At 55.5% G+C, this 115,343-nt stretch carries 113 protein-coding genes (2 of these 113 cut by a window edge); 63 read left to right on the top strand and 50 right to left on the bottom strand.

What is annotated here, in order from left to right; genetic code table 11:
• From tkt to UF64_RS10715, 10 genes are all read left to right on the top strand, one after another.
• Nucleotides 1-230, top strand: partial view of a transketolase gene (gene tkt, locus UF64_RS10760; protein WP_044828567.1) — the 3' end only. 1,753 nt of this gene lie to the left of the window's left edge; only the last 230 of its 1,983 coding nucleotides appear in the window; the start codon falls outside the window, past its left edge; its stop codon occupies nt 228-230.
• A 113-nt stretch (nt 231-343) separates the two neighbouring features.
• Nucleotides 344-1,351, top strand: coding sequence for a type I glyceraldehyde-3-phosphate dehydrogenase (gap, locus tag UF64_RS10755; RefSeq protein WP_044828566.1), 1,008 nt, complete (start codon nt 344-346; stop codon nt 1,349-1,351).
• A gap of 381 nt (nt 1,352-1,732) precedes the next feature.
• Nucleotides 1,733-2,455: a spermidine synthase gene (locus UF64_RS10750; protein WP_044828565.1), complete on the top strand. Its 723-nt coding sequence runs from the start codon at nt 1,733-1,735 to the stop codon at nt 2,453-2,455.
• 9 nt (nt 2,456-2,464) lie between these two features.
• Complete coding sequence (locus UF64_RS10745; protein WP_152630668.1) at nt 2,465-2,896, top strand: hypothetical protein; 432 nt, start codon at nt 2,465-2,467, stop codon at nt 2,894-2,896.
• Nucleotides 2,897-2,964: 68 nt separating this feature from the next.
• Nucleotides 2,965-3,606: a thiamine phosphate synthase gene (thiE, locus tag UF64_RS10740; protein ID WP_044828563.1), complete on the top strand. Its 642-nt coding sequence runs from the start codon at nt 2,965-2,967 to the stop codon at nt 3,604-3,606.
• Nucleotides 3,607-3,806: 200 nt separating this feature from the next.
• The gene (gene efp / locus UF64_RS10735; protein WP_044828562.1) at nt 3,807-4,373 is read left to right on the top strand and encodes an elongation factor P; all 567 of its coding nucleotides are present in this window, start codon (nt 3,807-3,809) and stop codon (nt 4,371-4,373) included.
• Between the two features lie 65 nt (nt 4,374-4,438).
• The gene (locus UF64_RS10730; protein WP_200892670.1) at nt 4,439-5,248 is read left to right on the top strand and encodes an inositol monophosphatase family protein; all 810 of its coding nucleotides are present in this window, start codon (nt 4,439-4,441) and stop codon (nt 5,246-5,248) included.
• Between the two features lie 265 nt (nt 5,249-5,513).
• Nucleotides 5,514-6,701, top strand: a complete 1,188-nt coding sequence (locus tag UF64_RS19695; protein ID WP_052657575.1) for an OmpA family protein — start codon at nt 5,514-5,516, stop codon at nt 6,699-6,701.
• Between the two features lie 12 nt (nt 6,702-6,713).
• Nucleotides 6,714-7,898 carry a hypothetical protein gene (locus UF64_RS10720; protein WP_044828560.1) on the top strand — a complete coding sequence of 395 codons (1,185 nt, stop codon included), beginning with the start codon at nt 6,714-6,716 and terminating at the stop codon, nt 7,896-7,898.
• A 4-nt stretch (nt 7,899-7,902) separates the two neighbouring features.
• Nucleotides 7,903-9,066 carry a peptidoglycan -binding protein gene (locus UF64_RS10715; protein WP_044828559.1) on the top strand — a complete coding sequence of 388 codons (1,164 nt, stop codon included), beginning with the start codon at nt 7,903-7,905 and terminating at the stop codon, nt 9,064-9,066.
• Nucleotides 9,067-9,176: 110 nt separating this feature from the next.
• On the opposite strand, the gene UF64_RS10710 is transcribed toward UF64_RS10715, so the two are convergent.
• The gene (locus tag UF64_RS10710) at nt 9,177-9,830 is read right to left on the bottom strand and encodes a peroxiredoxin (RefSeq protein WP_044828558.1); all 654 of its coding nucleotides are present in this window, start codon (nt 9,828-9,830) and stop codon (nt 9,177-9,179) included.
• Nucleotides 9,831-10,145: 315 nt separating this feature from the next.
• Here UF64_RS10710 and UF64_RS10705 point away from each other — a divergent pair, with 315 nt between their 5' ends.
• Nucleotides 10,146-11,336 (top strand): benzoate/H(+) symporter BenE family transporter, encoded by a 1,191-nt coding sequence (locus UF64_RS10705; protein WP_044828557.1) that lies wholly within the window; start codon nt 10,146-10,148, stop codon nt 11,334-11,336.
• A 29-nt stretch (nt 11,337-11,365) separates the two neighbouring features.
• Here the strand turns inward: UF64_RS10705 and UF64_RS10700 are convergent, their stop codons facing one another.
• The 5 genes from UF64_RS10700 to UF64_RS10680 form a co-directional block, all read right to left on the bottom strand.
• Nucleotides 11,366-13,132, bottom strand: coding sequence for a SulP family inorganic anion transporter (locus UF64_RS10700; RefSeq protein ID WP_044828556.1), 1,767 nt, complete (start codon nt 13,130-13,132; stop codon nt 11,366-11,368).
• Nucleotides 13,133-13,197: 65 nt separating this feature from the next.
• Nucleotides 13,198-14,871 (bottom strand): bifunctional protein tyrosine phosphatase family protein/NAD(P)/FAD-dependent oxidoreductase, encoded by a 1,674-nt coding sequence (locus UF64_RS10695; RefSeq protein ID WP_044828555.1) that lies wholly within the window; start codon nt 14,869-14,871, stop codon nt 13,198-13,200.
• A gap of 24 nt (nt 14,872-14,895) precedes the next feature.
• A complete protein-coding gene (locus tag UF64_RS10690) occupies nt 14,896-15,780 on the bottom strand; it encodes an MBL fold metallo-hydrolase (protein WP_044828554.1) in 885 nt (294 codons plus the stop codon).
• A 221-nt stretch (nt 15,781-16,001) separates the two neighbouring features.
• Nucleotides 16,002-16,655, bottom strand: a complete 654-nt coding sequence (locus UF64_RS10685; RefSeq protein WP_044828970.1) for a Crp/Fnr family transcriptional regulator — start codon at nt 16,653-16,655, stop codon at nt 16,002-16,004.
• A gap of 203 nt (nt 16,656-16,858) precedes the next feature.
• The gene (locus UF64_RS10680; RefSeq protein WP_044828553.1) at nt 16,859-17,305 is read right to left on the bottom strand and encodes a VOC family protein; all 447 of its coding nucleotides are present in this window, start codon (nt 17,303-17,305) and stop codon (nt 16,859-16,861) included.
• Between the two features lie 392 nt (nt 17,306-17,697).
• On the opposite strand from UF64_RS10680, the gene UF64_RS10675 reads away from it, so the two are divergent.
• Entirely contained in the window at nt 17,698-21,183 is a 3,486-nt protein-coding gene (locus UF64_RS10675; protein WP_044828552.1) for an indolepyruvate ferredoxin oxidoreductase family protein, read from the top strand.
• 42 nt (nt 21,184-21,225) lie between these two features.
• Here UF64_RS10675 and UF64_RS10670 read toward each other — a convergent pair whose 3' ends face one another.
• The 8 genes from UF64_RS10670 to UF64_RS10635 form a co-directional block, all read right to left on the bottom strand.
• Nucleotides 21,226-22,350 (bottom strand): patatin-like phospholipase family protein, encoded by a 1,125-nt coding sequence (locus tag UF64_RS10670; protein WP_235285032.1) that lies wholly within the window; start codon nt 22,348-22,350, stop codon nt 21,226-21,228.
• A gap of 458 nt (nt 22,351-22,808) precedes the next feature.
• A complete protein-coding gene (locus tag UF64_RS10665) occupies nt 22,809-23,279 on the bottom strand; it encodes a cache domain-containing protein (RefSeq protein WP_044828550.1) in 471 nt (156 codons plus the stop codon).
• A 75-nt stretch (nt 23,280-23,354) separates the two neighbouring features.
• Nucleotides 23,355-25,055: a methyl-accepting chemotaxis protein gene (locus UF64_RS10660; RefSeq protein WP_044828549.1), complete on the bottom strand. Its 1,701-nt coding sequence runs from the start codon at nt 25,053-25,055 to the stop codon at nt 23,355-23,357.
• 36 nt (nt 25,056-25,091) lie between these two features.
• Nucleotides 25,092-26,234 carry a patatin-like phospholipase family protein gene (locus UF64_RS10655; protein WP_044828548.1) on the bottom strand — a complete coding sequence of 381 codons (1,143 nt, stop codon included), beginning with the start codon at nt 26,232-26,234 and terminating at the stop codon, nt 25,092-25,094.
• A 237-nt stretch (nt 26,235-26,471) separates the two neighbouring features.
• Nucleotides 26,472-26,900, bottom strand: coding sequence for an MmcB family DNA repair protein (locus UF64_RS10650; RefSeq protein WP_152630667.1), 429 nt, complete (start codon nt 26,898-26,900; stop codon nt 26,472-26,474).
• A 153-nt stretch (nt 26,901-27,053) separates the two neighbouring features.
• On the bottom strand, nt 27,054-27,299 hold the full coding sequence (locus UF64_RS10645) for a DUF2312 domain-containing protein (protein WP_007090950.1): 246 nt from the start codon (nt 27,297-27,299) through the stop codon (nt 27,054-27,056).
• A gap of 113 nt (nt 27,300-27,412) precedes the next feature.
• Entirely contained in the window at nt 27,413-28,582 is a 1,170-nt protein-coding gene (locus UF64_RS10640) for a carboxylate-amine ligase (RefSeq protein WP_044828547.1), read from the bottom strand.
• Nucleotide 28,583: 1 nt separating this feature from the next.
• On the bottom strand, nt 28,584-29,384 hold the full coding sequence (locus UF64_RS10635) for an N-formylglutamate amidohydrolase (protein ID WP_044828546.1): 801 nt from the start codon (nt 29,382-29,384) through the stop codon (nt 28,584-28,586).
• A 287-nt stretch (nt 29,385-29,671) separates the two neighbouring features.
• On the opposite strand from UF64_RS10635, the gene UF64_RS10630 reads away from it, so the two are divergent.
• Both UF64_RS10630 and UF64_RS10625 read left to right on the top strand, forming a co-directional pair.
• Nucleotides 29,672-30,421 (top strand): FadR/GntR family transcriptional regulator, encoded by a 750-nt coding sequence (locus tag UF64_RS10630; RefSeq protein WP_044828545.1) that lies wholly within the window; start codon nt 29,672-29,674, stop codon nt 30,419-30,421.
• 62 nt (nt 30,422-30,483) lie between these two features.
• Complete coding sequence (locus tag UF64_RS10625) at nt 30,484-31,746, top strand: glycerate kinase (protein ID WP_082049694.1); 1,263 nt, start codon at nt 30,484-30,486, stop codon at nt 31,744-31,746.
• A 21-nt stretch (nt 31,747-31,767) separates the two neighbouring features.
• Here UF64_RS10625 and otnI read toward each other — a convergent pair whose 3' ends face one another.
• Nucleotides 31,768-32,559, bottom strand: a complete 792-nt coding sequence (otnI, locus tag UF64_RS10620; protein ID WP_044828543.1) for a 2-oxo-tetronate isomerase — start codon at nt 32,557-32,559, stop codon at nt 31,768-31,770.
• A gap of 76 nt (nt 32,560-32,635) precedes the next feature.
• Entirely contained in the window at nt 32,636-33,532 is an 897-nt protein-coding gene (gcvA, locus tag UF64_RS10615; protein WP_044828542.1) for a transcriptional regulator GcvA, read from the bottom strand.
• 123 nt (nt 33,533-33,655) lie between these two features.
• Between gcvA and UF64_RS10610 the strand changes: the two genes are divergently transcribed.
• The 4 genes from UF64_RS10610 to hemN all read left to right on the top strand — a co-directional run bounded on the left by UF64_RS10610 (nt 33,656) and on the right by hemN (nt 36,729).
• The gene (locus tag UF64_RS10610) at nt 33,656-34,345 is read left to right on the top strand and encodes an FMN-dependent NADH-azoreductase (RefSeq protein ID WP_044828968.1); all 690 of its coding nucleotides are present in this window, start codon (nt 33,656-33,658) and stop codon (nt 34,343-34,345) included.
• Between the two features lie 114 nt (nt 34,346-34,459).
• Entirely contained in the window at nt 34,460-34,888 is a 429-nt protein-coding gene (locus UF64_RS10605; protein ID WP_044828541.1) for an HIT family protein, read from the top strand.
• Nucleotides 34,889-34,947: 59 nt separating this feature from the next.
• Entirely contained in the window at nt 34,948-35,304 is a 357-nt protein-coding gene (locus tag UF64_RS10600) for a DUF3088 domain-containing protein (protein ID WP_044828540.1), read from the top strand.
• A gap of 69 nt (nt 35,305-35,373) precedes the next feature.
• Nucleotides 35,374-36,729 (top strand): oxygen-independent coproporphyrinogen III oxidase, encoded by a 1,356-nt coding sequence (gene hemN, locus UF64_RS10595; protein WP_044828967.1) that lies wholly within the window; start codon nt 35,374-35,376, stop codon nt 36,727-36,729.
• 63 nt (nt 36,730-36,792) lie between these two features.
• On the opposite strand, the gene UF64_RS10590 is transcribed toward hemN, so the two are convergent.
• A complete protein-coding gene (locus UF64_RS10590) occupies nt 36,793-37,617 on the bottom strand; it encodes an aldo/keto reductase (RefSeq protein ID WP_044828966.1) in 825 nt (274 codons plus the stop codon).
• A gap of 96 nt (nt 37,618-37,713) precedes the next feature.
• Nucleotides 37,714-38,898: an MFS transporter gene (locus UF64_RS10585; protein ID WP_044828539.1), complete on the bottom strand. Its 1,185-nt coding sequence runs from the start codon at nt 38,896-38,898 to the stop codon at nt 37,714-37,716.
• 149 nt (nt 38,899-39,047) lie between these two features.
• Between UF64_RS10585 and UF64_RS10580 the strand changes: the two genes are divergently transcribed.
• Entirely contained in the window at nt 39,048-39,962 is a 915-nt protein-coding gene (locus tag UF64_RS10580) for a LysR family transcriptional regulator (protein WP_082049682.1), read from the top strand.
• Nucleotides 39,963-39,969: 7 nt separating this feature from the next.
• Here the strand turns inward: UF64_RS10580 and UF64_RS10575 are convergent, their stop codons facing one another.
• A complete protein-coding gene (locus UF64_RS10575) occupies nt 39,970-40,920 on the bottom strand; it encodes a DMT family transporter (protein WP_044828537.1) in 951 nt (316 codons plus the stop codon).
• Between the two features lie 69 nt (nt 40,921-40,989).
• Nucleotides 40,990-41,994: a mitochondrial fission ELM1 family protein gene (locus UF64_RS10570; RefSeq protein WP_044828536.1), complete on the bottom strand. Its 1,005-nt coding sequence runs from the start codon at nt 41,992-41,994 to the stop codon at nt 40,990-40,992.
• Nucleotides 41,995-42,308: 314 nt separating this feature from the next.
• Between UF64_RS10570 and UF64_RS10565 the strand changes: the two genes are divergently transcribed.
• From UF64_RS10565 to UF64_RS10540, 6 genes are all read left to right on the top strand, one after another.
• Nucleotides 42,309-44,252 (top strand): ATP-binding protein, encoded by a 1,944-nt coding sequence (locus UF64_RS10565; protein WP_235285031.1) that lies wholly within the window; start codon nt 42,309-42,311, stop codon nt 44,250-44,252.
• A 47-nt stretch (nt 44,253-44,299) separates the two neighbouring features.
• Nucleotides 44,300-45,676 (top strand): sigma-54 dependent transcriptional regulator, encoded by a 1,377-nt coding sequence (locus UF64_RS10560; RefSeq protein WP_044828534.1) that lies wholly within the window; start codon nt 44,300-44,302, stop codon nt 45,674-45,676.
• Nucleotides 45,677-45,985: 309 nt separating this feature from the next.
• Entirely contained in the window at nt 45,986-46,978 is a 993-nt protein-coding gene (locus UF64_RS10555; RefSeq protein WP_044828533.1) for a TRAP transporter substrate-binding protein, read from the top strand.
• A 47-nt stretch (nt 46,979-47,025) separates the two neighbouring features.
• On the top strand, nt 47,026-47,595 hold the full coding sequence (locus tag UF64_RS10550; protein WP_044828532.1) for a TRAP transporter small permease: 570 nt from the start codon (nt 47,026-47,028) through the stop codon (nt 47,593-47,595).
• 22 nt (nt 47,596-47,617) lie between these two features.
• Nucleotides 47,618-49,027, top strand: coding sequence for a TRAP transporter large permease (locus UF64_RS10545; protein WP_044828531.1), 1,410 nt, complete (start codon nt 47,618-47,620; stop codon nt 49,025-49,027).
• A gap of 163 nt (nt 49,028-49,190) precedes the next feature.
• Entirely contained in the window at nt 49,191-49,703 is a 513-nt protein-coding gene (locus tag UF64_RS10540; protein WP_052657573.1) for a DinB family protein, read from the top strand.
• A 6-nt stretch (nt 49,704-49,709) separates the two neighbouring features.
• On the opposite strand, the gene UF64_RS10535 is transcribed toward UF64_RS10540, so the two are convergent.
• Nucleotides 49,710-50,495, bottom strand: a complete 786-nt coding sequence (locus UF64_RS10535; protein WP_044828530.1) for an enoyl-CoA hydratase/isomerase family protein — start codon at nt 50,493-50,495, stop codon at nt 49,710-49,712.
• 111 nt (nt 50,496-50,606) lie between these two features.
• On the bottom strand, nt 50,607-51,329 hold the full coding sequence (locus UF64_RS10530) for a YoaK family protein (RefSeq protein WP_044828529.1): 723 nt from the start codon (nt 51,327-51,329) through the stop codon (nt 50,607-50,609).
• 188 nt (nt 51,330-51,517) lie between these two features.
• Here UF64_RS10530 and UF64_RS10525 point away from each other — a divergent pair, with 188 nt between their 5' ends.
• The 4 genes from UF64_RS10525 (at nt 51,518) to hemA (ending at nt 55,885) form a co-directional block, all read left to right on the top strand.
• Nucleotides 51,518-52,207, top strand: coding sequence for an orotate phosphoribosyltransferase (locus UF64_RS10525; RefSeq protein WP_044828964.1), 690 nt, complete (start codon nt 51,518-51,520; stop codon nt 52,205-52,207).
• A gap of 243 nt (nt 52,208-52,450) precedes the next feature.
• On the top strand, nt 52,451-53,089 hold the full coding sequence (locus UF64_RS10520; protein WP_044828528.1) for a hypothetical protein: 639 nt from the start codon (nt 52,451-52,453) through the stop codon (nt 53,087-53,089).
• 157 nt (nt 53,090-53,246) lie between these two features.
• On the top strand, nt 53,247-54,089 hold the full coding sequence (locus UF64_RS10515) for a universal stress protein (protein WP_052657571.1): 843 nt from the start codon (nt 53,247-53,249) through the stop codon (nt 54,087-54,089).
• A 578-nt stretch (nt 54,090-54,667) separates the two neighbouring features.
• A complete protein-coding gene (gene hemA / locus UF64_RS10510; RefSeq protein ID WP_044828962.1) occupies nt 54,668-55,885 on the top strand; it encodes a 5-aminolevulinate synthase in 1,218 nt (405 codons plus the stop codon).
• A 23-nt stretch (nt 55,886-55,908) separates the two neighbouring features.
• Here the strand turns inward: hemA and UF64_RS20540 are convergent, their stop codons facing one another.
• Nucleotides 55,909-56,061: a hypothetical protein gene (locus tag UF64_RS20540; RefSeq protein ID WP_161794615.1), complete on the bottom strand. Its 153-nt coding sequence runs from the start codon at nt 56,059-56,061 to the stop codon at nt 55,909-55,911.
• A gap of 57 nt (nt 56,062-56,118) precedes the next feature.
• Here UF64_RS20540 and UF64_RS10505 point away from each other — a divergent pair, with 57 nt between their 5' ends.
• Nucleotides 56,119-56,658 carry a hypothetical protein gene (locus tag UF64_RS10505; protein ID WP_044828527.1) on the top strand — a complete coding sequence of 180 codons (540 nt, stop codon included), beginning with the start codon at nt 56,119-56,121 and terminating at the stop codon, nt 56,656-56,658.
• Between the two features lie 72 nt (nt 56,659-56,730).
• On the top strand, nt 56,731-57,243 hold the full coding sequence (locus tag UF64_RS10500) for a GNAT family N-acetyltransferase (RefSeq protein WP_044828526.1): 513 nt from the start codon (nt 56,731-56,733) through the stop codon (nt 57,241-57,243).
• A gap of 39 nt (nt 57,244-57,282) precedes the next feature.
• Here the strand turns inward: UF64_RS10500 and UF64_RS10495 are convergent, their stop codons facing one another.
• Entirely contained in the window at nt 57,283-58,026 is a 744-nt protein-coding gene (locus tag UF64_RS10495; protein ID WP_044828525.1) for an SDR family NAD(P)-dependent oxidoreductase, read from the bottom strand.
• 204 nt (nt 58,027-58,230) lie between these two features.
• Between UF64_RS10495 and UF64_RS10490 the strand changes: the two genes are divergently transcribed.
• Nucleotides 58,231-58,914, top strand: coding sequence for an SOS response-associated peptidase (locus UF64_RS10490; RefSeq protein WP_044828524.1), 684 nt, complete (start codon nt 58,231-58,233; stop codon nt 58,912-58,914).
• Between the two features lie 45 nt (nt 58,915-58,959).
• Here the strand turns inward: UF64_RS10490 and UF64_RS10485 are convergent, their stop codons facing one another.
• Both UF64_RS10485 and UF64_RS10480 read right to left on the bottom strand, forming a co-directional pair.
• Complete coding sequence (locus UF64_RS10485) at nt 58,960-59,145, bottom strand: hypothetical protein (protein WP_044828523.1); 186 nt, start codon at nt 59,143-59,145, stop codon at nt 58,960-58,962.
• Between the two features lie 208 nt (nt 59,146-59,353).
• Nucleotides 59,354-60,211 (bottom strand): universal stress protein, encoded by an 858-nt coding sequence (locus tag UF64_RS10480; protein ID WP_044828522.1) that lies wholly within the window; start codon nt 60,209-60,211, stop codon nt 59,354-59,356.
• 589 nt (nt 60,212-60,800) lie between these two features.
• On the opposite strand from UF64_RS10480, the gene UF64_RS10475 reads away from it, so the two are divergent.
• Nucleotides 60,801-61,109 carry a helix-turn-helix transcriptional regulator gene (locus tag UF64_RS10475; RefSeq protein WP_044828521.1) on the top strand — a complete coding sequence of 103 codons (309 nt, stop codon included), beginning with the start codon at nt 60,801-60,803 and terminating at the stop codon, nt 61,107-61,109.
• A gap of 89 nt (nt 61,110-61,198) precedes the next feature.
• On the opposite strand, the gene pdxH is transcribed toward UF64_RS10475, so the two are convergent.
• On the bottom strand, nt 61,199-61,819 hold the full coding sequence (gene pdxH / locus UF64_RS10470; RefSeq protein WP_044828520.1) for a pyridoxamine 5'-phosphate oxidase: 621 nt from the start codon (nt 61,817-61,819) through the stop codon (nt 61,199-61,201).
• Nucleotides 61,820-61,965: 146 nt separating this feature from the next.
• Between pdxH and UF64_RS10465 the strand changes: the two genes are divergently transcribed.
• From UF64_RS10465 to UF64_RS10455, 3 genes are all read left to right on the top strand, one after another.
• Complete coding sequence (locus tag UF64_RS10465; protein WP_044828961.1) at nt 61,966-62,442, top strand: RT0821/Lpp0805 family surface protein; 477 nt, start codon at nt 61,966-61,968, stop codon at nt 62,440-62,442.
• Nucleotides 62,443-62,690: 248 nt separating this feature from the next.
• Nucleotides 62,691-63,623 (top strand): DnaJ C-terminal domain-containing protein, encoded by a 933-nt coding sequence (locus UF64_RS10460; protein WP_044828519.1) that lies wholly within the window; start codon nt 62,691-62,693, stop codon nt 63,621-63,623.
• Nucleotides 63,624-63,782: 159 nt separating this feature from the next.
• Entirely contained in the window at nt 63,783-65,126 is a 1,344-nt protein-coding gene (locus UF64_RS10455) for a mechanosensitive ion channel family protein (RefSeq protein ID WP_044828518.1), read from the top strand.
• An 11-nt stretch (nt 65,127-65,137) separates the two neighbouring features.
• Here UF64_RS10455 and UF64_RS10450 read toward each other — a convergent pair whose 3' ends face one another.
• The gene (locus tag UF64_RS10450; RefSeq protein ID WP_044828960.1) at nt 65,138-66,496 is read right to left on the bottom strand and encodes a YihY family inner membrane protein; all 1,359 of its coding nucleotides are present in this window, start codon (nt 66,494-66,496) and stop codon (nt 65,138-65,140) included.
• 202 nt (nt 66,497-66,698) lie between these two features.
• Here UF64_RS10450 and fabI point away from each other — a divergent pair, with 202 nt between their 5' ends.
• The 7 genes from fabI (at nt 66,699) to UF64_RS10415 (ending at nt 72,640) form a co-directional block, all read left to right on the top strand.
• Nucleotides 66,699-67,529: an enoyl-ACP reductase FabI gene (gene fabI, locus UF64_RS10445; protein ID WP_044828517.1), complete on the top strand. Its 831-nt coding sequence runs from the start codon at nt 66,699-66,701 to the stop codon at nt 67,527-67,529.
• Nucleotides 67,530-67,618: 89 nt separating this feature from the next.
• Nucleotides 67,619-68,722 carry a chorismate synthase gene (aroC, locus tag UF64_RS10440; protein ID WP_044828516.1) on the top strand — a complete coding sequence of 368 codons (1,104 nt, stop codon included), beginning with the start codon at nt 67,619-67,621 and terminating at the stop codon, nt 68,720-68,722.
• Between the two features lie 48 nt (nt 68,723-68,770).
• Nucleotides 68,771-69,991 carry a hypothetical protein gene (locus tag UF64_RS19690; RefSeq protein WP_052657569.1) on the top strand — a complete coding sequence of 407 codons (1,221 nt, stop codon included), beginning with the start codon at nt 68,771-68,773 and terminating at the stop codon, nt 69,989-69,991.
• Between the two features lie 182 nt (nt 69,992-70,173).
• Nucleotides 70,174-70,788 (top strand): intradiol ring-cleavage dioxygenase, encoded by a 615-nt coding sequence (locus tag UF64_RS10430; protein ID WP_052657567.1) that lies wholly within the window; start codon nt 70,174-70,176, stop codon nt 70,786-70,788.
• Nucleotides 70,789-70,949: 161 nt separating this feature from the next.
• Nucleotides 70,950-71,555, top strand: a complete 606-nt coding sequence (locus UF64_RS10425) for a TetR/AcrR family transcriptional regulator (RefSeq protein ID WP_044828515.1) — start codon at nt 70,950-70,952, stop codon at nt 71,553-71,555.
• A 60-nt stretch (nt 71,556-71,615) separates the two neighbouring features.
• On the top strand, nt 71,616-72,092 hold the full coding sequence (locus tag UF64_RS10420; protein WP_044828514.1) for a DUF2269 family protein: 477 nt from the start codon (nt 71,616-71,618) through the stop codon (nt 72,090-72,092).
• A gap of 119 nt (nt 72,093-72,211) precedes the next feature.
• Nucleotides 72,212-72,640, top strand: a complete 429-nt coding sequence (locus UF64_RS10415; protein WP_044828513.1) for a heme-binding protein — start codon at nt 72,212-72,214, stop codon at nt 72,638-72,640.
• A 34-nt stretch (nt 72,641-72,674) separates the two neighbouring features.
• On the opposite strand, the gene UF64_RS10410 is transcribed toward UF64_RS10415, so the two are convergent.
• Together UF64_RS10410 and UF64_RS10405 are read right to left on the bottom strand one after the other, a co-directional pair.
• The gene (locus UF64_RS10410; protein WP_044828512.1) at nt 72,675-73,415 is read right to left on the bottom strand and encodes a TlyA family RNA methyltransferase; all 741 of its coding nucleotides are present in this window, start codon (nt 73,413-73,415) and stop codon (nt 72,675-72,677) included.
• 62 nt (nt 73,416-73,477) lie between these two features.
• Nucleotides 73,478-74,155 carry a GntR family transcriptional regulator gene (locus UF64_RS10405; RefSeq protein WP_044828511.1) on the bottom strand — a complete coding sequence of 226 codons (678 nt, stop codon included), beginning with the start codon at nt 74,153-74,155 and terminating at the stop codon, nt 73,478-73,480.
• Nucleotides 74,156-74,471: 316 nt separating this feature from the next.
• Between UF64_RS10405 and dctP the strand changes: the two genes are divergently transcribed.
• From dctP to UF64_RS10370, 7 genes are all read left to right on the top strand, one after another.
• Nucleotides 74,472-75,479 carry a TRAP transporter substrate-binding protein DctP gene (gene dctP, locus UF64_RS10400; protein WP_044828510.1) on the top strand — a complete coding sequence of 336 codons (1,008 nt, stop codon included), beginning with the start codon at nt 74,472-74,474 and terminating at the stop codon, nt 75,477-75,479.
• A gap of 101 nt (nt 75,480-75,580) precedes the next feature.
• Nucleotides 75,581-76,270, top strand: coding sequence for a TRAP transporter small permease (locus UF64_RS10395; protein ID WP_200892668.1), 690 nt, complete (start codon nt 75,581-75,583; stop codon nt 76,268-76,270).
• A 12-nt stretch (nt 76,271-76,282) separates the two neighbouring features.
• Nucleotides 76,283-77,599, top strand: a complete 1,317-nt coding sequence (locus tag UF64_RS10390; protein ID WP_044828509.1) for a TRAP transporter large permease — start codon at nt 76,283-76,285, stop codon at nt 77,597-77,599.
• Complete coding sequence (locus tag UF64_RS10385) at nt 77,599-78,915, top strand: malonyl-CoA decarboxylase (protein ID WP_044828508.1); 1,317 nt, start codon at nt 77,599-77,601, stop codon at nt 78,913-78,915. The genes UF64_RS10390 and UF64_RS10385 overlap by 1 nt, the downstream gene beginning before the upstream one ends.
• A 12-nt stretch (nt 78,916-78,927) precedes the next feature.
• A complete protein-coding gene (locus UF64_RS10380) occupies nt 78,928-80,454 on the top strand; it encodes a malonyl-CoA synthase (protein WP_044828956.1) in 1,527 nt (508 codons plus the stop codon).
• Between the two features lie 236 nt (nt 80,455-80,690).
• A complete protein-coding gene (locus UF64_RS10375) occupies nt 80,691-81,398 on the top strand; it encodes a YkgJ family cysteine cluster protein (protein ID WP_044828507.1) in 708 nt (235 codons plus the stop codon).
• A 100-nt stretch (nt 81,399-81,498) separates the two neighbouring features.
• Nucleotides 81,499-82,287, top strand: a complete 789-nt coding sequence (locus tag UF64_RS10370) for an SDR family oxidoreductase (protein ID WP_044828506.1) — start codon at nt 81,499-81,501, stop codon at nt 82,285-82,287.
• Between the two features lie 63 nt (nt 82,288-82,350).
• Here the strand turns inward: UF64_RS10370 and dxs are convergent, their stop codons facing one another.
• Nucleotides 82,351-84,270 carry a 1-deoxy-D-xylulose-5-phosphate synthase gene (gene dxs / locus UF64_RS10365; protein WP_044828505.1) on the bottom strand — a complete coding sequence of 640 codons (1,920 nt, stop codon included), beginning with the start codon at nt 84,268-84,270 and terminating at the stop codon, nt 82,351-82,353.
• A 101-nt stretch (nt 84,271-84,371) separates the two neighbouring features.
• Nucleotides 84,372-85,334: a hypothetical protein gene (locus UF64_RS10360; RefSeq protein ID WP_152630666.1), complete on the bottom strand. Its 963-nt coding sequence runs from the start codon at nt 85,332-85,334 to the stop codon at nt 84,372-84,374.
• Between the two features lie 146 nt (nt 85,335-85,480).
• On the opposite strand from UF64_RS10360, the gene UF64_RS10355 reads away from it, so the two are divergent.
• A complete protein-coding gene (locus tag UF64_RS10355) occupies nt 85,481-86,221 on the top strand; it encodes a hypothetical protein (RefSeq protein ID WP_044828503.1) in 741 nt (246 codons plus the stop codon).
• Nucleotides 86,222-86,245: 24 nt separating this feature from the next.
• Here UF64_RS10355 and UF64_RS10350 read toward each other — a convergent pair whose 3' ends face one another.
• The 3 genes from UF64_RS10350 to UF64_RS10340 all read right to left on the bottom strand — a co-directional run bounded on the left by UF64_RS10350 (nt 86,246) and on the right by UF64_RS10340 (nt 88,494).
• Nucleotides 86,246-87,139 carry a polyprenyl synthetase family protein gene (locus tag UF64_RS10350; protein ID WP_235285029.1) on the bottom strand — a complete coding sequence of 298 codons (894 nt, stop codon included), beginning with the start codon at nt 87,137-87,139 and terminating at the stop codon, nt 86,246-86,248.
• A 31-nt stretch (nt 87,140-87,170) separates the two neighbouring features.
• Nucleotides 87,171-87,434, bottom strand: a complete 264-nt coding sequence (locus tag UF64_RS10345; RefSeq protein WP_044828501.1) for an exodeoxyribonuclease VII small subunit — start codon at nt 87,432-87,434, stop codon at nt 87,171-87,173.
• A 127-nt stretch (nt 87,435-87,561) separates the two neighbouring features.
• Nucleotides 87,562-88,494 (bottom strand): histone deacetylase family protein, encoded by a 933-nt coding sequence (locus UF64_RS10340; protein WP_044828500.1) that lies wholly within the window; start codon nt 88,492-88,494, stop codon nt 87,562-87,564.
• A 690-nt stretch (nt 88,495-89,184) separates the two neighbouring features.
• Between UF64_RS10340 and UF64_RS10335 the strand changes: the two genes are divergently transcribed.
• A complete protein-coding gene (locus UF64_RS10335) occupies nt 89,185-89,502 on the top strand; it encodes a helix-turn-helix transcriptional regulator (protein WP_044828499.1) in 318 nt (105 codons plus the stop codon).
• 81 nt (nt 89,503-89,583) lie between these two features.
• Here the strand turns inward: UF64_RS10335 and UF64_RS10330 are convergent, their stop codons facing one another.
• The 4 genes from UF64_RS10330 to UF64_RS10315 form a co-directional block, all read right to left on the bottom strand.
• A complete protein-coding gene (locus UF64_RS10330) occupies nt 89,584-90,414 on the bottom strand; it encodes an EipB family protein (RefSeq protein WP_235285028.1) in 831 nt (276 codons plus the stop codon).
• Nucleotides 90,415-90,437: 23 nt separating this feature from the next.
• Nucleotides 90,438-91,376, bottom strand: a complete 939-nt coding sequence (locus UF64_RS10325; RefSeq protein WP_235285027.1) for an SPOR domain-containing protein — start codon at nt 91,374-91,376, stop codon at nt 90,438-90,440.
• A gap of 163 nt (nt 91,377-91,539) precedes the next feature.
• Complete coding sequence (gene aspS / locus UF64_RS10320) at nt 91,540-93,327, bottom strand: aspartate--tRNA ligase (protein WP_044828496.1); 1,788 nt, start codon at nt 93,325-93,327, stop codon at nt 91,540-91,542.
• Between the two features lie 241 nt (nt 93,328-93,568).
• Nucleotides 93,569-94,117 carry a histidine phosphatase family protein gene (locus UF64_RS10315; protein ID WP_044828495.1) on the bottom strand — a complete coding sequence of 183 codons (549 nt, stop codon included), beginning with the start codon at nt 94,115-94,117 and terminating at the stop codon, nt 93,569-93,571.
• 211 nt (nt 94,118-94,328) lie between these two features.
• On the opposite strand from UF64_RS10315, the gene UF64_RS10310 reads away from it, so the two are divergent.
• From UF64_RS10310 to UF64_RS10290, 5 genes are all read left to right on the top strand, one after another.
• Complete coding sequence (locus UF64_RS10310; RefSeq protein ID WP_044828494.1) at nt 94,329-96,476, top strand: RNA degradosome polyphosphate kinase; 2,148 nt, start codon at nt 94,329-94,331, stop codon at nt 96,474-96,476.
• A gap of 30 nt (nt 96,477-96,506) precedes the next feature.
• On the top strand, nt 96,507-96,707 hold the full coding sequence (locus UF64_RS20895; protein WP_044828493.1) for a hypothetical protein: 201 nt from the start codon (nt 96,507-96,509) through the stop codon (nt 96,705-96,707).
• Nucleotides 96,708-96,771: 64 nt separating this feature from the next.
• Nucleotides 96,772-98,253, top strand: a complete 1,482-nt coding sequence (ppx, locus tag UF64_RS10300) for an exopolyphosphatase (protein ID WP_044828492.1) — start codon at nt 96,772-96,774, stop codon at nt 98,251-98,253.
• 118 nt (nt 98,254-98,371) lie between these two features.
• Entirely contained in the window at nt 98,372-98,704 is a 333-nt protein-coding gene (locus tag UF64_RS10295) for a hypothetical protein (RefSeq protein WP_152630665.1), read from the top strand.
• A complete protein-coding gene (locus tag UF64_RS10290; protein ID WP_052657565.1) occupies nt 98,701-99,672 on the top strand; it encodes a DUF1835 domain-containing protein in 972 nt (323 codons plus the stop codon). The genes UF64_RS10295 and UF64_RS10290 overlap by 4 nt, the downstream gene beginning before the upstream one ends.
• A gap of 11 nt (nt 99,673-99,683) precedes the next feature.
• Here UF64_RS10290 and UF64_RS10285 read toward each other — a convergent pair whose 3' ends face one another.
• Nucleotides 99,684-100,604, bottom strand: a complete 921-nt coding sequence (locus tag UF64_RS10285) for a LysR family transcriptional regulator (RefSeq protein ID WP_044828490.1) — start codon at nt 100,602-100,604, stop codon at nt 99,684-99,686.
• A 366-nt stretch (nt 100,605-100,970) separates the two neighbouring features.
• On the opposite strand from UF64_RS10285, the gene UF64_RS10280 reads away from it, so the two are divergent.
• The 3 genes from UF64_RS10280 (at nt 100,971) to UF64_RS21065 (ending at nt 102,587) form a co-directional block, all read left to right on the top strand.
• A complete protein-coding gene (locus UF64_RS10280) occupies nt 100,971-101,774 on the top strand; it encodes an SDR family oxidoreductase (RefSeq protein WP_044828489.1) in 804 nt (267 codons plus the stop codon).
• A complete protein-coding gene (locus UF64_RS10275) occupies nt 101,771-102,226 on the top strand; it encodes a nuclear transport factor 2 family protein (RefSeq protein WP_044828488.1) in 456 nt (151 codons plus the stop codon). The genes UF64_RS10280 and UF64_RS10275 overlap by 4 nt, the downstream gene beginning before the upstream one ends.
• A 229-nt stretch (nt 102,227-102,455) precedes the next feature.
• On the top strand, nt 102,456-102,587 hold the full coding sequence (locus UF64_RS21065) for a hypothetical protein (RefSeq protein WP_255353097.1): 132 nt from the start codon (nt 102,456-102,458) through the stop codon (nt 102,585-102,587).
• Between the two features lie 7 nt (nt 102,588-102,594).
• Here the strand turns inward: UF64_RS21065 and UF64_RS10270 are convergent, their stop codons facing one another.
• Complete coding sequence (locus tag UF64_RS10270; RefSeq protein ID WP_044828487.1) at nt 102,595-103,059, bottom strand: DUF1348 family protein; 465 nt, start codon at nt 103,057-103,059, stop codon at nt 102,595-102,597.
• 96 nt (nt 103,060-103,155) lie between these two features.
• Nucleotides 103,156-103,704, bottom strand: a complete 549-nt coding sequence (locus UF64_RS10265) for a carboxymuconolactone decarboxylase family protein (protein ID WP_044828486.1) — start codon at nt 103,702-103,704, stop codon at nt 103,156-103,158.
• Between the two features lie 176 nt (nt 103,705-103,880).
• On the opposite strand from UF64_RS10265, the gene UF64_RS10260 reads away from it, so the two are divergent.
• A complete protein-coding gene (locus UF64_RS10260; RefSeq protein ID WP_044828485.1) occupies nt 103,881-104,459 on the top strand; it encodes a TetR/AcrR family transcriptional regulator in 579 nt (192 codons plus the stop codon).
• A 78-nt stretch (nt 104,460-104,537) separates the two neighbouring features.
• Here the strand turns inward: UF64_RS10260 and rnd are convergent, their stop codons facing one another.
• The 7 genes from rnd to UF64_RS10225 form a co-directional block, all read right to left on the bottom strand.
• The gene (gene rnd, locus UF64_RS10255) at nt 104,538-105,701 is read right to left on the bottom strand and encodes a ribonuclease D (RefSeq protein WP_044828484.1); all 1,164 of its coding nucleotides are present in this window, start codon (nt 105,699-105,701) and stop codon (nt 104,538-104,540) included.
• A 102-nt stretch (nt 105,702-105,803) separates the two neighbouring features.
• Complete coding sequence (locus UF64_RS10250; protein WP_082049676.1) at nt 105,804-106,901, bottom strand: succinylglutamate desuccinylase/aspartoacylase family protein; 1,098 nt, start codon at nt 106,899-106,901, stop codon at nt 105,804-105,806.
• A 17-nt stretch (nt 106,902-106,918) separates the two neighbouring features.
• Nucleotides 106,919-107,824, bottom strand: coding sequence for a 30S ribosomal protein S6--L-glutamate ligase (rimK, locus tag UF64_RS10245; protein WP_044828483.1), 906 nt, complete (start codon nt 107,822-107,824; stop codon nt 106,919-106,921).
• 135 nt (nt 107,825-107,959) lie between these two features.
• Nucleotides 107,960-108,460, bottom strand: coding sequence for a RimK/LysX family protein (locus UF64_RS10240; RefSeq protein ID WP_052657563.1), 501 nt, complete (start codon nt 108,458-108,460; stop codon nt 107,960-107,962).
• A gap of 101 nt (nt 108,461-108,561) precedes the next feature.
• Nucleotides 108,562-109,266, bottom strand: a complete 705-nt coding sequence (locus UF64_RS10235) for a DnaA ATPase domain-containing protein (protein ID WP_052657562.1) — start codon at nt 109,264-109,266, stop codon at nt 108,562-108,564.
• A gap of 58 nt (nt 109,267-109,324) precedes the next feature.
• Complete coding sequence (locus UF64_RS10230; RefSeq protein WP_044828482.1) at nt 109,325-110,419, bottom strand: AI-2E family transporter; 1,095 nt, start codon at nt 110,417-110,419, stop codon at nt 109,325-109,327.
• 41 nt (nt 110,420-110,460) lie between these two features.
• Nucleotides 110,461-111,558 (bottom strand): DUF2066 domain-containing protein, encoded by a 1,098-nt coding sequence (locus tag UF64_RS10225; RefSeq protein WP_235285026.1) that lies wholly within the window; start codon nt 111,556-111,558, stop codon nt 110,461-110,463.
• 379 nt (nt 111,559-111,937) lie between these two features.
• On the opposite strand from UF64_RS10225, the gene purM reads away from it, so the two are divergent.
• Together purM and purN are read left to right on the top strand one after the other, a co-directional pair.
• Complete coding sequence (gene purM, locus UF64_RS10220; RefSeq protein ID WP_044828480.1) at nt 111,938-113,011, top strand: phosphoribosylformylglycinamidine cyclo-ligase; 1,074 nt, start codon at nt 111,938-111,940, stop codon at nt 113,009-113,011.
• Nucleotides 112,999-113,682 (top strand): phosphoribosylglycinamide formyltransferase, encoded by a 684-nt coding sequence (gene purN, locus UF64_RS10215; protein ID WP_044828479.1) that lies wholly within the window; start codon nt 112,999-113,001, stop codon nt 113,680-113,682. The genes purM and purN overlap by 13 nt, the downstream gene beginning before the upstream one ends.
• A gap of 201 nt (nt 113,683-113,883) precedes the next feature.
• Here purN and UF64_RS10210 read toward each other — a convergent pair whose 3' ends face one another.
• Nucleotides 113,884-115,343 carry the 3' portion of a hypothetical protein gene (locus tag UF64_RS10210; RefSeq protein WP_152630664.1) on the bottom strand. 781 nt of this gene lie beyond the right edge of the window, so only the last 1,460 of its 2,241 coding nucleotides appear in the window; the start codon falls outside the window, past its right edge — the gene reads right to left on this strand; its stop codon occupies nt 113,884-113,886.

Raw genomic sequence — 115,343 nt, 5'->3', positions numbered from 1 at the left:
GGGAACTGTTTGACGCCCAGTCGCCGGAATACCGCAAGGAAGTTCTGGGCAGCGCACCGCGCGTTGCCATCGAAGCCCTTTCGGTCTTTGGCTGGGAAAAATATGTTGGCGATAACGGCAAGGTTATCGGCATGCACGGATTTGGTGCCTCGGCACCGGCCCCGGTTCTTTATGAGCATTTCGGCATCACCGCCGATGCGCTGGTCAAAGCGGCCAAGGAACTGGTTTAATTTACAGGGCCGGATCGGTAACATGCCGATCCGGCCTTTTTTCTATGGGTTTTGTACCCTAAGCCGTGATTGATACTCCCCAGGTACCAATCATTATAATTTTGGAGGGATGAATGGCTATTCGCGTAGCGATTAATGGTTTTGGCCGTATCGGCCGTCTGGTTCTGCGTGCAATCGTTGAAAGCGGCCGCACCGATGTTGAAGTTGTTGCCATCAACGACCTGGGTGACGTCAACACCAACGCACATCTTCTGAAATATGATTCCGTTCATGGCGTTCTGGCCAATGACGTCAAAGCCGAAGGCGACAACCTCGTCATCGACGGCAAGACGATCAAGGTTTGCTCAGAGCGTGACCCGGCGAACCTGCCGTGGGCCGACCTTAAAGTCGACATCGCATTCGAGTGCACCGGTATCTTCCTTGACGAAGCCGGTGCTGGCAAACACCTGACCGCTGGTGCCAAGCGCGTTCTGATTTCCGCCCCGGCAAAGGGCGACATCAAGACCGTTGTTTACGGCGTTAACTCCGACACCCTGTCGGCAAGCGACATCATCGTTTCGAACGCATCCTGCACCACCAACTGCCTGGCACCGGTTGCAGACGTTCTGAACAAGACCGTTGGCATCACCAAGGGCTTCATGACCACTGTTCACGCCTTCACCGGCGACCAGAACACCGTGGACAGCCTGCATAAAGACCTGCGTCGTGCACGTTCGGCATCGCTTTCGATGATCCCGACCTCGACCGGTGCAGCAAAGGCTGTTGGCCTGGTTCTTCCGGAACTTAAAGGCAAGCTTGACGGTACCGCGATCCGCGTCCCGACCCCGAACGTTTCCATGGTCGACCTGACCTTCGTTGCGGGCCGTGACACCACCGTTGATGAAATCAACGCAGCGATCAAGGAAGCCGCAAACGGTCCGCTTAAAGGCGTTCTTGGCGTTTGCGAAGCACCGCTGGTTTCGGTTGACTTCAACCACAACCCGAACAGCTCGACCTTTGATGCCACCCAGACCCAGGTCATGGACGGCAACTTCGTTCGTATCCTGTCCTGGTATGACAACGAGTGGGGCTTCTCCAACCGTATGAGCGACACCGCTGTCGCCATGGCGAAGTTCCTCTAAGCATCGCTTAGCAAGGGTCAGGACCTACTAATTTGGTTCGAATGGTCGCTCAGATTTGTGCGGATACGCGAAGCAAAACCGCCGGAAGATAACAATCTTTCAAGGTTTTGCGACAAAGTAGCTCGTGCAAATCTGACCGATCCGAAGGACAGAGCTTATATTTGCGAACTCCCGCGTCAAACCCCTTGCGCGGGATGCCGACCCGCCCAGCGGGCTTTTCCTTGGATTTCACAAATATAAGCTCTGCCATTCCAATCAAATTAGTAGGTCCTGACCCTGGATTTTCAAGGTGCCCGAAGTTCTGCTTCGGGCACTTTTCTTTTGCGCATCTTTCCGTCAGTGTTGAGCACCAACACATCAAGCCAAACAGGAGCCCGGCCCGTGAGCCTTCTTTTCAAGGAACTTGATTATCGCCCGACACCGATGGGGGTCTTGAGCCTGCGTCGCCGACGTGAGCTCAGCCTTGATATCGATGTCTATGAAATCAAGCTTGATGAAGAATATCTGATGTCGAGCCTGTTTACAGATGCCGAGATCGCGCTGGCCGACCTTGGCTTGGCCGAACTCGATCGCGATAACCTTGATGTTGTGGTTGGCGGGCTTGGGCTTGGCTATACCGCCAAAGCAGCCCTTGATAATCCCAAGACCGGAAAACTGACCGTTTTGGATACCCTGCCCGAGGTCATTGAATGGCATCAACAAGGGTTGCTGCCACTGGGGAAGCAGCTTTCGAACGATCCGCGTTGTGCGCTGGTGCATGGTGATTTCTTTGCAGCCTCACTTTCCGATACGCCGGGCATGAACCCGGATGCCCCCGAAAAACTGCATGACGCCATTTTGCTTGATGTTGATCATTCACCGGGCAATGTCCTGCATGAAGATCACAAGCGCCTTTACACCACGGATGGCCTGGCAAAGCTTGCCAAACATCTGGTGCCCGGTGGCATCTTTGCCCTGTGGTCGACCGAAATGCCCGAACCGTGGTTTGAAGAAAACCTGAAGTCCGCGTTTGAAACCATCAGGGCCGACGTCATTAAATTCAAGCATCCGCTGATTGACCGCGAAGACATCAACACGGTCTATGTCGCGCGCACCAAGGCATAAGCAAGCACCATGAGCGCCCTGCCCGATCCCGTCATTCGCATTCATGGCATTAACGGTGCGCGATCCGCCTGCCGGATAATGGGGGATCGCGCCTTTGGCTTGCTGTCACCGGATCACGCAGCCCAATCGCACGGGGCGCAGTGGTTTGCCGACCTGATCACGCTGGTGCGTGAAGAGTTTCCGGCAGCGAATGTCACCTCGATCCTTGATTGTAGCGGCCGGGTATCCGGGGCGCTTGCGGCAATCGAGCTTGGGCTTGATGTGGTGATTGTCGATCCGATGCCAGAACCCCAGCTTGAAAACCTTCGGGATATGGCTGATCAGGCCAACTGCATCGTCATGACAGAACTGCCGCGCCGAGAGGCGATTTATCAGATGGCCGACGACCTTTTGCCTGCCCCTGAGCTCGACAAGCGGTTGCACGCGCATCTGGCAGGATAGCCTTGGCAATTGCCAAAGCTTACGTCAAAGGTTACATAACACGCAGGAAATCATCAGGAATTATCATCGTGAATTCAGACGAACTTGCCGGTCTTTATCTTCTGACCCCGCCGAAAATCGATCTTGCACCCTTTGGCGAGAAGCTGAAATCCGTGCTCGATACCGGGGCGGTTGATTGCCTGCAATTGCGCCTGAAGGATGTCAGCGATGATGAAATCCGCAAGGCGATTGATACCATCCTTCCGATGTGTGCGGATCGCGACATTCCGCTGATCCTTAATGACCGTCCCGACATTGCCAAGAAATCGGGCTGCGACGGCGTGCATGTCGGCGAGGAAGATGCCAGCTATGACGAAGCGCGCGCGATCATGGGCGAAGAACACATCGTTGGTGTGTCCTGCTATGACAGCCGCCACAAGGCGATGATCCTTGGCGAAAAGGGTGCGGATTACGTTGCATTCGGCGCGTTCTATCCGACGGAAACCAAGGACGCCAAAACCAGCGTCACGCCGGAAATCCTTGAGATCTGGACGACCTTTACCACCGTGCCATGTGTGGCAATTGGCGGCATCACCGCTGAAAACGTTGCCCCGCTTGTTCTGGCCGGTGCTGATTTCATCGCTGTTACCGGTGGTGTCTGGAACCATCCGGACGGGCCGGAAGCCGGGGCAAAGGCGATCAAGGCAGCAATTGCTGCAACCGATCTCTGATTACTTTTAGTATGCGGCCAAAACTGCTTGGCCGCCAGATGCTTGATCCAAGCCATGCGCGAATGACGGGGTGTTATGCGCGCTATCCCGGATCAATCTGCTTGCAGCAAAACAGCCGAACTGGTAGGTAGAGCGCCTGAAATGGGGCGCTTGCCCCTTATTGCATTGTGAATCTGTGATCTGAAAGAACGGTTTGTGCCATGAAAATCAACGGCAACGAAATCCGTCCGGGTAACCTTATCGAACATAAAGGTGCCCTGTGGCGTGCAGTAAAATGCCAGGCTGTGAAGCCGGGTAAAGGCGGTGCTTTTAACCAGGTTGAACTCAAAGACATTCGTACCGGCACCAAGCTGAACGAACGTTTCCGTGCATCGGAAACCGTCGAAAAGGTTCGTCTTGAGCAGAAAGAATACACCTACCTGTTTGCCGATGGTGACATGATCACCTTCATGGACAGCGAAACCTACGAACAGATCACAGTAAATTCCGACCTTGTTGGCGAAGCTGCTGTCTATCTTCAGGACGGGATGGTTGTAACCATCGAATCCTTTGAAGGTGAGCCGCTTGGCGTAACCCTGCCCGAGCATGTCGTCTTCCAGATCGTCGAAGCCGATGCGGTCGTCAAAGGTCAGACCCAGTCTTCCTCCTTCAAGCCGGCTGTTCTTGAGAACGGTGTTCGTGTGATGGTGCCCCCGCATATTGAATCGGGTACGCGCATTGTCGTGAACACGGTTGAAGGCACCTATATCGAGCGTGCCAAGGACTAAGGGTCTCCCTGCCCGCCGGTTCGGAAAGCGGACCTTCTTTTAATTCAAATTCCGGGAGATATGCCGTGCGAGGCGCCGCCCGTCGTTCTGCGAATATCAACGTGATGTACAAGGCTGTCGAAAAGGCAGCCTATGGACTGAAACGCGACTTCGGTGAAGTCGAGAACCTTCAGGTATCGATGAAAGGCCCGGCAGATTTCGTATCTGCGGCTGATCACCGTGCCGAAAAACGCCTGCGTGAAGAGCTTGAGCGTGCCCGTCCGGGCTATGGCTTCCTTCTTGAAGAAGGTGGCGAGGTCAAGGGCTCCGATCCTGAGCACCGCTGGATCATTGATCCGCTTGATGGCACCACCAACTTCCTGCATGGCATTCCGCATTTCGCGATTTCGGTTGCCCTTCAGAAGGGTGACGAAATCATTGCTGGCATGATCTATGACGTTGCCAAGGATGAGTGCTTCTGGGCGGAAAAGGGCGTTGGTGCGTTCCTTGATAACCGTCGCCTGCGCGTTTCGGGCCGTCGTCGTCTGAACGAATGCGTTCTGGCCTGTGGCGTTCCCCATCTTGGTCATGGCGATCATGCAGCGTTTGAAAAACAGCTGCATTCGGTCATGGATCGTTGTGCTGGCGTGCGCCGTATGGGAGCTGCTGCCCTTGATATGGCTTATGTCGCAGCCGGTCGTTATGACGGATACTGGGAATCTCACCTTAACGCGTGGGATATCGCAGCCGGAATTATCCTGATCTCGGAAGCTGGCGGCTATATCCGCGACGAAAAAGGCGGCACCAACATGCTTGGTACCGGCAGCGTTGTTGCAGCCAACGACTATATCCAGCCGGTGCTGGCCAAAACGCTTAAAAAGGCAATCGCGGGCTAACTCACCGCTTTTGTTACTGTTTTTTGAAAGGGGCGCTTCGCAAATTGTCGAAGCGCCCCTTTTGCATTATCGGTCAAAGCGGTTGTCCATCACCTGTCTCTAAGCTATGGTGCATGGGACTGTGTGGCCCGATTGCGGGCCTGCGGACAACAGGGGGGCATTCCAAAAGATTTGCGGGTGCCTAATGATCGACACAAAACTGTGTGAAATAGAACAACGTTACCAAACGATTTCAAACACAGGGTATTAAGGGGCCTGCGATTTGATGATGGGGTATTCCAAGATTTCGGTGCTTGCGATGACGGCTGCACTGGGCACAACCGTGTTCTTCGGCGCTAACGCATCAGCACAACAATACTCCCCGGTTTCGAATGACAGCAGCGTTCAGGTGAACTGGGACGTTGCCGACGGTTACGGCGGACAGCCGACCGTCCCACAGTATCTTTCCCCGTCTGTGTCACGCGAACATATCGTCATGCCGGGCGGAGACCTGATCTTCCCGGAAACCCGTCCGAAATCGACCTTCCTGGCAGCAGAGCAATTTGCAAGTGCCACTGGCAGTGCCGGTTATGACGGTGGCTTTGAAACCGTTGTCATTGATGGATCGAGTGGCGGCGGCAATGCCTTCCCGACCCAATCCGAATTTTATGGCGTCCCGGGCGTTGCCACAGCATCGCGTACCCCGGCACCTGCACCTGTATCTGCCCCGGCCATGATGGATGATGGTGCAAACCAGACCATCGCGCTGAACCAGCCCGAACCGACTGCCGCACCGCGCAGCAAACCCGCTGCACCGGCAGTTAGCGAAACCAGCAGCTCCAATGCGCCGACACCGTTGACCAAACCGGCCCCTGCGCCGGCAGCACCTGCACCGAGTGTTGCGGAAGCCGCACCGGCAGCAGAACCGGCACCGGTTGAAGAAAACACCGCACCGAGTGCGCCTGCGGCACCGAAAGTCGCCCCGATTTCCGAAGCACCTGCCGCCCCGGCGGCACCGGCACCTGATACCACCCAGTCCGCGCCCCAAATGGCCGCGACGGCAGAACCCGTGACCGAACAGGTTGCACGGGAAGCGCCGGCTGCTGAAGAAGCCGCCATTCCGCCGGAAACTTCGGCACCGGCACCGATGCCGGCCACGGGTGCTGATGAATACAGCCTTGGCTTTGCCGCAGACAGCTTTGAGCTGAGTGCAGCCGCCAAGAGCCAGCTTGATAGTGTGATTGCCTCAATGGGCCAGGATGAAAACCTGCGCATTCAGTTGCAGGCCTATGCCCAGGGTGACGGGGCGAATGCATCCAAGGCACGTCGCCTGTCGCTTTCGCGTGCGCTTCAAGTCCGTTCCTATCTGATTGACAGGGGTGTGCGCTCCACGCGCATTGATGTTCGTGCCCTTGGTGCGAATGTTCCCTCCGGCCCCGCAGATCGCGTCGATATCAAAACCGTTCAACGCTAGGATTAATCCGTTATGAGCAGCAATACGGCCAGTGGTACGGGATCGCTCCCGCCCATTACCAAACCCGGAAGTTATCTGACACGCATGGCAATCTTTGTTGCCATCATTGCCGGCGTTGGCGCCCTGCTGTTCCCGGCCTTGTCTGATGCCTTTATGGCCAACGCTGTTCTCAATGGCCTGATCCTTGGCGTATTTGTGGTAGGCGTTATTTACACCTTCCGCATGGCGGCAAGCCTGTCGCCGGAAGTGACCTGGATCGAGGATTTCCGACGTTCGCGTCCGGGCCTGACATCGCAGGTTCCGCCGAAACTTCTGGCCCCGATGGCCAGCATGATGGCCGAACAGCGCCGCGATCGCCCGCAGCTTTCAACCACCTCGACCCGGACCATCCTTGATTCGATCCGTTCGCGTCTGGATGAAAGCCGCGAATTGTCGCGTTATGTCGTTGGCCTTCTGGTGTTTCTGGGTCTGCTGGGTACCTTCTGGGGGCTGCTTCAGACCGTGAACTCGGTTGCAGGTGTTATCAGTAACGTCAATGTCGGCAGTGGCTCGAACATGGATCTTTGGTTCTCTGAACTCAAAGACGGCCTGTCTGAACCGCTGAGCGGCATGGGCACGGCGTTCTCGTCCTCGCTGTTTGGTCTTGCCGGGTCGCTTGCCTTGGGCCTCCTCGATATGCAGGCCGGTCAGGCACAGAACCGTTTCTTCAACGATCTTGAAGAGTGGCTTTCAAGCTTTACACGCCTTGGTTCGGGTGGCGGCATTTCCGATGGCGAACAGTCTGTTCCGGCCTATCTTTCGGCGCTGATCGAACAGATGGCGGACAATATGGAAGGGTTGCAGAACTCTATCCAGCGGTCGGAAAGCTCGCAGATCAAATCGCACAACACGCTGATTGATCTGGCCGACAAGCTTTCGACCCTGACCGATCAGATGAAGGCCGAGCAGCAATTGATGGTCAAGCTGGCGGAAAACCAGATGCACCTCAAACCGGTTCTTGATCAGCTGGCGGACTCGATGAAGATGGGCAGCTTCGGGATTGATGATAATACCCGTGCCCATATCCGCTCGCTTGACAGCACGCTTGGCCGGATCGGTGAAGAACTGACCATGGGCCGCCAGCAATCCACACAGGAAATCAGAAGCGAGATCAAGCTTCTGGCCCGTACCATCGCCGCCATCGCCGAGGAGGGCTGATCGCATGATCGGGCTTTCGCGCCGTCGTAACCGCGATGTAAATACCTGGCCTGGCTTTGTTGATGCGCTGGCGACACTTTTGATGGTGATCATCTTTCTTCTGATGATCTTCGTCATTGCGCAGGTCTATCTTGGTGCGGCTCTTTCGGGCCGTGACGAGGCGCTGAGCGATCTGACCGCACAGGTGAATGAGCTGACCAATCTTTTGTCGCTTGAACGTGGCAACAATCAGCGCATGGAACTCGAACTCACCCAGCTGACGACCGAGCTTTCCAATACAGCCGATCAACGTGATGATCTGCGTAACCGTGCAGCCACCCTTGCTGATCAGTTGGCCGCAGCTGAACTTTCCGCCGACGAGATCGAACAGAAACTTCTGGCCGCACTGGCATCGCTTGAAGACAAGGAAGCCGAGTTGACCGAGCTTCGCGAAACCACTGGCGAGAAGATTACCGATCAGGAAACCCGCATTGACGAGCTTTCTGCCCTTCTGGCGTCGCGTGCAGCCGAACTTGAAGAACAAAAGAACCTGAGCGACGAGGCCAAGGCGCAAGTCGCAGCACTTAACCAGCAGATGCTCGCACTCCGGCAACAACTGGCGCGCATCGAAGCCGCCCTTGAAACGTCCGAGCGCGAGAACGAGGAAAAAGACGCCCAGATCGTTAATCTTGGCAATCGCCTGAACGCGGCCCTTGCCACCAAGGTCGCCGAATTGCAGCGTTATCGTTCGGAATTCTTTGGCCGCCTGCGTGAAGTTCTGGGCGACCGTCAGGATATCCGCGTTGTCGGGGATCGCTTCGTCTTCCAGTCGGAAGTTCTGTTTGGTTCCGGTTCGGCTGATCTTGGCGAAGAAGGTCAGGAACAGCTGGCCAAACTGGGCGAAACCCTGACCGCGATTGCATCGGATATTCCCGATGATATTGACTGGGTCATGCGTGTTGACGGCCACACCGACAAGGTGCCGATCCGAAACCTTCAGTTCGCCTCGAACTGGGAGCTTTCGTCGGCACGCGCGATTTCGGTGGTCAAGTTCCTGATTGATCAGGGCGTTCCGCCCAACCGTCTGGTTGCAGCCGGCTTTGGCGAATACCAGCCGCTTGATAACCGCGATGACGAAATCGCCTATCGCCGCAACCGCCGCATCGAGTTCAAGATTACCGAACGCTAAGGCGTCACGGATTTCAGACAACAGAATGAACAAAACCCCGCCAGATTGCTCTGGCGGGGTTTTGCCTTTGCACGGCCCCTTGGCCCGGGGACCGCACATCGGGGTTTTGATCAGAGGGACTTGGTGCAGAAATAGAAGTCCACGTAATCATAGGCGGGATTGTTTACGCGCTCGGCGGCTGCCTTGGCGGTATGGGCCGGCGGAACGATGACCTTGTCACCCGGCTGCCAGCCTTCGGGGGTGGCGACACCGTTCTTGTCGCTGGTCTGCATGGCATCGATCATGCGCAGGAATTCCGGAATGGAACGCCCGTTGCTCATCGGGTAGTAAACCATGGCGCGCAGCATGCCATCGGGATCAATGATGAAGGTCGCGCGCACAGCCGACGTATCACCGGCACCGGGATGGATCATGCCATAGGCCTGGGCGACTTCCATTTTAAGGTCGGCGATAATCGGAAATGGGATTTCCACACCAAAGTTCTGCTGGATGTTGCGCATCCAGGCGATGTGCGAATGGGTGCTGTCAATCGACAGGCCAAGAAGTTCGCAATCGCGCTTGGAAAATTCTTCGGCATGGTTGGCAAAGGCTATGAACTCGGTCGTGCAGACGGGAGTAAAATCGGCCGGATGGGAAAACAGCACGAGCCATTTACCACGATAATCCGACAGGGATTTAACACCATCAGTGGTTGGTGCTGTGAAATCCGGGGCCGGTTCATTAATGCACGGCAGGCCGACACGAATCTGGGGGGATACAGTCATTCTAAGGCTCCTAAGTCAGTTAATATCGTCCGCTCCGTTTAAGTACATTATAATTATTTAATTCTCATAATTAATACGATGATATATGTCAATGAAGCCCGATTTTTTACGCAAAAAACTGTGTGAAAACAGAACGATGGTTCCAATTCGACCGTTTCACCCCTGCCCTTGGTGGATCGCACCGCATTTGTGGGTGATCGTTCAACTTTCCGGTGTTTGGGATTGTGCTTTTTGCTGGCCTGACTTGTGGCATCTGGTTAGGGTCGATGCGCTTGCCACCACGTTTTCAATTATTTGCATTTCTGCGGAGCTCCCATGCTGCGTGATATTTCGCCCCAGAGTATTTTCATGGGCCTGTTGGCCAGCTTTGTCGGTTCCGCCAGTTCGTTTGCGGTCGTCCTTCAGGGACTGACCGGCGTTGGCGCCAGCCCGGAACAGGCGGCATCGGGTCTGATGGCGCTTTCGATTTCGATGGGCCTGTGCGCGATTGTGCTTTCGCTTAAAACCCGCCTTCCGATCAGCATTGCCTGGTCAACACCCGGTGCGGCGCTTTTGGCGACGTCCGGTGCGATTGAGGGTGGCTTTGCGGTTGCCGTTGGCGCGTTTATCGTTTGTGCCGTGCTGATTATTATCAGTGGTGTTTGGAAACCGTTGGGGCGTGCGGTTGCGGGCATCCCAGCCCCGCTTGCCAATGCGATGCTGGCAGGTGTGTTGCTGGGTCTGTGCCTTGCCCCGGTCAAGGCGGTAGCCTTTGACCCGTTACTTGGCCTTCCGATTGTGATTGCCTGGATCGTCATGGGCCGGTTTAACCGGTTGCTTGCGATCCCGGCGGCCCTGTTGGCCTTTGTTGCGGTGATGGTGTTCGGGGTCGAGTTTCCGGAAAATGCGATTGCCGATCTGGGTCATTCGATTGCGCCGCCGGTCGAATTCATCATGCCGGAATTCACATTGGCCGGGCTGGTTGGCATTGCCTTGCCGCTTTTCATTGTCACCATGGCATCGCAAAACATTCCGGGCACAGCGGTTCTGCGCGCCAATGATTATGATACCCCGCCGGGGCCTCTCTTTACCGTGACCGGGATCTTCTCCTTACTTTCCGCGCCGTTTGGCGGTCATGCGGTGAACCTTGCTGCCATCACGGCAGCACTTTGTGCCGGCAAGGACGCCCATCCCGATCCATCGAAACGTTATTGGGCCGCTTTTTCCGGCGGTGTTTTCTATATCGTATTCGGACTTTTGGCCGGATTGGTGACGGCCTTTATCAGTCTTGCACCGGGCATCCTGATTGAAGCGGTTGCCGGTCTTGCCCTGATTGGCGCCTTTGCCGGATCGGCGGTTGCGGCGTTCAAGGAAGAAGACGGGCGCGAAGCAGCGGCTGTGACCTTTATCGTTACTGCAGCTGGCCTGACATTTTATGGCATTTCCGGTGCGTTCTGGGGATTGCTTGCCGGTGGTCTGATTTACTTCCTGACGCATTTGCGCAATGGCAGAAAAAAATCGGGCTGAGTTTTCAGCCCGATTTTCGTTCCTGGGTCCTAGACCAGTTTGACCTTTGGTTCAGAACTTGGCGGTGCTTCCGCCCCCTTCCCGTCTGTCAGTTTCGAGACGGCCTCGAACTGTGACAGGAAGACCTCACCGGTCAGTTCATCAAGGAAGTGAGTTTTCTTCAGGCGGTCCATGACCGGTCCTTTGACCTCGGACATGTGAAGGGAAATGCCCATTTCCTCAAGCCGGTGATTGATGGCCTCAAGCGATTCAAGGGCGCTTAGATCAATCTCGTTCACGGCCGAGCACATCAGAACCACATGTTTAAGGTTCTTGCACGCCACCACCCGATCATAGAGGTAATCCTCAAGGTATCGCGCATTGGCGAAATAAAGGCTTTCGTCAATCCGGATGGTCAGAACCGACGGATGCGTAATCACCTTATGACGCAGCACGTTACGGAAATGCTGGGTATCGGGGACCAGGCCGACCTCGGCAATATGCGGACGCGAGGTTTTGTACAAAAACAAGCCGATCGACAGAACCACACCGGCTGTTACCCCGACCTCAACGCCAAGACCAAGGGTCAGAAGGATGGTAGCCAGAACCGCAATGAAGTCCGCCTTGGAATATTGCCAGCTGGTTTTCAGGATCGAGAAATCGACCAGCGACAGCACGGCAACAATGATGGTGGCGGCAAGCGTCGCCTTTGGCAGGAAATAGACAAGCGGAGTCAATGCCACCGCCGCAATCGCCAAACCAACGGCGGTAAAAGCGCCAGCAGCAGGCGTTTGTGCACCGGCATCGAAGTTCACCACAGAACGGGCAAACCCACCCGTAACCGGATAACCGCCCGTAAAGGCCGCACCGATATTGGCAGCCCCCAGACCAATCAGTTCCTGATCCGGGTTGATGCGTTGACGGCGTTTAGCGGCAAGCGTCTGCGCGACCGAGATTGATTCAACAAAGCCGATCACGGAAATCAGGATGGCTGGCACCAGAAGATCGGTGACAAGGCCCGGGCTGAAATCCGGCATAGTCAGTGGCGGCAGGCTTTGCGGCACATCCCCGACGATCTTCACACCCTTATCGGCCAGGCCAAGATACCAGGTCGCCGCCGTGGTGGCGAAAACAGCAAAGACCGGCCCCGCCTTGGTCAGGACATCGGCCGCGCGTGCGCCAAGGCCCAGCTTGCGCAAGGCGGGTTTCAGGCCCTTGCGCACCCAGAACAGGAAGCCCGTGGCACAAATGCCAATGATCAGGGTCGTCTGATTGGTTTCGGGAATATGCGCAATCAGGGAGGTGACAATTTCCCAAAGGTTATGCCCACCGGCATCAACACCGAGAATATGTTTGAGCTGACTGGCGGCAATGATCATGCCCGATGCGGTAATGAAACCAGCAATCACCGGATGTGAGAGGAAGTTGGCCAAAAAGCCCAGCTTGAACACACCCATCGCAAGCAATATCGCCCCGGAGAGAGCCGCCAGCGTCAGGGCAGCCAAGGCATAGCCCATGGTGCCGGCCTCGGCAATATTGCCAACGGCGGCCGCCGTCATCAGGGAAACCACCGCCACCGGCCCGACCGCAAGTGCGCGGCTGGTACCAAAGATGGCATAGAGAATGATCGGCGCGATAGAGGCATATAGCCCCGCCTCGGGCGGCAGACCGGCCAGCAGCGCATAGGCAAGCGATTGCGGGATCAGCATGATCGTCACGATCACGGCTGCAATCATGTCATTGCCAAAGGCCGTCCTGTCATAGGTCTGTCCCCAGTCAAAGATCGGGACATATTTCCGGAGCATGTTAAGGCGCATTCATCGATCTCTTAGATCAGAGTGGATCCAAGGCAACGCGCACGCTGCCTTGGACGAAGGGTGTTTTAGTTAGTCGTGACTTTTTCAGGCTTGGCCAGCCATTCCTTGCCACGCAGCATCGCCTTCCAATAAATCGGCGGCAGCAGCTTTTCCTTAAGCAACCAGGCAAGGTGCGACGGCTTGGTGCCATCGATCAGCCATTTCGGGAAGGACGGCAAAAGCGTTCCGCCATAGCCGAATTCGGCCAGAACAATGCGGCCGCGCTCCACCGTAAGCGGGCAGGATCCATAGCCGTCATATTGTGCGACCGGGGATTTGCCATCGATATCGGCCACAACGTTTTCGGCAACCACCGGCGCCTGTTTACGGGCGGCAGCAGCCGTTTTGGCGTTGGGCGCGTTCATCACGTCGCCAAGCGACCAGATGTTGGTAAACGACTTGTGACGAAGGGTCGCCTGATCGACATCCACCCAGCCAGCAGCATCTGCCAGCGGGGAAACACGAATGAAGTCCGGGGCCACCTGCGGCGGGCAGACATGGATCATGTCAAAGGACTTCTCGATGCGTTCAACCTTGGTTTCGGGTTTGGCAACATCGAACCAGGCCTTTTTCGCCTGACCATCAATCGCAACCAGATTATGGAAGAAGTTCAGATGGGCATCGTATTTCTTCACATAGCTTTCGAGTGCCGGGACATAGTCCTTTACGCCAAACAGCACGCCACCGGCATTGCAGAAATCAATATCGATGTTCTTTAGAACACCATTGCGGTTCCAGTGATCAGCCGAGAGATACATCGCCTTTTGCGGGGCACCGGCGCATTTGATCGGCATTGGCGGCTGGGTAAAGATCGCCTTGCCTTCGCGCATCGAGGAAACCAGTTCCCACGTATAGGGAGCAAGGTCGTAACGATAGTTCGAGGTCACACCATTGCGGCCCAGCGTTTCGACCAGACCATCAACCCGGTTCCAGTCAAGCTTAAGCCCCGGGCAGACGATCAGACGGTCATATTTGACCACCCGGCAGCCATCAAGAATGACGGCATCATCTTGCGGTTCAAACGCGGCCACCGCCGCCTTGATCCAATGCACGCCCTTGGGGATCAATGATCCCATGGTCTGGGCCGTGGTGCTGGCTTCGAACACGCCGCCACCGACCATGGTCCAGCCCGGCTGGTAATAGTGAATATCGGCCGGATCAATGACCGCGATCTCAAGGCCCGAACGACGGGCCTGCAGGCTCGATGCCACCGAAATACCGGCAGCACCGCCACCGATGATTACGACGTCATATTTCGCATCGCCCTGATCGGTGGGCGTTTTGCCGCCATTGACAATACGACGGACAACACCGCCCATGTCATAACCGGCAGCCTTGGTGGCGCGAAGGATTTCGCTGGTATCAAGATGCCCCGCCTGGCTCAGCGACCAAAGCGTGGTGGAACGCGTGCCTGTGCGGCAATAGGCGAAGACCGGCTTGGGCAACTCCTCAAACAGGCGGCCGAAGTCACGGGCGTCGTCATCGCTGACCTTGCCCGAAACAATCGGTTGATAACGGATTTCAAGCCCGGCTTCCTTTGCCGCGTTTGAAATCTCTTCAAAGGTTGGTTGATCGGCGCCCTCGCCGTCCGGGCGGTTACAGACGATGGAGCGGAAGCCGAGCTTGGCGATTTCCTTGACATCGTCTGCAACGATCTGCGGACTGACGGAGAACCCGTTACTTATTGTTTTGGTTTCCATCGCTTTTCCTCACCTAAGTGTTGATCAGAGCCCGTTGACCGGGACTTTCAGCATTTTCTTGCCGCTGCTATCGGTCGGCACCTTACCGGCGCGCATATTGACCTGAAGCGACGGGATAATCAGACGCGGCATATCAAGCTGGGCATCGCGTTCGGTGCGGAACTTGATGAAGTCTTCGCGGGTTTTGCCTTCGCCGACATGGATGTTGTGCTGCTTTTCTTCGCCAACGGTGGTTTCCCACTTGATGTCGCGGCCATTGGGGCCGTAGTCGTGGCACATGAACAGACGCATATCGTCCGGCAGAGCGAGGAGCTTCTGGATGCTGTCATAAAGGGTGCCGGCATCACCGCCCGGGAAATCAGCACGGGCCGAGCCGCCATCAGGCATGAACAGGGTATCGCCAACAAAGGCCGCATCGCCCATGACATGCACCATGCATGCCGGGGTGTGGCCCGGCGTATAGATGGCAAAGCAGGTCATGGAGCCAACCTGATAGGTGTCGCCATCTTCAAACAGGCGATCAAACTGGCTGCCATCGCGCTGGAATTCGGTGCCTTCATTAAACACCTTGCCAAAGGTATCCTGAACAACCGTGATCTTGCTGCCAATGCCAAGCTTGCCGCCAAGTTCCTGCTGGATATAGGGGGCGGCAGACAGGTGGTCGGCATGGACATGGGTCTCGATGATCCATTCCAGCTTAAGGCCGTTATCCTTCACAAACGCGATCATGTTATCAGCGTGGGCAAAGGTGATGCGACCCGCCGCATAATCGATATCCATCACGGAATCGACAATTGCGCAGGCGTTGCTTTCGGGGTCCTTGACCACATAGCTGATCGTGTTGGTATCTTCGTCAAAAAAGGCCGTAACTTCGGGTTTTACGGACATGTTTACCGGGTATGCAGACATGGATTCCTCCTAAACAACTGTCTCCGGGCCGCCTTATCCACGGCATGCATCGGATGGGTTCGAGATGTCCGTTGCCCGCAGGTTTGCGGACAAAACATCTGGCTATTCTCTTTATTTTAGGAATTCGCGATTTGCGCTTCAGTGACGAAGTCACCAAACATCGCAATATCAACACTTAATAATTCTAAAGTCTTAGCTCCGCCGCAAAGGCGGGGCTCAACCTAGCTTTGTGCCAGCTTCACCAGCGGTTCACGCTCGATCAGGCGGATGGTGCCGCGCGACTGTTCGATCCAGCCACGGCGCTGGAATTCCTGCAGCTGACGCGAAATCACTTCACGCGCGGTGCCCAGCTCAACAGCCAGTTTCTGATGGGTTGCGGCAACCGTTTCCTCGCCACCCGCGAGTTCGATCAGCTTGTGCGCTAGGCGGATATCAAGCTTCTGGAAGGCGATTTCCTCGATCACCATGAACAGGTCGGTGATGCGTTTGGAATAGGCGGTAAAGACAAACTGGCGGAACTCGATCGAGTCCGATACAAGCTTGTCAAACACCTTGCGCGGGATTGCCACCGCACGGGTTTCGGTTTCGGCAATGCCTTCGGCAGAGTAATCCTCATAGGCCAGAAGGCAGGCTGTGGTCAGAACGCAGCTTTCCCCGGCATGCACACGATAGAGCACAATTTCACGGCCTGTATCGGATGTCTGTTGCACACGTACCGTGCCATCGAGCAACAGCAACAGGTTTTCCGGGGATTTTCCCGGCCCGAAAATAACCGTGTTGGCGGGAACAGTGACGATTTTGCTTTCATGGACAAGGTAGGATCGGATGCCATCGGGCAAACGTGACAGACCCGGAAACTGGTCGATCCAACTCAAAACCTTATCCCCCTTGAAAGCATTGACTAAAACTACATCACATTCGATGTAAAAGGAAATTATCCCGGATGCAACTGTACTTTGGAATATTTCCGAAAATGCAGCCCCCGCATGCCGACCAATCCGACCGTCTGAGGACGCGACAAACATATAAAAACGGGCAGCAATGTGCTGCCCGTGCATGAAGACTAAGGTAATGCGCTCTACTCGGCTTTTGGCGGCGGAAGGCGAAGATTTCCTGCCTCGTCAATTTCCCAGAACGGATTGAACGCCACTTCCCAGGCATGGCCGTCCGGATCACGGAAATAGCCGGAATACCCGCCCCAGAAAACCTTTTCGGCCGGTTTCTGGATTTTGGCCCCGGCCTTTTGGGCCTCTGCCATGACCTGATCGACTTCTTCTTCGCTGCGCGCATTATAGGCCAGCGTCAGTCCGGCAAAGCTTGCGCCGGTATCATCATCAAACTTGCCGTCTTCCTTAAGCGCATCACGCCCGAACAGGCCAAGAGCAAGACCGTTGGAGAGCTGGTAAAACACCACCTGCCCTTCGACCATTTCGGTCATTTTCCAGCCCAGTCCGTCTTCATAAAACCGACGCGACCGATCGAGATCCGCAACACCCAGAGTAATCAGCGAAACACGCTGTTCCATTTCACGCTCCTTGTTGTGCGCACCCGAAACCCGCGCGAGATTAACATAGCACGCTACCCGCGCCGAGCATGGACTCGGCCCATTTTGAAATTTCGCATCGCAACAGAAGCGCAATTTTATTGCGCGTAAATCGGTACCGGAATAAGTAAATAATAAGTTGCCCTTACGTCAACAGATGCAATCAGGCGTTTTGCATAGTGCGATGCGAGTTCGTTTTGAAAAAAGGTCAGTATTTATTACCATTTCAGGATCAGGCATGGGTCCCGCAATCCCAACCTGACAGATAATTTACAGGTCATACCGAAACACTGCGCCAACACCCATATCAATAAAAGCAGTGCATAGGGCCCGAAATGACCCCGCATATCAGAGAGATCCGAGGGAGACCGGTCATGGCACAACAATTGGCGGCAGTTCAACTCGACGATAAATATACGCTTGAGGAAGGCCGGGTTTACCTTACAGGCATTCAGGCGCTGGTGCGCCTGCCCCTGATGCAGCGCCAGCTTGATGCGCGCGCAGGGCTTAATACCGCCGGCTGCATTTCCGGTTACCGCGGATCACCGCTGGGCGGGCTTGATCAGCAGCTTTGGCGGGCCAAGAAATTCCTGACCAAACAGCAGATCGAATTCCAGGCTGGTGTGAACGAAGACCTTGCCGCCACCGTCGTCTGGGGCAGCCAGCAGGTCAATATGTACAAGGATGCCAAATATGATGGCGTCTTTGGCATGTGGTACGGCAAGGGCCCTGGTGTTGATCGGTCCGGTGACGTGTTCAAGCATGCCAACCATGCCGGCACGTCCAAACATGGTGGGGTTCTGGTTTTGGCGGGTGATGACCATTCCTGCAAATCATCGACCCTGCCCCATCAAACTGAGTATGCCTTTATCGATGCGCAGATCCCGGTCCTGAACCCGTCGGGTGTGCAGGATATTCTTGATTACGGTCTGCACGGCTGGGCGATGAGCCGCTATTCCGGGTGCTGGGTGGCGATGAAAACCATTGCCGAAACGGTTGAAAGCTCGGCCGCAGCCGATGTCGCACCGGATCGTATCGTTCCTGTCATCCCGACCGATTTCGACATGCCCGAGGGCGGCCTGCATATCCGCTGGCCCGATACGCCCAAGGAGCAGGAACATCGCCTGATGAAATACAAGCTTTATGCCGCACTGGCATATGCGCGGGCGAACAAGCTTAATAAAACCGTGATCGACAGCCCGAATGCGCGGCTTGGCATCATCACCACCGGCAAGGCGTATCTTGATGTCATGCAGGCCTTCGATGACCTTGGCATTTCTGAAGAAGACGCTGCCAAGATCGGCATTCGGGTGCTTAAGGTCGGGATGAGCTGGCCGCTCAACCGGGATGACGTGCGCGAATTCGCCATGGGGCTGGAAGAAATCATCGTTGTCGAGGAAAAGCGCGCGGTGATGGAAAACCAGGTCAAGGAGCAGCTTTATAACTGGCGCGAAGATGTCCGCCCGACCGTGATCGGCAAGTTCGATGAAAAAGGCGAATGGATCCTGCCATCAATGGATGAGCTGACCCCGGCCCGTGTTGCCGTAGTTTTGGCCGAACGCATCAAGCGGTTCTATGACAGCCCGGCCATCCACGAACGCATCGATTGGCTTGCTGAAAAGGAACGCGAGATCGCCGAACCGCGCCCGGATGTCGCGCGTATTCCGTGGTTCTGCCCGGGTTGCCCGCATAACAGTTCGACCAAGGTGCCCGACGGCAGCCGCGCGATGGCCGGTATTGGTTGCCATTACATGGTGAACTGGATGGATCGATCGACCGAGACATTCACCCATATGGGCGGCGAAGGCGCGACTTGGATCGGTCAGGCACCGTTTACCGATACCAAGCATGTCTTCCAGAACCTTGGCGACGGCACCTATTACCATTCCGGGTCGCTTGCCGTGCGGGCCGCCGTCGCATCGGGTGTGAACATCACCTATAAGATCCTGTTTAACGATGCGGTCGCCATGACGGGTGGCCAGCCCGTTGACGGTCCGCTGACCGTGCCGCAAATAACGCGCCAGATGTATGACGAAGGTGCCAAACGCATCATCGTTTTGTCGGACGAGCCCGATAAATATCCGATGGGATCGGAATTTGCCCCGGGTGTGGATATCCGCCATCGCGATACGCTTGATGACACCCAGAAAGAACTGCGTGAGATCGAAGGCGTTTCGATCCTGATCTTTGATCAGACCTGTGCGGCGGAAAAACGCCGCCGTCGCAAGCGCAAGCTGATGGTTGATCCGCCCAAGCGCGTGTTCATCAATGATCTGGTCTGCGAAGGCTGTGGCGATTGTGGTGAACAGTCCAACTGCCTTGCCGTTGTGCCGGTCGAAACCGAATTTGGCCGCAAACGCGCGATTGATCAGTCAGCGTGTAACAAGGATTTCTCCTGCCTTAAGGGCTTCTGCCCGAGCTTTGTCACCATCGAAGGTGGCGAGCTTCGCAAACCCGATGCAGCGGCCAAGGGTGACACCGGCACGGACGCCGTCTTTGCGAGCCTGCCGCGCCCAACCCTGCCCGCGATTGATGATCCTTGGTCGGTTCTGATCACGGGTGTTGGCGGCACGGGTGTTGTCACCATCGGGGCCTTGCTTGGAATGGCAGCCCACATCGAGGGCAAGGGTATTGTTGGCCTTGATATGGCAGGCCTCGCCCAGAAAGGTGGGGCTGTTGTCAGCCACATCCGCTTTGCCAATGATCAGAACAAGCTGCATGCCGCGCGCATACCGGCTGGTGAAGCCAATGTGGTGCTGGGCTGTGACCTTCTGGTGGCGGCAAGCTATGAAGGGCTTGCCAAAATGCGCCGCAACTTTACCCAGGCGGTGATTAATACGCACGAAACTGTCACCGGGGCCTTTACCCACAACCCGGACTTCGAGCTTAAAACCAACGAGCACATGAAGGTCATCAATGATGCCTGTGGTGCCGATGGTGTGCATTTTGTCGAAGGCAGTGACATTGCAACCCGTCTGATGGGCAATTCGATTGCGACCAACCTCTTCATGCTGGGTGTTGCCTGGCAGCGCGGCCTGATCCCGATCAGTGAAGAAGCGCTGATGCAGGCGATTGAGCTTAATGGCGTGTCGACTGACATGAACAAGCAGTCCTTCCATTGGGGACGCCTCTATGCCCATGACCGCAACCGCGTGATCGACGTCGTCGGCCCGAACGAAGCCGAAGCCCACCCGATCGCGACCGAGCTTTCCGACATCATCACCAAACGCCGTGCGTTCCTGACCGATTATCAGAACGCGGCCTATGCCGATCGCTTTAGCGCCCTTGTCGATAAGGTCGCAGCAGCCGAGAAACGCCTTGGTGACGTGGATGATCTGGCCCGGACAGTTGCGAAATACTACTTCAAACTGCTGGCCTATAAGGACGAGTATGAAGTGGCCCGTCTTTATACCGATCCGGCCTTCATCAAGAAGGTCACCCAGACCTTTACGGGCGATTACAAGATCAACTTCCACCTCGCCCCGCCGTCATTGGCCAATGCCGATCCGGAAACAGGCAAACCGCAAAAATCGGTCTACGGCCCGTGGATGATGTCGGCCTTCCGGATGCTTGCAAAGATGAAGTTCCTGCGCGGCACCAAGCTTGATCCGTTTGGCCGCAACCCGGAACGCCAGATCGAACGCCAGTTGATCACCGATTACGAAAAACTGGTGAACGAAGTGATTGACGGGCTCACCCACGACAATGCCCGCATCGCCAAGGCCCTGCTGGCCCTACCCGAACACATTCGCGGCTACGGCCACGTCAAGGAAGACCACATCGAAAAAGCCAAGGCACGCGAAGCCGAACTGCTCGAACAGTTCCGCAATCCGCCCGAACACCTCAAGGCGGCGGAATAAGCAACCATTCAAAAGGGCCGCATGATGCGGCCCTTTTGCTGTTTAGACAAACCGTGGAGAGCGTTGCCGAAAATCCGGTAAAAACCGGGCGGCTCCTTCGCGCAGATCACGGACCGACTTTTCGTGGCGCTTGCGTTTGCGATAGTCGGCAATCATGTGATCGGTTGATTCCAAACCGTCCTCGATCCCGCGATCAAGGTTTTCCCACGTCCAGTCATAATTGATATGTGGGGAAACCGGGATTTCGACGATATCGATTTTACGGCCACTTTCAGCAACTTCACGCTTGAACGCCGTGACCGCATCCTCACTGGCCGATGCCGCAAACAGCATCACCAGATTATTGAGCGCATCATAAAGGTTTTCGGGCTGACGCACCTGTTTCAGATCAAGAATACGACTGACCCAGACTTCATCAACATCCGGATGCAGGCGCAGGAAATCAAAGAAATTGACGGTATCGACCGTGGCCCCTTCGCAATAGGTATCACCATTGATTTCAACCGGCTCCTCGATAAAGGGCAAGGCCGAACAGGCGCACAGCGTCTGGGCATTCATTTGCGGCAAATCATAGTGGTCGGGTTTGTTGGTAAAAAGCTCAAGCCGCTGTTTCGTCAGGTTATAGGCATTGTGGAACATGGCCGGCTTGTCAGGCTGATAGAGGCGATCAAATTTCAGCCGGTCGAGAAACATGCTGTCTGGTGAATAGATCTTCGCCAGCCCCTTGGTCTGGGTCTGGTACATTGATCCGACCAGAAAACGCGATAGCGGATTTGCCGCCAGAAAACCGTTTAGCAAAACATCATTGAAATTGTGGGGCGTCCAGTATTTCGGATTGCCCATGAAATGCTGCACATGTTCGACCGCCTGACCGATGGCGTCGGGCACAAGCAGCCCCTGATAGCTGTTGGGGTTAAAGAAGTAATTGAGTTTGTTGGCGAAATCAGAAAAGAAGTCCGGGGCAAATGCCGACGCGATCGGAAACCGTTCGTAAACACTTGCCGGTCGAAAGATTTTGCGAAAGAAGGCGATGCTCTGTTCAAGTTCCTGGCCTTCATCTGCCTGATGCCAGGCAACCGAAAGCCAGGCACCGATACAGGCAGAAGACCAGATGTCGAACTTGATATCAGGTTCCTGCTGCAACCGTTTGAGCACACCGATGCTCAAACCTACCGCAGGCCCACCGCCAGAAAGAAAGATAGCTCGTTTGATTTTCTCCACGTCGCGATCTCCTTTGTTGAAAACCGAATGGTTCGGCCCAAACAACATGGTGCAAACGTCGCAGATGCCATCGCGTGCACCATCGCTTACCCCCAGGAGATATCAGCCCGTCTTTGCGGACCTGTAGATACGACGATCATTATAATGATTTTAAGGCGATACATTTGAGCCAATTATTCAATAGTGATGTGACGAAAACTGCGATTACATATACATCAATATAGAAAAAATATGATTCTGTATAATAACATTCACTTTTGAGGGAAAATTTATCAAGTAATATCGGAAACTTATACCTCCACAACTTCGACATTCAATTAATAATTATTTCATATATACCGGAATTTATTTCATAATCACAAAAGCCGCCCGAAGGCGGCTTTTGCACGGCGAATCGATTACTTTTATTCGTAATAGCCGACCATGAAAATCTTGCCATCATGGGCCTTCACCCACGTTTTCTTTTCGGCAAGTTTTTTGGTCTGCGGGTGGGTCCAGGTATAGTCCGACCAGCCACCGTCAGGCGAAGCTTTACCCGTTTCAACCATGTCCCGAATGATGAATTTGCTATTCACATCCTGAAGATCCCAAAGGCCCGGGTTGTTCACCAGTTTCGGATTGATCGCATGGGTCAGGAACGTCCCCTTCTCGCCATCGGCGACAATCACGTAAAATTCGTCAAACACGTACTCACCGTCCTTGTCATTGAAAACGGCAAATGACTTTTCCTGTCCGACCTCGTCATAGAGTGTGATTGCCTTATCCACCAGATCCTTGGCGGTTGCTTCCTTGTCCTGTGCCATCGCCGAGGACACAGTCATAATCATCAAGAACGACACAAAAGCTGCACCGATAGAACGCAAAACCATATTCATCCTGAATTCCCCTTGTTGGTCATAGATGAGTTTAGTGAGTGGTGATTGCTAAGAGAGATAAGAAACGCTGATCCGTCAGACGGCACGTAGCCGCGCAACAAGACCGTCAACTGAACTGCTTAAGCCCGCCATTTCCCGGCTGAGCTCAGTGGTTGCTTCGCCGACACTTCCCGCGGAATCACGGGTCGCGCGGGCAATATCGCGGACATCGCCGATACCACCAGAAACGGTCTCGGCGTAGCCGGCCGCCTCCTTGATGCTGGTGCTGATCTGTCCGGTGGCAGTGCCTTGCTCCATGACAGACTCTGCCGTCAATTTCAGGATTTCGTTGATGCCCTGCACGCTTTCGACAATCGTTCGGATCGCCTCGACTGCCTGCCCGGTTTCAGCCCGAACATTGGCAATTTCCGACGCAATTTCTTCGGTTGATTTTGCCGTCTGACTTGCAAGGTTTTTGACCTCGTTGGCGACCACGGCAAATCCTTTGCCGGCTTCACCGGCACGGGCTGATTCAATCGTGGCGTTCAGGGCCAGAAGGTTGGTTTGTTCAGCAATATTGCCAATCAGCGCTGCCACATCCTCGATCCGGATGCTGGCCTCCTCGAGGCGGCGGATTTTCTCATCCGCATCGCGGGCCTGCTCACTGGCCTCTTGTGCCTGACGGCTGCTTTTCTGGATTTCCTCGCTGATATGGGCAATCGCCGAAGCAAGGCCAGAGGCCGCCTGGGAAATCTCACCCATGTTGTGGCTGGATTTGCCCGATGCATCAAAAGCACTTTCGCTTTGCTGATCGGTTCGTTCCGCATTACCCAGAAGGGCCGATGCGGATGCGCCAATCTGTTCAATCGCCGCACTGACTGCCGTTGCCGTGCCCTGTACCGAGGTTTCGATATCATGGGCAAGCTCCTGCATGATGCGACGCTTTTCCTCTTCTGCTCGGGCTTCGTCCTGCTTGCGTTGTTCTTCGGCGGCCTCAAGACTTTCGGCATTCTGGCGGAACACTTCGACCGCATCAGCCATTTTGCCCATTTCATCCTTGCGACCGGTGAAGGGAACAGCAATATCGGTTTTGCCCTCAGAAATGTCGCGCATCACACGGGTCAGCTTCTTGACCGGCGCACCGATGAAGCTTGCGATGACAAAGCTGATGATCGCCATGGCGACCGAGGCCGCAACAGCGGCAATGATTGTTTGGTCCTGTGCAGAACTACCAACCGCAATCGCAGCACCACTTGCGCTATCCATCCGAAGCTCTGCTGTTGCACGCAGTTTGGAAAGGATGTCCATCAGCGCTTCATAGTCGGACTGTGCGGACCACGAAAAGCTGAGCGCCCCGGTATAGTCGATATCAAGCATCCCGATGACCTGATTGACCTTGCCCAGATAACTGTCATAGCGTTCCTGGGCCTCGACCGACATATGGCGTTCAGAATCCGGCAGGTTTTCGTTTTCAAGCAAGATCACAAAGGACTGCCGGGCTTCTTCGATCTGGGTATCAAGTTCCTGGGAAACGCTGTTCATCCGGTCTTCATCGACGCCAGCTGCCGACCATGACAGCAGGCGATAAACGGTCTGGTGCACCTTGGTGACATTGCGGTCAATCGTGCTGATATCCTTGACCTTGGGATAGGCTTCGCTGACGGCGAACTCCAGACCATCAGAAAGCGACATGATCGCCCGCCCGCCAATCAGGCTGACCGCAATGATCGCCACAACAGCAATGACAGGTAAAATCGAAAGTTTGGTACCGATATTCAGATTCGCAAAAGTATTCATTCTTTGGCTATCCAAAATTGACGTTCACAGGTGGCATCAGGCGGCGTCGTTACTGGCCGCCTGAAGTTTGGCAACGGTTACGTCACCGGTCGTATTTCGATATGCAGAGAGAACACCGTTGGTCGCGCGATAGCCGTCCTCAATGCTGCGATCGAGGTTTTCCCACGTCCAGTCGTAGCTGATATTGGCTTCGACCGGGATTTCGATGACCCGGATATCGCGGCCACTTTCGGCGACCTTGTATTTGAAAAGCTTGACGTCATCTTCGCTGGTGGTTGCCGCAAACAGCATCACGAGGTTATTGAGCGCGTCATAAAGGTTTTCGGGCTGTCGGATCTGCTTGACGTCAAGGATGCGACTGACCCAAACCTCATCAAGGTCGGGGTTCAAACGCAGCAGATCATAGAAATTGACGGTATCGACCGTGGCCCCTTCGCAGTAGGTATCGGCACCAATCACCACCGGTTCCTCGATATAGGGAAGCGCCGAACACGCACACAGCGTCTGGGCATTCATCCCCGGCAAGCCATAGGAAAGCGGCTTGTTGGTAAACAGTTCCAACCGTTGACGCGTCAGGTTGTAGGCATTGTGCAGGATGGCCGGTTTGCCGTCCTCATAAAGCCGGTCAAAATCCAGCAGATCGAGAAACGCACTGTCGGGATAGTAAATGCGCGACAGTCCCCGGTTCCGCGACTGGTACATCGCCCCCATCATGAAACGCGACAGCGGGTTCGCCGCCATGAAACCGTTGAGGATCAGGGAATTGATATTGCCCGGCGTCCAGTATTGCGGCTTGGCGAGGAATTCCTGCACATAGGATGCCGCTTCCATGATGGCTTCCGGCACGATCAGCCCCTGATAGCTTCTGGGATCGAGCATATAGGCGATCGTATTGCTGGTTTGGGAAAAGAAATCCGGGGCAAAGGCTGCGGCAATCGGGAAACGGTCATAGACCTTTTCGGGCCGGCAGATGCGTTTGAAGAATTCGACAGTCTGTTCGTATTCATGTCCGGGATCGGACTGGTTCCAGGCAACGGCAAGCCAGGCACCGATACAAGCTGTCGACCAGACATCAAATTTGAGATCGGGTTCTTCGTGTAACCTTTTCAAGGCACCGAGACTCAAACCAACGGCCGGTCCACCACCAGCCAACGCAATCGCACGCTTCTTTTCCGTCATGTCGTCGTCCCCCGTCTAAGGAACCGGGCATTACGCCCACCACAGGCCAGTCGGAAAGAAGATCAAACTCATGATCGAAACCGCTCTTACTGGCCCAAGCGTTCTCGTAATGTTTATATTGCATCGCACAAATACAACCGATGGGCCAGTGCGTTTCGTCGCATATACACCTATACGTTTTGATGCTATGCAACAGAATAGATAAAGTTGCATTTGGAAACACACATATAAAATCAATTACTTAATGATCGGATTTGATCTGTAAGAATGAGAAGATGCTATCCGTTTGAGCGACAAACCTAATACGTTTTCCTTTGAATAAAACTTGCTCAAACGCCCTGCTGCGGTCTGCCCGAAGGAGATCAGAAGCTTCTTTCGACGCGCTGCGGAAAGCTTAATTTCGGGACTTGGACGGATGATGGCGGCCTCAAACCGGTCGGCCACGATCAGCCCGACATCCTCGGGGATCAGGTCCTTGGGGAAGTGCATCGGCACGGCAAAGAAGAACCGCTCACAGTAATCCAGATAGCTTTGCCATTTCTGATCAACCCGGAAGTCCTCGACCGATGATTTGACTTCTACCGCCCAGAGCTCGCCTTTTGGCCCAAGGGCCAGCAAATCAAGCCTGCGGCCATTGCCCAGACGAAGTTCCGTCAGGCAGGCCATCTGATGATGATATAAAAGCCGTCAGACACCTTCGGTGACTTCAGTTGTGATTTCGGGGCGGGATGCGTTTGTCATGGGCCAAGCTTACAAAAGCAAAAGCCCGCATCAAAGCGGGCTTTTGGTATTCACGTCCGGTCTGCTGACAGGGTGCTGTCAGCTCATACCCAGCGCACGCTTGTAGACTTCCAGGATTTCTTCCTGTTCGGTGCGCTCGTGGTCTTCCATTTTGCGCAGACGGATGATCTGGCGCAGGATTTTCACGTCATAGCCAAGCGCCTTGGCTTCGCCGTAGACTTCCTTGATATCAGCCATCAGGTTGGCTTTTTCTTCTTCAAGGCGTTCGATACGCTCGACATAACTCGCAAGCTGATCGGCTGCGATACCACCGACTTCGGTCATCAATTCTTCTCCGATGATGGATTGCACAGCGGATATCCGGTGCGCGGAATTTCAAAGGGCCCAAACCCGTTTCGGCGCGACGATACTCAATGCATCCCTCGCTGACAAGCCCGTTAGGTGTCCGATCTTGCGTGCGGGTCGGTGCGTTCAATCAGCACATCAGCCACGGCAACCAGCGCATCCTTTGGCGAGGCACCAAGTTCGATTGCGCCGTCATAGATTTCGCGCTGCCGACGGGAACTGGTGCCGCGTTTAATGATGGTGCGCGCATGTTCGACTTCATCAACACAGCCAAAGAATTCGGCATCAGGCCGGATGAGTTCGAGGATTTCTTCGAGCAGATCGGCATAGGGCACGATTTCGCCGCGACCAAAGTCAATCAGCCCGGCCTTCTCGCCCGGATCGCTGCCATAACGGCACGCCCGCCAGCGGTTTTCGCGCACCAGCATGTTGGCATAAATCCGCCAGCGCTGATTATTGCGCCGCAGACGATAGAGCATGCGCATCAGGCATCTAGTGATCGACGCAACGCAAACTGCATCTTCAAGATCGGTACAAACATCAGCAATCCGCATTTCAAGCGTCGGCCAACGATCAGAGGGGCGCAAATCCCACCAAAGCTTGGTGCCATCCTCGATCACGCCGGCATTGATCAGCATATCGACATGGCGGCGATACTCCGCCCAGGAACCAAACACTTCAGGCAGGCCGGTACGCGGCAGGTTGTCAAACACAGACAACCGGAAAGTCTGAAGCCCGGTCTCCCTGCCCCGCCAGAACGGCGAGCTGGTGGTCAGGGCCAGAAGATGCGGCAGGAAGTAACTGGCCTGCGCCATCAATTCGATGCGCAGATCATCATCCTCGATCCCGATATGAACATGCATGCCGCAAATCAGCAAACGATCCACCACCGTGCGCAAATCGCGCGCGATGGTGTTGTAGCGCTCACCGTCGGTATGTTTCTGGTCGTCCCACTGGGCAAAGGGATGGGTCGAGGCCGCGAGCAGCGCCATATCGTATTTCGCCGCCACCTTGGAAAGGGTGCTGCGCATTTCAATCAGCTGCTCGCGCGCTTCAAGCGCACTGTTGCAAACCTTGCTGCCCGTTTCGACCTGACAGCGCATGAATTCGCTTGAGACCTGATCACCAAGCTTGGCCTTGGCGTCTTTCAGGAATTCGGCAGGCGGGTCTTTGGCAAGATCGCGGGTTTCGCGATCCACGAGCCAGAATTCTTCTTCAATGCCGATGGAAAATCCCGGTTCGCGTGCGTTGGCCCCTGCCAAATCAGTCTCTCCTGATCTTGTATAGGTTCGGATCCGCAAGGATGTCGACGAAGGCATCCCCAAGGATCTTCGCCCATTTTTCACATCCTGCGTCAGTATCAATCAGATCCTGACGAATTTCAATCGACACACACGGAAGACCAGCCGCCTCGCCGTGATGATCGATGGTGTAATCAGCCAGATGGCGTCCGGAATAGGGTTCGTTATCACCAATGGTCAGATCCGGGTTCTGCGCACGCAGGGTTTCAAGCAGCGGCACCGGAATGCGATCATCCTGATCCCAGAGCACACCGATTTCCCATGGGCGTTCAAAGCCCTGGAATACGGGTGTAAAGCTGTGAATGGCAATCAGGGCCGGGGCAATTTTATGAGCGTGGAATGTGGCAATCTTTTCTTCGATCGCCCAGTGATAGGGCAGGAAAATCTCGCGGATGCGCCGCATATGTTCGCTGGGCGAGACGTTTTTGTTGCCCGGCACCACGGTCTGATCGGCAATTTCGGGCATTCCGGTCGGGTCCCAAAGCTGCCGGTTGCAGTCAATCACAAGACGCGAAAACCCGCCTAGAACCGCCGGGCAATCAAAACGTTCAACGAGAATTTCAGTCACCTTGCGCGCGCCGATATCCCAGCCGATATGGCGTTTGCGCTCTTCCTCGGGCAGGCCGAGCGTGCCCAGGCTTTTGGGGATTTCGCGGGACGCATGATCGCAGACAAAAAGCGCATGGCCCTTGCCGTTTTCATTCAAGACTTCAAACGGGGCGGGATCATCATGGCCCAAAAGGGTCCCGGCTTGGTTCGGCACGCGTGTTCTCCTGAAATTCGGTGGTCTTTGGGTATTGGGTATCGATATTGGCAGGTCAACCGGGGCAGCAGCGCGCTTATGGACGGGCTGCGCATGCGCCATCCGGCATCTGTTGAACTATCAATTTATCGCGGCCGAGACAAGATTGCGCTGCAATAAGCAGGCATGATGCATATCGACACTTTGCGTAGCGCCCAAACATCCCGTAAAATGGTATGACCATTTAGGGGCAGGACGACTAACATCATTGCTCTGGCACAGAAAAACACGATTGGAGACAACCCAACATGCCGTCTGCCAAGCCGGTTCAGGCACAAGACGACCCGGAAACCAAGCGTCCGAAAAGGATTGCCGATCAGGTTGCCGATCAGATCCTTGAAAAGATTTCAGACGGCATTTTCCTGCCCGGAGACCGCCTGCCCGGTGAACGCCAACTTGCCGAAAGCATGTCGGTTAGCCGCGTGTCGGTGCGTGCAGCCCTGCAAAAGCTCAAGACCCGTGGGTACTTGCGAGCAGTTCAGGGCGGCGGCACCGAAATCCTGTCATCGACCGGGATCGACATGGACACCGCCATGACCGATCTGGTGCGCGATTCGATCAGCAATCTGCGCGATCTGCAGGAAATCCGCTGCACGCTTGAAACATGGGCAGCACGCAGGGCTGCAATCAATGCCAGTGACGAGGATATCAAGCTTCTGCGCATGGCCTATCGCCAGGCACATGACCCAAGGCGGGCTGCGAAATACCGTGCCGATGATGACCACCGCCTGCATATGATGATTGGCCGGGCGACCGGATCGATCATTTATTATCACGTGATGAAAATGCTGCATGACGTGCTGCAGGCGGCCCTGACCGAAATTCGTTTCAACGGCATGGTCGGCCCGACCTTTGATCGCATGGTGCAGGATCATCACCGCGACATTATCGAAGCCATCGCCGCCCACGACCCGGATGCAGCAGAAAAGGCGATGTCCGATCATTTGCAAGCCGTGATCGACTTTTTCAAAACGGCATCGGACAAGCAAGCGACCTAAACACCCGAACCAAATTCAAGGCCGGGATCAACCCGGCCAAAATCCAATCAGGGAAACCCGACATGACCACTTCGCGCGAAAAACTTCTGGCTTTGATGGATGCGGCATTAAAGGCCGCCGACCCCGGCGTTCAGATCCCGCGCAACCTGCCGGAACCGCCCAAGGGCAAAACCATCGTCATTGGCGCTGGCAAGGCATCGGCCAATATGGCGCGTGCGTTCGAGAAAGCCTGGAAAGGTGATGTCGAAGGACTGGTCGTGACCCGCTATGGCCATGCGGTCGAATGCGATCAGATCGAAATTGTCGAGGCATCCCACCCGGTCCCTGATGCTGCCGGGGAACAGGCCGCCAAGCGGATCCTTGATATTGTTTCGGCTGCTGGTCCGGATGATCTGGTTGTGTGCATGATTTCCGGGGGTGGATCGGCACTTCTCGCCCTGCCCGGTCCGGGTCTGACCCTTGAAGACAAACAGGCGATCAGCAAGGCGCTGTTGCGCAGTGGCGCGACCATTTCGGAAATGAACTGTGTGCGCAAACACCTGTCTGCCATCAAGGGTGGTCGGCTTGCCAAGGCGTCCGCACCCGCGCGTATGGTGACCTATCTGGTGTCGGACGTGCCGGGCGATGATCCGGCGATTATTGCGTCTGGCCCGACCGTATCCGATCCAACCACCGGACAGGACGCGCTTGATATCCTCCGCCATTATCAGATCGACATCCCGAAGGCCGCCGAGGACCTTCTGCGTAGCGAGAAGGATGAGACGATCAAGCCCGACGATCCCTGCTTTGAAGGTCATGAAACCATCATGCTGGCCCGCCCGCAGGACAGCCTTGAGGCCGCCGCATCCGTCGCGCGCGACATGGGGCTCAATACCGTGATCCTTGGCGATGCGATTGAAGGCGAAGCCCGCGAAGTCGCCATTGTTCATGCCGGCATCGCCCATCAGGTTGCCAATCATGGGCAGCCGGCGGCAAAGCCGTGCGTGTTGCTTTCGGGCGGTGAAACCACTGTTACCGTGCGTGGCAAGGGGGGCCGTGGGGGACGCAACAGCGAATTTTTGCTGTCGCTTCTGCTGCAGCTGCGCGATCAACCGGGCTTTAGCGCGCTTGCGATTGATACCGACGGCATTGATGGTAGCGAGGATAATGCAGGCGCCATCATCGATGCCAAAAGCTGGCAAACAGCTCAAGAAGATGGCGTCGATCTTTGGGAGTATCTCAATAACAATGACGCCTATAGCGCCTTTGCCAAGATTGATGATTTGCTTGTGACGGGACCGACACTTACCAACGTCAATGATTTCCGGGCCATTCTGATTGAATAGGCATTCGCCAAAATAGACCGATCAGACGCCGGGCTTTGGCATCCAGGGACGAACCCAGCCAAGCCCGTCTTCGGTCTTACCGTGCGGCTTGTATTCGCAGCCGATCCAGCCGTCATAGCCGATGCGATCAAGCATATAGAACAGGAAGGGGTAATTGAGCTCCCCACTGTCGGGTTCATGACGGCCCGGAGCCCCCGCGACCTGCACATGGGCGATGCTGTCGATATGCTTGTCCAGCCGTGCGGCAATGTTCCCGCCAACGATCTGGGCATGATAGATATCGAACTGCAATTTCAGGCGCGGGTGATCAAGCTGTTCAAGGATCACGGCCGCCTGTTCGATGGAATTGAGCAAATAACCCGGCATATCAAGCGGATTGATCGGCTCGATCAGGATATCGACCCCAGCCTGATCGGCAAGGTCCGCAGCATAAAGCAGATTGTCGCAATAAAGCCGGGCGAGTTCACCGGAATCTTCGCCCTTGCCCATGAGGCCTGCCATGCAATGGAGCATCTTGCAATCGGTGGCCGCCGCATAATCAAGCGCCTGTACGACAGAGTCGCGAAAGGCATCCTCGCGCCCCGGACGGCAGGCCAGACCACGGTCACCTGCTTCCCAATCACCGACAGGCAGATTGAATAAAACCTGTTCCAACCCATTGTCATCAAGCAGCGATTTGACCGTGGAGAGCGGCATGTCATAGGCGCCGATATATTCCACCCCGACAAAACCCGCATCCGCGGCCGCCGCGAACCGTTTTTCAAACGGCAGTTCGGCAAACAGGAACGAAAGGTTGGCGGCAAAGCGGGGCATGATCGATCCACAAGAATGATTGAAGATGCCACATGGTTTCCGATGCAGCCCGCAAGGTCAATCTTCAATCACGCGATTATTCGGCAAGCGACCCGGATGATGCCACTTCGTTTTTGATCCAGTCCCCGAATGCCTCGACCTCGCGACGGTTATCACCCCGGCCGGTATGCACATAGTGATAAGAATGCCCTTTGATTTCCGGGCCAAACGGCATCACCAGCAACCCGGCATCGATTTCGGCGCGCACCATCGCTGGACTGGCGAGAACAACACCCTGCCCGGCAATGGCCGCCTGAATGGCGTGGCTGTCATCAGAAAAGCTGATCCCCGCATCCGGCAAGTATTCTGAACATCCCGCCACCTGCCCCCATCTTTGCCATGTCGGGGTCGCATCATCGGGGCGCAGCCAGTCAAAATGCAGCAAGGTCGTCTTGCGCAGGTCCTCTGTTTTCTCCAGCCCCAAAGAAGGACTGCAAAGCGGGACGAAATGTTCGCGAAACAATGGACTTGCTACCAATCCCGGATAGGGCCCGACCCCATAACGAATGGCGGCATCCGCGACACCTCCGGCAAGATCAACCGCCTCTGGCGAGGTATGCAGGCGCAGATTGATATCGGGATATTCCGCCTGAAACCGTGGCAGGCGTGGCAACAGCCATTTTGCGGCAAAGGATGGAATAACCGACACCGTCACACTGCGCGATGCCGGGCGATTGCGCACCTGATCAATCGCCTTGGCAAACGATGCGAAGCCATCACGCAACACCGGATATAGCGCCTGCCCGACATCGGTCAGAACCACCTGCCGTGGCTTGCGATCAAACAATTGAACAGCCAACGTTTCTTCAAGAAGGCGCACCTGATGGCTGATCGCGGTTGGCGTGACGCCAAGCTCCGATGCAGCATTCTTGAAACTTTGATGGCGGGCTGCGGCTTCAAAGGCACGCAAGGTCGCAAGTGGCGGCAATGACATATGAATGAACTGAGCTCATCTGCTGGCTGAGGAATTCGATTTTGCCGTGCCCGTTAAATTCCGTCAATGCTTGGTCATCACAGACACACACAGATGAACCATTTTCATCCCATGGAGAGTATGATGACCAGAATTCTTCATATCGATAGCAGTTCCCGCCCAGGCCGATCAGATCAGAAACAGCATGGCTCACACACGCGCCGCCTCACCGCACAGTTCGTCCAAAACTGGCTGGCGAAACGTCCGGATACCGAGATCATCTATCGCGACGTCGGGGCAAACCCGCCGAAACCAACCACCGGCGACTGGGTCCATGCGGCCTTTACCCCACCCGACGACCGTGAAGACTGGATGCACGCGGCACTGCGTGAAAGCGATCTGTTGGTGGATGAGCTTCTTTCGGCTGACATCATTGTCGCCGGGGTGCCGATGTATAATTTTGGCATGCCCGCCCAGATGAAGGCATGGGTTGATAACATTGTACGTGTCGGTCGGACGTTCGGCTTTGACCGGTCACGCGACGGTGTGCCCTATTGGCCAATGATCACCGATAACAAATCCATCGTCGTTTTGTCGTCACGTGGCGATTACGGTTATGACAAGGGTGGCCGAATTGATCACTTGAACTTTGTCGAAGGCGGCGTTTTCACCCCGCTGCAATATATCGGCATCACTGATCAATTTGGTGCTGCCATTGAATATGACGAGTTCGCCGATGACCGCACCCAGACATCCATCAAACAGGCCGAAGACAAAGTCGTCGAACTGGTCGATCAATTGATCGCCAAGCATGACGCATCAAAGGCCGCGTAATTTTCCGGGCGGGCAGGAAACCCTTCTGCCCGCCAACGCGAGTAAGGTTTTCAAGACATTCAAGGGCGTTGTCGCTATAACGTCCCCGTGACTTTTCAAGGAACGAGGATATCGATGAACAACGCATTTACCCTTCATCCGCAGCTTGCCGCCGATACCACCTTGGTTACCGACGGACCGCTTTCACATGTTCTGTTGATGAATGATGCGCGCTATCCCTGGCTTATTCTTGTGCCCAAGCGCCCAGACCTTGTGGACTACGATGATCTGAGCATCGAAGACCGCATCACCCTTGGCAATGAAGCCGCCGCTGTTTCCAGGGTTATCAAGCGCCGTTTCAATGCGCATAAAACCAATGTCGCGATGCTGGGCAATATGGTGCCGCAACTTCATTGCCACGTGATCGGCCGCTTCAAGGATGACGCGGCATGGCCCGGCCCGGTTTGGGGTATTGGCAAGGTCGAACCCTATGATGAAGACGAAGGCCGTGAGCGTCTCGCCGCCCTTCGCGCCGATCTGGTATCGGCCTTCAAACATCTCTGATCGTCGCCACCGACGCCATCAAGGCGCGAACACCGCGCCATCACGAAAGGCCAAGCCCCATGCCGATTCTCGAACGCGATACGATATTTCTGATCAAACCCGATTTCGAAGATCCCGCTTGGCCAAACCAGCGTTTTTATTGCTGGCATTGCGCCTTGATTGATGGGGTTCTGGGATCATTTCCAAACTTGCTTGGCGCGCTTGATATCCGTCACATCAATTGGTCGCGCCCGAGGAACGATGTCATCGCGCTTTTGGGCGAAGACCATCAATCACTTCCGGTGATGATTTTGAAATCGGGCGACACATCATCGCTTCAAACCGGCACGGCAAATGGCCATGCCTTCATTGATGACAAGGACGGCATTTTGCATGCCTTGAGTGAACGACACGGTTTCCCCGTTCCACACCCTTGAGGCATATCAAGGCAGAGCAGATTGGAATAATGCAAAAGACGGACAGAACGAATTTTCGGGATGTCCGTCATGCAGCTAGCCCTTTACGAAAAATACGACCTGCGTCTGCCGCGCTATACCAGCTATCCGACCGCGCCGCATTTCCATGCCGGTGTCAATGGCGAGGTTTTTGAAGGCTGGCTTGGCGATCTTGATCCCGCCCAACCGCTATCGCTTTATCTGCATGTCCCCTATTGCGAGGAAATGTGCTGGTTCTGCGGCTGCAACACCAAGATCACCAAAAACTACAAACCGGTGAATGGCTACGTTTCGGCCCTTCTGACCGAGATCGAAGGCACGCTTGGCAAACTGCCAAAAGACGAGACTTTCACGGTTTCACACATTCACTTTGGCGGCGGCAGCCCGACCATCCTCAAGGCCGAAGATCTGCGCGCCATCATGGCCGCAATCCGCGCCCGGTTGCAGATCCTTGACGATGCCGAAATCGCCATTGAGATGGACCCGCGCACCGCAACCGACGACTTCATGGAAGCCATGGTCGAATGCGGCTTTAACCGCGCCAGCATCGGCATTCAGGATTTCAATCAGCAGGTCCAGACAGCGGTCAACCGCGTTCAAAGCATGCAGCTGGTTCGTGACGTAATTGCCAAGCTGCGATCGCACGGGATTGCCGGCATCAATGTCGATCTGATGTATGGCCTGCCCTTCCAGACGGTTGAGTCGCTGCGTGAAACGGTTGACCAAACTGTGGAGCTTTGCCCGGATCGCCTGTCGGTCTTTGGCTATGCCCATGTGCCATGGATGAAAAAGCATCAGCAGCTCATCCCGACCGAGGCCCTGCCAAATACCGAGGAACGCTGGGCGCAGTATGAGGAAATCCAGAACCGTCTGGCCAAGCACGGGTTTGTTGCCATCGGACTTGATCACTTTGCCCATCAGGCCGACAGCATGGCACGTGCGCTATCGGATGGCCTGCTGCACCGGAACTTCCAGGGCTACACCACTGATCGTGCCGAATCCCTGATCGGCTTTGGCCCGTCTGCCATTTCATCCCTGCCGCAGGGCTATGCCCAGAACGATCCGGCACTGGCCCGCTGGCAGCGCGCCGTTGAAGACGGCAAATGCGCGATTGAAAAGGGCATTGCCCTGACCGATGAGGACAAATTGCGCCGCGACATCATCAATGAACTGATGTGCAATCTTGCCGTTGATCTTGATGAAGTCTGCGCAAGCCATGGCATTTCCGCAGACCGCTTCGCGCCCGAGATCGAGCGCATCAAGGCGATGACCCAGGATGGCATTGTCGAAGTTCAGGGAAATTACATTAAACTGAGCGAGTTGGGCCGTCCGCTGATCCGTGCGGTCTGCGCAGCATTTGATACCTATCTCAACCACGCCCATGGGCGGCACTCCCAGGCTGTCTGATAAAAAAGGGGCCTTTTGCAGCCCCTTTTTCTTTGTTGGCATCAGCTAACGATCACGCAGTGATCAGTCCCATTTCGGTGCAAGACCATCCGGGTTGACGATACGGCCGTTTTCGTCAGCAAGACCGTGGATGACTTGCATCTGTTCGCTGGTCAGCTCAAAATCAAAGATATCGAAGTTTTCCAGAACACGTTCTTCACCAACAGTTTTGGAAAGTGCAATCACATTACTCTGCTGAATGACCCAACGCAAAACGATCTGGGCAATAGATTTCCCCTGATCAAAAGCAATCGCCTTGAGCGTTTCATTTTCAAACACCTTGCCATCGGCCATTGCGTAATAGCCGGTTAGCGCCATGCCAAGCTTGTTGGCCGCATCCATGACAACGGATTGATCAAGAAACGGGTGATATTCGACCTGATTGGTAACAATCGGGGCGTCGGAAAGTTCGACGACTTCGTTCATCAGGGCGGTGGTGAAGTTACTGACACCGATATGGCAAACCTTCCCGGCATTCTTAACGTCATTGAGTGCACCAATTTGTTCTGCCAGCGGCACATCGTCATTTGGCCAATGTAACAAAAGCAGATCAACATAGTCGGTGCGCAGCTTTTTCAGGCTTTCATCGACCGATGCAATGAAATCATCGTGGCGATAGTTTTTCACCCATACCTTGGTGGTCAGGAAGATTTCCTTGCGCGGAACATCGGACGTCTCGATTGCTTCTCCGACCGCTGCCTCGTTTTCATATATCTGGGCCGTATCGATATGGCGAAAACCGGTTTCAAGCGCTTTGGGCACGATACGTTTCACGTCATCTTCGGCCATTCGAAACGTCCCGAAGCCAAGTGCCGGGATGGTTGCACCATTTGTTTTGATATCAAACATTTTCATACCTATTGATCACTGGGGTTAGTTGCGAAACACGCCAAAAAGAAATTCGTTCCAAAGATGACCGAATTTCTTTGGCTCAATTCATTTTGGTCATTCTGCGGGTTGCAAAGCGTGTCCATCACGGCGGTCAAGAGCACCGCTCAATCGTGTCAGGCCCAGCGCACCAATCACCAGAACCGCACCAACCCAAGGGGTCGCCCCCAGACCAAGGCTTGAAGAAACCACTTGGCCGCCAATCCACGCACCAAAAGCAATTCCAAGATTAAAGGCCGCGATGTTAAGGGCAGAGGCAACATCCACGCCCCCCGGACGGTGCCGTTTGGCAAGCTGCACGACATAAAGCTGCAAGCCCGGCACATTGGCAAATTGCAGAAAACCAAGTGCAGCCAGTGTAACGACAGCAGCGATTGGTGAAATCGCAGTGAAGGTAAACAGCACAAGCACGGCCGCTTGCAAGATGAATAGAATGCTCAGGGCAGCTACCGGGTTATTGTTGGCGACCTTGCCACCGACAACATTACCGATGGCAATTGCAATCCCGTAAAAGATCAGGATCAGGCTGACTGATGCTTCTGCAAAACCGGTGATTTCCTGAAGGATTGCTGACAGATATGTAAATGCAACAAAGGTTCCTCCATATCCAAGGGCCGTCATGCCATAGACAATCAACAAGCGCGAGCTACCCAGAACACGGACCTGCTCCATGATGCTAGTCGCTTCACTGCGTTTCAGGTTCGATGGCAACAGGGCCGCGATCCCAACAAAGGAAATCAACCCCAGAAGGGAAACACCCCAGAAGGTCGCACGCCAGCCAAACATCTGACCGATAAAGGTACCAAGCGGCACACCGGTCACGATTGCAACCGTCAGCCCCATAAACATCATGGCAATAGCGGATGCCCGGCGATCTTCCGGCACCAGATCCGCCGCAATCGTTGCCCCGATAGAAAAGAATACGCCATGGGCAAAGGCGGCAATCACACGCGCAACCAAAAGCATTTCATAAGTCGGGCTGATGGCGGCAACAACGTTACCAATGAGAAAAATCCCCATCAGACCAAGCATCAGGGATTTGCGGTTCATCCCACCGGTAAGTGCCGTCAGAATTGGTGCCCCAAAGGTCACACCAAGCGCATAAACACTGACAATCAACCCGGCCATCGGCAGGGTAATATCAAGATCGGTAGCAACCGTCGGTAAAAGCCCGACAATCACAAACTCGGTTGTACCGATTGCATAGGCAGCAATCGTCAACGCAAACAAAGCAAGTGGCATTCGAATTCTCCTTCCGCGACGGACACGGATCATGTTTGCTAACGGGGACATCCCCCGAAATTTGACGAGACTATGCCAAACTGGGCCTTGCGCGATAATCCGGATTGCGCGACAACCATATGTGAATTCAATTCAAAGGATACAAAGCATTGGATAACCGCGCAGGCGAAATGGAAACCTTCATCAAGGTCGTCGAGCATGGCAGCTTTTCGATGGCCGGGCGTGATTTGCACATGTCACCATCCGCCGTCAGCAAACTGGTGACCCGGATTGAAGACCGCCTGGAAACGCGTCTGCTTGTGCGTTCCACGCGCAAACTGCAACTCACCCCGGAAGGCGAGCTATACATGCACCGGGCGCGGACAATTCTTGATCAAATCGATGAAACCGACCGGCTGGTTGCCGGCGGCGGACAAGTGACCCCGCGCGGCAAACTCAGCATCAATGCCTCCATCGCCTTTTCCGAGGTTTTCATTGTTCCGTTTTTGCCGGAATTCATGCAGCAATATCCTGATATCGAGCTCGACCTGACGCAGACGGATGGCATCATCGATCTGCTTGAGGAAAGATCAGATGTCGCTATCAGATCAGGTGGCTTGCCGGACTCAAGCCTGATGGCGCGCAAGCTTCTTGAGACGAAACGCATGATTGTTGCGTCGCCAACCTATCTGGCAGAACACGGGACACCGCAAACACCGATGGATTTGGTGGATCACAATTGTTTGCGGTTCAATTTCCTCAAGGGACGGAATTTCTGGCCCTTTACCGACCCCGAAACGGGGCGTTCGTTCGACCAGATCATAAAGGGCGAATTTCTGGGCAATAGTGGTCCGCTGGTGAAGGCTATATGCATTGCCGGTGTCGGCATTGCCCGTATCGGCGCCTTTCATGTTCGCGATGAAATCGAACGCGGTGAACTTGTGGAAATCCTGCCAGACTGGACCAACACAGATATGGAAACCGTTCATGCCGTTTGGGCAGGGCACGAACATCTTGCAACACGAATTCGCGCATTTATCGATTTTCTTGCCGAGAACATGAAGTCCGCCGATCAACCAGACTGACGCAAAATCACGTACTCTTGCGCAATGTCAGGATGACAATGCCGCTGACCACAACCAGACCACCCAGCATCTGGATCGGGCTGATCATCTGCCCCAGAATGACCCAGCCAAACAGCAATGTTGCGATCGGCTCCATATTCATCACCGATGCATTGCGCGCCATATCAAGGCGCGGGACGTTAATGAACAGGACCGCAAACGCAATGCCATATAGCACCATCAGGGCTGCAAGCCCAATCCATCCGGGCGTCGCATTCGGCAGCACCATACCCCCAGGCACGATATCTCCGAGCCCGGCAATGATCATGGAAATGAAAACAACCACCATGGTGAACATGGACCGCACCGGTCCGTTGATCCCGGCCAGCTTGTGATCAGTCACCCAGAATGCCACAGAAAGAACCGTCGCTGAAGCCAAGGCAAAGCCAATACCCAGCCACCAACTGGGTGTAACTTCAACCCCACCGCCCAGAATGGCCGGCAAATCAAGGGCTAATACAAGCCCGGACAGGATGAACAACATCAAGCCAGCTGCGCGCAGCGTCGGGCGCGGTCCACCAAGACCCCAGGTCAAAAGGGCCAGAATGATTGGAAACGTATTGGCTGTAAGCAGCGCCAGTGCCACCGGCACACGGGCGACGGCGGAATAAAGACACAGGCTCTGGATCGTGATCATCAGCCCCAGAACCAACTGCCAACGCCCAAGGCCGCGCGGCAGCCGGATGGAATGGCGCTTGAAAAAGACAATCGCCATCAGAATCGACAGCGCGACGCCTGAGCGGCACAAAATCGCCAGCAGCAACCCCGTGCCATTTTCAAACGCCAGCCGTGCCGCAACATGGTTGCCTGCAAAGCAGCAGGCAACAACCGCCAAAACCATCACCGCGACATGACGCGGAAACAATTGCGGTGCACCTGGTGAACGCGTGCTAGCGGGGTTTGAAACGGACGAGGACATTGGGGCGAATTTCCTTGGTGGTGGCAGCCCACGAATAGACCTTACAGCCCCCGATAAAACAAGGTGTTATCACCTATCCTGATGGGCAGGCGCGCCAAGCAGCTCCAGACAGCGCTGCGCAACCATGCGTGCCGGCTGCAAGGACGGGTGCTTGAACGGCACCAGTTCGGTATCTGGCAAGAGCGGACGGGCATAGCCGCCTTCATAAAGACTGTGATGCAGACGTTTATGCCGCTTGTTGGCCAATCCATCCGGATCAAAGATATAAACCCCGCCCGGTGCTGCAGCTGCTTCGCAGCACATGGAAACCGAATCACTGGTTACGATCTTCACATCAGCAAGGGCAAGATAGCCGAAATACGGGTTCTCTGCCTGTGATGTCCAGTCATGCAGATGATAGGGAACGCCCGACGTTGCCAGTCGCTCGGCAATCAGGGCTTCGTTTTCGATACCGGTGCGACGGCTGGTCGTAACCAGCAAGGAGCCATCAACGACCTTTGCCGCCGCGACCGCCTTGTCGATCAGCTGTTCTGCCATATCCTTGGTAAAGGTCGTTCGTTTGGTACTACCTCCAATGATCAGGGCAAATTTTGGTTCCGGAAGGCCCTTGAAATGCGGACGCCATTTATCGGCCTCGACCAGAAGACGGCTTTCCGTCACGCGGTGCGGGGCACCGGGGATCTCGACGATATTTTCGCGAATGACGGACCGGTCATGGGCAGGTACTGCGATCAGATCAAACGCATTTTCCCCGCCATCCGGGCGCATGATGATGCAAATCCGGGTGTGTCCGCGACTTTGTTTCTTGATCCAGCGGGCCACCGGCGCAGAACGCCGCCCGCAACAAATAACAAGGTCCGGCCAGGGCGCAACAAGGCGACGGCGAGATGCCTCATCAATACCGATCAGGCTGGTTCTGCGAATAAAATTGGGAAGACGCACAGATTTCGTGAAACCGATATCAATCCGCTTGAAGGGTTGTGCCAGTGCTTCGGCAACCCCAAGGCATTGATTGACATTACCGGTCCGGTCATCGGCCAAGACCCAGATCAGATGTGTGTCTTCATCGCTCATGCAGGGAACTTTCCTGACAGGTTGTTCGGGCTTGATCGGCGGGCCACACAGGTGGCGCGAAAATCCGGTGGTTATGCCTCTGATTGGTACAACCTGATCAGATGATTATCAAGCGTGAGAACCATCACGTAAATTTACGCTGGGCTTTGAAATCTTTTTGTAATCTAATCCCGGCGCCCCACCTGTAAGGGGACAAAAACCAACCCTAACGAATAGGCCACCAAAGCCTGTCGCCTAATGCCAACGTGGATAGAATGCTCAGCACCTCGGTCTCAGTCAAAAGAACATCAAGAATAGTCCTCTGTGCCCTGCTGGTGCTGCTACCAGTCACGGTGTGGCTGGTGACCACGTTCTGGCAGGAAGCAAAGCTGATCGACATTACCGAGGACGGGCGCAACAAGCTTGAGCTGTATCGTTCCAACCTGCAGGGCGCGATCAAGGAACATGAATACCTTCCGATCACGCTGGCATCGGGCAAACGCATCATTGACCTTGCATTGCATGCCGATCCCGAGAACGCCGGGGCGGTAAATATCTATCTTGAAAAGCTGGCCGCGGACAGTGGCGCATCAGACATCTACTTCATGGATCGCAATGGCGAGACGCTGGCGGCGAGCAACTGGAACAGTGATGCATCCTTTATCGGTCGCAACTTTTCCTTCCGCCCCTATTTCCAGCAGGCCAAAAGCGGCCTGACCGGGCATTACTTTGCCTTCGGAATCACGTCCAACGTGCCGGGCTATTACATCTCCCACCCGGTGCGCCCGGACGGCACGAACTTTGCCGGGGCAATGGTGGTCAAAACCCATCTTGAAGCACTTGTGCAGCGCTGGGCACGCGGCAGCGAAAGCGTTCTGGTCACCGATGAGAACGGCATCGTCATCATTTCATCCAATCTTGATTGGCGGTTCCGTGATCTTGCAGGGCTCGATAGCAAGGACCGCCCGCGCCTGATCGCGTCGCGCAAATATGGCAATTATCCGCTGGAACCCATGCCGTTGCTTGATGGCGAATGGCCAGTCGATGACAGCCCGGCAACGCTCAGCCTTGGTCCGGTTGCGCAAGACATCGATGCCGAAACCCGCGAACAAGCGACCGGCACATTGCAGACCCGCCCGGCAACACCCGATAAGACCACTTATCTGGTGACGGCAAGCACCCTTCCCAAACAGGGCTGGCGGATGTTTCTGCTGACCAACAAATCGGTACTCGATCGTTCCGTGATCAGTGCCGGCGTCATGGGTGGGGCGGCGCATATCATTCTGACCGGTCTGATTTTCATTATCCTGCAGCGCCGGCGTGCGATGCTCGAACAGCTTGAAATTCGCGACTGGTCACAGCGCGAACTGGAACGACAGGTCCGCCTGCGCACGACCGACCTTATGAACACCAACCAGCGTCTGGCAGAAGAAATCAACGAACGGTCCCGTACCGAAGATGCGCTGCGCACAGCACAAGCCGAACTGGTTCAAACCAGCAAGCTTGCCGCCCTTGGTCAGATGTCAGCCGGCATCGCGCACGAAATCAACCAGCCGCTGACCGCCATTCGAAACTATGCGGAAAACGCGTTGAAATTCATTGCCCGCGGTAATGATGAAACCGCGAACCGCAACCTGCAGCGCATTTCGGAACTGACCGACCGCATGGGCCGGATTACCGGCAATCTCAAAACCTTTTCACGCCGCCCGGAGCAGGACAACCATCCGGTCGATGTCCCGGCCCAGATGCAAATGGCCATCGATCTGGCGCTTGAGACAGGACGGGCTGGTGTCGAAAACATCACCTTGCAACAGCACGGCGATATCAAACCCGTCATTGCCGAGGCCAATCAGCTAACCCAGGTCTTTACCAATCTGGTCAACAACGCGGCTGATGCCTGTCAGAATGTTGCCGATCCCGAAATCGACATCTCAATCACGGGCGGCGATGACCGTGTGATTGTGAAGGTCAATGATAACGGGCACGGCATTTTGCCAGATAACCTGCCCAAGCTGTTTGATCCGTTCTTTACCACCAAGCCGTTTGGCGATGGTTTGGGGCTGGGCCTGTCAATCTGTTATGGCATCATCCGAAGCTTTGGCGGCACGATCCGTGCGGAAAACCGCCCGCAAGGCGGTGCATCCTTTATCATCGAGCTTCGCTATGAAGGCCCCGGTGAAATCGCCGCGGAAAACAGCATCTCGACGCCGGACTTCACGGCTGCTAAAACACCGGCAGAAACCCACACACACCTTGCAGATCATCACGATCAGGGCTGACACGAAATTTGTCCTCTGATCGACCAATCGGGTCAAAGGATAAGCCAGTGTCCACCAGCGCCGAATGCGTTCTGTTTGTTGATGATGATGAAGATGTGCGTGAAGCCGCACAGCAAACCTTTGAGCTTGCCGATATCGCAGTCGAAGTCTTCGCCGATGCCCCATCCGCGATTGAACGCCTGAAAAAAGGCTGGCCGGGTGTGGTAATTTCCGACATTCGCATGCCAAAGATGGATGGCTTGGACCTGCTGTCCGAGGTCAAAAAGATTGATGCGGAAATGCCGGTTATTCTGGTCACCGGCCATGGTGATGTCGCCACCGCCGTGCAGGCCATGCATGACGGCGCGTTTGACTTCATCGAAAAGCCCTATGCCCCGGATCTGTTTATCGACATCACACGTCGCGCGATGAGCCACCGTGCGCTTGTCCTTGAAAACCGCACCCTCAAGATCGAGTTGGCCCGCCATTCGAAAAACGCATCCGACTTCATTGGCCGTAATCCGGCGATGGAAAAGCTCCGCACACTGATTGGCAATGTGGCGAGCACCAATGCCCATGTCCTGATCAACGGCGAAACCGGATCGGGCAAGGAAGTGATTGCGCGCAACCTGCATGAAATGTCGGGCCGTCCTGGCCCGTTTGTCGCGGTCAATTGCGGCGGCATGCCCGAACATCTGATTGAATCCGAACTGTTTGGCCACGAAGCCGGCGCCTTTACCGGTGCTGATCACAAACGCATCGGCAAGTTCGAGTTTGCCGATAAGGGCACGCTGTTCCTTGATGAAATCGAAAGCATGCCACTTGCCCTGCAGATCAAGCTTTTGCGCGTCTTGCAGGAACGCGCCCTTGAACGTCTGGGATCAAACCGGGTCCTGCCGATTGATCTCCGCGTGGTTGCCGCGACCAAGGTCGATCTGCGCGCCGCATCCGCCCGCGGTGAATTTCGTGAAGACCTTTATTATCGGCTCAACGTCGTACAGCTGCACATCCCGCCACTCCGTGATCGCAAGGATGATATCGCGCTGTTGTTTGAATATTTCACCCGCGATGCGGCCAAGCGTTTTGATCGCACCGTCGCCCCGATTACGCCTGCGGAAATGGCACGCTTTAATGCCTATGACTGGCCGGGCAATGTCCGTGAATTGCGCAATGCTGCCGAACGCCGCGTTCTGGGGCTTGATCCGCTGGCAACCAGCGAGGACGGCGAAGAGAATTATGGCGTCCCCCTGCCCCAGCAGGTCGAGGCGTTTGAAAAAAGCCTGATCACCGAAGCCCTTCGTGAACATGGTGGCAATGTTACCGCAACCGTCACGGCCCTTGGCGTCCCGCGCAAGACGTTTTATGACAAGCTGACCAAATACAACATCATCCCGGCCGAGTTCCGGCGACCGCGCAGCACCAACGACCAAGAGCCCGTCAATTAGACGGGCTTTTTTGTGCCCTGCCTTCATCAACGCCCGGTGCCTGTGACCAAACGGGCAAGATCATGTGTGAACTACCACACACTCACCCCAAAAAAGTGAGTGAAATCACAAACATACGCGACCAGATTTGCTGCGCCGCAACAATGTGAAATTGAACTTATCGCATTGATATAATTATACATTCGTCACCTCCCTCGAACTGGCCCGCTGCTTGCTGATTACGGCACAGCGCCAAACGGCGTTTTAGAACGACGCCAAAAAGGCGCGCTAACGGGAAAACAGATTAATTCAATCAAGGGAGACGTATTGATGCGTCCTATCAGCAAAAGCATTCTTGCTGCCGGCGTTGCTGCCGCAGCACTTCTGGGGTCCAACCTTGCCGCTTCCGCACAGGAAGTGATCAAGTTCGCGCACGTTGTTGCGCCGAACACCCCGAAAGGCCAGGGTGCCGACTTCTTTAAAAAACGCGCTGAAGAAATTCTCGGCGAGAAGGTCAAGATCGAGATTTATCCTAACTCGCAGCTGTTTGATGACAGCAAGGTTCTTGCCGCCATTCTGCGCGGTGACGTTCAGTTCGGCGCACCGTCGCTTGCGAAATTCGGCAAATGGACCAAACAGCTTCAGGTCTATGACCTTCCGTTCCTGTTCAAGGACATGGATGCGGTTTCCTGCTTCCAGAACGGTGAAAAAGGTCAGGAACTGCTGAACGCAATGTCGTCCAAAGGCCTGACCGGTGTTGGCTACTGGCACAACGGCCTGAAACAGCTTTCGGCCAACAAGCCGCTTCGCATGCCCAGCGATGCCGAAGGTCTGAAATTCCGTATTCAGTCTTCTGACGTCATTGCCGCCCAGTTCGAAGCGGTCGATGCCGTTCCGCAGAAAATGGCGTTCTCGGAAACCTATTCCGCGCTTCAGACCGGTGTTGTTGATGGTCAGGAAAACACCTGGTCGAACATCTATTCCAAGAAGTTCTTCGAAGTTCAGGACTATATCAGCGAGTCCAACCACGGCCTGCTCGACTATATGGTCGTGACCTCGACCAAATGGTGGGACGGTCTGGATCCGGAAATCCGCGAAGGTCTGGCACAGGCGATGAACGAAGCATCCGAATATGCCAATAACCTGTCGGCGGATCTGACCGCAGAACAGCGTCAGGCAGTGATCGATTCCGGTGAAACCGAAGTTCTGCAGCTGACCGATGCCGAGTTCGCCGCATGGCGTGACGCCGTCAAACCGGTCTGGGATGAGTTCGCCGACGATATCGGTCAGGACATCATCGACGCTGCTGCTGCGTGTAACTGATACCGCACCGTTTCCAATCCAACATCATCGGAAAAGGACCGTTTACGATGATCTCAACGGTCGTTAACCGGCTGGAGGAGGGCATTATTGCCCTCCTGCTCGCCGCCATGACGTCGCTTACCTTTGTAAACGTCATCATGCGTTATGTTTTCAATTCCGGCCTGACCTGGGCGCTGGAAATCACCGAATTTCTGTTTGCCTGGCTGATCCTGTTTGGCATGTCCTATGGGGTGAAGGTTGGGTCACACATCGGTGTTGATGCCCTGGTTCGCCTGTTCCCCAAGAATGCCCAGCGCGTCATCGGTCTGATCGTCGTCGCGGCCGGCATTCTGTATTCAAGCTGGCTGATCATTGGCGGGTGGGAGCTTGTCAGCTTCAACCACATGCTTGAAATGGAAGCCGAAGATAGCCCGGTCATGCTGTGGTTCGTCTATCTCATCATGCCCGTCGGTGCGGCCCTGCTCGCATTCCGCCTGGCCCAGGTTGGCTGGCGCATCATTACCGGCAAACAGGTTGGCTTTAATCTGGCAGACGAAGCCCGTGAAGCCATCGACCAACTTGGCGCAAGCACCGCGGATGACGACAAGTCCGCCACCGCTTCGACGCCAAAATCATAAGCCGGACGGGGGAGACATTTAAATGACGATTGCATTCCTGTTTATCCTGCTGTTTGGCCTGATGGCATTTGGCGCACCGATCGCGATCTCGCTGGGTGTTGCGTCGCTTTCAACCATTCTTCTGTTTGGCGATGACAGCCTTGCCACCTTGGCAGAAAAGCTTTTTGGCGGGATGGAGCATTACACTCTTCTTGCCATTCCCTATTTCATTCTGGCATCGGCATTTCTGTCGACCGGCGGCGTTGCACGGCGTCTGATCCGCTTTGCCATTGATACCGTCGGCTGGTTCCCCGGTGGTCTTGCCATGGCATCGGTTCTGGCCTGCATGCTGTTTGCTGCGGTGTCGGGTTCAAGCCCGGCGACGGTTGTTGCCATCGGTTCCATCGTGATTGCCGGCATGGTGCGCGCGGGCTACCCGCAAAGCTTTGCGGCTGGTGTCATCTGTAATGCCGGTACGCTGGGCATCCTGATCCCGCCATCGATTGTGATGGTTGTTTATGCTGCCGCGACCGAGGTTTCCGTCGGTCGTATGTTCCTGGGCGGTGTTATCCCGGGCATTATGGTTGGCCTGATGCTGATGACGGCGATCTATATCGTGGCCCGCATCAAGAAACTGCCAAGCCAGCCGCGTCCGACCATCGGCGAATGGGGCAGCGCCCTGTTTTCCGCATCGGGTGGTTTGTTACTCGTGATCCTGATCATGGGCGGCATTTATGGCGGGGTCTTCACCCCGACCGAAGCTGCGGCTGTGGCAGCGTTCTATGCCATGTTTGTCGCCGTCCTGTTTTACCGTGACATGGGCCCGATCAAGGAACTGTCCTGGGTGCCGGAAAGTGGCAACAAATCAATCGGCAGCCTGATTGCACACAACGTGCCGCAAATGGGCAAGGCGCTTGCCTTGCTTCCGTTTGACAAGGACATCCGTCACGTCCTTTTGGATGCCGGTAAAGTCACGATCATGCTGATGTTCATCATCGCCAACGCGATGTTGTTCGCCCATGTTCTGACCTCGGAACGCATCCCGCACACCATTGCCGAAACCATCATTGGATGGGGTCTTCCGGCATGGGGCTTCCTGATTGTGGTGAATATCGTTCTGCTGATCGCCGGCAACTTCATGGAACCAAGCGCGATCCTTCTGATCATGGCGCCAATCCTGTTCCCGATTGCTATGCAGCTTGGCATTGATCCGATCCATCTGGGCATCATCATGGTGGTCAATATGGAAATCGGCATGATCACGCCGCCGGTCGGATTGAACCTGTTTGTGACATCGGGGATTACCGGCATGCCGTTGCTCAAGGTCGTCAAGGCCGCCTTCCCGTGGCTTTTGATCCTGCTTGGATTCCTGGTGCTGATCACCTATGTCCCGGCTATATCGACCTGGCTTCCGACGACCCTGATGGGGCCGGAACGGATCATGACCCACTAACGGGTTCTCCTCAAAACACATCAAATTCAAGGGCGGCATTCAATCGGATGCCGCCCTTGATGTATTTCAGTGCCATGGCAATTCACATGCGGTAGTATCAATCATATCCACAACAACCAATAAGAACGCAGCCAAATGCGCCCTTGAAAGGAGTGGTATCGATATGTCCAAGATGAATTTCAACGACTATGGCCGCTGCATGGCGACCTTTAACAGCTGGCAGAACAGTGTTTTGTTTGACCTGTGCGCGCAGATTGGTGATCTCGAAAGACGTCATGATCGCGGCATGTTTTTCGGGTCGATCCACAACACGCTGAACCATATTCTGTATGTCGATCTGCGTATCCTGACCATTCTGCGCACCGGCGAAGCTGGCCCGTTTGAGCCGACCACAATCGTTGCCGATGATTTCGAGACTCTCAAAGCCATGCGGGTCGAGATCGATACCGAGATCACCGAATTCGTCGAAAGCACCGATCACAGTTGGCAGGATGAAATCCGCGAACTGCCGTTCCCCGATGGCGTCACGCGTAAACTGCCGCGCCAGCTGTTTCTCGTACAGCTGTTCAATCACCAGACCCATCACCGCTCACAGATCACAAGTGAACTGCACAAGATGGGCCTTGATTACGGCAATACGGACGTGCCTTACACGCCCGATCTTCCGCTGTATTAATGCGGCTTATTTACCGGTGAACACCGCTTTGCGCTTTTCAAGGAAAGCGGTGTAGCCTTCCTTGAAATCCGCACTTTCAAAGGCGCGGTAGCCTTCATCAAATTCGCGCGCATCAATCGCCCCGCCTTGGCGCAGGCGGTTAAGCATGCTTTTATGCGCCCGCTGCGTTAGCGGCGCCCCACCGGCAATGCGTTTACCAGTTTTGGTGACTTCCTCTTCAAACGCGTCAAGCGCGACATGACGGGCGATAAAGCCGATCTCGCGTGCACGGGCAACGTCAAAGACCTGCCCTTCGAGCAGGATTTCAAAAAGCGCAGCCTCGCCCAACAGGTCGAGCATGATTTCGAGTTCCGGATAACCCAACGTCGCACCCAGTTTCATCGGTGGCACGGCGAACTTTGCGTTATCGGCCGCAATGCGCAAATCGCACGCGGCTGCCAAAACAAACGATGCGCCCATGCACGGGCCATCAATGGCGGCAATCACCGGATGGGTGCAGTTCTGAATGGTTTGAAGTGCCTCGGCATGGAGCATGCCGTAATCACGCGCCTTCTCGAACCCGGAACGCTCGCGCACGAACTCATGAATATCGGCCCCGGCACCGAAACCAGCCCCTTCGCCACCACGAATGATCACACAGCGCAGCTCAAGATCATCCGACAGGCTTTGAACGATCTTGGCCAATTCCCCCCACATCGGTTTGGTCAGCGCGTTTTTACGTTCCGGCTGACAGATGGAGATGGTGGCAACGCGATCATCAAGGGTGACATTCAGTCCGGTCTGCTCAGACATGGCATTTCCTCTGGGGCTTTTGGCGCTTGTAGGGCGTGCTGTTTGGGCACAGCTTAAATCGGTATAACTATACCGAATAAACCCAAAAGACGGTTTTGCCAATGGCTTCTGTTATTTACCCTTGGCTGCACGCGGCGCCGGACTGCCGGTTGGCGCGCGAAAACGGGTCTGCAACCGATTGGGCACCCGGAAGGCAAAGACTGCGACAACAAATGTGCACCCTGCCACCAGCCACAACGCCTGCTGACCGATTTCAAAGGTCAGGAGCCCGCCAATCACCGCCCCCACCATCATGCCGACCCACGGCACGATCTGGATGATCCAGTCATTACGACGATCACCCGTCAACCAACGCCCGATACCCCGGCCAAAGCGCGACAGCGCGCCGGTGACATAGGTCAACCCGATCGGAAGCCCTTCGATATGTTCGACAGTGGCATTGATCATGCCCATGCACAGCACCACCAGGAAGAAGGCCGGCGATCCGCGCAATTCGATCGGCAAAATGGCCGCCAGACATAACAACACCGCCACCACGCCCAGCAAGCCGGCAAGACGCTTGCGAAACCATCCGGCCACCACCACGCCTAGCGCATTGCCAATGATAAAGAAGCCGACAGCACCAATCAGAATGGCCGCAGTTGACCAGTCGCCATAGCCGATAGCAAGGGCGGCGCGCGTAGTATTGCCCGACATGAAGGACACGAAATCACCAGCCATCAAAAGGCCGATGGCATCGGTCATACCGGCAATCATCGAAATCGCCATCACAAGCACAAGGCCAATCCCCTTGCGGCGGGCCATGACCAGACGGCGGCGTCTTTGTTGGCTCATAACAGACTGTCCTGACAGAAAACTTTTGCCTGATTAAACCGCATTTCGGCTTCCGATTTCCATAGCTGTTCGCAAAGCTGGCGTTTCTTGCGCTTCCTGACCAAATGGTCAGCGGCTTTTCTTTGCGCTTTTCGGCCAAAAGCGCTAAGACGTCGGCAAATATTCGATCCGGAAAAGGTACAGCCGCCATGACCACTGAAAAACCGACCGCGCATTGCACCTATGCTGCCAAGACCGTCGCCAAGATTTTGCTCGATATCGGGGCTGTGAATTTCCGCCCGGAAGAGGCCTATATCCTGACATCCGGCTGGGCCAGCCCGGTTTATATCGATTGCCGCAAACTGATTTCCTTCCCGCGTGCGCGCCGCAAGGTCATCGAACTCGCCGCCCGTCAGGTATCTGATGCGGCTGGCTACGAGGCGTTTGACGCAGTTGCCGGTGGCGAAACGGCGGGTATCCCCTATTCCGCGTGGCTCGCCGATGCACTTGATCTGCCGATGCAATATGTTCGCAAAAAGCCCAAGGGCTTTGGCCGCAAGGCCCGCATCGAAGGTGACATCCATGAAGGCCAGCGCGTTCTTCTGGTCGAAGACCTTGCGACCGACGGCGCATCGAAAGTCAATTTCGTCAATGCCATCCGCGAAGCCGGTGCCGAATGCAAGCACGCCTTTGTCGTCTTCTTCTATGACATCTTCGAAGGTGCGCTTGATGAGTTGCGCAAGGATGACATCGAAATGCATTACCTTGCGACCTGGGCCGATGTCCTCGCCGTTGCCGAGGAAGGCGAATATTTCAGCAAGGATGCCATTGAAGGTGTGCGTTCCTTCCTGAACGATCCGATCGGCTGGTCGAAAGCCAATGGCGGCAAGCACGACTAAGGCTTTCCACGCCGTTGCCACTGCCAAGATTTTTCCAAAACGCCTGCCGGTCCTCGGCGGGCGTTTTGCGTTTGGGCGATTGTCATCGGGCCTTTTCTGGACAGATCAGGCAAGTCGGTTCAATATGTGAGGCATAGAACCTAAATAGAAGCAAAAGCAAAGTCATAGCAGCAACTGTGACAGAGTTCGGGACAACAAACTGACGTGACCACGGCGGCCCGCCACCGGTCGGAGGAGCAACGCATGTCGATGCGCACGATTGCCAAATGCCTGCCCGCAATTGCGATGGGGATTGCTTTGTCGGGCTGTATGGCCCCGGTTGAAGAGCCGGTCACGATTTCAAACAGTTCCGATACCATCGTCACCCCGTGGGGGGCGCCGTCCCAGAATGCACGCCCGGCCCCCGCGACCGCGATGCCGACGTCTGCACCGGAAAATGACAACCTGGTCATGATGGATGATCCCAACCGCAAGGCGCTTGACGACATCCGCCAAAAGCAGGTCCATGAAGCGCGTATCGCACTTGGCATTCTTGATCGCATGGCGCAACGCTGCCAGACCGGGGATGCGGCGGCCTGCACAACGCTTCAAACCAATTGGAGCACATTGTCCCAGCAACTCCATAAAACACTGTCGATGCTGTCGGGTGACGCGATGCAGATGCCAACCAACATCCCGGCAGACGATCCGGCCATGCCCGCGATGGATAGCAACACGCCCATGACCACGGCGCCAGCCGCGGCACCAACGCCGAGCACAATGCCAGCCGCCCCGATGGCAAACCAGCCATCCCTGGCCCCGACCATGCAAGACCCGGCCAGCGGAGATGTCCCGACCATGGAAAAAACCATTCCGATGACCGAACCCGGTGCCGATGGCTGAGCATTAGCGCGAAAATACAACTTGGAATAATTTAATTTGAGATAGAGCAAAGAAACCATCCCGCGACGACGATATGTTTGCCCATGACGCTAAGGTCCGGAGCGATTTGAAACATTTCGGGTCTGCGCCATGCCCCCTACCGAATGGAGATCGGATTATGTATCGGGATATTCTTGTCCATATCGACACCTCAGCTGCCTGCAAGGAACGCCTTAATGTGGCGTTGAAAGTTGCCAAGGCGCAGGACGCGCACCTTACCGGTCTTTTCCTGCTGCCTTATCCTGAAATTCCGCGCTTCATGGAAGTCCAGATCACCGAGGAAATCATTAACCAGCAGCGCGCTGCGATGGCCGAAACCGCAAAGGCGGCCCGCACCCAGTTTGAAGAAACCTGCAATGCTGCCGGTGTGGCCTTCAGCTGGCAGGAAACCTCCTGCCCGGCATCGGAAATTGCCGATACCACCGCAATGTATGCCCGCCATCATGACCTGACGGTTCTGGGGCAGCACGACCCGGAAAGCTCCGATCCGTGCTCTGTCTCGGAAATGCCGGACAAAGTCATTCTGACGGCTGGCGCGCCGGTCCTGCTTGTGCCGTATGTCGGCAAGTTCGATAGCATTGGCGAACGCGTCATGGTTGCCTGGAAGCCCTATCGTGAAGCGGTACGCGCGATGAATGACAGCATGCCGTTCCTGGAAGCTGCGAAATCCGTGATGGTTCTGTGTGCCGACCCGAACAAGGGTGCCCGCGACACCATGCCGGTCCCGGGCGTTGATATCGGCGAACGCCTGAAATGCCATGGCGTGAATGCCAAGAAAGAAACCATGAATGCCTCTGGCATCGGTGTCGGCGACCTTCTGTTGTCACGTGCAGCTGACGAAAGCATCGATCTGATGGTTTGCGGCGCCTATGGCCGCCCGCGCCTGCGCGAACTAATGCTTGGTGGTGTCACCCAACACCTGCTGCGCCACATGACCGTCCCGGTCCTGATGTCGCACTAAAAACCACAGACTTCCAATCTGCAAAACCGGCTGGAACTCCCAGCCGGTTTTTTTGTTTTCTATCAGCTATTTAATTGTGACAGCACACACAATAAACCGCGACGATCCGCTTGCCGTGCGGCCATCAACTCCAAAACCTGGCATTAGATTTATGTGATCGACAGCATCAATACATATTGAAAATCATATGTAATTTCTGTCATGATTGGTTTTTCCGATGGATGAGAACGATTTAATTGTGGCGCAAAAGTCGTTCGAATCCTTGCCAAATGAAACCAATAAGGCCAAATTGGTTCTTACCGCAAAACGGAGCATGCTCCGAAAAGAGATCGACAAAAGAGAGATGGATCGCCTTCTCTGATCTGATGGTTCCAAAGAAGACTGGAATCGCTGTAACTTTTGACAAGGGTCAATGCCATATCCGCCAGCATGGCTGATAAGGGAACGATAAAGACCCGGTCAGGCCGGAGGATATGTCCAGCAGCAGATCGCTGATCTGGACGAGACCAGAGCTTTGTGATGCCACGACCGACTGCAAAGCGCGTGACACTGCAAAGAGACAGGCGAAAGAAACAAGTATGAATTACAACACCTTCTTCAAAGATGCGTTGGCTGGCCTCAAAGCTGAAGGCCGGTATCGTGTATTCGCCAATCTCGAACGTATTGTCGGAAAATTCCCCAAGGCGCTCTATCACCCCGATAATGGCGAAGCCCCGCGTGAAATCACTGTGTGGTGCTCCAACGATTATCTTGGCATGGGCCAGCACCCCAAGGTGCTTGATGCCATGCAAAGTGCCATCACCGGTCAGGGTGGCGGTGCTGGTGGCACGCGTAACATTTCGGGCTCCAACCATCTGCATGTCGCGCTTGAGCGTGAACTCGCCGACCTGCATGGCAAGGAAGCCGCCCTTCTGATGACGTCGGGCTATGTCGCAAACTGGACGACCCTGTCGACCTTGGGCTCGAAACTCCCTGATTGCGTGATCATTTCCGACTCCGAAAATCACAATTCCATGATCGAAGGCATGCGCCATTCCAAGGCAGAGCGCCGCATCTGGAAACATAACGACATCGCCCATCTTGAAGAAATCCTCAAGGATCTCGGCCCGCAGCGCGCCAAGATCGTCGCGTTCGAGTCAGTCTATTCGATGGATGGCGATATCGCGCCGATCGGTCAGATCCTTGATCTTTGCGAGAAATACAACGCCATTTCCTATCTCGATGAAGTCCACGCCGTTGGCATGTATGGCCCGCGCGGCGGCGGTGTTGCCGAACGCGATGGTGTCATGGACCGCGTTGACATCATCCAGGGCACCCTTGCCAAGGCATTCGGTGTGATTGGTGGCTACATTGCCGCCAAGCCGGAAATCGTCGACTTCGTGCGCAGCTTCGGTAACGGCTTTATCTTTACCAGCTCCCATCCGCCAAGCATTGCGGCCGGCGCACTGGCCTCTGTCCGCCATCTCAAGGAAAGCAATGTCGAACGCATTGCGCAGAAGGAACGCGCCGACACCCTGCGTGCCCGCATGCGCGCGGCCGACCTTCCGGTCATGGATGCGCCAAGTCATATCGTGCCGCTGATGGTCGGCGATCCGGCGATGTGCAAGGAAGCCAGCGACCGCCTGCTGTTCGAACATGACATCTATGTCCAGCCGATCAACTACCCGACCGTTCCGCGCGGAACTGAGCGCCTGCGCTTTACCCCGGGACCGCTCCACAATGACGAACTGGTTGATCACCTGATCGACTCGCTGCTCACGGTCTGGAGTCAGCTTGGCATTTCCAAGGTCGCGTAAGGTATTCGTGCCAGACAAAAATTTTAAAGGCCGATGGCAAATGCCCCGGCCTTTTTGCTGATCTGCATAGCGTAATCGCCCGTATCCGAAGGCAATGATGTTCCGACGTTTGCTTTCGGCGGGCTGCGTTCTATATTGAGGTTGTCTTTCCGGTTTTGGCCGGTATCGATAAACATTTGCAATTAAGAACCGTTCGCGTTAACGTCGGACCTGTGATCAAACAGGGACCGCCTATGTATTCGGATAGAACCTTGCTTCCCAAAGAATGTCTCCGCCTTTGTGCGCTTGGCACCCTTGCCCTTTCCGACAAGCCGATCAGCTATGGCGATCTGGCCAACTCGGTGCGTCATTTCATGTCCCACATCATGGGACCGTCACTTGATATGATGGGAAGTTCGCTTCAGCTCCTCAAGCTCGAAGGACTGGTCAAGGAAGATACCGCAAGCGGTGCGTTCTCTGATGCGCAGCTCAGCCTGACCGATGCCGGGCATGAGAAGTTCATTGAACTGATGCAGGGCAATCTGCGCGATACGTCGGGCGAGCTTTCGCGACTGATCATGGCGCTCAAGATGCGGTTTCTGCATCTGCTTGATGACGACATCCGCACCGAACAGATCGAGATCCTGCAAGACGTTTGCGAACTTGATCTTGAGCGTGTTCTGGCACTTCGTGAAGAACACTCAAACGAGGCCGAAAACTTCACCGGTTGGCTTGAAATGGAAGTCAAACGTCTCGAACAAAAGCGCGACTGGCTCAAAAGCCTTTTGGCGTAAACCATTTTCCCCTTATAGTCGTGGCAGATGACCAGCAGGAAGCAGGTCCAACGTCACAGGCAGGGACGGAAAATGTTGATACGCGAAGAAACCGAAAACGACATTGCGGCGATTCACGCGTTGCTGAATGGGGCCTTTGCAAACGCCCCTCACAGCCAGCAGACCGAACATCTGATCGTCGATGCGCTCAGAAAAAGTGGTCAACTAACCCTTTCCCTGATCGCGGAACAGGACGGCGAGATTGTCGGCTGCGTCGCGTTTTCACCGGTCAAAATCAACGGCAAAGCCTGTGGCTGGTTTGGCCTCGGGCCAGTCGCGGTCACGCCGGATCGTCAAGGTATGGGTATTGGTTCCGAACTGATCCAAAGCGGCATCCGCCATTTGCGCGCCGACGATGCCCATGGCTGCGTCGTTCTGGGCGAACCTGATTATTACGGCCGGTTCGGCTTTGCGCCCCTGCCCGATTTGAAACTTGAAGGCGTGCCCGATGAATATTTCATGGCACGCCCATTGGTTGATGAAATCCCGCAAGGTCAGGTCGAATACGACCCGGCCTTTTATATCGCGCCGGAAAATAACGATTGAAGCCGCCCGGCTTCTCGCACGTTGCCCCGATCTTTCCGATCAATAAAGATGCTGCCCGCCGGTGACAAATATCTCCGTGCCGGTGACATAGGTACTGTCGTCGCCGACCAGATAATGTACTGCGGCGGCAACGTCTTCGGGGGTGCCCATGCGGTTCATCGGAATGCGCGGCACAAGCGCCTCATATTCCGGGGAAATCATGTCGGTCTTGATCTCGCCGGGTGCGACGGCATTAACCCGCACACCCAGTTCGGCAAACTCGACAGCCATTTCACGGGTCAGCCCCGAAAGGGCAGCCTTGGATGTCGAATAGGCCGATCCGGCAAACGGGTGAACATAGTGGCCGGCGATCGAGGTAATATTGCAAATCGCCCCTTTGCCCCGATGAAGCGCGGATGCGAAACCACGCGAGAGTGTGAGCGGGGTAAAGAAGTTCAGCTCAAACACATCGCGCCATGCGGCAATGTCACCATTCAAGCTGCCCAGTCGTTCCTTGTAGGGCGTTTTTGGCGATACACCGGCATTATTGACCAATGCATGCAACGGATCATCGCCCAGCACTTCATTTGCCTCGGCAATGAAGGCTTCGACTTCTGCCGGTTTGGAAAGGTCGGCACGAATATGGATGCCTTGCGCCGGATCACGCGGGCAGCTTGGCGGCGGCGCTTCACGTGAACAGCAAATCACCCGCCAGCCACGTCTGGCGAAATATCCGACCGTGACATGACCGATGCCACGGCTGGCACCTGTCAGGACGACTGTTTTCGGGGCGTTGCTGGTCATTGGGTCTACTCACTTCACGAAATGCGTGCGCAAACAGAATTTTGCGCACTTTCTTATAGCATCCAAGGCCTTCCGCTTCGAAGGAAAAGCCCTGCCCTGCATGATTTTTCTGCAATCATCACCGCGATATAGTCGGCGTTACCGACATTTGGCAAGGTGTGCGAAACAGGCTATGTTTTTACCGCGTTTATAATAGGCAAAAACATGTGCAGCCGCTTTGATCTGAACAGTGATATCCGGGCCTTTCAGGTCCAGCTTGGGCTGGAAATGGAAGACATTATGCGCATGCCGCTGCCAGACGGGATCAACGAGGCCCAAAACGGCGACGAGGATGAAGAAGCCGCCTTTGACAGCCTGACCGGCACACGCCGCCCGACCGATCCGATTGCCGTCATCCTGCCCCATCGCAAGGCCGGCATTCGTTATTGGGGGCTTGGAGTGCCGGGGCTTAACAGCCCGATGATCAATGCGCGTGCGGAGACGCTGAGTGAAAAGCCGACCTTCCGGCCCCTTTTGAACCGCCGCTGTCTGATCCCGGCCAATGGCTGGTATGAATGGCGCAAGGATGGTACAGCAAAGCACAAGAACCGCATCACCCTGCCCGATCATCAACCGTTTCTGTTTGCCGGTCTCGAAAACGGGCGCGAAGCAGCCATCATTACCTGTGCCCCATCGGGCGCGATTGCCCATATTCACAACAGGATGCCGGCCGTGATCGGCCCTAATCATCTGACGGACTGGCTTGATCCAACGACGGATTTCAATGATCTGGGATATATGCTGGGCCCGCTGCCCGATCACGTTCTGTCCTGGCAGGAAGAACCGGATGAAAACACCAAGGCCAAACCCGATCCGGCAACAAACCAGATTGATCTGTTTTCAAAATGAGATGTGCCAATCAGGCCAGCCAAACATGTTTTGGCCTGATTGGTCTTATTCGCTTTCGACGTCGTTTGCGGCACACGGTGTTGCAGCGCAAGCACGCAGCGCACCACCAAGACCGGTTTGACCGGCAACCACCGCGCCAAGATCGGGCAGGCCAACATTCGGATTGTTGAGTTCCTGAGCGAGATCTTCGGACATGGAAGCGAAATCAATGATATCGCGTAAAGACAACATGGGACTTCCCCTGCCAGACGTTTCTTTTCCACTATGCGAAACGCCTCGTTAATCGGGGTTTCGTCACTTTCTTATTTCTGTAACCCTCTCGCGATTTGTTCGCGAGTGCAACAAGAAAAAGGCGCATGAAAATGCGCCTTTTCAACAATATACCATCAGATAGGTAACATAATTTCGCGAAATCAGCAGCTTAGCTGAGCCACAGCGCCTAGTGCATTATCCATAACGGCAAGGCACATTTTACCAACATATCCTGTGTCACACCGCCAAGGATCATTTCCTTAAAGCGTGAATGGCTGTAGGCACCCAGAACGATGGTATCGGCACCGCATTTTTCCGCCTCGGAAATCAAGGTATTAGAAACCTGTCCGGCTTCCGGGCATTCAACAACGGCGGCTTCGACTCCATGCCAGCTGAATTGTTCCGCCAAGGCCTTGGCGCAGGCGCGGCCATAGGGAACTTCACCGACACTAACGATCGTGACTTCCTTGGCATTGCGCAGCATCGGCATGGCCGAGGTTACCGCGCGTGCGGCTTCGATCCCGCCATTCCAGGCAATCATGACTTTCTCGCCGATTGTTGCCGGTGCACGTTCCGGGGCCACAAGGATCGGACGCCCGGTTTCCATCAGTGCGGCGTCAAAGGTCAGCGACGCAGATGCTTCTTTGGGGTCACGGCCAATCACGACAAGATCAAACAGGCGCCCGCGGCGTGCCACCGTTTCGTCTTCGCGACCACTATCCTTGCGCCAGGTGCAGGTCGGCTTGGCAACCGATGTTGGCGTGTTGGTTTCTTCAACACCGGAATCCTTTACCGCCGCCTGATAGCTGACCTTGCCACTGGCTTCGCGCTTTTCGGTTTCCTTTGCCGCGGCCTGGATCATTTCTTCGATGATCAGGCCCGACATGCCCTCGCCGACAATCGGGATGGCGTCTTGCGGTTCGGCAGCGACAAACAGCGCTTCGAGATGAGCATCAAACGTTTTGGCCAGCTTGAAAGCCGTTGCCATCACGCGTTCATCGATCGCTGTGCCTGCTACCGGGGCCAGAATTGTGCGAATTGCCATTTTAATTACTCCCGACTGTCCAACAGGTTATTGAACCTGCTCGAAATTTGGTCTGCTAATGACCACATACCCATGCAGCTTGAGATCTTTTGCCTCGACATTCTTTGTTCAAGATCAAAAATTTGCGAAAGTTATTATTATTCCTATATTTTGTCGGTGGCGGTTCGGTTTTTCTCGATCAACCGCGCATAAAATGATTGTAACATGAATGCCAGCGATTACGATGGCGCTTTGGATATCGGGATTATTATTCTCTTGGGTAGGAACCGGCGTACAAGACACACTAGGGTCAGGACCCATTAATTTGATTGGAATGGCAGAGCTTAAATTTGTGAAATCCAAGGAAAATGCCGCAAAGCGGGTTGGTATCCCGCTTAAGGTGTTTGACGCAGGAGTTTGCAAATATAAGCTCTGTCCTTCGGATCGCTCAGATTTGCACGGGCTACTTTGTCGCAACACCTTGAAAGATAGATATCTTCCTACTGTGTTGCTTCGCGTATCCGCACAAATCTGAGCGACCATTCAAACCTAATTAATGGGTCCTGACCCTACACTTGACGTGCGGAGATAAGAACGGGGTTACTCGCGGATGGACTATAACGCACTGCACGACAATGCACGTGAAGCAGCAGAATTTCTCAAAACGCTGGGCAATGAATGGCGCCTGCTGATTCTGTGCTCGCTCGGCGAGAATGAAAAATCCGTTGGCACGCTGGAAAACGAACTGGGCATCAAACAGTCTGCCCTGTCCCAGCACCTTGCCCGCCTGCGTCGCGAAGGACTTGTAAAAACACGCCGCGACGCGCAAACGATTTATTATTCGCTGGCCAATCCGGACATCATGAAAATCATTGCTGTCCTGCAGGACACCTTCTGTCCGCCGGAAACCGTCGCCTAATAAAGTCGACCAAGGGCCGATAAAAAAACGCACAAGGTTCCCGCCCTGTGCGTTTTTGTTTTTCGGCTACTGCCTTATACTTCTTATCCTTACGGAAACAGCTTTTGGGTATCCCAGCCGCTATCCGCGTCATCGCGGGTGAACAGCTTGCGATCATGCAGGCGGAATTTGCCCTCTGCCCAAAACTCAATGCGATCCGGGACAAGACGGAACCCGCCCCAATGATCGGGACGCGGCACCTTGCCGAGACCAAACTTGGCGGTAAATTCCGCAACCCTTTTTTCCAGATCGAACCGGCCACTCATCGGGCGTGACTGGATCGATGCCCAGGCACCCAACTGGCTGCCCCGCGCCCGCGATGCGAAATATTCATCAGACTCGGCGGCATCGACCTTTGCAACCTTGCCCTCAATCCGCACGCATTTTTCAAGCGTCTTCCAGTGGAAGCAAAGCGCTGCAAAACTGTTCTCGGCCAACTGATCACCCTTGCGGCTTTCATAGTTGGTGTAGAACACAAAACCGTTCGGATCGAAATCCTTGAGCAACACGATCCGGGCGGACGGACGGCCTTGCGCATCCGCCGTTGCCAGCGTCATCGCATCCGGATAGGCACTTTCCGCCTTTTTGGCATCCGAAAACCATGTTTCGAACATCTCGAACGGGGCATCGTGGGGTTCATGCCCCATTTTTGGCGCATTTTTTTCGTTCATTGCGAAAGGAATTCCTTTAGCTGATTGGTTTTGTTGCCGGGAAAATCATTTATTTCGGAACTACGGTGGCAGCAACAACGTTGGATCAGTATATATATGCAAAGCATATCGGTTGGGACTGTAAAGACAATATGGGCAAATTAAACATGAAATTCCGTCATATCGTTATTCCGGTCATCATGACCGCTTTCATCGCCGGCTGTGCCCAGGATCAGGGTCAGAAACAAACGGCCGGTACGCTTTTGGGTGCCGTCGGTGGCGCCGTCGCAGGTGCGCAGTTCGGTAAAGGCAGCGGCCAGCTGGTCGGTGTTGCCCTTGGGACGCTTGCAGGTGCCTTCATCGGCAGCGAAGTCGGCAAATCGCTTGATAATGCCGACCGCGCCATCATGGCACAAAACACCCAGCGCACCCTCGAAGCCACCCCGACAGGTCAGACCACCACCTGGCAGAACCCGGATACCGGTGTTCAGGGTACGGTTACCCCGACCCGCACCTATCAGGAACCCAAGACCCAGGAATACTGCCGCGAATACCAGCAGACGGTCATGATTGGCGGCCAGGAAGAAACCGCCTATGGCACTGCATGCCGTCAGCCGGATGGCAGCTGGAAAGTCGTGAACTAAAAGTCGTGAACTAAGCGTCTTTTAAAAATCTGAAATGACAGGCGGTGCGGTCCTTGCGATCTGCGCCGCCTTTTCATATCTGCACATTGGTTCGGGTGATCAGAGCCCAAACACCCTCTCACCCGACATTTCCCGTTGTTTCGGATCATCTGCGGCAAAATGGTTCATCTTTTGCCCCGCATGATCTAATAATGAACCCAACGTGTAATCTAGCTTACGTGCTTATTGTTTCTGGAACCGGTCAGTAAATGCAGGATCCCTACAAGACTCTTGGCGTCGCCAAAACCGCCAGTCAGGACGAAATCAAAAAGGCCTATCGCAAACTGGCGCGCGAACTCCATCCCGATGTGAATCCGGGCGATGCCAAAATCGAAGAACGCTTCAAAAAGGTATCAAGCGCCTACCATCTGTTGGGCGATGCGGAACGCCGCAAGAAGTTCGACAATGGTGAAATCGACGTCGATGGCCGCGAAACCAGCCCGTTTGCCCGTGGCGGCGGCGGACATGCCGGTGGCGGCTTTGGTGGCGGTGATCCGTTTGGCGGCTTTTCCGGTGCCAATGCAGAAGACATCTTTGACGAGATTTTCGGCAAGGGACGCGGTCGTGGTGGTGGCGGCGGTTTCGGTGGCTTTGGCGGGGAACGCAAACCCAAAAAGGTCAAGGGCCCGAACATCTCCTATGAGCTCAGCCTTGATTTTTCCGAGGCCATTCTGGGCACGACCAAACGCATCAACCTTGCCAGTGGCAAAAGCCTTGAAGTCCGCATTCCGCCCGGAAGCGAGAACGAACAGACGCTGCGCCTGAAGGGTCAGGGCATGGCTGGCATGAATGGTGGCGAAGCGGGTGACGCGCTGATCAAGCTGCATGTTCATCCCGACAAAACCTTCCGCCGTCAGGGCAATGACATCCATTGTGATCTGGCGATCAGCCTGTCAGAAGCCATCCTCGGCGGTTCGATCGAAGTGCCGATTGTCGATGGCAAGGTCAATATGAAGCTGCCGGCCAACGCCAATAGCGGCACCAAGTTACGCCTGCGTGGCAAGGGCGCACCCTATGACCGTGGCAACAAACGCGGTGATCAGTATGTGCACCTGACGGTCAAGCTGCCCGAAGAACGCGATGAAGAATTGATCGAGTTCATCAAGGACTGGTCTGAAAAGCACCCCTACAAGGCACGCTAAACACCCCCACAAAAGCCGGCATATGCCGGCTTTTTTCTTGGGCTCCGCATTGCGTGCCCGGAACTTGCGTACAGACTGTGCCTGTTAATCGCGTTTCGTGTTACCATATTGTTTTAACGCACTTTGTCGCAAAGAACGAAACCGCTTATCAGGGATCATATGGAACAGCTCAGCAATCCGGACATCTATCTGCAGTGGCTTGAACAGGCGATCGCCTGGCTGTCTGCAAATGTCCTGCTGGTGCCGATCCTGATCCAGATTGCCGCCTGTATCCTTGCCACCATCCCGGCCTTTTTGCTGCGTGGTCGGCTGGCATCCCTGCTCTCCAAACTGCAGGACTGGAAACCGCTTCTGCCCTATGCCGGTTTCCGCCGCTTTGCGCAGGTTTTGCCTGACCTCGCCTTTCCGCTGATCTTTGTCGTCACCATCTGGCTGCTTGATGCCATCGCCATTCAGGCGGGCTATCGCCATAACGTCATACGGTTGGTGGCAAGCCTTCTCAATGCATGGATCGTCATTCGTCTGGCGGCCGCCATCGTCAATGATCCGGTCTGGTCGCGCACGATTGCAACGGTGGCCTGGACATTGGCCGCCCTTAACATCGTTGGCTGGCTGGAACCGGGTATTGAGATCCTTGAGGGGCTGGCGGTTGAAGTCGGCGAATTCCGCGTTTCGGTCTATGGCGTCATCAAGGCTGTTCTGTCGCTGGCGGTATTGCTGTGGGTGGCGTCCTTTGCCTCGCGCCTGTTTGAACAACGCATCCGCAAGGTCCAGCGTCTGACACCCTCGGTTCAGGTGCTGATGGCAAAGCTTCTCAAACTTGTGCTGCTGTCTGTCGCGGTTCTGTTTGCCTTGTCGACCATTGGTGTTGATCTGACCGCGCTTGCCGTCTTTGGCGGTGCGGTTGGTGTCGGGATCGGCCTTGGCCTGCAGCGCATTGTCGCCAACCTGATCAGTGGCGTGATCCTGTTACTCGATCGCTCGATCAAGCCGGGCGATGTCATAGCGATTGGCGAGACGTTTGGCTGGATTCAGTCGCTCGGAGCACGCTATACCGCCGTCCGCACCCGCGATGGCACGGAATTCCTGATCCCCAATGAAGACCTGATCACCACCCAGGTCGAAAACTGGAGCCACTCGGACGTCAAGCTGCGCCTGAAAATCCCGGTCGGTATTGCCTATAGCTGCGACCCGCATCTGGCGATCAAGCTATGTAACGAGGCAGCCGCAAAATGCGCGCGTGTCCTCGACAATCCCGGCCCCAACACCCTGATGCGCGGCTTTGGTAATAACTCGGTCGATCTCGAAATACGTTTCTGGATCAATGATCCTCAAAACGGGCGCGGCAATATCATGAGCGAGATTTTGCTCAATGTCTGGGATGCCTTCATCGAAAACAATATCGAAATCCCGTTCCCGCAACGCGATCTGCATTTGCGCAGCAGCGATGCGCCGATCCGGGTGGAGATGACCAGCGCCAAAGCCCCCCGCTCGTCCGACTAGGCAAGGCCGCTCTAGCTGATGGTATCGGTCATCTCTTTTTGATCGATACTCGCTGTCTTGTCCTCATCCGGGTCTTTCTTGATCTGCTCGGGGATCTTGTCTTCCGGGCGCGGGGTATCAAGCAGCTCGCCGACCTTCACATCAAGAACCGTCTGGCGTTTCTTTTCGAGCTCAATCAAACGTTCACGCATGGCGACCGGCCAACCACCATCGGTCTGCACCACCAGCAGCCGGTCGTAATCGAGGAACAATCCCAAACGGGTCATCAGATCCATCAGCGAAATGCGTGACAGATCCCCCGACAGCAACCAACGATGGTTTTCCGACCGATCAATCAGCTTTTCACGCCGCAAGGCTGCCAGCGCCCAGTTCAAATCGCGCCCGCCCAGTTTGATTTCGCGCATCATCTTGCGATAGGTCGGCGGTTTGGCAGCCGTATGGAAACGCCCTTGCAGATATTCCAGAACGCGCAGTACCGCGATGATACGTTCCATGTGGCCTGGCACCGCCCCGCGCGGATCGGGGATCAGGCCGGCCGCCCGGGCCGCGCGCCATTCGGACCGGGCCGCTGCGACCTGCGCGCCCAGCAAAATCACGATCCAGGTCAGATACATCCACAACAGGAAGATCGGTACAATCGCCACCGCGCCATAGATCGTCTGATAGGTCGGAAAGGTCGTGACATAAAACGCAAAGCCCTTCTTCAGGGTTTCGAACAAAACGGCGGCCACAACGCCGCCCGCCAGACCATCAATAATCTCGACCGAGCGGTTCGGCATGCCGATAAACAGCAACGAAAACGCAATCGCCGACAAAATAAATGGCGCGAGAAAAGTAAGCTGGCCGATCTGCGCACCAAGCGCATCTCCGCCCACCAGATGGCGCATGGCAAAGATGTATGATGCGAGTGACAGGCTCAAGCCAAGCAGCATCGGCCCGACGGTCAGAAGCGTCCAGAACACCACCAGACGTGACAGCAGTTTGCGCGGGCTGGTGACACGAAACACATCATTCATCGCCCCTTCGATGGCCGAAAGCAGCATCACCGCCGTCAGACCCAGCACGACTGTGCCGATCGCTGTCATCTGCCCGGTATTTTGCAGGAACCCGCCCAGATAGTCGGTCACCTGCGCGCCGGTTTCGGGCAGGAAATTGTTCAGGACCACATCCATGATCTGGTCTTTGAACTGATCAAATACCGGAAAAGCCGACAGCACGGTCAGCGCAATGGCAAGAAACGGCACCATCGCGAGAAGCGTCGTATAGGACAGGCCAGCAGCGCGTTGCACGGATTTGTCATACACAAAACGCATGATGGCATATCGCCAGAACGCCGTTCGATCAGCGAGCAATTTCTGAATTTCGGCCATTAAACGCTTATCCCCACGCATTTTCCGGTTATACTGCACCTGATCAACAAGATAGCGCGCCTGCACGCGTTATGACAGGCCAGATTGACCTTGGCCGTGCTTTGTGTAGGATGCGCAAAATGTCTAATGCCTTCTGGGCCGGTCGCGGCTTTTTTTGAATGCCTCTACCTGCCAGAGAGAGATCGTGGGAACGAGAGGAAATATGAGCCTGTCCACCGACAATATTTCGGGCCTGATGGCCGGTAAACGCGGCCTGATCATGGGCGTCGCCAACGACAAATCCATTGCTTGGGGTATCGCCCGTGCAGCTGCCGCTGCCGGTGCAGAGATCGCCTTTACCTTCCAGGGCGAAGCCCTTGAAAAGCGTGTCCGCCCGCTTGCAGAATCTGTCGGCAGCGACATCGTTCTGCCATGCGATGTGACCGACGCGGAAAGCATGGATGCCGTGTTCGAGACGCTCAAGGAAAAGTGGGGCAAGCTGGACTTTGTCGTGCACGCCATCGGCTATTCCGACAAAAACGAACTGCGCGGCCGTTATGTCGACACCTCGCCGGAAAACTTCGCGATGTCGATGAATATCTCGGTTTATTCCTTTACCGCGATTGCCCAGCGCGCTGAAAAGCTGATGTCTGCGGGTGGTTCGATGCTGACCCTGTCCTATTACGGTGCAGAAAAGGTCATGCCGCATTACAACGTCATGGGTGTCGCCAAAGCAGCCCTCGAAGCCAGTGTCAAATACCTTGCAAACGACCTTGGCCCGGATGGCATTCGCGTCAACGCGATTTCGGCTGGCCCGATGAAGACGCTTGCTGCGTCCGGTATTGGGGACTTCCGCTATATCCTGAAATGGAACGAATACAACTCGCCGATGCGCCGCAACGTCACCCTTGATGACGTTGGTGGCTCGGGCCTGTATTTCCTGTCCGATCTTTCGACCGGTGTCACGGGTGAAACCCATCATGTCGATTGCGGTTATCATACCGTCGGCATGAAACAGGTTGATGCGCCCGATATCTCCGTCGTCAAAGGCTGATCGCTAAAATCGCTTGTTGAGGGGCCGTCCAGACGTTAAGACCGGGCGGCCCTATTTGTCTCTAAACCTTGGAATTCTGGAATTCGGTAATGGCTGGCAACAGTTTTGGAACACTTTTCCGCTTCACCACCTTTGGCGAAAGCCACGGCCCGGCCATTGGCTGTGTTGTTGATGGTGTGCCGCCCCTGCTTGAACTGACCGAGTCCGATATTCAGGAATTCCTTGAAAAACGCAAACCCGGCCAGTCGCGCTTTACCACCCAGCGCCGCGAACCCGATCAGGTCAAAATTCTTTCGGGCGTGTTCGAAGGCAAAACCACCGGCACCCCGATCGGACTTCTGATCGAAAACGTTGATCAGCGCTCCAAGGATTATGGCGAAATCAAAAACCAGTTCCGCCCGGGCCATGCCGACTACACCTATTGGGAAAAATACGGCACCCGCGACTATCGCGGCGGCGGCCGTTCCTCGGCGCGCGAAACCGCGATGCGCGTTGCTGCTGGCGCCATTGCCCGCAAGGTACTTGGCGAGGACATCAAAATCCGCGCGGCCCTGGTCAAAATGGGCACCAAGGAAATCAACCGCGCGAATTGGGACTGGAATGAGGTCGATAACAACCCGTTCTTCTGCCCCGATCCCGAAGCCGTGCCGGTGTTCGAAGAATACCTTGATGGCCTGCGCAAGGATGGCTCATCTGTCGGTGCCGTGATCGAGGTTGTCTGTTCCGGCGTTCCGGTTGGTCTGGGCGATCCGGTTTATGACAAGCTTGATGCCGATCTTGCGAAGGCGATGATGACGATCAATGCCGTCAAGGGTGTTGAGATCGGCAATGGTTTTGAGGCCGCCGAACTGACCGGCATCGAAAATGCCGATGAGATGCGCCTGGGCGACGATGGCAAGCCAGTCTTTGGCTCCAACCATGCCGGTGGCATTTTGGGCGGAATTTCATCTGGTCAGGACATTGTCATCCGCTTTGCCGTCAAACCGACCAGCTCGATCCTGACCCCGCGCAAAAGCATCGATATCTATGGCAGGGAAGTCGATGTCGTCACCAAGGGCCGCCACGATCCATGCGTTGGTATCCGCGGCGTTCCGGTCGGCGAAGCCATGGCCGCCATCACGCTCGCAGACCACCTTCTGCGCCACCGTGCACAGTGCGAAGGCTGGAACACGGACAAGCATTTTCCGAGCTAAGTTCCGTTAGGTCTTAACGCCTGCGAATTTCACATCACAAACGGGTTTATGCCGCGTCAATGGGGCATGAACCCGATATTGCTCAAAACCCTGATCCAACTTGCTGCGTCGAACAAGAAGCCCGCCCCCACCGGGGCGGTCGGTAGTGACGCGCAGCTTAAAAACCGCATCGTCCTGTTCTCGGACGAGCCGGTCACCCTGCCCGACTGGGGGATTTCGGGACTACCGTCCATGATCCTTGGGGCCGCGCCGCAAACCTGCCTGTTTGTCAGCGATCTTTCGGTCGATGGTGACGCGGATGACGGAAGCGATGCAGACAACAGCAACGACACGGCTGCGTCTGGCACAGACAACGATGAGACGACCAAGGCCAGCGGCACAGTTTCCTTTTCGCTCACCATCAAATCACCACCCGCAGAAGGCAGTTCCCTTCAGGCCCGCACCATTGTCTGGAAGCTGACACTTCCGGTTGCCGGCTATCGTGATGTACAAACCGGCGCGTCGAGTGCCGCCGTGCACGCACCGGTCATCAAATCGCGCATCAAACTGGGCGGTGTTGAGCGCGATGTCGAAATCGGCCTTCTGGAAATGACCGGCCTTGATCAGCCGCTACTGATCGGCAAGGACACGCTGGCAGACAAATTCCTGATCCGCCCGGACCGCCCCGATGACCAGAAAGCACCCGCGCCGCCCTCGGTCGATCTGAACCCAGCCCAGCCAGAAGCACCAAAACCGAAAGACACGCCGGACCAAACGCCAGCATCAAACGACACCCCTGCCCCGGCAGCTTCCCCTGCTACTACACCGGCAGCCGACAGCGCTGCTCCCAAACCGGCTGCGGCCGCTGATACCACGACACCAACCCAGACCGACGCTCCGGCAGCTTCTGACACGACACCCGCTACCAGCACCGATGATGAGGCGTCCACCACAACGGATAACGCAGTGCCCGCGCAATCTGCCGAGCAACCAGCAGACAACACGCCAAAGCCGAAAGCAGAACCGACATCAAACGATACGCCAGCGCCCGTCCCAACTAACGCGACAGACGACACTACAGATCCTGACGCTTCCAAAGGAAGCGACACGGCAGACAGCGCCAGCGATACAACAACCACCGACGCGACACCAACAACCGACACGCCGAGCAAACAGGAAGACACCCCTGCGCCTACAGCGCCGCCGGCAGAACCAGCGGCGGACACAACCCCGAAACCAACCGAGGCCCCTGAGCCAAAACCGGTCGAGCCAGAACAAAACCCGGCCTGATCCCGCACTCAGTTTTCAAACGCCTGACCCCTTGCGTCACCCCTTCCCCGGGTGGCGCATTTTTTTAATGGATAACGGTCATTTTTCTCGTCTTCTCATCTTGTAGTTTCGCCGCGCGACCACATCTGTACCCCATAACAAAAAATACAAACCAAAATGCGGTTGGTAACAAGGCAAGACCAATGACAACATCTCTGGATCTTTCCAGCCTGTCGCGCAGATCTGCGCTCAAGGGCTGGTTTGCCGCAGGCTCGGCAATGATCGGCAATACCATTCTTTCACCTGTCGCTTTCGCCAGTGACAGAACCCTGCTCGCCACCCCGGCCTGTGGGGAGGATATCGGTCCGACACGCTCCATGACCGAAGGCCCGTTCTATAGCCAAAACCCGCCAGAAAAACGCAACTTCCGTACCGAAGCCGGCGGCACGCCCGTGACCTTGCTGGGGTACGTTTTAAACGCTGCCTGCACGCCGATTGCCAATGCAATTGTCGATCTGTGGCATGCGGACTCAGATGGGCGTTACGACAATCAGGGTTTCAATATGCGCGGCTATCAGCGTACCGACGCTCAAGGCCGCTACTATTTCGATACCATCCGCCCGGCCGAATATGCCGGTCGCACACCGCACTATCACGTCAAGATTACCCCACCCGATGGCAGAACGCTGACGACACAGCTCTATTTCCCGGAAGAACCGCGCAATGAGCTGGACCACCTGTTTGACAGCGCACTTCTGATGAACATGCATCCCGCCAGTGACGGCGAAATCGGCCGGTTTGATTTCGTTCTGGCCTGACAAGGCTTATCAGCCTGATCGCGCTATCCCCCGGCATCCCGAAAACCCGCCCCGTTTCGCGGCCTGATCCGTTTGAAAAAACGTGATTTTTGGTCTTGCGCCTGTTCGTGTCACGCTTTAATGTTAACGAAGTTAACATAAGAAAATAGAGATACGCGCAAATGTCCAAATATCACCACGGTGATGTCCGAAACGTCCTTCTGCAACAAGCTGAAAACATCCTGATTGACGAAGGCCCGGCCGGGCTGTCGCTTCGGCGGCTGGCACGGCTGACTGGTGTGTCGGAAGCCGCCCCCTATCGCCATTTTGACGGCAAGGATGGCATTTTGGCGGCAGTCGCCATTAGCGCCTTTGAACGGTTTGCCGAACAGCTTGAAATTGCTGCTGCCAGCACGGAAAACCATGAAGAACGCGTCATGGCTTTGGGGGCGGCCTATGTGCAGTTCGCTGTTGAAAACCCGCAACATTTCCGCCTGATCTTTGGCCGGGAGCGCCCGCCACTCGATCAATACCCGGAACTGCGTGATGCGGCCGATAACGCCTTTGACGTTTTGCAGCGCGCGGTGACATCAGTTGATCGCAAGGCCGAGATGACCCTGACCGAAGCGGCCACCGCCTATAACCGAGCACTTGCCGCCTGGAGCCGCGCGCACGGCATCGCCATGCTGGTGATTGATGGCATGATCGTCCCGCCTGCTGACCAGGAACTTTCAAACTTTGTCCTGGGCCTTCTGGCAGAAGATTTGACCATCCCTGCCAGCGCCTGAAACCTGATCATAATCCCGCATCCATTATTGGCATCTGCCTGCAACCAACCGGAATTTCAGATGGAATATTCAACCGTCAAACTCATTCACGTTATTGGCGCCATCCTGTTTTTGGGCAACATCATCGTTTCCGCCGTCTGGAAAATACAGGCAGACCGCACCAACGACCCGGTCGTGATCGCCTTTGCCTGCCGCCTGATCAACATCACCGATCTGGCCTTCACCACGCTCGGCTCGGTCCTGATCATCATTGGCGGCATCGGCCTGTTTCATGCCACGGGCATCGCACTTTCCGATGCTCCCTATCTGATTTACGGCATCAGTCTGTTTGGTATGGCGGCGATGCTGTGGCTGGCAGGGCTTTTGCCGCTTCAGATCTATATGTCAAAGATCGCAGCCAAGACCGTGGCCAATGGCGAAACGGAAATGCCGGCAAGTTACGAGAAATGCCGCAGGCTTTGGAACATGGTCGGCCGGATCGCCATCCTGTTTCCGCTGGGTGCCCTTTATCTCATGATCATGCGTCCGGACTTCTGAGCGGCAGGCAAAGCGCCCCTCGCCTTCCACCATACGGAAAGCCGTTTTATCTGATTGATCGGCTTTTGGCGCTGCCCGTAAGATGCCGCGAGTTAAAATAAACACCCGGGAGAAGTCCGATGCTGACCATCAAACGCCTGTCCATTGAGGATGCCTATATCCTGATCGAAGGGGCGCGCAATCGTGCCAACGAAATCGGGGTTCCGATGTGCATCGCCATTACCGATGAATCCGGTGTGCTGATCGCATTTGAGCGCATGGATGGCGGCAAGGTCACCAGCACCACCATCGCCCAGGACAAATCCTTTACCGCATCGGGCGCACGCAAGGGCACGCATGAATATGCTGCTGCGGCCCAGCCGGGCAAACCGGCCTATGGTATTGATTCGGAAATTGGTGGTCGCCTGTCGATTGTTGCCGGTGGCCTACCGGTCTTTGTTGATGGCGAATGCGTTGGCGGCATCGGGGTCAGTTCCGGCACCCCGCCGCAGGATCAGGACTGCGCACAGGCAGGCCTTGATTTCTTCCTGAAGAAAATCGGCAAGTAATCTGATGATCGTTGGCGGAAAACCGGCCTGCTAATCAGGCCGTTTTCCGCCCGCAGATCAGAAATTCGACATTGCCTTCGGGACCCGTAATCGGGCTTTTGGTGATGCCAAGCACCTCCCAGCCCGGAAGATTGGCAAGCCAGTCGGAAATGGTATCGCAGACTTCCTGATGCAGTTCCGGTTCACGGACGACACCCTTTTTCCCGACGCGTTCCTTGCCGACTTCAAATTGCGGCTTGATCAGTGCGATCAGGTATCCGCCATCCTTGACCCGTTCCATACTGGCCGGAAGCACGGTCCGCAGCCCGATAAAGCTTGCATCGCACACAACGATATCAATGGCATCGGGGATCTGTTCTTCGGTCAGGTGGCGCGCATTGGTCTTTTCCATAACCACAACGCGCTCATCATTGCGCAGCTTCCAATCAAGCTGCCCCTGCCCGACATCAACGGCATAGACCTTGGCCGCCCCGTTCTGAAGCAACACATCGGTAAAACCGCCTGTCGAGGCCCCGACATCGACACCGATGAAACCGGTAACATCGATCTCGAACTCAGCCAGACCCTTTTCAAGCTTGAGCCCACCGCGCGACACCCACGGATGAGGCTGCCCACGCAGCGTAATGGAAATGTCTTCCTTGCACGGCATGCCCGGCTTATCGAGCCGTTGCTCGCCGCTAAAGACATTGCCTGCCATGATAAATGCCTGTGCCTTGGACCGGGTTTCCACCAATCCGCGTTCCACAAGCAACTGATCCAAACGTTTCTTTGCCATGAGCGCGTTTTAACCCACCCACCGCAAAAGGTCACGCATTTGGTCGCAGTTTAAAACGGGAATTAGCTGGCCAACGGCTCAAGGTACCCGCGCGGCACAATCGCAAGCAGATCATTAAGCGATTCGCCCTGTACCGCCACATGCTGCTGCATCAGCTTGCCAGCGGTATCCGCCTCGCCATTGGAAATGGCACTCAGGATATCGGCATGTTCATTATTGGATGTTTTCAAACGCCCCGGACGATGCAGCTGCAAGCGACGATAGGGTGCCAGCCGGTTACGGACATTCTTGGTCTGACGCTCCAGGAAGCTGTTACGACATCCGGCATAGATTGCCTCGTGGAAGCGGACATTGGCCTCGTAATAGGCATCGGCATCCGCATGATCCTTAAGCGCGTTACATTCGTCCGATAGCGCAATCAGGTTTTCGATATCAACCCGCGGCATACGGCGCGCAGCCAGACGTGCACACATGGCTTCCAACTCGGCCATGACTTCAAACATCTCGATCAATTCGGCAACGGTGATAGAGGCAACAATGGTGCCCCGGCGCGGCATGGTCGCAACCAGCCCTGACCCGGCAAGGGTTTGCAATGCTTCACGAACTGGCGTGCGAGACACACCAAAACGCTCGCTCAAAGAACGCTCATCAAGTTTGTCGCCGGGCTTGAGCACACCGGTCACGATATCGCGTTCAAGTTTCTGGACCAGATCGGTGGCAAGCTTTCCGTTTTGCGACATGTGCGCCCTCATTCATCATCCCTTACTGGTATACCAGAACACATATTCTGGTACCAATCAAAGCCTTTTCGATGCTGCTTTGCGAAGTTTTCCTGCTGCGATGCAAAAGTTCAGCGGCAGTTTTCCGAGATTCCCCGGCAAACACTAGGGCGCGGATTTGTGGCACTGCAAAATGCCCTTCTGGTATACAAAATTGCATGGACAGCATGCCAGAAATCTGTAACGCTTTTAACCAATGCGAAGACCGCATCAATAAAAAGACGCGCAAAAGCCGTCACAATGCACTTAAAACGCATGCTTCATCCGGGAGGAAAAGATGAAGATTTTCAAAAAGACTCTTACGGCGTCCGTCGCCGCCATCTCCATGTCTGTTGCTGCCTTTGGCATGTCCGCATCTGCTGGTGCCGAGACTCTCAAGCTGTCTCACCAGTGGTCGACCAGCGACATCCGTCACAAGGTTGCAGAGATTATTGCAAACGAAGTCAAAGCTGCTGACGTCGATCTGGAAATCCAGATCTTCCCGTCCGGCTCCCTGTTCAAGGCGAAGGAACAGTGGACCCCGATGACGCGTGGCCAGCTTGATATGATCGTGTATCCGCTGGCATATGCCGGTGGTCGCGTTCCGGCTGCAAACCTGACCCTGATGCCGGCACTGGTTAAAAACCATGACCACGCCAATCGCATCAACGAATCCCCGTTCATGGCTAAAATCGAAGAGCTGCTGAACGAAGAAGGTGTTGTCACGGTTGCCAAGGGCTGGCTCGCTGGTGGCTTTGCATCGACCAAGGGCTGCATCAAAAAGCCTGACGACGTCAAAGGCCTGCAGATCCGTGCAGCCGGCAAGTCGTTCGAACAGATGCTTCAGGGTGCTGGCGGCTCCATCGCCGCAATGCCGAGCTCGGAAATCTATCCGGCCATGCAGACCGGCGTTCTTGATGCGGCAAACACCAGCTCGTCGAGCTTCGTGTCTTATCGTATCTACGAGCAGGTCAAATGCTACACCCCGGCTGCTGGCAATGCCCTTTGGTTCATGTATCAGCCGGTCCTGATGTCCAAGCGCAGCTATGACAAGCTCAACGATGCGCAGAAAGACGCCCTCGCAGCCGCCGCAAAGGTCGCTGAAGAGTACTACACCACCGAAGGCCGCAAGCAGGACTCCGACAGCGTCGAAGTCTTCAAGGAAGCCGGTGTTGAAATCGCTGATCTCACTGACGAGGACTTTGCAGCATGGCAGGCGATCGCCATGAAAACGTCCTATGCCAAGTTCGTGGAAGAAACCCCGAACGGTCAGGAAATCCTCGACATGGCGCTCGCTGTTAAGTGATCCGTGCCTGATGTGATGGTGGTGCCGGTGATACGGCACCACCCTGCTTTTCCCAACACGACCAGACCATAACACCACGGTTCCGTCAGAGGAGTACGCGCGTGTCCAACGCCATGTCCCCGCACCCATTGCCCATTGATCTGCCCGATGACTTCGCGCAGACCCCAAGTGCGTCGCATTCCGTTAAATCCGATATGCCGCCTCCGCCTGATGTCGAACCTATCGACGATCATGCCGCACAGGCAGACCGCTACGCGCATCATCCAAAAGGACCGGTTGATGGCGTGATTGCCGCCATCCATTTCCTGTCGCGCGTGTGTGGCGTTGCTTCGGCCTCGATGTTTGCAATTGCCATGCTGATCATCTGTCAGTTGGTCTTCATGCGCTATGTGCTGAATGACTCAACCGTCTGGCAGACTGAAGCCGTCATCTTCCTGATGATCGGTGCGACCCTTGTTGGTCTGCCCTATGTCCAATTGCTGCGCGGTCACGTCAATGTCGATCTGCTGCCGCTTTATCTTAAACGCGGCGCACGCATGACGCTTGCCATTGTCACCTTGCTGTGTGGCATGGGCATCTCGGCCATGTTTGCCTTTTACGGTCTTGAACTGGTGATCGAAGCCTATGAAGGCGGCTGGTTGTCCGAGACCATCTGGGCTGTTCCGCTCTGGAAACCGTTTACTGCCCTTCCGGTTGGCTTTGGCTTGCTGTTCTTGCAGTTCGTTGCCGATTTCCTTTCCCTCATCACGCGCAGATCGACCCCGTTCGATATTCGCGAAGGCGCATTTTAAGGAGGCCGCACCATGGATCCCTTGCTTCTTGCGGCCATTGTTGGCATCGCGACCACAGTTGTTCTTTTCTCCGGCATTCCGGTCGGTATCGGCCTGATCCTGGTCAGCATCGGTTTTATCGTCATCTTTGATGGCACCGGATCGCTGCCGCTTCTGCCTGAAATCCTGTTTGGCAAACTCGAAAGCTTCGAAGTCCTTGCCATCCCGATGTTCATCCTGATGGGGGCGGTCGTTGCATCATCCCGTGCAGGTGGTGACCTTTACTCGGTTCTTGATCGCTGGCTGACGCGTGTTCCAGGCGGGCTTGTGATTTCAAACTTGGGCGCTTGCGCCATCTTTTCCGCCCTGTCGGGCTCGTCGCCTGCGACCTGTGCCGCGATTGGCAAGATGGGCATTCCGGCAATGCGCGAACGCGGCTTCCCCGATACAGTTGCAGCCGGCTCGATCGCAGCTGGCGGTACGCTTGGCATCCTGATCCCGCCAAGTGTCACCATGATTGTCTATGGCATCTCGACGGAAACCTCGATCGGGCGTCTGTTCCTGGCGGGTCTTCTGCCGGGCCTGCTGGTAACGGCACTCTTCATGGCATGGTCGCTTTATTCGACATGGCGTCAGGGCAATGCCCAGGCGGCCCTTGGTGTGGTCAAATACAGCTGGAAGGAAAAGTTTGAAATCCTTCCGCGTGTACTGCCCTTCCTTGTCATTATCGGTGCTGTTCTGTTTGCCCTTTATGGCGGTGTTGCCACCCCGTCCGAAACGGCTGGTGTTGGTGCGCTGTTCTGCCTGATCACAGCGATGATCATTTATCGCATGTGGAAACCGGGCCAGCTATGGAATGTCATGCGTGACACCACCAAGGAATCGGTGATGATCTTGCTCATCATCGGGGCTGCGGGCCTGTTTAGCTACATGCTGTCGTCGCTTCTGGTCACCCAGTCGATCGCGCAGTGGATTTCAGCCCTTGAGGTCAACCGTTGGGTCCTGATGGGCTTCATCAATGTGTTCCTGCTGATCAGTGGCTTCTTCCTGCCGCCGGTTGCCGTGATCCTGATGAGCGCACCGATCCTTCTGCCCGTGATCATCAATGCCGGTTTCGATCCCTACTGGTTTGCAGTGATCCTGACCATCAACATGGAAATCGGCCTGATCACCCCGCCGGTTGGTTTGAACCTTTATGTGATCAATGGCATTGCCCCGGACATCCGTCTGCAAAGCATCCTTAAGGGCGCGTTCCCTTATGTGATGTGCATGATCGCGGCAATCGTCATTCTTTGCTTCTTCCCGCAGATCGCCACCTGGCTTCCGGAAACCATCATCGGAGGACGCTAATGTCAGGCATGTCTGTCAAAAGCTGGCTTTCAAGCATTGCCGACCGTGGTCGTGAACTGCTTGATCTGCCGATCTCGACCCCGCAGGAGCCGCTCAAGCAGCTCGGTGCCATGTGCAAGGACCTTGTCTCGCAGAAAGGTGAGGCACGTGGTACCGCGGTTGCCCGCGAAGTGGTTCGTCTTTGGGAAAACCTGCCGGAAGAAGACAACCTGGCCTTCTTCCAGATGATGCAGAACGACTTCAGTGCAGACCGCACCAAGGTTTCCAAGGCGGCCGAGGCCTTTGCCAAGGATCCGTCCGAAGCCAACCTTGCGGTCCTCACCCAGACGTCCGAGCCGGTCCGTCAGGAACTTCTGCGCAAGATCAACATGGCACCGGGTGGTACACGCGCGATTGTCGATATGCGGGAAACCCTGATCGGGCTTCTCAAGAACAATCGCGATCTTGAGCCGCTCAATGCCGACATGCAGCATCTGCTGACCAGCTGGTTTAACCGTGGTTTCCTTGAACTGCGTCATATTGACTGGGATACCTCGGCGGCCATCCTTGAAAAACTGATCCGCTATGAGGCGGTACATGAAATTCAGGGCTGGGAAGATCTGCGACGCCGTCTGGCGACCGACCGGAAATGCTTTGCCTTCTTCCATCCGGCGATCCCTGATGATCCGCTGATCTTTGTTGAGGTCGCTTTGGTGCATGGACTGGCCGATAGCGTTCAGGCGCTTTTGGCCCCGGAAATTGACGAAAAGGCACCGGAGACCGCCAACACTGCGATCTTCTATTCGATCAGCAACTGTCAGGCCGGGCTCAAGGGGATTTCCTTTGGCAACTTCCTGATCAAACAGGTGGTCGAGGAACTCAAACGCGAATTCCCGCAGCTTAAACAGTTTGCCACCCTGTCGCCCATTCCGGGCTTCATGGGCTGGTTGCGCACCCGTCAGAAAAGCAAGGCCGACGATGCCGATCTTGCAGGTCAGGTCCTTGAAGGGCTTAGCGAACATGACTGGGTCAGTGATCCGGTCAAGGTCGCGAACCTCAAAAAGCCGACCTTGGCACTGTGTGCGACCTATCTCGCCACGTGCAAGCGCGGCAAATCACCGCTCGACCCCACCGCGCGGTTCCATCTGGGCAATGGTGCACAGCTTGAACGCCTTAACTGGCTTGGCGATACGTCGGACAAGGGCCTTCGTCAGGCTGGCGGTATGATGGTGAATTACGCCTACCACCTTGATGATATCGAGAAAAACCACGAAGCACTGATGAATGACGGAAAGATCGCCACATCGAAATCCGTCGCACAGCTTGCCGGAATTTAAACAGGTATGACCATGTCAGATAATCTTCTTCAAACATTTCTGGACCGTTTTCCGGCCGACAAATCCCGCACTTTCCTGATCGAACGCGATGGTACGGAGCGCAGCTTCGCCTGGCTTCTTGATCGCACCGGGCGCTATGCATCCGTCCTTGCCGCCCACGGTGTGGTCAAGGGCGACCGTGTCGCAGCCCAGGTCGACAAATCATCAGACGTGATCGCGCTTTATCTTGCCTGCCTGCAGCTTGGTGCCATCCATCTGCCGCTTAACACCGCCTATACCGGTGACGAAATCGCCTATTTTCTGGGTGATGCCGCCCCGCGCGTCTTTGTCTGCCGTCCGGCCCATATCGATGCGGCCAAGGAACTGGGTAGCAAGAATAATGTCGCTGCTGTCCTGTCGCTTGGTTCAAACGGCGATGGCAGCCTGAATGACGAGGCCGCCAACGCCACCGCAATGACCGACATTGTCGCAGCCGACAAGGACGACGTTGCCGCCATCCTGTATACATCTGGCACCACGGGCCGGTCCAAGGGCGCGATGCTGACCCATAACAATCTGGGCTCAAACGCCAAGACCCTGCATCAGGCATGGGGCTTCAAGCCGGGTGATACGTTGCTGCACGCCCTGCCGCTGTTCCACACCCATGGTCTGTTTGTTGCCATCAACATCATGCTGATGAATGGTGGCAAGGTGATCCTGCTTCCGAAATTCGATGCAGATGACGTGATTGAACGTTTGCCGCAATCAACCGTGCTGATGGGTGTTCCGACCTTTTATACCCGTCTGCTTTCTCATCCGCAGTTTACCAAGGATGTTACCGCTAACATGCGGTTGTTCGTTTCAGGCTCCGCCCCGCTTCTGGCCGAAACCCATGATGCGTTCTTTGAACGTACCGGTCACAAGATCCTTGAACGCTATGGCATGACCGAAACCTGTATGAACACGTCCAACCCGCTTGATGGTGAACGCCGTCCGGGTGCGGTTGGCCCGACCCTGCCGGGGATCGAGGCACGCGTGTGTGACAAGGACGGCAACGTTTTGGGCGCTGGTGAAATCGGCGTGCTGGAAGTCCGTGGCCCGAACGTTTTCAAAGGCTACTGGCAGATGCCGGAAAAAACCGCGTCCGAGTTCCGGTCTGACGGGTTCTTTATCACCGGCGATCTCGCAACCATTGGCGAAGACGGCTATGTCACCATCGTTGGCCGTGACAAGGACCTGATCATTTCCGGTGGCTTTAACGTCTATCCCAAGGAAGTCGAAGAAGTCATTGCCGAATATGACGAGGTCGATGAAGTCGCAATCTTTGGCCTGCCACATCCTGATTTCGGCGAAGCCGTTGCCGGTGTGATTGTCGCTGCCAATGGTGATCAGGCCGACCCCGAAGCCATCATCAAACGCACCCAGGACAAGCTTGCGAAATTCAAGGTGCCCAAGCGCATCTGGGTGATCAAGGAACTGCCGCGCAACACCATGGGCAAAATCCAGAAGGCCCAGCTGCGCAAGGAATACGAGGATACCTTTACCTCCCCTGCTGCATAACGCGTTGCAGCCAAAACTCCCGCTGCCTAACCCGCAGCACCCACGGGTCTTTTCGACCCGACTTCCCGGCCGGATTTATCTGGCCGGTTTTTTTTGCGCCAACCGCACCAAATTGAACTGACGTATAAGTTTATGTAATTATTAGGGAACTAACGCCAAAGATGCTAAATTAGAAAAACAATAACGAGCACACTGCAGGCTAGTCCGACATACCAGAACGAGAGTAACTGGCATTGATGACGAAGCTTGATGACGCCATAGACCGGATTTCGCACAACATCGCTCAGACCGGTGCCCTGACTGCCGAGGCATCCCGTCGTTACGAGCAGATGTTTGCCAATTTCCGAACGGAGCTTGACCGCACCCTTGATGCTGCAGACACGCTTGCCGACGCCGCCCGGGCCACCATGGCGATGCTGGAGCAGGTATCCACCCTTCTGCGCCAAAGCTTCCCCAATCCGACCCCACGTGCATGCCGCGATCAATGCAGTGCCTGTTGCCACCTGTTTGTCAGTGTCCCGCCCGGTGTTACCGACCTGATCGCCGCTCACATTCAGGCAAGCTTTTCCGAACCGCAACAGCTGGCTCTGCTGGATCGTCTGAAGACTGCCGCGCACGAAATCGAACAATTCACCAAAACCAGCGAAGTCCGCGCACGCTGCCCGCTTCTGGATGAAAATGATCGTTGCAGCATTTATGAGCTTCGCCCGCTGACCTGCCGCGCCTTTACCTCAGCCGATGCCGGTCTCTGTCACGCCATGGTCTTTGGCGATAGCGCACAGCAAACCACGCGCATTGATCAGGATTCCGGCCATTACCGCCTGCATATCGAGGCGACCGAGGCCTTGCAAAAACTCGCCACCCGGCGCGGTCTTGATGATCGGCAAGAAGGTTTTGTCCATGCCTTGCTGGATCGGCTTGAAAACGGCGCAACAGCCGCCTGAACACTTCGCCTTGCAATTTCGCGCGAACAAGACCATTTCCCGAACGTTCCTTATGGGTCGGGTATCCACCTGACCTTGCATCACAACACATGGGGCAGACATGCAACATCCGTCCGCACAAGCACCACGCGTGGCCTTTGTCACCGGCGGGGCCCAGGGTTTGGGCCTTGGTATCTCAAAGCATCTTCTCGGTCTTGGCTGGAAGGTCGCGATGTTTGATCTTGATGCCGATGCGGGCGAAGAGGCACTTGCAAGCCTGACGGACGATGAACGCGACCGCACCCTGCTCCTTAAAGGCGACGTCGCGACCGAGGCCGACATCATACTTGCCGTGCAGCAATGCTTTGACCGGTTTGGCCGGATTGATGGCCTGATCAATAATGCCGGCATTGCCGATCCGCATGCGCCCGGTATCGAAGACCTTGAATGGGATCAGTGGCAACGCGTGATCAATGTCAATCTGGGTGGTGTGTTCCTGGCCACCAAACATGCGACACAGCATCTGCGTGTGACCAAGGGCGCGATTGTCAATATCGCCTCCACCCGCGCCTTCCAGTCAGAGGCCAATACGGAATCCTACGCCGCCTCCAAGGGCGGCATCGTCGCCCTGACCCATGCGCTTGCCGTAAGTCTTGCCGGTGATGTCCGGGTCAATGCCATTGCTCCGGGCTGGATCGAAGTCGGTGACTGGCAGAAAAAGGCCAACAAAACCGAACCCAATCATAGCGACACAGACAAATCCCAGCACCCTGTGAGCCGGGTGGGCACGCCCAAAGACATCGCCCAAGCCGTCAGTTTCCTGCTTGATCCGGACATGTCCGGCTTCATGACCGGTGAAACCATGCGGATTGATGGCGGCATGACCCACAAGATGATTTATGCCGAATAACGAAAAGGCCGGTTATCATTTGCGACAACCGGCCTTCTAACTTTCCGAGAACACTCGAAGCGCTTAAGCGCGTGCCTTGCTCTCGCTCATGCCAAGCGCGCCAAGGGCGGTCTTGACGATGGCCTTGGCATCAAGCCCGGCCTTCTCGTACTGGATTTCCGGCTTGTCGTGATCAATCAACGCATCAGGCAACGCCATGGTGCGGATCTTAAGGCCGTTATCAAGCAATCCCTGCCCTGCCATATGCTGCAGGACCATCGCGCCAAAGCCGTTGATCGAGCCTTCTTCGATGGTGATCAGGACTTCATGATTGCGCGCCAGATCGGCAATCAGTTCGTGATCCAGCGGCTTGGCAAAGCGCGCATCGGCAACCGTCGCAGGCAAGCCCCGTGCTGCCAAGTCTTCGGCAGCAAGCATCGCCTCGGCCAGACGCGTGCCATAAGACAGGATGGCGATCTTGCCCCCTTCACGCAGGACGCGACCCTTACCAATCTCAAGGACTTTACCCTCAGCTGGCATTTCAACGCCAACACCCTCGCCACGAGGATAGCGGAACGCAGATGGCCGATCATCAATCGCCCAGGCGGTCGTGGTCATATGAACAAGCTCCGCCTCATCGGCAGCGGCCATCAGAACAAAGTTCGGAAGACAGCCGAGATAGGCAATATCATACGCCCCGGCATGGGTCGCCCCGTCGGCACCGACCAGACCGGCACGGTCCATCGCGAAACGCACCGGCAGGTTCTGGATCGCAACGTCATGAACAACCTGGTCATAGCCACGCTGCAGGAAGGTCGAATAGAGCGTGCAGAACGGTTTGTATCCTTCGCACGCCATCCCGGCGGCAAAGGTCACGGCATGCTGTTCGGCAATCCCGACGTCAAAGGCGCGATCGGGGAAATGATCGGCAAAGATGTTGACCCCCGTGCCCGATGGCATGGCGGCGGTGATGGCGGTGACTTTCTCGTCCTTCTCGGCCAGCTTGACCAGCGTTTCGCCATACACCTTGGTGTAGCTTGGCGCATTCGGGGTCGGCTTGGCCTGCTTGCCAGTCACAACATCAAACTTGGCAACGCCATGATACTTGTCGGCAGCATTTTCCGCCGGGCCATAGCCCTTGCCCTTCTGCGTCACCGCATGGATCAGGATCGGGCCATCAACATCGGCATCGCGAACGTTTTTGAGAACCGGCAACAGATGATCCATGTTGTGACCATCAATCGGCCCGACATAGAAGAAGCCCATTTCTTCAAACAGGGTCCCGCCGGTCACCATGCCACGGGTATATTCTTCAAGCTTGCGCGCAGCTTCTTCGATCTGACGCGGCAGATGTTTGGTCAGGCCCTTGGCCGCATTGCGCAGGCCCTGATAACCCTTACCCGAAATCAGGCGCGACAAATAACCCGACATAGATCCCACCGGTGGGGCAATCGACATGTCGTTATCGTTCAGGATCACGATCAGGCGCTGATCGGTAGCAGCGGCATTGTTCATCGCCTCATAGGCCATACCGGCACTCATCGAGCCGTCACCAATAACCGCAATCACGTTCTTGCGTTTGTCATCAGACAGCTGATTGGCAACCGCCATACCAAGCCCGGCCGAGATCGAGGTGGAGCTATGCCCGGCCCCGAACGGATCATATTCAGACTCGGACCGCTTGGTGAAACCAGATAGCCCGCCGCCCTGACGGATCGTGCGGATGCGATCACGTCGCCCGGTCAGGATTTTATGCGGATAGCACTGATGACCGACATCCCAGATCACGCGATCATGGGGCGTATCAAACAGGTAATGGATCGCAACGGTCAGCTCGACCACACCAAGCCCGGCGCCAAGATGGCCGCCAGTGACCGATACGGCATCAATCACCTCGGCGCGCAATTCGTCTGCCACCTGCTTCATCTGGGCAGGCTGCAATTTGCGCAGCTCGTCAGGGGTGTTGATGGTATCCAGCAGCGGGGTCTTGGAGGTCGTGCTCATTCCGATCTCGATTTTCAAGTTTTTATATGGCGTTGGTTACAACAGGGTGACTGTTATGGCGCCATGTTGCAAGCTGCGTAAAATAGCGGGGTTCGACTGATTTAGCGACCCTGAATTTCACCTGATTTTACACGCTCAAGGAACCTGTGGATCACTTGCTCCACCGTGCGGTGAATGGTGTCGCGATCCTGACCGAAATCCCGGCACAAATAGCCGAAGTTCTCGGCAATATATGGGGTGCATTTCGGCAAGAAGGAATAGTGCCCCGCCCCCTTGACCTTCACGAACTTCGCCCGCCCGCGCAAAAGACTGCGAAAGTGAGCAGCGTTAACATGGTCATGCAGGATTTCATCGGTATCGGCTTCGACAAACAGCATCGGCACATCAATATCGCCAAGCCCCGCGTCGGTGGCAGCAACCCCGAAGGCCGGCGTAATCGCGATAATGGCAGCAATCCGGTCATCGCGTTCAGACACAACCGGCCCACCATAAACATTATGCAGCCGGTCAATGTGATCATCGCTTGGCGCGTGCTGGCAAATCACCCGGTCCGTCTCGGAATTGATTTCGCAGTAATCCTGCCAAGCCTGGGCATCAAAATCCCACCCGGCCAGCTTAAGCACGGTCGCCCCACCCGCTGAATGGCCAAGGGCATAGATTTTACCCTGGTCAATCTGCAGCCCGATCTCGGAATGCGCCAACAGCAAATCAAGGGCCATCCGCATTTCCTGCGGGCGGCGCTCGATAATCGCCAATTGCCGGGCTTCGGACGCATCAAGGTAATTATCGCCATGATGCTGCGGGGCCGCAACGATATATCCCCTGCGCGCCAGATATTCCGCCAACCAGAACTGATTGAACCGATGCCCTTCCGAACCGTGCGAAAACAGCACCATCGGAAACGGACCATCACCGGCAAAATCCGCCCCGCGCGCCGCACTGGATGCCACGCCCATAAGCCGCACCGAACTTTCCGGATCTGTTGCCGGATACCAGATCGCAAGCGGAAACGGGTCCTTGTCAAACAGCCGGTCGCGAAAACCGGCTGTGTATAAACTTGCCAAATCAGCAACCTCTAAAGCTAGAATATGTAACTGTATAGAATGTGGCTTTATAAGCTAAGCAAGAAATCTATGCCAAAAACCGTCCAATTGTTAAAACTTAGCCGATGAGCGAATATTCGAGACGTTAGAACCTTTTCGGAGATCAAATGACCTTTGTTGATTGGGCCCAGATAATTAGTGCTGGTGCGGCAGCGGTTGCAGCCGGAGTATCGGCATATTCGGTTCGCTTAGTGCTCAAACAGCTTAAGTATCAATTCAGTCCAAACTTAAGAATTGCTGACGAAGTTTTCCAAATCGCGATGCATGAGTCTGCGCTAAAAGACATTTTTTGGGAGCAACCATCCGAAGCCGCTAAATATCTGAACGGAGGCTCTACAGAATACCAATTCCATATGCGAAACACAGGCGCAGGCAGCGCACATGATCTCAGCATTGAAACTGTGCTCGATCTTGAAGAGATCTACAGACAGATACACGAAATATTTGAGAATATAGGAGAACGCTTGGAGGTTATCCAAGACAATTGGGGGGCACAAATAAAGGCCAATGGCAAAACGGTAGGTGGTTTCAGAAATCCCAATCAGTCATCAGCATATATTGACTACATCAAGCCCTCTACAGACGATCTTGTCACTGTCCCGTTTATTATTGACCCTACTCTAGCATTCGCTTGCTTAGCTCTAGGTTATAGGGCGATGAAGCAAAAAATAGATGAGGACGTTACACCGACCGCCTCCACCATAAATGTTAGCTTCTTAATCTCCTACACCGACCCTATTGGGAAAAAACTAACTAAGCGATGCGAACATCAGATATCGGTTTGCGACGGTCGCTGGGCCGATGACTTGTCAGATGGCGTAATTGTCATAAGCTTCAGAAAACGCTAGCACTGGTCAGCGAAGAATCATTTTCTATCGGCCGCGTTCAACGACAAAACGGGCCACAGCACGCAGTGGCTCGGCCTCATCATCAAAGCAGTTGAGGTGATTGATCGCCTGATCGCACAGCATACGGGCCTGTTCGCGGGCTTGCTCAAGGCCCAGCAGCTTCACGAAAGTCGACTTTTCCTGATCGGCATCCTTGCCAGCCGTCTTGCCGAGTTCCTCGCTGCTTGCTTCGACATCAAGAATGTCATCCTTGATCTGGAAGGCCAGTCCCATGTCATGGGCATAGGATCGCAGGGCCAGACGAATGCTTTTGGGTGCCTTGCCAAGGATCGCACCGGCTTCGCAGGCAAAGGCAAACATCCGCCCGGTTTTCAGCAAATGCAGATGCGTGACCTGCGCCTGATCAAAAGACTGTCCTTCACCAGCCAGATCAATCATCTGCCCGCCGACCATGCCATACGGGCCTGCCGCACGGGCAAGCGCACGGACGAGATCGGTGCAAACACGTGGATCCGGATGGGTATCTTCGTCGGCCAGCACTTCAAACGCCTGGGTCAGAAGCGCATCACCGGCCAGGATCGCGGTCGCCTCGTCAAACTGCTTATGACAGCTCGGCTTGCCGCGACGCAGATCATCGTCATCCATCGCTGGCAGGTCATCATGGATCAGCGAATAGCTGTGCACCATCTCAACGGCTGCTGCAACGCGCAGTGCGGAGCGACGTGAAACCTTGAACAAACCGGCCGAGCTCAGCACCAGAAACGGGCGCAAACGTTTGCCGTCACCCAGCGTGGAATAACGCATCGCCTGATACAGGCGCTGTTCAATCTGGCCATTGGCACGGGGCAGAATCCCGTCAAGCGTCTCGCCCAGATCAGCAGACGCCGCACTCAGTCCGGCAAGCAAGTCGTAACTCACGACGGTCTCCGAAAGTTAGGGGGCAATCGCCCTATTCAATTTCAGTCGGGGTTGCCGACGGGCGGCCATCCGCATTCAGGGTGATTTTTTCGATGCGCTCTTCAGCAGCGCGCAGCTTGTCCGCGCAATGGCGCTTAAGTGCCGCACCGCGTTCATAGGACGCAATGGCATCATCAAGGCCGACCTGCCCCTGTTCAAGCTGACGCACAAGGGTCTCAAGCTGCCCAAGCGCCTCTTCGAAACTCAGTTTCGCGATATCTTCAGGAATTGCGGGAGATGCAGTAGCCTCGGACATGTATGCTCCATTTCTTTGATCGGCGCGGAGTTTACGCGCAAGTCTCGATCAGGGCAACCGGACAGAACGCAATTTCGTCTGACTGAAACGCTTTTGGCAGGCATAGGGCACGCACGCTTTGTAGCGCTTAATGCGCACCCATCAATGTCCGGACATGCTGCACGGCACTGCTGGCAAGCGACGGCAGATCATAGCCCCCTTCAAGCAGCGACACGACACGCCCGCCGCATTGTTCCTCGGCAAGGTTCATCAACTGCTTGGTCATCCAGACAAAGTCACTCGTCTCAAAGCACAACCCTGCCAGCGGATCATTCTTGTGGGCATCAAACCCCGCCGAAATGATCAGAAGTTCCGGTTTGAACGCAGCAATACCGGGCAGCACGGTTGAATTGAAGGCTTCCTGAAGTTCGACCGTGCCTGACCCTGCCGGAAGCCCGACATTGAGGATATTGTTTGCACAGCCGCGCTCGGTCTCTGCCCCGGTACCGGGATAAAGCGGCCATTGATGCGTGGAGCAATAAAACAGGTCCGCATCGTTATAAAACAGGTCCTGCGTGCCATTGCCGTGATGGACATCGAAATCCATCACCGCCACGCGTTTGATGCCAAATTTCTTGCGCGCATGCTGGGCCGCGATCGCCGCATTGTTAAACAGGCAAAAGCCCATCGCACGGTCATATTCCGCGTGGTGCCCCGGTGGTCTGGTGGCAACAAAGGCGTTCTTTTCATGCCCTTCCATCACCGCATCGACCGCAATGCAGGCCCCACCGGCCGCACGCAAGGCCGCCTTGCCCGATCCAGGCGAAACATAAGTATCGCCATCAAGCGACACGATGCCTTCAGCCGGGATGGTTGCCATCACCTTGTCGACATAGGCCGGGTCATGGACGGTCTTGATCAGATCAAGATCGGCCAGTGGCGCTTCTTCGCGATGCAGGAACATGAATTCCTCGGCCTCGAACACGCGCTGAACAACGCGCAAACGATCGGCACATTCCGGATGTCCGGGGCCGGTATCATGATCGATGCAATCGTGGTGGGACACGAACAAAGTCGCCATTTTTCTGGATCGCCTTCCTGAAAGTTCAAACACGGTGCTGCCCCGGGCAACCCCCGGATGCCGGGCCTGCGTTAACCGCATCCCTTTTTTATGTCCTGTTTGAATAGTTCTAGCGCAAATCGATGCGCTTTTCTTTGTTCTAAATCAGCATATCAAAGCGCATTTGCGCAAGCTCTTTGGCCTTCGACAAAAGCATCATCTGCTGCATAGCAATTTACCACCATTACTTTCACAGTTTTGCCGTTTTCTCGGGTTTGTATATACTCACATCAAATGCGAGTCCGGACGAGCAACCGGGCCCTCATTTGAACAGGAGCAGACCCTTACGGGCAGATCATATGACGCAAATGTGTTGTGCGATATCGCCCCGAAGGGTTCATAATCGAAATCGTCAGAGAAAAATCTGATGCATGGAAGAACGTTCGACAAGCCGGTTTTCCGGTAAAAACCGCCCCAACAGCAGGGACATACGAGTAAACACTCTCTTGACAGATTTGTAATATACTTGAGAATAAGTTTACCGACTAATCCTTGTGGTTTGTTGGTGGCAGAGGTCACAATCCTTTCGGTAGCAATACCGATGTGACTTCACGTCAGTTGGATACGCGCCACCTGATGGCTCCGACTGGCGCATTGTCGAATTTTCGTTGGGACAATGGCCGCTTGCGGTCAGGCTTATAAGGAAGCCAAATGGAACTTAACAACCTAGAAGAAAAGGCCGAACAGGCGAGCACCCTGTTAAAGGCCATGAGCAATCAGAGCAGACTGCTTATCCTTTGCCAACTTAATGAAGGCGAAAAGTCGGTTGGCGAACTCGAACGTATTGTCGGGCTAAGCCAGTCCGCCCTCTCGCAGCATCTTGCACGCCTGCGTCGCGACAAGCTCGTACAGACTCGCCGCGAAGCACAGACCATCTACTATTCCCTGAATGGTGATGATGCTCTGCGCGTGATCGAGACCCTCTACGGACTTTATTGCAATGCCTCGCGCAAGTCCGTTGCTGCGTAAAACATCCGGGCACTCCCCACTAAAAAAGCCTGCCTTTTTTAGGCAGGCTTTTTTATATCTGAAATCTGCGATGGCTTGCTTTTACTGTGGTCCGCATTCCGGCAGCGGCAGGCGACTGACCTTGTCAAGCGTGCCCAGCACTTCGAACTCGCCATAGTCAAACCGCATCCCGTGCGCGACACCGTTTTCAGCAAAATCCACTGCCATCTCGGTCGATGGCCCGTTTTCAGCCGCGCCCAGCGGATAGAACGCCAGGTTCATGCGATGAAACGCACTGCTTGCAATGCCATCGGGATCATCGGCGGCATTATCGGCATCCTTGCGATCTGAAATCACCACGGCCACCCGGTTGGTCGGCGCATCGCCGCTGCCATCAAACACCAGATCATTGGCGAACCGCTCGCCACCCTGCGCACGTTTCAGCAGCATCAATGAATGCTGGGTCGGGAACAGGGCATCGGCCGGAAGTTCTTCTTCGACCTCGACCGGAATTTCATAGGTCACCTTGACCATGCCGTCATCGCGGATCGCCTTGCCGACGACTTCATCGACCTTGGTGCCATCAAGATAATCGCGCATGCGGAAACGGTATTCCGTGCCGGCGAAATCTTCCCACTGGGTCATGGAATAAGCCGAATTGATCGGTGTGCCTTCCGATCCCTGCAGGATCATGATCTGCTGCATTTCAGTGACCCAGCCATCGCACATCTTCTCAAAGCGATAACCAAGCACACCGGACGCATCCACGATCGAGCTGCCCTGCTCCGCATGGGTCATCTTGAAATGATATTCCGCAACATGCGGCACGATGGCATCTTCAATGCCACTCACATTCCCCGCCTGCGCGGCACAGCCACCAAGGCCCAAACAAAAGATCAGCGCTCCTTTAAAGGAACGCTGACGTTGCTTCATCTCTGAAAATAATCCAGACAACATCACTCTCCGGTGGCGGTAACTCCGACAATCCAGGGATTTTCAATCCCCTTTTTGGCAGCAAGAAGGCGCAAATCATGTGCATGCTCTGCCGAAAGCGGCCCGACCGCAACCCGAAGATAAGGTTTCCCCTTCACTTCAGCATTCAAAAGGCGCGGCTGGTATTCCGCATAGATGCCAAGTGCTTTTTGCGCGCGGGCTTCATCAGCAAAGCTTGCCAATACCACATAATCACCCGGCAGCGGCGCGGCAAGATCATCACCGGCAAGCGCATCACCATCAAGGGCGGCATCAACTGGCGCCGCAATCGCATCAACCCCGTCTTCCATGGTGGTCGGATCGACCAGTGCGGCGGTCATGGTTTCCTTTGGTGCCTCGACCTCGGTCAACGGCTCGTCACTGACATAACCTGCAACGGCGGCATCGGCTTCGACCTGCGGATCAATCGGGCCCAGATCACCCGTTGCGACCGGCAAATCTTCCACTTCGATCTGATCACGGGCGGATGCCACCTCAACCGGCTCCGCATCAGCAACATTCTTTTTCGGGGTCAGCGGCGGCAGGTTGGTCGTGACAATCGCGTTGGAGCGCATGGCACTTGTGCTGGGTTCCGACCAATCTTCTGCCGGGGCATTCACCGCATAGATTTCCGGGCGGGCTGCGCGGATTTCTTCTTTGATTTCAGGCTCGCCCATCACGGCAAGGGCTGCGGCTTCTTCGGCCAAAACCGTCTCTTCGTCCTTGCAGATGTCTTGCTCAAACAACGGGCGATGCAGTGCGCAATCCTGTTCGGCAACAAACGATACCGCATGGTCGGTCGTGCTTTTGCCCGTCGACACATAGCTGATCAAATCACCGGCCAGCTTGGCCACGGTCAGCTCAATCGGACCACCGCACGCGCTAAGCGCCAAAGGCGCTGCCACCACAAGTATCTTTCTCACAGGCCATCCCCCGAAGGATCAAATGTTCTTTTCCCCGGCTACAGTGGCCCAAAGCCCGTTAATATTAGGTAACGATCAGCAATCAAACGGCGTCAAAAACAAAACGGCCCGGAAATTTCCGGGCCGTTTGATCATTCTATGATTTGGGTACCCCCAAAACACATCAGTCTTTTTTCGCCTTCGGCGGCAACTGAACACGCAGATGCAGTTCTTTAAGCTGCTTGTCTTCAACTTCTGCCGGGGCATTCATCATCAGATCCTGTGCCTGCTGGTTCAGCGGGAAGGCAATGACTTCACGAATGTTCGGCTCATCGGCCAGCAGCATGACGATACGGTCAACACCCGGGGCCGAACCACCGTGCGGCGGGGCGCCGTATTTGAATGCGTTAAGCATGCCGCCAAACTGTTCTTCGACAACGTCCTTGCCATAGCCGGCAATTTCGAACGCGCGATACATGATGTCCGGGCGATGGTTACGAATGGCACCCGACGACAGCTCGATACCGTTACACACGATGTCATACTGCCACGCCTTGATATCAAGCGGGTTCATGCTTTCCAGTGCCTCAAGGCCACCCTGCGGCATCGAGAACGGGTTGTGGCTGAATTCGATCTTGCCGTCGTCGTCTTCCTCATACATCGGGAAGTCAACGATCCAGCAGAACTTGAACATGCCTTCTTCGCGCAGTTCCAGCTCGTCACAAACCTTGTCACGAACCTTGCCGGCAAACTTGGCAGCTGCCAGTTCCTTGTCACAGGCAAAGAAGACCGCATCGCCATTGGCAACGCCGGTGATTTCCTTGATCTGTGCGATGCGATCGGCATCAAGGTTCTTGGCAATCGGGCCTTTTGCTTCGCCGTCTTCGCCGTAAACGATGTAACCAAGGCCAGCAGCCCCTTCATCACGTGCCCAGTTGTTCAGCTTGTCAAAGAAGCTGCGCGGGCGCGATGCAGCACCGGTTGCCGGGATCGCACGAACCACCGAACCCTTTTCGATGTTCGAGGCAAAGATGCCAAAGCTCGAACCACGGAACGGCTCGGTGACGTCGGAAATGATCAGCGGGTTACGCAGATCCGGCTTGTCGGATCCGTATTTCGCCATCGACTCATCGAACGGAATGCGCGGGAACGGATACGGGGTCACATCGCGACCACCGCCGAACTCGACAAAGATGTCATGCAGAACCGGCTCGATTGCTGCAAACACGTCTTCCTGGGTGGCAAAGGCCATCTCGAAGTCGAGCTGATAGAACTCACCCGGCGAACGGTCGGCACGGGCATCTTCATCGCGGAAGCACGGTGCGATCTGGAAGTATTTGTCAAAGCCCGAAACCATCAGCAGCTGTTTGAACTGCTGCGGCGCCTGCGGCAGGGCATAGAACTTGCCCGGATGCATACGCGACGGCACCAGGAAGTCACGTGCACCTTCCGGCGAGCTTGCCGTCAGGATCGGCGTCTGGATCTCAAGGAAGCCCTGTGCGGTCATTTTCTGACGCATGGCCGAGATGACCTTGGAACGCAGAACGATGTTCGAATGCACGCTTTCACGACGCAGGTCGAGATAACGGTGACGCAGGCGAACTTCCTCGCCGTATTCAACATCGCCAAAGACCGGCATCGGCAGAACTTCGGCCGAAGACTGAACTTCGATGTTCGAAGCATAAACTTCGATTTCGCCGGTCGGAAGATTCGGGTTGATGGTCTCAGCCGTACGTTTGACAACCTTGCCATCGACCGTGATCACGCTTTCGGCGCGCGCTTTATCAAGCGTTTCAAACAGCGGGCTCGAAATGTCGATCACGACCTGGGTGATGCCGTAATGGTCGCGCAGGTCAACGAACAGAAGGTTGCCGTGGTCACGTTTACGGTGAATCCAGCCAGACAGGCGAACTTCCGCGTCGGCGTCAGTCGCGCGCAGCGCATTACAATTGTGTGAGCGAAAAGGATGCATTGTCATTCCAGGTTGCTTTATATTTCGGGCCGTAAATTTGGCCGCAAAGGTGCATGCCAGACCCGCGCTGTCAAACAAAAAACGCACCACAACATGCCCACAACGGTACTATCCGTGGTGCTTGTTGTGATGTTCCCCTGCCCAATCGGCGCGGCATCTCAAAATTTCAGCGGTATAAAACGCGGACAGGCCGTCTTCGTCAAGTGCCAGTAATGCAGATCAGTCAACGCAGATCAGCAAATCATTGGGTGATTGGCTCTGCACTGATCTTGACCGCCTGAAGATCCTTGACCTTGATAAAGTCGATCAACCGTCCGGCCCCCGGTGCGATTTCGCCCCAGTGATCGACATCGAATTCAAAATGGGCCAGACCACAGGTCGGATATTTGCGCGCCATGTTTTCTCGCGCGCTCTCGTTCCCCGCCCCAAAAAGCGACTGGGCAAACACCTCGATCCCCGGATTATGGCCGACAAACATCACATGCTTGGCGTCTTCATGGGTGTGATGCAGGTTTTCAAGCAGCACCCGCTCGCTCGCCATATAGAGATCTTCGTTATAGATCACATCCGCATCGGTCGCGAAATCGCGCCCCAGAAGGCCAAGGGTCTGCACCGCGCGCGCCGCCGTCGAACACCAGATCAAATCGGGCACCAGTTCATGCTGACGCAAATAGCGCCCCATAAACGGGGCTGCCTTTTCACCACGACGGTTCAGTTCCCGATCATGGTCGGCGCGACCCGGGTCCGCCCAGCTTGATTTGGCATGCCGAAGCAACAACAGCGTTTTCATGTCTTCGTTTCTCTAGGCTGACCTAGTAGGCGCAAATGATGATCAAACGGTGTTCCTGCATGCCATATCGCGGGCTTCGATGCCATCAGAAAAACTGACATATAAATTTAAGAAAATTGCACCCACCCAAGCAGTTATCCTATACTCCATTTGCAACCGGGCACTGTCGCATAAATTCAAAGACGGTCCCTCAATCCGCAGGAGGCATAGCGTGACACACGCCGCTGCAGTTCAATCAAGCGCGATCACCATTGATTCGGAAAGCCGCTTTATTAACCGCGAATTATCGTGGCTGGCATTCAACAATCGCGTTCTTGAGGAAGCCCAGAAAAAGGGCCACCCGCTGCTTGAAAGACTGCGTTTCCTGTCGATTTCAGCCAGCAACCTTGATGAATTTTACATGGTGCGCGTCGCCGGCCTCGTTGGTCAGGTGCGTGCCGGCATGACCAAGGTCAGCCAGGATGGCATGAGCCCGTCCGAACAGCTGCGCGCCATTACCTTTGACGCCAACCAGTTGATGCAGGATCAGCAACGCGTCTGGCGCCAGCTCAGCAGCGAGATGGAAAAACAGGGCATCTCGGTCATTGATAAGACCGACCTGACCCAGACGGACCGGAAATGGCTTGATGGCTATTTCATGCGCGAAATCTTCCCGACGCTGACCCCGCTTGCCATTGATCCGTCGCACCCCTTCCCGTTCATTCCGAACCTTGGCTTTGCCATCGTCATGCAGCTGTTTGATCCGGCTGACGGGCACAATATGCGCGGTCTGATCCCGGTGCCGCAGAAGATCGGTCGCTTCCTGCGCCTGCCGGGCCGCACGGAACGTTATCTTCCGGTCGAACAGGCGATCTTGCTTTATCTTGGCAAGCTGTTCCCGGGCTTTGATATGATCGAACACGGTTTCTTCCGCGTCATTCGTGACTCGGACGTGGAAATCGAAGAAGAAGCCGAAGATCTGGTCCGCGTTTTCAAAACTGCCCTGAAACGCCGTCGTCGTGGCAGCATCATCCGCCTCAAGGTCAATGCGGCGATGCCCGAAGACATGCTTGATTTCGTCATTGATGAACTTGATGTCGCGCTCGAAGAAGTCGTCAAGGTCGATGGCCTTTTAGGCGTTGTCGATGTCAAACAGCTGATCGACTCTGATCTGCATCATGACCTGCTGTTTTCGCCCTATGCCGCACGCTATCCGGAACGGGTACGCGACTTTGGTGGCGATTGCTTTGCTGCGATCAGCAAAAAGGATTTGGTCGTCCATCACCCGTTCGAAGATTTCGATGTGGTGGTCCAGTTCCTTTTGCAGGCCGCACGTGACCCCGATGTCGTCACCATCAAACAGACGCTCTATCGCACGTCGGAAAACAGCCCGATCGTCAAAGCCCTGATCGCCGCTGCCGAGGCCGGAAAATCCGTCACTGCCATGGTCGAGCTCAAGGCGCGCTTTGACGAAGAAGCCAACCTGCGTTGGGCGGCCGATCTTGAACGTGCTGGCTGTCAGGTGGTCTACGGCTTCCTCGATTGGAAGACGCACGCCAAGATTTCGCTGGTGGTCCGCCGTGAAACCCACGGCCTTCGCACCTATACCCACTTCGGGACGGGCAACTATCACCCGATCACAGCGAAGTTCTATACCGATATCTCGTTCTTCTCCTGCGATCCGGCATTGGGCCGTGATGCAGCCAATATCTTTAACTTCATGACGGGTTACGCCACGCCGCGGTCGCTTGAAAAAATCGCGATTGCGCCGCATACCCTGCGTCCGACGCTTTTGACCCACATCGATCAGGAAATCGAGAACTGCAAGGCCGGCAAGCCGTGCGGTATCTGGGCCAAGATGAACAGTCTGGTCGACCCGGTGGTGATTGATGCGCTTTATCGTGCAAGCCAGGCCGGTGTTCATGTCGAACTGGTGGTGCGTGGCATTTGCTGCCTGCGTCCGGGTGTACCGGGGCTTTCGGAAAATATCCGCGTCAAATCGATTGTCGGCCGCTTCCTTGAACATTCGCGCATCGTGGTCTTTGCCAACGGCGCGAAGCTTCCGTCACGCAAGGCCAAGGCGTTTATTTCCTCGGCCGACTGGATGCCGCGTAACCTTAACCGCCGTGTTGAAACGCTGGTCCCGGTTGAAAATCCGACCTGTCAGCAACAGATTGTTGAACAGATCATGATTGCCAACCTCAAGGATACCGCACAGGCATGGCATCTGCAGGCAGACGGTTCCTATGAACGCTGCGAGGCAGATGAAAACGCATTCTCGTCGCACAAATATTTCATGACCAATCCGTCACTTTCCGGTCGCGGAAGTGCGCTGGATCAAGCCGACCCGAATGTTCCCGTGCTAGAGCTTGATGACTAGATAGGGTTAGGACCTATTAATTTGATTAGAATGGCAGAGCTTATATTTGTGAAATACAAGGAAAAGCCCGCCGAGCGGGTCGGCATCCCGCGCAAGGGATTTGACGCAGGAGTTCGCAAATATAAGCTCTGTCCTTTGGATCGCTCAGATTTGCACAGCCTACTTTGTCGCCAAACCTTGAAAGAAATGTATCTTCCTGCGGTTTTGCTCCGCGTATCCGCACAAATCTGAGCGACCATTCGAACCAAATTAGTAGGTCCTAACCCTACAGACGACCAACAGGTGCCAAGACCCTATGCTGACTGACCAACGGGCTTCCAACCGCATCGCGATCATAGATGTTGGCTCCAACTCTGTGCGGCTTGTCATTTTTGATGGCATGACCCGCGCGCCAATGCCGATCTTCAATGAAAAGGTCATGTGCGGCCTTGGCCGCGATCCCGACAATACCGGCCGGCTCAACCCCGAGGGGGTCGAGCTTGCCGTTGTCGCCATGCACCGCTTCTCCACCCTTCTGCGTGCGATGAAGGTCACCCATGTCGATGTGTTGGCGACCGCTGCTGTGCGGGCTGCCACCGACGGCAAGGAATTCTGTGATCGTGTGGCATCGGAAACCGGGCTTACGGTCAAGGTGATTGACGGCCTTGAAGAAGCCCGCCTGTCCGCCCTTGGCATCATATCTGGCGATCCGATGGCATCAGGCATCATGGGCGATATCGGTGGCGGGTCGCTTGAACTGGTCCTGCTTGATAAGGGCGAGATCAAGAAACGCGTCAGCCTGCCTCTGGGGGCCATGCGCCTGCATACGGTGTTCGGGTCTGACCGCGCGCGCCTGACGGCCGAGATAAATCAGCACCTTGATACCGTCGACTGGCTGTCTGAGGGCAAAGGCCAGCAGCTTTATGCGGTTGGCGGCTCCTGGCGTTCGATCGCCAAGCTTTTCATTGCCCAGGAAAACTATCCGATTTCGGTGGTCCATAACCTTGCCATGCCCCAATCGGAAATGGCCGAACTCACCCATATCATCTCGCAGCAAAGCCGCGTATCGCTTGAAAAGATCGGCGGGGTTTCAAAACGCCGTATCGACAGCCTGCCGCATGCATCGCTTGTCATGAACATGCTGATGACCCGCATGAAACCAAGCGAGGTTGTCTTTTCCGGCCATGGGCTGCGTGAAGGCTGGATGTATGAAGTCCTGCCCGAAGATCTGCGGCAACGCGATCCGGTGCTTGAAGCCTGCTTCAGCTTTGCCGAGGACGGCGAACGGTTCCATCAGCACGGCGAAGAAGTCGCCCAATGGTGTGCGCCGATCTTTTCCGAACTGCCGGTCAATATCGAACGCCTGCGTTTGGCCGCCTGCATCATCGGCGATATCGGCTGGAACGAGCATCCCGATTACCGCGCGATCCAAAGCTACCACCGCATTCTACGTCACCCCTATATCGACCTTAATCACCATGACCGGGTGTTCCTCGCCTACACCATTGGTTCGCGCTATACCGGCAATTTCAAGGGCGATGAGGCAAGCGACCGTATCCTGAGCGACGATGACCGCCTCACAGGTCGTCTTTTCGGCCACGTCATTCGTTTGGGCCATACCCTGTCTGGCGGGGTTGAGGGTATCCTGCCGCGCACCCAACTGCTGCTTGAAGACGGCAAACTGATCCTGCAATTCGAAAAGCAGGCCGCAGCCCTTTACGGCGAAGTCGTTGAACAGCGTCTGTCGAAACTGGCCAAGCTGATGAACCGCGAAAGTGTCGTCCGATTGGCCGAATAAGCCACGCGAAGTGGCTGACTGCCCCCGACACCACACACTCCAAGCGCGCATTTCATTGACGCGACACACCAAAACCGGCACGATTACGGCCCTTTTTCCTGATCAGGAGTGCCGTGTCGTGACCGATACCAAGCAACCATCCGATCACCATCCGCACGACATCGTCGCGACACTGGCAAACATGTCTTTTCAGACACTTTGTCAGGAAATCACTCTCCTGCCCGACGACGATGACGGAATTGACAAACTGCGCGCCGCCGCAAGCGATGAAGAGAAATCACTCATTGATATACTCATCGCGCTTCGGGGCAGCAGACTGGGCGAGATCGCGCCGCTATTTGCCAATGCCGGCGATGATATAACTGACGCAAAAATCACCTCAAGCGATGTGCCCGACAACATGCTCTCGTTGCTGACTGCACTCAAGGCAGCCACAAGCTCAGTGACATGAACCCTCTCGACACCAAAGCCACCCTGCATCTGCGCTGTGGCTCCGATATCCGCGAAATGTTGAAAACTGCCGGTTTCATCGGCGATTTCCTTGAATTTTCCGATCCGTTTTGTCAGGGACCGGTGCCCGACCTGCCACGCGATGCGTTTATCGAAACGCGTGCCGCCTTCATCTCCGGTTCTTTTGACCTTCCCGACCAAGACGCGCTCGCGCGATTGCGCGGCGAATATGATGCGCTTGATGGCCTTGGCAGCTATGACCATGTCGTGCTGTGGTTTGAACATGACAGCTACGACCAGCTTATTCTGGCCTTCCTGATGGACGCCATCGCGACTATCCAGCCAGAAACCGAGATTGATGTTATATCGGTCAACCAGGCGCCAGAGTTTGAACCCATCGACCGCTTCATCGGCCTCGGCCAACTCTCCCCCAATGGGCTGATCTGGTGCTGGGAAAATCACAAAACATCGCTTAGTAGCGACATGCTGACATTCGGCACCAAGGTCTGGAAGGCACTTCACCAAGACGATCCAGCCGATCTACAGGCACTTGCGGAAACAGAAAACGCGCCCCTGCCCCACATGCCAGCAGCCCTCAAACGCCACCTCGCCGAACTGCCCGATCGAAAAACCGGCCTTGGCCTGACCCAAAGCCTGACCCTGCAAATCATCAGTGATTTGGGCCCGATGCCACTCGGCAAGGTCTTCGGCCATTTGATGCGAAGCTACGACCCGCTGCCCTATCTCGGCGATCTGATGTTCTGGTCCGAAGTCCAATGGATGATGAACTGCAAGAACCCACTCTTCACCCTGTCCCCGTTAGAACCTGACACCAACTGGTCCACCCGCACCATAACCCTCACCAACACCGGCCAGGAAACCCTGGCCGGCACCCGCAATTTCCTGGATAACTTCACCGGCACCCGCTGGGTCGGTGGTGTTCGGATCAGTCCGTCACACATGGATTAAAAGTCGAGCCCCTACACCTCGCCCAACCCGCGCGACACCCGGAAAATCTCCCCACGAAGCCACTTATGCGCGGCATTCGCGGCGTTACGCACATGCCAGTATTGGGCAAAGCCGTATTCCGGGAAGTCCAGTGGCAGGTCGAACTCGCCAAAGCCCTGCATCATGGAGCCTGACAGTCGCGATGGTAGAGTGGCGATGATGTCCGTACCGCGGATCAGGTTGGCAACGCTGGCAAAGGTCGGCACCTGAAGCGCTGTGCGCCTAGACCGACCAAGCCCGCGCAGGATGTCATCAATTTGCGAACTGTCATTGGCCCCGATCATCACGCGTGCATGACTGGCCGCACAATAGCGGTCCAACGTATCGGGCGGATGATCATGAAAGGCCGGATCATAAAAGCACCGCATCCGTTCAACAAACAGGCCTTGGCGGGCAATATCACCATGCTTGCCTGAGTGATCGATACTGATCGCGTGATCAATCGTACCATCGCGCAGCCATCTGACAGTCCTGTCCACACCCGGCACCGACAGAACCTTGAGCCGCACATCGGCCGCACAATTCTGCAGCCGCTTCATCAGCCCGGGCAGAACCACCGCCACCTCATAGTCATTGGCCCCGATCACAAAATGCGCAGAGTGATCGGCATTATCAGGATCAAACGCCACCACACGGGTCAGGCTCCGCATACCTTGCAAAAGCATCCGGACCTGCGGGGCGATTTCATCGGCATGCGCGGTTGGTGCAATGGACCGGCCCGACCGCACAAACAGCGGATCACCAATAATCTGGCGCAACCGGTCCAGCCCATGACTGACCGTGGGTTGCCCGATGTCAAGGCGGTGCGCGGCTGCCGTCACCGATCCCTCGTCATAGATCGTCAGGAACAGCCGAAGCAGGCGATAATCAAGATCCAAATCATCGATTTTCATGCATATGTATTATCACACTCATCGAATTGATTACATGCATTATTCGGCCCAGATTCCTCCCATGAACAGGCAATAGAGCAGTTTCCGTTTAGATCGAAGCGTTTTGTTCGTGTTTGGCGATGTTTGGCAAGGCACAGCGCGCAAGGGCGATGCGGGGCATCGTTCAAGCGGTGTAACGCCGCAAAACATCGCCAAACCGAACCCTTTGGGCCGGGACATTCTTCTGCCCCGCAGCGTCAAGGATCTTGACCGTAGCACCGCTACGCTCGGCGATCCTCTCCTTGCAGGACAGAAGAATGCCTCCGGCAAAACGTTTCGATCTAAACGGAAATTGCTCTAACCTGACCCCTTATCGGAGAAACTGACATGACCATCTTGATCACTGGCGCCACCGGCCAACTCGGAAGCCTTGTTGTCAAACACCTGCTCGATCGCATCCCGGCAAATGACATCGCCGTAAGTGTCCGAGGCCCTGAAAAGGCCGCCGATCTTAGCGCCAAGGGCATTGATACTGCGCTGATCATCTCGGCCGAGGATGACAACGCAAAACGCATCGCACAACACCGCACAGCCGTCGATGCTGCCAAGGCCTCAGGCGTCAAACACATCGTCTATACCAGCATCATCGATCCCAAGGCCGACGCCGACTTCACCTATTCGGCCATTCACCTTGATACCGAAAATTACATCCGCGAAAGCGGCCTTGCCTACACCCTGCTGCGCAACAGCTTCTATGCTGACTTGCTGCTTGCCGGTGTTCCGCATGCGCTTGAAACCGGTGATTTCGGCGCGCCGGCCGGTGATGCCAAAATCACCTATATCCCGCGCAATGATCTGGCAGAAGCCGCCGCCACCGTCCTTGCCAACCCGGCAGATCATATCAACAAGACCTATGATCTGACCGGCACCAAGGGTGTCACCCATGACGAGATCGCAAGCTACATTGCCAATGCCACCGGCAAACCGGTCAAATTCGTTGACCTGCCCGCCGAAGTCCATACCGGCATCCTGAGTGGCCTCGGCCTGCCAGGCCACCTTATTGAGGCCCTTGCAGGGCTTTATGTCGGCGCAAAGAAAGGCGACTACGAAACCGTCAGCAGCGATTTCGAAACCCTGGTCGGCCGCAAGCCGCAATCTGTCGAAGACTTCGTTGCAAAGGCGCTGAAATGATCGGATCAAAACGCCATCTTCTGGCAGCCTTGCCGGTCGCTCTCTTCGCCTTCATGCCATCGCTTCACGCTGGCGAGATAGAGGACCGCAACACCGCCAACGCCGTTGCCTTCTATGAAATGGTCTTTAACGACAAGGACGTCGACGGCGCGATCACGCAGTATATTGGTGACGAATATATTCAGCATAACCCGGTCGCACCGGACGGCATCGAAGGTTTCCGAACGGCCATTTCCGGCTGGCTGGCCGCCGATCCGTCCATCCATGCTGAAATCGTGCGCACCATCGCCGAAGATGATCTGGTCGTGCTTCACGTCCGATCCACCTCGGCACAGGGCGAACGCGCTGTGATGGACATCTTCCGCTTTGATGACAATGGCAAGGTCGTCGAACATTGGGACGTCGCCCAGCCCGTCCCGGCCGAAATGCCCCACGACAACACGATGTTCTGAGTTCTCCCCGCGTCCCAACACCTCAACGAAAAACAGCCGCCCACTGATCGGGCGGCTGTTGTTGTTTCCGCCTCAAACTGCTGCCACCACAGAAAAAAGGGCCCACAAAGGGGCCCGGCAAGTTTTCAGGGAGGCATCTTGGAGCTGACGTTACGGAGCAAATGTCAGCAGGGAGGAGACAAAAAGCACGGCGGTCGATGTGATCGAAAAGGCGATATATTTAACAATCATGTTCAGGGTCCTTTGCGGGGTGGCAGGCAAGACAGCACCGGGGACGTACCACCTTGCCTGCCGGGTAGAACTTGTTTCCGCCGAACTTTCCTGTCCGTTGCCGGAACCGGAACATGGCGGGGTAATCTAAATCGGGATTACAATCCCAAGTCTGACAGCCCCGGATGATCATCCGGACGGCGACCAAGCGGCCAACGGAAGAGACGTTCTTCCTCGGTAATCGGCTTGTCATTGATTTGCGCGAAGCGATGGCGCATCAGGCCTTCTTCATCAAATTCCCAGTTCTCGTTGCCATAGGCCCGGAACCAGTTGCCGCTATCATCGCGATATTCATAGGCAAAGCGCACACCGATGCGGTTTTCATGAAACGCCCAAAGTTCCTTGATCAGGCGATACTCGATTTCCTTCGCCCATTTGCGGCTCAGGAACGCAACGATGTTTTCGCGGCCTTCAAACATTTCGGTCCGGTTGCGCCAACGGCTGTCGGGCGTATAGGCAAGCGACACCTTCTCGGGATCGCGGCTGTTCCAGCCATCCTCGGCCATGCGGACCTTCTGTTTGGCGGTTTCGACGTTAAACGGTGGAAGCGGTGGCCGTGACATCAATCTTGTCCTTTGGTCTGTGGTCAATAAAGGGACCCCGGTCGGCTCGGAGCAACATGCGGAGGGGGGACAGCCGACCGGGGGAAGTGCCGGTTGTTACGCTGCGGAGGCGTTAACCACCGGAAAATCAATCGGGGTATCAAAGGCTTCGTTGAGGTAGTTGGTCAGGGTATTGAGCGCGACATGCGCCACGATCTCGACCAGTTCGGCCTCGCTGTAACCGGCAAGCTTGGCGGCACTGACATCAGCCTCAGACACCTGGCCACGGTTTTTCACCAGTGCCACGGCAAAGCGGACAGCCGCATCGGCCTTTTGATCGGTGGAACCCCCATTGCGGTTTGCCGCGATCTCGGCGTCATCAAGCTTGGCAAGGTTCTTACCCAGATAGGTGTGGGCCGAAAGGCAATAGTCACAGCCATTGATCTGTGCCACCGCAAGGGCAATGCGTTCACGGGTTTGCGGGTCAAGCGCCCCTTTTGACAGGGCACCATTAAGGCCAAGATAGCCTTCAAGGGCGGCCGGGCTGTTTGCCGTCAGACGAAACAGGTTCGGAACCGAACCAAGCATCTTGTTCACGCCCTCAAGAAGCGGCTGGGAAGCCTCCGGGGCGGCATCGATCGAAGCAGGCAGAGAAATACGGGTCATTGAAACTCTCCTTAACAAGTTCGGGTTGATTAGCGTTGAAAACATACATACAGACAGGTCTGTCTACTTGTCAAACATATTTTTAAAACGACCGTTCTATTATCCGAAACGCTTGCTATTCTGCGGATTTCCCGCCAAAAGAATACAGACCGGTCTGACTATTGGAGTGAAGAAAGTTGAAATCCAAACGCGACGTGCTTGTCGAAACCGCCCTCAGGCTTTTCTATACACAGGGCTTTAATGCCACCGGAATCGACAAGATCCTGGCCGAGTCCGGCGTCGCCAAAATGACGATGTACAAGCACTTCAAATCCAAGGACGAACTGATCCTGGCTGCCCTCACCCGTCGTGATGAAACGTTCCGCGACTGGCTGACATCGGAAATGCAAAAGGCTTCCACCAACCCGCGCGATCAGTTACTCGCAATGTTTGATGCGCTCGAAGAATGGTTCCATGGCCGTGCGTTCAAGGGCATGGGCTTTTCCGGCTGCGCATTTATCAATGCATCAAGCGAATTCGCCAAGCTTGATCACCCCGCCCACAAGATCGCCGCCGAACACAAGCTTTGTGTTCTCAACCATATCGAAGGTCTTTGTGAAAAGGCCGGGGCTGCCAACCCGAAACAACTCGCCGAAGAACTGGCCCTGCTGAAAGAAGGCGCAATTGTCACCGCCCAGGTGCGCGGCATGCCCGAATCGGCCCAAATCGCCAAAACCATGGCGACCGCCCTGCTTGATGCCGCCCTGCCCGCGTAAGAGCGGCCCTTAACCGGCCCACAAAAACAAAAACGGGGCCATCGGGCCCCGTTTTTTGTTCGTCACAGCAAATGCTTATCAGTCATCAAGTTCGACAAAGACCACTTCGCCGTCTTTAAGCTTAAGCCCAAGCTGCCCGTGTTTGAGACGCAGGGCATATTGCCCGAAAAGATCACGTCGCCAACCACGCATGGCCGGAACATCCGCATTGTCATCAGCCGCGATGTTCTGAAGATCATCGCTTGATGCCACCAGACGCTGGGCAACGCCCTTTTCCTCGGCACAGAGTTTAAGCAGGACTTTCAGCAACTCGACCGTCGGGCCGATCCCGGCCGGCAGTTCGATACGCTGTTTTGGCGTCGGCCACTGATCCTGCGGCGTATCAAGGGCAGCCTTGATCGCCTCGATAATCGCCTGCCCCGGTTTGGACGTCCCGAAGTTCCGACCAACACCGCGCGTTTTATCAAGATCCTTGTCCGTCATCGGCTGACGGGCCGCGATATCAAGCAAGGTATCATCACGCAAAATCCGGTTGCGCGGCAGGTTCTTGCGCTGCGCTTCGGTTTCACGCCATTCGCCAAGCGCACGCGCGACCGCAAGGAATTTCGGGCTGTTGGACCGGGTCTTGAGCCGTTTCCACGCATCAGCCGGATCAATCGAATAGATCGACGGATCAGTCAGGCGTTCCATTTCCTCAAACAGCCAAACGGCACGTCCATTGGCCTCAAGGCGTTCGTGGAATGCCTCATAGATCACGCGCAGATGGGTCACATCGGAAAGCGCGTAGCTGATCTGCTTGGTCGAAAGTGGCCGGCGCGACCAATCGGTAAAGCGCATCGATTTATCAATGCTTTTGCGCGCCACCTTGTTGACCAGCGTCTCATAGCCAACCTGATCGCCATAGCCCAGCACCATTGCCGCCACCTGGGTATCAAACACCGGATGGGGGACCTTGCCCGACAGATGGACGAAAATCTCGATATCCTGACGGGCGGCGTGGAAGACCTTGACCACGGCCTCGTCCTGCATCAATTCGAACAACGGCGCAAGGTCAATGCCCTCGGCCAGCGGATCGACCGCAGCGCCGTTATCGGACGGCTCCGGACTTGCCAGCTGCACCAGACACAATTGCGGCCAATAGGTCGAGTCCCGCATGAATTCGGTATCGACAGTGACATATTCGAACTTGCGCAATCTTTCACAGAGATCGCGAAGTTCTTCTGTAGTTGTAATTGGTTCCATGTCGATTGCTATAGCATTGCGCAGCACAATCCGCCAGTGGCTTCGATGCAGAGCTGATCTTCACCGCGTTCAGGCGAAAACCACCACAACATCCAGGCCTGACTAGATGATCTCATCCTCATCAAGAAGCGGATCGGATTGCAGGTGGGTTTCGATGGCGTCCATACGTTCCTGAACTTCCGATGGCCGCTTGATGGACGCGATATGAAACAGCGCATCGCCCTGATTGACGATCGGGTGGTTGGTTCGCCCGATTATCAGGCCTTCTTCACGCACCACGACTTCCTCGTCACGCTGCCCGAACGGGTCGGAAACGGCGGCCACCACATCACCGGCATGGACGAACTCGCCAGCCAGCTTGAAGGTACGCAAAATGCCGCCCGCCGGGGCACGCAGCCAATGGCTGTTCGATGACTTGAACGATGCCACACGCGGTTCGCGTACAGTGCGTTGCGACAACATGCCCAGTTTGCGCATCACGCGCAAAACGCCCGATACCCCCGCACGGATCGACATTTCATCAAACCGAAGCCCCTCGCCCGCTTCATAAAGCAGGATCGGCACACCAAGCTCGCGCGCGGCTTCACGCAGCGACCCGTCGCGCAGCGGACTGGTCAGAATGATCGGCGCGCCAAAGGCCTCGGCATATTCCATGATTTTGGGATCGTCTTCATTGACCCGGATCTGCGGCAAGTTAACCCGGTGAATGGCGGCTGAATGCAGGTCGATGCCAAAGTCCGATCGTTCGACAATCTCGTGCAGGAACAGATGGGCAAGCTGAGCGGCAAGCGACCCGCGCGAATGCCCCGGGAAGCACCGGTTCAAATCGCGGCGGTCGGGCAGATATCGGGTATTGTTCAAGAAACCAAACGCATTAACCACCGGCACGGCCAGCAAAGTACCGCGCATGCCGCGAAGGGCTGGCGACTTCAACACACGGCGGATGACCTCCACCCCGACAATCTCGTCACCATGGACAGCACCGCTGACGAAAATCACCGGCCCGGGCCGTTTGCCATGCACGACATTGACTGTCAGATTAACCGGCGTGTGGTTGGACAGAAGCGAAATCGGGATATCGACAATCTGGCGCGTGCCCGGAGCAACCTTCTTCCCAGCGATTTCAAAGTCAGGGGTCTTTGGGGTCTTTGGGGTTTTTCGCGCTTTGCTTTTCCCCGTCGGTGATCCGGTTTCGCTCATTGTCGTATCCCTTGCCCTTAACCCTTGCCTTTGGTCCGCACCTTACCGGGTTTGAAATCTTTTTCCATGAAGTCGATGATCATGCCGGCAATGTCCTTGCCCGTTGCATTTTCAATGCCTTCCAGACCCGGTGACGAGTTGACTTCCATCACCACCGGCCCGTGGTTGGACCGCAGGATATCAACACCACACACATTCAGCCCCATCGCCTTTGCCGCTTCAACCGCGGTTGAGCGTTCCTGTGGCGTGATGCGGATGGATCGTGACGAACCACCGCGATGAATGTTGGAGCGGAAATCACCCTCTGCCCCTTTGCGTTCCATGCTGGCAACCACCTTGCCACCAATCACAAAGCAACGAATATCGCTGTTACCGGCTTCCTTGATGAATTCCTGCACCATGATGGCAACATTGGCCCCACGGAACGCCTCGATCACGGATTTGGCGGATTTCTCGGTCTCGCCCAGAACCACACCGATGCCCTGGGTACCTTCCAGAAGCTTGATCACAACCGGCGCACCGCCGACGATGGAAAGAACCTCGTCGGTCTTTTTCGGATCATGGGCAAAGGCCGTTACCGGCAGGCCGATCCCCCGGCGCGCCAGGATCTGCAGCGAACGCAGCTTGTCGCGCGACCGGCCAATGGCAACAGATTCATTAAGCGGATAAACACCCATCATTTCAAACTGGCGCAGCACTGCCAGACCGAACTGGGTCACCGACACACCGATACGCGGGATCACCGCGTCATAGCCGGTCAGTTTCGATCCACCATAATAGATTTCCGGTTTGAGCGACGTGATATTCATCGAAACCCGCAGGGTATTGATGATGTCAAGCTCATGCCCGCGTTCTTCAGCCGCCTCGACCAACCGTTTGTGGGAGTAAAGATTTGGATTGCGTGCAAGCATCGCGATTTTCATAAGATGTCCCCCTTGGTCGGCAAATAAACGGCGCGCGTCCGGTATGATACCGGCTGCGGGCGAATGCGAAATTGTCAGAAAGTAAAACGACCCTGTCTACGTCTTGTTCCGATCATGGGTCGTTCTTCTGCGCATCTATCGCTGTTCAGGCTTCCCTGCAAGATAAGATTTCGATGGCAGCACCAAAAATCTTCCTGCCTTCATCGCCGTCCGGCCCAAAAGCATGGGAAAGCCCATGATTGACCGGTTTGCCAGCGAAACTTCCACTTTCAATTTGTGATGCCCAACCACGATATGGGTCGAAATCACGAACCGTTCTTCGGCATTTCCGTTCGAAGAACGAATCTCGCGCATCTCAACAAGCGGTGCCAGACATTCAATCCGCCCATGCCCGTCACCGCGATAATGCGGCAGGGTAAAGGAAACGAAATCTTCGCCGTCGCGCGTCACACGTTTCGGGTTAATCGCATGCAGGGATGATGTTCTGGCCCCGGTATCAACCTTGGCCTTGATCACCGGCACACCAAGATCGGGAAGCCCGATCCATTCCCGCCAGCCCAGAACATGCCCATCGGCAATCAGCGATGCGGTCTGGGTCTTAAGCGACGGTTTGGCTTTTACGCGTTGCGGGCTCACATGCAGCTTCCGGTTATTGAATGCAATTTGTCAGGTGGGACTGATCATAGCCGGTAACAACCTGATTGGCTTACAAAATTTGCAAGCCACCCCTGCCAGGCTCACGCCGACAGTTCTTCCATTACACTGCGCACCAGCGGCAAGGTCACCGCGCGCTTTTCGGCCAAAGCCCGGCGGTCAATCGCGGTAACCAGCTCGGAAAGGGCGGCAAAGGATCGCTCGATCCGGGGCAGCACATAACTGATGATCTGCGGGCTGGCCGGGATTTGCCGATCGGCAAACAGCTTGATCAAAAGCCCGACAATCAGATCATCATCGGGTGGGGAAATCTCGCACACAAGGGCCGCACCCAACCGGGATTTCAGATCGGGCAAATCAATCTGCCAGCGTGATGGCGGCTGGCTTGCGGTCAAAAGCAAATGCCCGCCGCGTTCTTTCAGCATATTGTAGATGTGGAAACAGACGGTCTCATCAAGCCCGCCATCCGCATCCTCGATCACAAGGCCGCTTGCATCACCCAGGATCGCATCGGCATCCTGCCCCGCAAGGTTCCCAGCGGCGATTTGCAAGGCACCGGACCTCGCGCGCCAGACTTCCGCCAGATGACTTTTCCCGCAGCCCTTCGGCCCATACAGGCACAGCGCAGGTACCGGCCACTTTGGCCATTGGTCAATCCACGCCACCGCCTCGCTATTGCAATCAGCCACCATGAAATCATCGCGGCCAAGGGCCGGACGCATTTCAAGGGCCAATGGCAATTGCTGCGGATCGTTGTCTTTGTCCGGCTTGGATGTCACCCGGGTCACGGTAAACTCAACTTGAAACTCAATATGCGGGTCTCGGTCTTTGGCCCCAGTTCAGGACCTAGCTTTCGGCCTCGGATCCGGGAACGCTGCGATCTTCGGGTCCGTGGTCATAAAGCCGACTACTGAGATACTGCCTTAAGCCATATCGTACAAGTACGCCAATGACCGCTGCCACCGGCACGGCCAGCATCACGCCCAGAAGCCCGAACACCGCACCCCCGGCCAGCAAGGCAAACATCACCCAGACCGCGTGCAACCCGACCTTGTCGCCTACAAGCTTTGGGGTCAGGAAATTGCCCTCAAGCACCTGACCGATCAAAAACACAATCGCCACCAGCCCAAGATCAAGCCCGAAACCAAACTGCGCCAGCGCGACCCCCATGCCGACCGCAAAGCCGGCAATCATCCCGAAATACGGCACAAAGGACACAAGCCCGGTCATAAGCCCGATAACAAACCCGAACTCAAGCCCGACCAGCGTCAGGCCTAGCCCGTAAAACAGGCCAAGCAACAGGCACACCGTCGCTTGCCCGCGCACGAAGCCTGCCAGGGTTTCATCAATCTCGCTGACACATTGGCGGATATCCGTGGCCGAACGCCGCGGCAGGTAACTATCGACCTTGGCAACGATCTTGTCCCAATCGCGCAGCAGGTAAAACGACACCACCGGCGTAATGAACAGCAAACTCAGGAAGTTCAGAAGCGCCAGGCCACCGGACAACACATTGCTCAGCAGATTGCCCACCCATTTAAGGGCATTGGCACTCTGTCCCTTGATCGCGTCCGATACACTTTGCAGCGTTTCGGGCGCCACCCGGTCGAGGATGTTTTGCAGATACGGCGCAACATTGGTGCGCAGCGCATCGACATAGCCCGGGAACCGCTCAAGGAAGCCCGCAAGCTGGCTTCCGATCATCGGCACGACAAGCAGCATCACAAGGATAAACACAAGGAAGAACAGTACCGTGATGATGCTGGTCGCAACCACCCGGCTTGCCCCGCGCGCCTCAAGCTTGTCGGCCAGCGGATCGAGGAAATAGGCAATCGCCATCCCGGCAACAAACGGCAAAAGGATGCTCGAAAACAGCCAGATCAGGAAAAAGAATCCGACGACAAAGATCAGCCAGAAACGTGCTTGCTGTCGCAAAGTCATCCTCGGGTCCCCCTGTTACCCTTCCCCGTAGTCAAACGGGCTTACCCGCCGAACGATAATCCCTGCAGGCGGTCTGATCCGCTCGGCTGGATGAACCAAAGCTCGCCCATTCGGCTCAGATTAAGGTTCTGCTGATTAAGTGCGGTCTGCAGCTGATTGGTCGACCCGACATAATCAAGCGACAGCTGCACTTCGCGTTTCGACATCGCGATCACGCGTGAATTGCGCACTACCGGCAGCCCGATCAGCTTCTTCTCGATCCCGGCCCAGTCACCAAGACCGGTAATCGGGATAAACACCATCAGGTTGCCGCCCGCACTGTAATTGATCAGGTTGGCGCGTTTCCAGCCATCAGCCAACTGGTCCTGCACCGATTTGGCCGCCCGCACCAGCGTTTCGTTCAATGTCTCACCCGGAAGGGTATTTTCCTGCACGCCAAAGATCTGCGGCCCGCTGTTGGGATCATAGCGGGTGATGGACACATTGACACTTTCCCCACCCTGCGGCCCGGTGACATCGGCACTGGCGACAACAGCCACATCCGCGCCATAGCGCTTGGCAAGCTGCGCCAATCGTTCCATCGAACCACCTTCGGCCTGCTCGGCCGTGATGGTGCTGATATCGGTCAGATCACCAATCGGGGCCTTGATCGGCACAAGGCCCGAGGTCGCAACATTGCGCGACCAGACTTCACGCCACGGGTTGGGATCATCCCACAGGCTGACATAATTATTGCTGCGATAGACCGGCACAATCATCACCGGCTTGGATTGCAGCTCGGCAAAGGAAATATCGCGGAAACGCAGGAAACGACGCAGCTCGTCATCCTTGAACCGCACCGTCATGTCCGCGATGTAACGCACCGAAGATGTCTTTTCGTTCGACACGCCAAAGTCACGCACCATATTGGTGATGACAGCCGTCTCGGGCATTTCAAGCCCGGCACGATCTTCGGGCAGGGTCAAACGGGCAACCACTTCTTCAAAGGCCTGACGCTGACCGATCTCAAGTGCCTGTTCGCGTGCGGCAGCAGCCGTTTCGGCGCGCTCGTCAACATGAACACCGGTAACGGTGAAAATGTCCTGTGCCGCTGCCGGAAAGGCCATGATCGTCGCAGCCATCGCCGCGCCAGCTAACATCTTGATGTTTTTCAATGAAGTAAGCACGTATGCCTCTTTGCCCTAATCGTGTCTTGGTTAATGCTCTTTGTGGCATGTTGAACGCATTCTGCAAAGAAAACTCTGTCATGCGCAGGTGATCATTGCATATTGCCCGCGTTTGAGTATTTTCGGCCCAGCGGAAATTATCAAGCCCGCGTTTTTTATCAGCAGGATCGTGCTTGTCCTCTATATCTGATTAAAGGCGTCAGTAAGGCGGATTGGTCAAACAGCAGGCTCACCCCTGCGACCCGGACCGCAAAAAGCCCGGAAAACGGCGCCTTGAACCGGACACCTGTTGATGAAAAACGCGGGCACACCCGCTTTTATTCATGCATGCGCGAAGCCAGGGATCACCAACATGACCGCCTCTAACGGCCTTACCTATAAGGACTCCGGTGTCGATATCGATGCCGGGAATGACCTTGTCGAACGAATCAAACCGCTTGCAAAAGCAACCACCCGTTCCGGTGTTGCCGGCGGTCTTGGCGGTTTCGGTGCCCTTTTTGATCTGAAGGCCGCCGGATATAACGATCCGGTTCTGGTGTCCTGCACCGATGGTGTCGGCACCAAGCTCAAGGTCGCCTTCCTGGCCGACAAGCACGACACGGTCGGCATCGACCTGGTCGCCATGAGTGTTAATGACCTCGTCGTTCAGGGCGCAGAACCGCTTCTCTTCCTTGATTACTTCGCAACCGGCAAGCTGTCAGTTGATAACGCCGCAAGCGTCGTCGCAGGCATTGCCGAGGGCTGCAAACAGGCTGGCTGCGCGCTGATCGGTGGGGAAACTGCTGAAATGCCCGGCATGTATGCCGACGGCGAATATGATCTTGCCGGTTTCGCAGTCGGGGCGGCCGAACGCGGTGAACTGCTGGATGGCACCAATGTTGAAGAAGGCGACGTCATTCTGGGCCTTGCCTCCAGCGGTGTGCATTCCAACGGCTATTCACTGGTCCGCAAGGTTGTCGAAACCGCCGGTTTTGGCTATGCCGATGACGCCCCCTTCGCACCGGGAAAAACCGTTGGCGAAGCACTGCTTGAACCGACCAAGGTTTATGTCAAAAGCTGCCTGGCTGCCCACAAGGCCGGCATGGTCAAGGCGCTTGCCCACATCACCGGTGGCGGCCTGACTGAAAACGTTCCGCGCGTTCTGCCGGAAAACCTGACCGCTGTCTTTGACGCCAGCTGCTGGGAATACCTGCCGGTGTTTAAGTGGCTGTCCAAACAGGGCGGCATTCCGGCCATGGAAATGGCGCGCACCTTTAACTGTGGGATTGGCATGTGCGTCGTCGTTCCGGCCGACAAGGCGGACGCGGCCGAAGCCCTCCTGCGCGAACACGGCGAAACCGTCAGCCAGATCGGCGTTATCGGCCCGCGTGCCGGTGATGGCCCGCAGGTCGTGATCAAAAACATGGCCCGTACATGGGACAAGTAAGCAACGGCAAGAAGCTAAAGCTCGCCGTTCTGATTTCAGGCGGCGGGTCGAACCTGCAAGCCATCCTTGATGCCTGCAAGACGCCCGGCTACCCGGCCGAAATCGTGCTGGTCTTTTCCAACCAGCTTGACGCGGGCGGACTTGAACGTGGGCGTAAGGCCGGCATCCGGGCAGAGGCCATCTCGCACAAAGGCTATCCCGGCGGGCGCGAAGCCTATGATGATGCCGTAAGCGCATTGATCGAGGAAAGCGGTGCCGACCTTGTCGTTCTGGCAGGTTATCTGCGTCTGGTCAGTGAAAGCTTCGTCACCCGCTGGAAAGACAAGCTGATCAACATCCACCCGTCGCTGCTGCCAAGCTTCAAGGGCTTGGGTGTGCATCAGGCAGCCCTCGATGCCGGGGTGAAGTTTGCCGGTTGCACCGTGCATTACGTTGTGCCCGAAGTCGATAGCGGCCCGATCATTGCCCAGGCCGTGGTTCCGGTCCTGCCGGGTGACGATGCCGGCAAACTGGCCCAGCGTATCCTGCGTCAGGAACACCGCATCTACCCACAGGTGATCCGCTGGATCGCCGAAGGCCGCGTCTCGGTCGATGCCAAGGGCATTGTCACCATCAAAGACGCCCCGCAAGCCGACTTTGCCGAAATCAACCCGGCGCTTGAGCCCGGATGAAAGAACCTTTGGCGCTGGCTGCGCAGGCTGCTTAATGCATGAAACGGCGGGTCATCACATATGACCCGCCTTTTAATTACCTTGCTGTCAGATCAAGAAATAGAATCCCGACCATTTAACGACAACAAGCTGTCTGCCTAAATGGTAAGATTCATAACGTGGACAAACGAAGAGCCTACTGACAACGAAAAGATATAATAATTATTTCTTCGTCAGATTAGGAGAAAAGTCGATCTTGGCCCCTACAGCGTTGTCGTTCGAATTTACAAACTTGCAATCCGATGCCGTCGGTTTCTCTTGAGCGCTATAATATTTGGAGGCCATCCAACTGAACTTCATGTCCGCGGAACAACCCTTGTAAGGCGCAGTATTGATTGTTGTACAATCGACACGACCTTCGCCACACCCCCAACCTAGAGCTGCCGAAAAATCACTACCCACAACAGCCTGGCATTGCGCCTCAGACGACACAAGATCACTGCAGCTGCCTTTTGCCGGAGCTGTTGTTGTGCAACTTATGGTGCCTGCTTCGCCCTCAACAACGTAAAGGGTCTGCCCAGCATATGAATTTGTAATTTTACCTGCCAAATTCTTATCGTCGCCGTTGCATTTTATTGGAACCCAAGCTGAACCAGAAGTTGTATCGGTCTGATACAATACAAATGACTGAATGTTCGCAGGCATCGCCGCCACGGCCCTCATACCTGGCCCGGTCGGATACGTTGCCTGATAAGTCTGTATCGGAGAGGCTTCATAACCATATAGAGCCGCAATAGAGGAGGACGTGAGGTTCTTAATTGTGAACGGTATTTGGGTTGGCAGTGCCTCAAGTGCAGCACTTACATTACTCTCCGAAGGCTTAAATCCTTTTTTCGGCGGCGTGCTTTTCGTTGTATTAGACATTGTACAATCATAGTTGGCATCACCATACAAAAGTGAAAGTAATGCCGCCTGTGGCCTTGGCACAAGATAGTCGAGCGGTGTCTGGTAATAGGCATCATAGGACGGCCAGTTAAAGCTGTTCGACGGATAACTGGATGTCACCCACTTCGTATCAACATCATAACCTGTACGCTGAGCGGCAAAGACCCCCCACCATTCTTCATCCCAGAAACCGCTCGCAGACAGCCCCCCGCCGCTTGCGCTGCCTACATCATGGTCCCAGACATGATCAGGTTCGCTTTTCCACCATTCGTCACTATAGGAAAAGTAATACATGCCGTTGAAGAAGGGATAGGACGTCACCGCATTGAAGTTGACACATAGTTGATCCATCGCAAAACGTTCATATTTCGCCTTTTCAACACCTCTTGGACATGAATCCTTGCATTTAGGCCAACCAGCCTCGCCCTTCGGGTCATGCTGCACACTCAAGGCACCATATTCTGTCACCAGCAAGGGTTTCGCTGTAATTGATGGGTTAAGGCCTTTCAAGATTTCCACGTATGTCTGATAGACCGCACCAAAATTATCCTTCTGTTGATAACTACTCACTGGATATAGATTGACACCCCAAAAGTCGACGGCTGACTCATATACTTGCATTTGCTGCATCGGTCCTGGATTAGATTCACATGCAGATTTACTGGTAGGGTTGGAAGTTGCGCAAATTTCACCGCTAGACGCCTGAAGAGCTAATCCGACAATTTTGTTGTCAAAAT

The organism is Thalassospira sp. HJ (assembly GCF_000948415.1).
Lineage (GTDB): Bacteria > Pseudomonadota > Alphaproteobacteria > Rhodospirillales > Thalassospiraceae > Thalassospira.
Note: the sequence above shows the minus strand (reverse complement) of the source record. Positions and strands in the feature narration are given on the sequence as shown.

Bases quoted from the DNA above. Each gene is read 5' to 3' on its own strand.
- UF64_RS10505 (WP_044828527.1), top strand. From the start codon at position 56,119: ATGTATTCGGATAGAACCTTGCTTCCCAAAGAATGTCTCCGCCTTTGT.
- UF64_RS10680 (WP_044828553.1), bottom strand. From the start codon at position 17,305: ATGGAACAGCGTGTTTCGCTGATTACTCTGGGTGTTGCGGATCTCGAT.
- UF64_RS10285 (WP_044828490.1), bottom strand. From the start codon at position 100,604: ATGAAAATCGATGATTTGGATCTTGATTATCGCCTGCTTCGGCTGTTC.
- UF64_RS10590 (WP_044828966.1), bottom strand. From the start codon at position 37,617: ATGTTTGATATCAAAACAAATGGTGCAACCATCCCGGCACTTGGCTTC.
- UF64_RS10495 (WP_044828525.1), bottom strand. From the start codon at position 58,026: ATGACCAGCAACGCCCCGAAAACAGTCGTCCTGACAGGTGCCAGCCGT.
- UF64_RS10520 (WP_044828528.1), top strand. From the start codon at position 52,451: ATGTCGATGCGCACGATTGCCAAATGCCTGCCCGCAATTGCGATGGGG.
- UF64_RS10270 (WP_044828487.1), bottom strand. From the start codon at position 103,059: ATGTCACGGCCACCGCTTCCACCGTTTAACGTCGAAACCGCCAAACAG.
- UF64_RS10465 (WP_044828961.1), top strand. From the start codon at position 61,966: ATGAAATTCCGTCATATCGTTATTCCGGTCATCATGACCGCTTTCATC.
- rnd (WP_044828484.1), bottom strand. From the start codon at position 105,701: ATGGAACCAATTACAACTACAGAAGAACTTCGCGATCTCTGTGAAAGA.
- purM (WP_044828480.1), top strand. From the start codon at position 111,938: ATGACCGCCTCTAACGGCCTTACCTATAAGGACTCCGGTGTCGATATC.
- UF64_RS10575 (WP_044828537.1), bottom strand. From the start codon at position 40,920: ATGTCCTCGTCCGTTTCAAACCCCGCTAGCACGCGTTCACCAGGTGCA.
- UF64_RS10290 (WP_052657565.1), top strand. From the start codon at position 98,701: ATGAACCCTCTCGACACCAAAGCCACCCTGCATCTGCGCTGTGGCTCC.
- UF64_RS10530 (WP_044828529.1), bottom strand. From the start codon at position 51,329: ATGAGCCAACAAAGACGCCGCCGTCTGGTCATGGCCCGCCGCAAGGGG.
- UF64_RS10345 (WP_044828501.1), bottom strand. From the start codon at position 87,434: ATGTCCGAGGCTACTGCATCTCCCGCAATTCCTGAAGATATCGCGAAA.
- UF64_RS20540 (WP_161794615.1), bottom strand. From the start codon at position 56,061: ATGTTTATCGATACCGGCCAAAACCGGAAAGACAACCTCAATATAGAA.
- UF64_RS19690 (WP_052657569.1), top strand. From the start codon at position 68,771: ATGCCGCGTCAATGGGGCATGAACCCGATATTGCTCAAAACCCTGATC.
- otnI (WP_044828543.1), bottom strand. From the start codon at position 32,559: ATGCCCCGCTTTGCCGCCAACCTTTCGTTCCTGTTTGCCGAACTGCCG.
- UF64_RS10715 (WP_044828559.1), top strand. From the start codon at position 7,903: ATGATCGGGCTTTCGCGCCGTCGTAACCGCGATGTAAATACCTGGCCT.
- UF64_RS10650 (WP_152630667.1), bottom strand. From the start codon at position 26,900: ATGGCCTGCCTGACGGAACTTCGTCTGGGCAATGGCCGCAGGCTTGAT.
- UF64_RS10515 (WP_052657571.1), top strand. From the start codon at position 53,247: ATGTATCGGGATATTCTTGTCCATATCGACACCTCAGCTGCCTGCAAG.
- UF64_RS10540 (WP_052657573.1), top strand. From the start codon at position 49,191: ATGTCCAAGATGAATTTCAACGACTATGGCCGCTGCATGGCGACCTTT.
- UF64_RS21065 (WP_255353097.1), top strand. From the start codon at position 102,456: ATGTTCAGGGTCCTTTGCGGGGTGGCAGGCAAGACAGCACCGGGGACG.
- UF64_RS10535 (WP_044828530.1), bottom strand. From the start codon at position 50,495: ATGTCTGAGCAGACCGGACTGAATGTCACCCTTGATGATCGCGTTGCC.
- UF64_RS10490 (WP_044828524.1), top strand. From the start codon at position 58,231: ATGTGCAGCCGCTTTGATCTGAACAGTGATATCCGGGCCTTTCAGGTC.
- UF64_RS10370 (WP_044828506.1), top strand. From the start codon at position 81,499: ATGCAACATCCGTCCGCACAAGCACCACGCGTGGCCTTTGTCACCGGC.
- UF64_RS10700 (WP_044828556.1), bottom strand. From the start codon at position 13,132: ATGCGCCTTAACATGCTCCGGAAATATGTCCCGATCTTTGACTGGGGA.
- UF64_RS10625 (WP_082049694.1), top strand. From the start codon at position 30,484: ATGACCACTTCGCGCGAAAAACTTCTGGCTTTGATGGATGCGGCATTA.
- UF64_RS10420 (WP_044828514.1), top strand. From the start codon at position 71,616: ATGGAATATTCAACCGTCAAACTCATTCACGTTATTGGCGCCATCCTG.
- UF64_RS10665 (WP_044828550.1), bottom strand. From the start codon at position 23,279: ATGAATATGGTTTTGCGTTCTATCGGTGCAGCTTTTGTGTCGTTCTTG.
- UF64_RS10745 (WP_152630668.1), top strand. From the start codon at position 2,465: ATGAGCGCCCTGCCCGATCCCGTCATTCGCATTCATGGCATTAACGGT.
- UF64_RS10480 (WP_044828522.1), bottom strand. From the start codon at position 60,211: ATGGCAATTCGCACAATTCTGGCCCCGGTAGCAGGCACAGCGATCGAT.
- UF64_RS10690 (WP_044828554.1), bottom strand. From the start codon at position 15,780: ATGTCTGCATACCCGGTAAACATGTCCGTAAAACCCGAAGTTACGGCC.
- UF64_RS10390 (WP_044828509.1), top strand. From the start codon at position 76,283: ATGGATCCCTTGCTTCTTGCGGCCATTGTTGGCATCGCGACCACAGTT.
- UF64_RS10555 (WP_044828533.1), top strand. From the start codon at position 45,986: ATGCGTCCTATCAGCAAAAGCATTCTTGCTGCCGGCGTTGCTGCCGCA.
- hemN (WP_044828967.1), top strand. From the start codon at position 35,374: ATGCAGCTAGCCCTTTACGAAAAATACGACCTGCGTCTGCCGCGCTAT.
- UF64_RS10450 (WP_044828960.1), bottom strand. From the start codon at position 66,496: ATGGCCGAAATTCAGAAATTGCTCGCTGATCGAACGGCGTTCTGGCGA.
- UF64_RS10460 (WP_044828519.1), top strand. From the start codon at position 62,691: ATGCAGGATCCCTACAAGACTCTTGGCGTCGCCAAAACCGCCAGTCAG.
- aroC (WP_044828516.1), top strand. From the start codon at position 67,619: ATGGCTGGCAACAGTTTTGGAACACTTTTCCGCTTCACCACCTTTGGC.
- UF64_RS10475 (WP_044828521.1), top strand. From the start codon at position 60,801: ATGGACTATAACGCACTGCACGACAATGCACGTGAAGCAGCAGAATTT.
- ppx (WP_044828492.1), top strand. From the start codon at position 96,772: ATGCTGACTGACCAACGGGCTTCCAACCGCATCGCGATCATAGATGTT.
- UF64_RS10375 (WP_044828507.1), top strand. From the start codon at position 80,691: ATGACGAAGCTTGATGACGCCATAGACCGGATTTCGCACAACATCGCT.
- UF64_RS10500 (WP_044828526.1), top strand. From the start codon at position 56,731: ATGTTGATACGCGAAGAAACCGAAAACGACATTGCGGCGATTCACGCG.
- UF64_RS10275 (WP_044828488.1), top strand. From the start codon at position 101,771: ATGATCGGATCAAAACGCCATCTTCTGGCAGCCTTGCCGGTCGCTCTC.
- UF64_RS10525 (WP_044828964.1), top strand. From the start codon at position 51,518: ATGACCACTGAAAAACCGACCGCGCATTGCACCTATGCTGCCAAGACC.
- UF64_RS10410 (WP_044828512.1), bottom strand. From the start codon at position 73,415: ATGGCAAAGAAACGTTTGGATCAGTTGCTTGTGGAACGCGGATTGGTG.
- UF64_RS10380 (WP_044828956.1), top strand. From the start codon at position 78,928: ATGTCAGATAATCTTCTTCAAACATTTCTGGACCGTTTTCCGGCCGAC.
- UF64_RS10645 (WP_007090950.1), bottom strand. From the start codon at position 27,299: ATGACCGAAGTCGGTGGTATCGCAGCCGATCAGCTTGCGAGTTATGTC.
- UF64_RS10545 (WP_044828531.1), top strand. From the start codon at position 47,618: ATGACGATTGCATTCCTGTTTATCCTGCTGTTTGGCCTGATGGCATTT.
- UF64_RS10600 (WP_044828540.1), top strand. From the start codon at position 34,948: ATGCCGATTCTCGAACGCGATACGATATTTCTGATCAAACCCGATTTC.
- UF64_RS10425 (WP_044828515.1), top strand. From the start codon at position 70,950: ATGTCCAAATATCACCACGGTGATGTCCGAAACGTCCTTCTGCAACAA.
- UF64_RS20895 (WP_044828493.1), top strand. From the start codon at position 96,507: ATGGCAGAGCTTATATTTGTGAAATACAAGGAAAAGCCCGCCGAGCGG.
- efp (WP_044828562.1), top strand. From the start codon at position 3,807: ATGAAAATCAACGGCAACGAAATCCGTCCGGGTAACCTTATCGAACAT.
- UF64_RS10430 (WP_052657567.1), top strand. From the start codon at position 70,174: ATGACAACATCTCTGGATCTTTCCAGCCTGTCGCGCAGATCTGCGCTC.
- UF64_RS10655 (WP_044828548.1), bottom strand. From the start codon at position 26,234: ATGACGGAAAAGAAGCGTGCGATTGCGTTGGCTGGTGGTGGACCGGCC.
- UF64_RS10585 (WP_044828539.1), bottom strand. From the start codon at position 38,898: ATGCCACTTGCTTTGTTTGCGTTGACGATTGCTGCCTATGCAATCGGT.
- fabI (WP_044828517.1), top strand. From the start codon at position 66,699: ATGAGCCTGTCCACCGACAATATTTCGGGCCTGATGGCCGGTAAACGC.
- UF64_RS10550 (WP_044828532.1), top strand. From the start codon at position 47,026: ATGATCTCAACGGTCGTTAACCGGCTGGAGGAGGGCATTATTGCCCTC.
- dxs (WP_044828505.1), bottom strand. From the start codon at position 84,270: ATGAGCACGACCTCCAAGACCCCGCTGCTGGATACCATCAACACCCCT.
- UF64_RS10225 (WP_235285026.1), bottom strand. From the start codon at position 111,558: ATGTTAGCTGGCGCGGCGATGGCTGCGACGATCATGGCCTTTCCGGCA.
- UF64_RS10610 (WP_044828968.1), top strand. From the start codon at position 33,656: ATGACCAGAATTCTTCATATCGATAGCAGTTCCCGCCCAGGCCGATCA.
- UF64_RS10455 (WP_044828518.1), top strand. From the start codon at position 63,783: ATGGAACAGCTCAGCAATCCGGACATCTATCTGCAGTGGCTTGAACAG.
- UF64_RS10315 (WP_044828495.1), bottom strand. From the start codon at position 94,117: ATGAAAACGCTGTTGTTGCTTCGGCATGCCAAATCAAGCTGGGCGGAC.
- UF64_RS10335 (WP_044828499.1), top strand. From the start codon at position 89,185: ATGGAACTTAACAACCTAGAAGAAAAGGCCGAACAGGCGAGCACCCTG.
- UF64_RS10705 (WP_044828557.1), top strand. From the start codon at position 10,146: ATGCTGCGTGATATTTCGCCCCAGAGTATTTTCATGGGCCTGTTGGCC.
- UF64_RS10675 (WP_044828552.1), top strand. From the start codon at position 17,698: ATGGCACAACAATTGGCGGCAGTTCAACTCGACGATAAATATACGCTT.
- UF64_RS10355 (WP_044828503.1), top strand. From the start codon at position 85,481: ATGACCTTTGTTGATTGGGCCCAGATAATTAGTGCTGGTGCGGCAGCG.
- rimK (WP_044828483.1), bottom strand. From the start codon at position 107,824: ATGAAAATCGCGATGCTTGCACGCAATCCAAATCTTTACTCCCACAAA.
- UF64_RS10720 (WP_044828560.1), top strand. From the start codon at position 6,714: ATGAGCAGCAATACGGCCAGTGGTACGGGATCGCTCCCGCCCATTACC.
- UF64_RS10660 (WP_044828549.1), bottom strand. From the start codon at position 25,055: ATGAATACTTTTGCGAATCTGAATATCGGTACCAAACTTTCGATTTTA.
- pdxH (WP_044828520.1), bottom strand. From the start codon at position 61,819: ATGAACGAAAAAAATGCGCCAAAAATGGGGCATGAACCCCACGATGCC.
- UF64_RS10605 (WP_044828541.1), top strand. From the start codon at position 34,460: ATGAACAACGCATTTACCCTTCATCCGCAGCTTGCCGCCGATACCACC.
- purN (WP_044828479.1), top strand. From the start codon at position 112,999: ATGGGACAAGTAAGCAACGGCAAGAAGCTAAAGCTCGCCGTTCTGATT.
- UF64_RS19695 (WP_052657575.1), top strand. From the start codon at position 5,514: ATGATGGGGTATTCCAAGATTTCGGTGCTTGCGATGACGGCTGCACTG.
- gcvA (WP_044828542.1), bottom strand. From the start codon at position 33,532: ATGTCATTGCCGCCACTTGCGACCTTGCGTGCCTTTGAAGCCGCAGCC.
- UF64_RS10415 (WP_044828513.1), top strand. From the start codon at position 72,212: ATGCTGACCATCAAACGCCTGTCCATTGAGGATGCCTATATCCTGATC.
- UF64_RS10280 (WP_044828489.1), top strand. From the start codon at position 100,971: ATGACCATCTTGATCACTGGCGCCACCGGCCAACTCGGAAGCCTTGTT.
- UF64_RS10710 (WP_044828558.1), bottom strand. From the start codon at position 9,830: ATGACTGTATCCCCCCAGATTCGTGTCGGCCTGCCGTGCATTAATGAA.
- UF64_RS10250 (WP_082049676.1), bottom strand. From the start codon at position 106,901: ATGAGCGAAACCGGATCACCGACGGGGAAAAGCAAAGCGCGAAAAACC.
- UF64_RS10485 (WP_044828523.1), bottom strand. From the start codon at position 59,145: ATGTTGTCTTTACGCGATATCATTGATTTCGCTTCCATGTCCGAAGAT.
- UF64_RS10340 (WP_044828500.1), bottom strand. From the start codon at position 88,494: ATGGCGACTTTGTTCGTGTCCCACCACGATTGCATCGATCATGATACC.
- UF64_RS10230 (WP_044828482.1), bottom strand. From the start codon at position 110,419: ATGACTTTGCGACAGCAAGCACGTTTCTGGCTGATCTTTGTCGTCGGA.
- dctP (WP_044828510.1), top strand. From the start codon at position 74,472: ATGAAGATTTTCAAAAAGACTCTTACGGCGTCCGTCGCCGCCATCTCC.
- UF64_RS10405 (WP_044828511.1), bottom strand. From the start codon at position 74,155: ATGTCGCAAAACGGAAAGCTTGCCACCGATCTGGTCCAGAAACTTGAA.
- UF64_RS10385 (WP_044828508.1), top strand. From the start codon at position 77,599: ATGTCAGGCATGTCTGTCAAAAGCTGGCTTTCAAGCATTGCCGACCGT.
- UF64_RS10695 (WP_044828555.1), bottom strand. From the start codon at position 14,871: ATGGAAACCAAAACAATAAGTAACGGGTTCTCCGTCAGTCCGCAGATC.
- UF64_RS10330 (WP_235285028.1), bottom strand. From the start codon at position 90,414: ATGAAGCAACGTCAGCGTTCCTTTAAAGGAGCGCTGATCTTTTGTTTG.
- UF64_RS10570 (WP_044828536.1), bottom strand. From the start codon at position 41,994: ATGAGCGATGAAGACACACATCTGATCTGGGTCTTGGCCGATGACCGG.
- UF64_RS10265 (WP_044828486.1), bottom strand. From the start codon at position 103,704: ATGACCCGTATTTCTCTGCCTGCTTCGATCGATGCCGCCCCGGAGGCT.
- gap (WP_044828566.1), top strand. From the start codon at position 344: ATGGCTATTCGCGTAGCGATTAATGGTTTTGGCCGTATCGGCCGTCTG.
- hemA (WP_044828962.1), top strand. From the start codon at position 54,668: ATGAATTACAACACCTTCTTCAAAGATGCGTTGGCTGGCCTCAAAGCT.
- aspS (WP_044828496.1), bottom strand. From the start codon at position 93,327: ATGCATCCTTTTCGCTCACACAATTGTAATGCGCTGCGCGCGACTGAC.
- UF64_RS10630 (WP_044828545.1), top strand. From the start codon at position 29,672: ATGCCGTCTGCCAAGCCGGTTCAGGCACAAGACGACCCGGAAACCAAG.